The following is a 115,343-nucleotide window of genomic DNA, read 5'->3' on the forward strand; positions in this document are numbered from 1 at the left end:
CATCGTCGGGCCTTCGGGCTGTGGCAAGTCGACCCTGCTGCGGATGCTTGGCGGGCTGGAGCAGCCGACGTCGGGCGAGGTGCTGCAACTGGGCACACCGCCTGCTGGCTGTCTGAACCCGCTGACCTATGTGTTCCAGGATTTCGCTTTGCTGCCGTGGCGCAGCGTGCGCGGCAATGTGGCGCTGGTGCTTGAGGATCACGGGCTGGACGCCGCTGCGCGGGCGCGGATCATCGACGATGTGCTGACGCGCACCAAGCTGACCGAATTTGCCGATGCCCTGCCCAAACAGCTTTCTGGCGGGATGAAACAGCGGGTGGCCATTGCACGCGCCTTGGCGGTGAACCCTGCGGTGATGTTGATGGACGAACCGCTCAGCGCGCTGGACAGCCAGACGCGCGAACTGTTGATGGACGATCTGATCAGCCTGTGGACACGCCAGCCTTTCACCGCCGTCTATGTCACGCACAATCTGGCAGAGGCCGTGCGTCTGGGGCATAAGATCGTGGTCCTGTCGCGCCGTCCCGGACAAATCCGCGAGGTGGTTGATCTGACCACCCCGCTGGCAGAGCGCGCCTATGGCGACGCCGCCCTTGAGGCGCAACAACAACATTTGTGGGGGCTGATGCGCGAAGAAGCCGCTGCCGCCGATGCGGAGCTAATTCATGTCTGACACAGCACACACAACCAGCCGCCGCGTCGATTTTCGCGGGGGCGGGTTCGCTCCGAAACAGCGGCGGGGCATGGGTATTCTGGTCTTTGTCCTGCTGATCCTCTTTGCTGAATGGGGAACGCGCAGTGGGTTTATCACGAACCTCACCTTGCCGCGCCCGTCGGATGTGGCGATGACCTTTGTCGAGCTGTGGCAATCGGGAATGCTGTATAAACATCTTGCCCCGTCGCTTAGCCGGCTGGCCGTGGGGGCGACCCTTGGCGCTTTGGTCGGCGTGGGCGTGGGCGTTATGATCGGGTTGTTCAGCTATGTGCGCGCAGGGCTGGTGCCCCTCGTTGCGGCGCTGTTCCCGATCCCCAAGATCGCGCTGCTGCCGCTGTTCGTGATCTGGTTCGGCATTGACGAGGGCAGTAAATATGCACTGATCGCCTTTGGGACGTTCACGCCCACGGTCGTGGCGACCTATGCGGCGGTGGACAACGTGGACCGCGGGCTGATCCGGATGGGGCAAAGCTTTGGCCTGTCATGGTGGTCGATCGTGCGAAAAATCGTTCTGCCAGGGGCGATGCCGGGCATTTTGTCGGGGCTGCGGATTTCCTTGGCGATTGCGATTATCCTGCTTGTGGCCGCTGAAATGCTGGGCGCGGAATATGGCATCGGGGCATATATCCTTGAGGCCGGCAGCCTGTATGACCTTGAACGCCTGTTTGCGGGCGTGGTGACGCTGTCGGTGCTGGGGGTCTGCGTCAGTGCCGTGATCGCGGCGATCGAGACGCGCGTGTTGCGCTGGCGCGTCTAAGCGGCGGGAACCGTTTCTCGCATCCGTGGTTATCCCTCCATACACAGCAGTTGGGGGGGAACGACGATGTCTGGTATTTCCAAAGGCACGAAAGTGAAATGGGACTGGGGGCAAGGCACAGCCACCGGCGAAGTGACGGAACGGTTTACCAAAAGCGTGACACGCACCCTGAAAGGGTCAGATGTCACACGCAACGGGTCTGACGATGATCCCGCGTTGTTGATCGAACAGGACGACGGGGATGAGGTGCTCAAGCTTTCCTCCGAAGTCGAGGCGACCTGACCGGATGGGCGGCGCGGGGCTGACCTATTACGGGGATGACCGCCCCGGCATTGCCCGCCAGCGCCACGGGCGCGGGTTCACCTATAAAGCGCCAGACGGGACAATGATTGCCCGCGGGGCGGAACGCGCGCGGCTCGAGGCGATGGCGGTGCCGCCTGCCTATGAAAACGTGTGGATGACGCCGCTCGCGAATGGGCATCTGCTGGCCACGGGGCGTGACGCGCGTGACCGCAAGCAGTACCGCTATCACGAGAAATGGTCCGAGGCACAGGCAGAGACGAAGTTCGCCAGTCTGATAGATTTCGCCCATGCGTTGCCCCGATTGCGGCGCTTTGTGGCCCGAGATCTGGATCAAGAGGCAGGCGAGCGAAGCTTTGCACTGGCGAGCGCTGTGACGTTGATCGATCGCGCGTCCTTGCGGGTGGGAAACGCTGACTACACCCGCGAGAATGGCAGCTATGGCACGCTGACGTTGCGGGCGAAACACGTCAAGCTCGACGGAAATGTGATCCGTCTGCGGTACACCGCAAAAGGGGGCAAGAAGGTGCGGCGTCAGATCAATGACCGGACGCTTGCCAAGACGCTCGAGAAAGTCAGCGACCTGCCGGGGGCCGAGCTGCTGACATGGGCGGACGCGCAGGGCACGGTTCAACAGCTCAACTCTGCGGGATTGAACTCCTATATCGCCGAAGCGGCGGGATGCGATGATTTTACTGCCAAGACCTTTCGCACTTGGGCAGGCACCGTCGCCGCCTTTGAAGCCGCAGAACAAGGGCACGCGACGATCAAGCAACTGGCCGAAGCCGCTGCCGCACAGCTGAGCAATACGCCCACGGTGGCACGCAACAGCTATATTCATCCGGCGGTGATTGATCTGGCGGGTGCAGACGTGCCTGCTATCGACGTGGGCCGCAAAACGGGCCTTTTCGCATCCGAAGCGCGGTTATTGGCCTATCTGGAGCAGTGCTGAACGCGGGCTAGTCCTGAGCGTCTGGCTTGCAGAACATCTCGTAGACCACTTCCATGATCTTTTGGGGCCGGTCATCCGCCAACCGGTAATAGATCGTCTTGCCATCGCGGCGCGGGGTCACCAACCCTTCAAGCCGCAAGCGCGACAACTGCTGCGATACTGCAGCCTGACGCGCCGAAAGCAGCGCCTCCAGCTCGGTGACCGATTTCTCGCCGGCAGACAGGTGGCACAAGATCATCAAACGCCCCTCGTGGCTGATCGCCTTGAGGAAGTTCGAGGCCCGTATGGCGTTCTCGGACATACGGTCCAGATCGGCTTGGCTCATTTCTGTATCGGAACCGGGGATACCCACAGGTTAGAATCCTTAGCGTAGAGAGAAGGGATTGGCGTGCGCATAAGGAGTGCGCTAGCTTTTGGCGGGGTCTGGCATCAGGTCGGCGTCGGATAGCATCTTTTCCAGCACGCCCCAAAAGAAATCTTCGCCCGGATAGCCTTCGATCCGAGAGATTTCCTTGCCGTCGTCCATCAGCACAAAAGTGGGCGTATAATGCAGGCTGCGCGCGAAGTGCAGATCCGCAGGTTTTTCATCGTTGATATCGACGCGGCGCAGCGGCGCGGCTTTGCCGGCTTGGGTCTTGGGGTAGATCGGCGCGATCTGGTCATTCCAGCGGGCACACCAAATGCAGCCCTGCTCTTCGACCATGACCAGCGTGGTCTGAGCCGCCGCGATCATCGGGGAAAGTGCCAGACCCGCGGCCACCGATAGGGATAAGAAAGCAGTGCGCAGCCGCATAGGGAATTCACCTGTTGATTTCAAAATACATAATGTGAATATGTGAATGGTACAAGATAAAGGCAAGTTGCATGCTAGAAATTACCTTTGTAGGCGCGACGCTGGCTGGGCTATTGTCCTTTTTATCGCCCTGCATTCTGCCGATTGTCCCGTTCTACCTAAGCTATCTGGCGGGGGTTGGCATGAACCAGATCACCGCAGACGGGCCGATTGACGCGGGCGTGCGCCGTCGCGCGGTGATCGCGGCGCTGTTTTTTGCGGCGGGGGTGATCACGATCTTTGTGGGGCTCGGCGCGGCAGCGACCACCTTTGGCCAGATCGTGCGTGATTACTTTGACGTTCTGCGATGGGTTGCGGCGGCGGTTATCATTGCAATGGGGCTGCATTTTCTGGGGGTGATCCGCATCGGATTTCTGTACCGCCAGTTTCGCGCGGATGCGGGCAGCACCACCGCGACCAGCTTTTGGGGGGCCTATGTCATCGGGCTGGCCTTTGCCTTTGGCTGGACCCCTTGCGTCGGCCCGGTCCTGGCGGCGATTCTGTTCACCGCCGCCGGCGCAGAAACGGCAGTGACGGGCGGGTTGCTTTTGCTGGCCTATGGTATCGGGATGACCGCGCCCTTCGTGCTGGCAGCGTTGTTCATCGGCCCGTTCATGCGCTGGATGGCGCGGTTCCGGCAGCATCTGGGCACGGTAGAGAAAGCGATGGGGGTACTGCTGATCGTGTTTGGTCTGCTGATCGCTACGAACTCGATCAACTATATTGCGCAGTGGATGCTTGAAACCTTCCCCGTTTTCAGCGTCATTGGCTAACAACCGGAGGGACCTTGTGATGAAGATAATCCGAAACAGTTTGGCCGCGCTTGTGGCCGCGGCATGTCTGGCGACGGCGGGTGGGGCTGCACCCTTGGGCGATGACGGTCTGCACAAGGCCGCATGGATGCGCGACACCTTCAAGGACCTGCGCGAGGATCTGGCCGAGGCCACGGACGAGGGCAAACGCCTGATGCTCATCATCGAACAACGCGGCTGCATCTATTGCACCAAGATGCACGAAGAGGTCTTTCCGCTGCCCAAGATCGACGCCTACCTCAAGGACAACTTCTATGTCGTGCAGATCAATATGTTCGGCGATGTCGAGGTCACCGACTTTGACGGAGAAACGCTGCCCGAAAAGGATATGGTGCGCAAATGGCGTCAGATGTTCACGCCGACGCTGATGTATTTCCCACAAACCGTTGCCGAAGGGCAGACAGCGGTCGAAGCCGCGGTCGCGACCGTGCCGGGTGCCTTTGGTCCGGCGACGACGTTTCACATGATGAACTGGGTCGTGGACAAGGGCTATGAGGGCGACGAGACATTCCAGAAATATCATGCGCGTATGCTGATTGAAGAGCAGAAATAGCGGCGGTAGGAATTGCTAAGTGGCTTGCTGTGCTTAAAAATTCAAAAAGTTGAATTTATAGTTGCGTCATTTCGGCGCGGGCAGTAGTGTTTTCAAAAGTAATGTCTGTGGGAGGACGCATGAAAGTTTCCGTATTTGCCTTGGTGGCCTCTGTTGGCTTTGCGGCGGCTGCCCATGCGGCCGACGTGGTCCCCGGTGACGTGGCCTATGACGATTATGGCGCGGTCGAGCAATCGCTGACCGGCACGCCCGGCAACCCCGAAGAGGGGGCCAAGATCGTTGGCAACAAAAAGTTGGGTAACTGCGTTGCCTGCCACCAGATCAGCGCCTTGCCCGACGTGCCGTGGCAGGGTGAAATCGGCCCGATGCTAGATGGTGCCGGTGATCGCTGGACCGAAGCCGAACTGCGCGGCATCGTTGCCAACGCCAAGATGATGTTCGAAGGGACGATGATGCCCGCCTTTTACAAGGACAGCGGCTATATCCGTCCGGGCAAAGCCTATACCGGCAAGGCCGCCGACGACACGCTGGGGCCAGTCCTGGCCGCGCAGCAGATCGAGGATGTCGTGGCCTATCTTGCCACATTGAAAGACTAAGAGCCCCCGCGCGGGATCTGATCAGGAGTGATGATAATGGAATTTACACGACGTAGTGCGATTGTGATGGGGGCAGGTGCCTTTGCCGCGCTGTTCCTGCCCAAGCTGGCGGTGGCTGCTGCCGGTGACGACGCGATTGCTGCCTTTACCGGTGGCGCTGACATGGCGGACACAGGTGTCACCCTGACCGCCCCAGAGATTGCGGAAAACGGCAATACTGTCCCGATCGAGGTAGACGCCCCCGGCGCGACCGAAATCTTGGTGCTGGCGCTTGGCAATCCCACGCCGCCCGTGGCGACCTTCAAGTTCGGCCCGCTTGCCGCGACACAGCACGCATCCACGCGCATTCGTCTGGCGGGCACGCAAGATGTGATCGCCATTGCCAAGCTGGCGGACGGCTCTTTTGCCAAGGCAACCAGTACCATTAAAGTAACAATCGGCGGCTGCGGCGGCTAAGGCTTAGAGGAAGAATAATATGGCATCTGGTGTAAAACCCCGCGTCAAAGTCCCCAAGTCAGCAGCGGCTGGCGAAACCATCACGATCAAGACATTGATCAGCCACAAGATGGAATCCGGTCAACGCAAGGACGACGACGGCAACACGATCCCTCGGTCGATCATCAACCGTTTTACCTGTGATTTTAACGGTGAGAATGTTGTCGATGTGACGATGGAACCTGCGATCTCGACCAACCCGTATTTCGAATTCGACGCGACAGTGCCCGAAGCGGGGACATTCACTTTCACGTGGTATGACGATGACGGCGATGTCTACGAGGAAACCAAAGACATCACGATCAGCTAAGCGTCCGCATCCTTGGGAGGAACAGAAATGAGCAATTTCACAAAAGGTCTCAGCGCGTGCGTTGCTGCGGTGCTGATGTCGACGGGGGCCTTTGCTGAACCCGCTGACGATACGCTGGTGATCAACGAAGACATCGACATCGTGACCCGTACCGCCGCACCGGCGCATATGTCGGATGCGGTCGACGAGGTCATGTCGGGCTGGCTGTTTCGCGGCACCGAAACCCGCGCGATGCAAGCCGATGATTTTGATAACCCCGGCATGATCTTTGTGGAGCAGGCCGAGGACGCCTGGAACACCGCTGACGGCGAAGAGGGTAAATCCTGCGCTGATTGTCACGGTGCGTCGTCCGAGATGGCCGGCGTGCGTCCGGTCTATCCCAAGTTTGTGGAATCTGCAGGCGAGGTGCGTACGCTTGAAATGCAGATCAACGATTGCCGCGAGAACCGCATGGGCGCGGAAAAGTGGAAATACACGGGCGGTGACATGGTGAACATGACCGCGCTAATTTCTTCGGTGTCGCGCGGGTTGCCGGTGAATGTCGCCATCGACGGTCCGGCCCAGTCCACATGGGAGCAGGGCAAGGAAATCTACTATACCCGTTTCGGCCAGCTTGAACTGTCTTGCGCGAATTGCCACGAAGACAACTATGGCAACATGATCCGCGCGGATCACTTGAGCCAGGGCCAGATCAACGGCTTTCCGACCTACCGTCTGAAAAACACCAAGCTGAACGCGGTGCAGGCCCGTTTCAAAGGCTGCGTGCGCGACACCCGTGCCGAAACCTTTGCCCCCGGCAGCCCCGAGTTCGTGGCTCTGGAGCTTTATGTAGGCTCGCGTGGCAACGGGCTTTCGGTCGAAGGACCTTCTGTCCGCAACTAACCTGAAAAGACCTGTCTTGCTGATGCGAGGCAGGTTTTTTTTCTCACAATGTTATTCAAACATGCGCATATGAATTGCGTGTCACAAAGGCCAATCTATGATCTCTCGTCGTGATTTTCTTCAGGCTAGTATGGCTGCAACAGCTCTGTATGGTGCGTCTTCTTTTGGCAACTGGGGCAAACTGGCCGCGCAACAGGCGCTCACGCAGGACAAGCTGCTGGAATTCGACACGTTCGGCAACGTCAGCCTGATCCACGTGACCGACATCCACGCGCAGCTTAAACCGATCTATTTCCGCGAACCGTCGGTGAATATCGGTGTGGGCGAGAACCGCGGGCAGGTGCCGCATGTGACCGGTGCGGATTTCCGCAAGCTTTATGGCATCGCCGATGGCAGCCCGTCGGCTTATGCGCTGACCTATAATGATTTCACCGCGTTGGCACAGGGCTACGGCAAGATGGGCGGGCTGGACCGCGTCGCGACAGTGGTCAACCAGATCCGCGCCGACCGGCCTGACGCGCTGCTGCTGGATGGCGGCGATACGTGGCACGGCAGCTATACCTGCTACCACACGCAAGGTCAGGACATGGTCAACGTGATGAACGCGCTCAAGCCCGACGCGATGACCTTTCACTGGGAATTCACGCTTGGCTCTGACCGCGTTGCCGAGATCGTGGAGGGACTACCTTTTGCGGCCTTGGGCCAGAACATCTTTGACGCCGAATGGGACGAACCGGCCGAGCTGTTCCCCCCTTACAAGTTCTACGAGACCGGCGGCGTCAAGGTCGCGGTGATCGGGCAGGCGTTCCCTTATATGCCGATTGCCAACCCCGGCTGGATGTTCCCCGAATACTCGTTTGGTATCCGCGACGAGCGTATGCAGGAAATGGTAGACGAGGTTCGCGCCAAAGGGGCCGAGCTGGTCGTTTGCCTGAGCCACAACGGCTTTGATGTGGACAAGCAGATGGCGGGCATTGTGACGGGGATCGACGTGATCCTATCCGGCCACACCCATGACGCGCTGCCCGAACCCGTGCTGGTGGGCGAGACGATTATCGTGGCATCAGGGTCGAACGGCAAATTCGTCAGCCGCGTCGATCTGGACGTGCAGAACGGCCGTATGATGGGGTTCCGGCACAAGCTGATCCCGATTTTCTCGGATGTGATTGCACCTGATTCCGCGATGACCGCATTGATCGACGAACAGCGTGCGCCTTACCTCGATCAACTGACCGAGGTGATCGGCACCACCGCAGAGGACACGCTGCTGTACCGGCGTGGGAATTTTAACGGCACATGGGATGACTTGATTTGCGACGCACTGCTGTCCGAGCGCGAGGCCGACATCGCGCTTAGCCCCGGCGTACGGTGGGGGCCCTCGATCCTGCCGGGTCAGGACATCACCCGCGAAGACATCTTTAACGTCACCTCCATGAGCTACCCCGAAGCCTACCGTACAGAGATGACCGGTGAATTCCTGCATGTCGTGCTGGAAGACGTGGCCGACAACCTGTTCAACCCCAATCCCTATTACCAGCAGGGCGGCGATATGGTGCGCACAGGCGGTCTTGGCTACCACATTGATGTGACCCAACCCCAAGGCAGCCGCATCACCGAACTGACCTTGCTGAAAACCGGCGAACGCATTGATCCGGCCAAGTCCTATCAGGTCGCGGGGTGGGCCAGTGTGAACGAAGGCACCGAAGGCCCTCCGATCTGGGATGTCGTGGAAAACCACATTCGCAAGCAGGGCACGGTGTCGCTGGACCCCAACACCAGCGTCAGCGTCAAAGGCAAGTAACAAGGCAGCACGGGAGGGCAACGCCATGGCACCACGTAACAAAACAAACAGACGGGCCTTTTTGCGCGGCGCGGCGACGGCCGGTCTGGGGGCGATGGCCGCCCGCAGCGCCGCGGCGCAATCGCCGGACCCGTTGATCACCGACCCGCAACCTTGGGCGCAGGGACTGGGCGAGGGCGTAGATGTTACTTCCTATGGCTTGCCGATCCGGTTCGAAGACGATGTGGTCCGGCGCAATGTGCCATGGCTGACGGCGGATACCATCAGCTCGATCAACTTTACGCCGATCCATGCGCTGGACGGCACGATCACCCCGCAGGGCTGCGCTTTTGAACGGCACCATTCGGGCGCGATTGAACTGTCAAAGCAGGATTACCGTCTGATGTTGAACGGGCTGGTGGACCGCCCGCTGGTGTTCACCTACGCCGATCTGGAACGCTTTCCGCGCGAAAACCATGTGTATTTCTGCGAATGTGCCGCCAATTCGGGGATGGAATGGGCTGGCGCGCAGTTGAACGGAGCGCAGTTCACGCACGGCATGATCCACAACATGGAATACACAGGCGTGCCCCTGCGCCTGCTGCTAGAGGAAGCGGGCTATGACACCACGGGCAAGTGGGTTTACGTCGAGGGGGCGGATGCGTCGTCGAACGGGCGGTCGATCCCGATGGACAAGGCGCTTGACGATGTGCTGGTCGCATTCAAGGCCAATGGCGAGGCACTGCGCAAGGAACACGGTTATCCCGTGCGGCTGGTCGTTCCGGGCTGGGAGGGCAACCTGTGGGTCAAATGGCTGCGCCGGATAGAGGTCACGGACGCGCCCGTCGAAAGCCGCGAGGAAACCTCGAAATATACCGATACGCTGGCCGATGGCACCAGCCGCAAATGGACATGGGAGATGGACGCGAAGTCCGTCATCACCGCGCCAAGCCCGCAATCGTCAGTCCCGCATGGCGCGGGGCCTTTGGTGATCACGGGGCTGGCATGGTCGGGTCGCGGTGCGATCACCCGCGTGGATGTCTCCACGGATGGCGGGGCCTCGTGGCAGACAGCGCGACTGGCGCAGCCGGGCACGCCCATGGCGCTGACCCGCTTTTATCTGGATGTGCAGTGGGACGGCGCAGAGATGCTGCTGCAATCCCGCGCGATGGATGACACCGGCTATGTCCAGCCGACCAAAACCCAGCTGCGCGATGTGCGGGGGCTGAACTCTATCTACCACAACAACGGCATCCAGACGTGGTGGCTGCACAAGGACGGGAGCGTTGAAAATGTCGAAGTATCTTAAGGCCATCGCCCTGTGTTTGGGCACATCGGTTACCGCGCTGCCCGTGGGTGCGGCCCCTTACGGGTTAGGCCGTGCAGCGCTGCCCGAGGAAATCGCAGCGTGGGATATCGATGTGCACCCCGATGGAAGCGATCTGCCGCAAGGGCAGGGGGATGCCCTCACGGGCGAGGAAATCTTTACCGAGAAATGCGCTGCCTGCCATGGGGACTTTGCCGAGGGGCGCGGAAACTGGCCAGCCTTGGCGGGCGGACAAGACACGCTTGCTGATGCTGATCCGGTCAAAACGGTGGGGTCATACTGGCCGCATCTATCGACGAGTTTCGACTATATCCGCCGGTCCATGCCTTACGGCGATGCAGGGACGCTGACAGTGGACGAGGTCTATAGCATCGTGGCCTATATCCTGTATTCCAACGATCTAGTGGACGAGGATTTCGTGCTGACGAAGGATAACTTTACCTCTGTCGAGATGCCCAATGCTGACGGTTTTATCCGTGACGACCGCGAAACCGCAGAGCTTGCCCTATGGCGCGCCGAACCCTGTATGACCGGCTGCAAAGACAGCGTAGAGGTGACAATGCGTGCGCTGGCGTTGGATGTGACGCCCAAGGATGAGGTCCCGGATACGGCCACGGATACAGCACAGCAAGAGACACCTGTAGTGGCCGAGGACGCGCCGATAGAGGCCTCCGTCGACCCGGAATTGCTTGCCGATGGCGAGCTGGTGTTTCGCAAATGCAAAGCCTGCCACCAACTGGGCGAGCGGGCGAAGAACCGCGCGGGTCCGGTTCTGAACGGGATCGTTGATGCGCCTGCGGGGCAGGTCGACGGGTTCAAATATTCGCGTGCACTGACGGCGCAAGCCGACCAAGGATTGGTCTGGACACCCCAGACGCTTGACGCCTTCCTGACCTCGCCACGCGGGTTCATCAAGGGGACCAAGATGGGGTTTGCGGGTCTGAAAAGCGATGCCGAGATCGAGGCAGTGATCGCCTATCTCAAGAGCTTTCCGGCGCCTTGATCCTGCGCCCGATTGGCGGCGCGGCCTTTCGGTGCTACACTAAGGGCGTGCCCGTCACGAAAGGACAGAGTATGAAACCGATGCTTATTGCCGCCGCCCTTTGCCTAAGTGCGGCCCCGCTGGCCGCGCAGGATCAGGCGATGACCTACCCTTATGATGGCAGCTTTGACGATGCGACATTCGCGGTCGAGAACGCGATTGTCGGCAAGGGGCTGGTGATTGATCACGTCAGCCACACGGGCGAGATGCTGGCCCGCACAGCTCGGGATGTTGGCAGCGACGTAGAGATTTTTCGCGCGGCGGATGTGTTTTTGTTCTGCTCTGCCGTGGTGTCACGCAAGATGATGGAGGCAGATCCGATGAACATCGCACATTGCCCCTACAGTATCTTTGTCACGGATATCGAGGGTGAAGTCGCTGTCGGCTACCCGACCTATCCTGACGGCCCGATGCAAGAGGTCCAGAGCTTGCTGGACGAGATCACGCAGAGCGCGCTTGACGGATTTTGAACGTCGGCTGCGTGCTTAGGTGTCGGGGATAAACGTGAAACCCTCGGCGCTTTTGTCGATCCGCCCCATACCGCCCTGCCCAAGGTGAAACCCTACAATCGGCATTTGTGAAGCGGCAAGATCGCCGATCAAGCCGACCCGCGTACGCGCGGCCTCTTCGGGGTTCTGGTCTGATGGCACCTCCCAAGACGGACGGGCCAGCGCGATATGGTCATTGCCGATGGCATCGCCCACGATCATCGCTGCGCTGTTACCGGCGCGCACTTCGAACGACATATGTCCGGGCGTGTGCCCCGCCGTCAGCCGCGCCCCGACGCCGGGCAGGACCTCTGCCCCGTCGGTAAAAAACTGCATCCGTTCTGCAATGACCTCTAGCCGGCGTGCCGCGCCCACGGCAAAGGACTGGCGGGCGCTACCGATGGTGCTAACGGTGTTAGGGTCGGTCCAATACGCCCATTCTTCCTGGCCTATATGATAGCCGGCATTGGCGAACAATGGATCGTCGAAATCATCCAGCACGCCCCACAGGTGGTCGGGGTGGCCGTGGGTGAACACGACATCCGTGATCTCTTCGGGGGCAACGCCAAGGGCATTGAGCGTGTCAGGCAGCTTGCCTGCGCTTGGCATAAAGCCCGTTCCTGCGCCCGTGTCGAACAACACGGTACGCCCGTTGCCGCGCAGCAGACTGAGGTTGCAAGGTGGGGTCAGCGGATCATAGGGTTGGCCAAGGGCTTGCAGCACCGGCATCAGATCATCCTTGGGCAGTCCCTCAAAGGCAAAACTGCCGGGCAGCTCTAGGTGGCCGTCGCTGACAACATCCAGCGTCATCTCTGCGATGGTGATGCGCGCGAGGGCGGGGTGGGCCAGACCCGCCAAGGCGAATGTCGCAGCGCTTTGCTGCAAGAAACTGCGTCGGTCAAGTCTCATAATCCGCTTCCCTCACTAAGAATTCCATAGTATGAATATGTTCGACTCGAAGACTGATGGCAAGCCTGCATTTCGGGCCGGCCAAACGCAAGTGGAGCGGATGACAATGACTGAGTACCCTGTAAATATGGATGTCACCCCTATCGTGTCGGGGCATTTTGATCCGGTGACGAATACGATCAGCTATATTGTCCGCGATCCGGATTCCAACGCCTGTGCAATCATCGATTCAGTCATGGATATCGATTATGCCGCCGGACGGATCACCTATGACCACGCGGACAAGCTGATCGCCGAGGTTGAAGCGCAGGGCCTTGCGTTGGAGTGGATCATAGAGACCCATGTCCACGCCGACCACCTGTCTGCCGCGCCCTACATCCAGCAAAAGCTTGGGGGCAAGATCGGCGTCGGAGAGCAGATCATGACCGTGCAGGACACCTTTGGGAAAGTGTTCAACGAAGGCACCGAATTTCAGCGCGACGGGTCGCAGTTCGATGCGTTGTTCAAGGACGGCGACCGCTACCGCGTTGGCGGTATGGCGTGTTTCGCGATGTACACCCCCGGCCATACGCCCGCCTGTATGGTGCATGTCATGGGCAACGCGGCCTTCACGGGCGATACGCTTTTCATGCCTGACGGTGGCTCTGCCCGCGCGGATTTCCCAGGTGGCGACGCCGGAGAGCTGTATGACAGCATCCAAAAGGTATTATCCTTGCCCGAAGATATGCGCCTGTTCATGTGCCACGACTATGGCCCCAACGGCCGCGATATACAGTGGGAGACCACGGTGGGCGACGAGAAGGCGCATAACATCCACGTGGGTGGCGGTAAAACCCGCGCCGAATTTATTGCCTTTCGCACCGAACGTGACGCGCAGCTTGCCATGCCGAAACTGATCATCCCGTCGCTTCAGGTGAACATGCGCGCAGGGCATATGCCGCGCGACAAGGATGGAAATTTAATGCTCAAGGTGCCGGTGAACGGGTTGTAAGCGGGTGCGTATCCCTTCAGCTGCCCGCCGGTATTTTCCCGTCCTCGACTGGGGGCGCGACTATGACAAGTCGGCTTTGTCCAATGATCTGATGGCGGCGGTGATCGTCACGATCATGCTGATCCCGCAGTCTCTCGCTTACGCCTTGCTGGCCGGACTGCCGCCCGAGGCGGGGCTTTATGCGTCCATCGCGCCGATCCTGCTCTATGCGGTGTTTGGGACCAGCCGTGCGCTGGCGGTGGGGCCTGTGGCGGTGGTGTCACTGATGACGGCGGCTGCCTTGGGCAATATCGCCGATCAGGGCACGATGGGCTATGCCGTCGCAGCGCTGACGCTGGCGTTGCTGTCGGGTGTCATGCTTCTGGTGATGGGGGTGTTCAAGCTTGGGTTTCTTGCGAATTTCCTGTCACACCCCGTCATCTCGGGGTTTATCACCGCCTCAGGCGTGATCATCGCGGCCAGCCAGATCAAGCACCTTCTGGGCATTGATGCCTCGGGCGGCAATCTGGCAGAGCTGCTGATGTCGATCTGGGCCAATCTGGGCAATGTGAACTGGACGACGGTCGCCATCGGCGTGTCAGCGACGCTGTTCCTGTTCTGGGTGCGCAAGGGGCTCAAGCCGTTTTTGCGTGCCCGCGGTGTCGGCCCGCGGGCGGCGGATGTGGCGACCAAGGCGGGGCCGGTGGCGGCTGTCGTTGCCACAACGGTGGCGGTCTGGTTCTTTGATCTCGCGGGGCAGGGCGTCAAAATAGTGGGCGCTGTCCCGCAAAGCCTGCCGCCGCTGACGATGCCGGATCTGTCGTTCGACCTGATGGGCAACCTGCTGCTGCCCGCGTTCCTGATCTCTGTCATCGGGTTTGTGGAATCGATATCGGTCGCTCAGACCCTTGCCGCAAAGAAGCGGCAGCGCATCAATCCGGACCAAGAGCTGATCGGGCTGGGGGCCGCAAATATCGGGGCGGCGTTTACCGGCGGCTATCCGGTCACGGGCGGTTTCGCGCGGTCGGTGGTAAACTTTGACGCAGGCGCGCAGACACCGGCGGCGGGGGCTTATACCGCCGTGGGGCTGGCCATCGCCGCATTGGCGCTGACGCCGCTGGTGTTCTTTCTACCGCAAGCGACACTGGCCGCGACGATCATTGTTGCTGTCCTGACGCTGGTTGATTTTACGATTTTGAAAAAGTCATGGTCCTATTCCAAGTCTGACTTCGCCGCCGTTCTGTCCACCATGCTGATCACTTTGGGCAGCGGAGTCGAACTGGGGGTCACGTGCGGGGTGGTCCTGTCGATCTTCCTGCATCTTTATAAGACCACCAAACCCCATATTGCCGAGGTGGGGCTGGTGCCTGGCACCGAACACTTTCGAAATATCAACCGCCACGACGTCGAAACCTGCCCGACCGTGCTGACCCTGCGCATCGACGAGAGCCTCTATTTCGCCAACGCGCGTTTCCTCGAGGATCGCATCTATGACCGTTTGGCCGGAGATACCTGCCTGCGCCACGTGGTATTGATGTGCTCTGCCATCAACGAGATCGACTTTAGCGCGCTGGAATCGCTCGAGGCGATCAATACAAGGTTGCGGGATATGGGGATCAAGCTGCACATGTCCGAGGTCAAAGGCCCGGTCATGGACCGCCTAAAAAAGCAGCACTTCATCTCTGATTTGACAGGAAGCGTGTTCCTTTCCCAGCATGAGGCCTATGTCGCCTTGGGAAAAGCTGCCACGTAGTCACCCATCGTTTGCAAGTTTCTGATTGATCGTTACTACTGCTGTCAGGGGCTGCGGAACGGTGTTCCGCAGCGGGGAGAGAACTATTTCAGGACAGTGATATGATACCGATCAATCCGCCGGCACCGGCGAACACACCTACGCAAACCATCGTCGAGGTCGTGCGTGGCAACGCCAAAGCGCATCCGGACAAACCCGCGCTGGTCTGTGACGCAAAGACCGTCAGCTGGGGGGCATTCGACCAGCGCATCAACAAGATCGCCAATCTGCTGCTGTCGCTGGGGGTGGGCAAGGGCGATAACATCGCAATCATCTCTCCTAATTCCATTCCTTATGCAGAGCTGTTTATGGGCATCCTGCGGGCGGGGGCCTGTGTGACGCCGCTGTCTACGATGGCGTCGCCCGACGCGCTGCAAAAGATGCTAACCGATTGCGGCGCGCGTGCGATCTTTGTCGCGGCGCAATACCTTGAACTGGTCGACGGGTTCGTTGCTGATCTGGATCTGGCACGGTTTGCCATTGATTTTGACCACCCCGCGTTCGACCCCTATGAACCGGCGGTCGCCGCGGCGTCTGACACCGATCCCGAAATCAAGACCGAGATGTCGGATGCGTTCAACCTGATCTATTCCTCGGGCACAACGGGGACGCCCAAGGGCATCTTGCACAACCACTGGATGCGGTCCGCGCAAATGGATCGTGTGTCGCCCAACGGATATGACGATAATGCGCGTACTCTGCTGTCGACGCCGCTCTATTCCAACACGACGATCGTGTCGTTCCTGCCCACGCTTTACGGCGGGTCCACGGTGTATCTGATGCCGAAATTCGACGCACGCGGTTACCTCGAGATCGTGCAGCGTGAAAAGATCACCCACACGATGCTGGTGCCTGTGCAGTACAAACGCATCATGGATGTGCCCGATTTTGACCAGTTTGATCTGTCGTCGATGCAGGTCAAATTCTCGACCTCCGCGCCGCTGCGGGCCGAGGTCAAGGCCGACGTGCTGGCACGGTTTCCCGGTAAGTTGCTTGAATACTATGGCCTGACCGAAGGGGGCGGGGTCACGGTGCTGAACTCTGCCGAACATCCCGATAAATTGCATACGGTGGGCCAGACTGCGCCGGGCAATGAAATTCGCCTGATTGACGAGACCGGCAAAGAGGTCCCCAAGGGCGAGGTGGGCGAGATTTGCGGCCGTGGTCCAACGATGATGGCGGGCTATTTCGGGCGCGATGATCTGACGGCGGATTACATCTGGCGTGACGAAGCGGGCAACGTCTTCTTCCGCTCGGGTGATATGGGGCGCTTTGACGACGACGGCTTTCTGATCCTGTCGGACCGCAAGAAAGATATGATCATCTCGGGCGGGTTGAACATCTACGCTGACGATCTTGAGCTGGCGCTGCTGGCGGACCCGGATGTGATCGATGCCGCGGTCATCGGTGTGCCATCTGAGGCATGGGGTGAAACGCCTTATGGTTTGGTTGTGCTGCGCGAAGGGGCGACACGTTCGGGCGATGACGTCTGCGCGGACGCCAATGCCAAACTGGGCAAAAGCCAGCGTCTGTCGGCGGTCGAGCTGCGGGACGAGCTGCCGCGCAGCTCTATCGGGAAAATCCTCAAGAAAGAATTGCGTGCGCCCTTCTGGGCGGCGGTCTCTGCGTGAACAAGGAAAAATTCATGAACGATCAAACGGATACGGACAAGATGAACGGCGCGGATAGCCTTGTGCAAACGCTACTTGATAGCGGGCTGGACACGTGCTTTACCAATCCCGGTACGTCGGAAATGCACTTTGTTGCCGCGCTGGATCACGTGCCCGGCATGCGGTCTATCCTTGTCCTGCAAGAGGGCGTGGCGACGGGGGCGGCAGATGGCTATTACCGTATGGCCGGCAAGCCCGCCTGTACTCTGCTGCACCTTGGGCCGGGTTTGGCCAACGGGTTGTCGAACCTGCACAATGCAAAAAAGGCCGGGTCCGGCGTGGTGAACATCGTCGGCGAACATGCGGTCACGCATATCGAGCTGGATGCGCCACTAACGTCTGACATCGAAGGGATCGCGCGGCCCGTGTCGCATTGGGTGCATACGTCGCTGTCGGCGGCGGATGTGGGCGCGGATGCTGCCCGTGCGGTGCAGGCGGCGAATGTGGCCCCCGGTCAGGTCGCGACGCTGATGCTGCCCAGTGACACCGCGTGGAACGAGGGCGGCACGGTCGCGCCCGCGCTTGAACCCGCAGTGCGCCCCGCCTTTGACGAGGCCGCGCTGGAGGAAGCGGTCGCCGCGCTGTCCGGTTCCGACAGCTTGCTGCTGTTGGGTGGTGCTGCGCTGAGCGCCGAGATGCTGGAGGTCGCAGGGCGGATCGCGGCCAAGACCGGCTGCAAATTGCTAAGCGAATGGGCCAATGCGCGGCAGGAACGCGGGGCGGGTCGTGTGGTGGTCAACCGTGTGCCTTATCCGATTGATCAGGCGCTAGAGACATTGGCTCCGTTCAAACGCATCGTTCTGGTGGGCGCGCGCGCGCCGGTCGGTTTCTTTGCCTACCCGAACAAGCCCGCCATCCTGACCGCCGAAGGCACGCAGATCACCAATCTGTGCACCACCGGTCAGGATATCGAAGCGGCACTGGCAGCGCTTTGCAGCGGTGCTGACGCGACGGGCACCGCGCCTGCGCATGTGGCAGAGGCCTCTGTGCCGGATAAACCCAGCGGCCCGCTGGAACCCGGCGGCATCGCGCAAGCTTTGGCACGCAGCATCCCCGAGGATGCGATTATCATCGACGAGGCGATCACCACAGGCCGCGCCTTTTTCCCCGCGACAGCAGGGGCACCCAAGCACACATGGGTGAACAACTGCGGCGGGTCCATCGGATATGGCATGCCCGTAGCGATTGGCGCTGCGGTTGCTTGCCCGGACCGCAAGGTGATGGCGTTGGTCGGGGACGGCAGCGCAATGTACACGGTTCAGGCGCTTTGGACGATGGCACGCGAAGGGCTGGACATTACCATCGTGATTTTCGCCAACCGCGTGTACAAGATCCTGCGCGGCGAGCTGACAAATGTTGGCGTCAGCAATGCGGGCCCCAAGGCGATGGATATGCTGTCGCTGGACCAGCCGACGCTTGAATTTGCTCAGATGGCGAAATCGATGGGCGTGGAGGCAACGCAGGTCACAGATTGCGCGGCACTGGAACTGGCGATCGAGACCGGACTGGCACACAAGGGCCCCTATCTGATCGAAGCCGTGATGTAGCGCCCGCGCAGATACTTTGAAAACAAAAGGCCCCCGATCATCGCTGATCGGGGGCCTTTTTTATGTCTGATCCATCAACCGCTGCTAGCGGTCGGCGCCGCCGTCACCGTCGCTGTCGGGCACATCATCCGCCTTGATCGGCTTGGACACCGTCTTGGCCTTTTTGGGGCCCTTATCCGCATCTTGGGCTGCGGGGCCTTCGATCTTGAACGGCTGGGTGGTGCCGTCCTTGTTCTCGCCCAGCCAGATGGTTTGCTGTGGAAAGGGGATTTCGATCCCACGCTCGTCAAAGACTGTCTTGAGATAGCCGTTGTACATGCGCCCGATGCCCCATTGCTTGCCCGGATCGGTCTTGATCCGCACCCGCAGAACCACGGCGCTGTCGCCAAGCGACTGCACGCCGAACCACTCCAGCTCTCCCATGATGCTATTTGCGATTTCAGGCTCGTTTGCCATCATCCGGTCATAGGCATCGAACATCGCCTGTTTGGCGTCTTCGACATTCTCGCGGTAAGCGATGCCCATGTCACAAACCGTATAGGCAAAGCCGCGCATGTAGTTGCTGACCACATCCACGGTCGAGAAGGGGATCATGTGGAACACCCCTTGCACATCGCGCAGGGAAACGGACCGCACCGACAGCTTTTCGACCGTGCCTGTGGTACCGCCTACGGTGATCACATCGCCGACGTTGATGACGTTCTCGAACTGGATGAACACGCCGGTGATGATGTCTTGCACCATCTTTTGAGCGCCAAAACCAATCGCCAGACCCAACACCCCAGCAGAAGCCAGCAGTGGACCGATATCCAGCCCGATTTCGCTAAGCACGAACATCAGCGTCAGGATGATCAGCGCAATGGTCGCCGCGTTGCGCAGCAACGTCAGCAAGGTGGTTTCCCGCGAGGTCGGCACAGCGCCGTATTCAGGGTTCAGCTTGTAATCGACAAAGGACGTCAGCGCGAGCCAGATGCCAAAGGCCACCGTCAGGATCAACCCGACAGAGATTAACGCCTTGGTCACTGCCAGACCGACCTGGCCCTCAAGCCAGCTGCGCATGTCGATCATGCCAATCACGTCCAGTGTAAAGAACAGCACGCAGATCAGCAGGAAAAGACGCAATGTGCTAAAGGCACGCGGGACAAACGTGTTGATGCGGCGTTCAAGCAGCGGCAGTTTGGCGTTCACGTCCTTAGGCAAAGAGATACCACGGTGCACGGCCTGCGCCAGCCAGCCCGACAGTAGGGATGCGATAATGATCGCGGCCAAAATCTTGCCCGACCCGACAATCGCCTCGAGCGTCACATCAGCAGGCTGGGTCATCACCACGATGAACATCACCGCAATATACGTCAGCGCAACCCAATGCCAGATGCCTGCCAGCCCATGCAAGATGCGGGCGATGAACCCGCGCCGTGCCTGCGCGATGGTAGCCGGATCGACGCCCTCTGCTGCCGTCGCCTCAACGGGGTCCGCCTCGCTTTGTAGCCAGCGGGTAACAGCCTTGCGACGGCGCAGCACGATATAGACGAGATACAGCAGCACCATCACCGACAGCAGTGCCGAGACGCCTGCACCCGCAGCCGCGTTGACGCTTTGATTGACGATGGGCACGACAAGCAGCTGGCCATACCCCAGCAGGCTGACCACGACGCTCAGGTACCGGGTCAGCGATTTGGCTGCCGCGTCTCCCACGGGTACGAGCCGCAGACCCGAGGCGACGGGCGACAGGAAAGACCGGATGATGACTTTGGTCATCTCGACCAGCAGGAAGGCATTCAGATACATCGACTGACGGATGCCGATCTGACCGGCTTCGCCCACGGCGAGGATGGTAATCAGATAGCCCGCAGCCCAGGCCACAATGACGATAAACGCATCCAGCAGGTTCGACCCCAGAAACAGGCCGATAGAGCGGAAGATGCCGACGTGTTCAGCTGTTCGGCCCATACGGGCATACAGCCCGCGTGCCAGATAGCGCAGCACCAGAAACAAGACGACGGTGATCGCAATCACGACCAGCAGGCCGGGCAGGGCGTCTAGCAAGACCGATAGCTCTGATCCGCTAAGGCCGGCGAACACGCCGCCGCCGCCTTCGATCGCGGTCCAGAACGACGTAAGCGTGTTAACCGTGTCTTGCCCGATCTGCTGGGTAATCAGCGCGATCTGCCGCCCGACTGACACACCTTCGGCATCGGCCGCAGCGGTGATGGTTTCAATCGCGGGGTTCTCGTCGCCCGCCGGTTGACCCGAGGCGTCCAGCGATTTTTCAAGGTCCGCGATCAGCGCCGCACGCGCGTCATCGTCTTTCAGAACCTCAAGCAGGCTGTCCAGCGGTGCCTTCGCTTCGGCATCCGGCGCCGCTTCGGTCGTTTCTTTGTCAGAGGGCCCACCCCCCATAAACAGGGACTGCGCCTGTACCGCGAGGGGGGAGAGGGTCAGGAACACCGCCATCAGAAGGCTCGCCATCAACTGTAGCCACCCTCGGGTTGGTATCGCGATCTTTCCGGTTCCTGACATGGGGGCCTCTTTCGACATCTCTAAATTACGCTACGAGATAGGGGAATGATCCCTATTTCCACTGTTTTGTGCTTATGGGTGGTCTTGGACGCAAAGAAAACCCGATGCACGGGATAAGTTCGCACATCGGGTGTTGCGTCAATGGGGGGGCGGGGCCGTGGCCTTAAGCCGTTGAACTGCTGGCAACCATCTCGGGGCGTGGGGCTGTGGCGGCTGCTGGCTGCTTTGGCTGCGGCTGTTTACGTGAAGCTTCGGCCAGCAGGGCAGCGACATAGCACACAGCGACCGCGACCGGCGGCAGGATCCACGGCAAGGCCGTCACGTTGGGTTCGATGTCCATCATGATTTGACCGGCCAGTGCCAGAATGGTGCCAAGGCCGAACACCAGCAGCCCGTGACTGCCCATCAGCCGGAGCGGGGCGGCCAGACGGTGCGCGCATACGTGTGTCACCACGGGGAGGCAGGACAGCACATAGACCAGCGCAAGGACGTGTACCAAACGCGGCAGCGCCAGCATGGACTTATTATGGGTCACGATATTAGCGGGCAGGCCAATCCCGCCAAGTTGCGCCATCTTGTGGTTCATAAAACTGCCCAGACCGGGCACATAGCGCCACGCCGCGATGAACAGCAACACACCGACCGCCAGTTTGAACAACAGCGCAGAGTTGCGGACCAGCCGTTCGCCCTTGCGGTGGCGGACACCGATTGCCAGACCAATCACAAAGATAAGCTGCCACGTGAGCGGGTTAAAGAACCAGCCGCCGCCACCGGGGTGGTTCGGGATGGTAAGCCGCGTGGCACCCGCATAAAGCCAGAACGCCCCCGCGACAGCCAGCGTCGTACGCGGCGCATATAGCACGGCGGCAATCAGAACAGGGCCTGCCAGCAACAAGACAGTATAAGACGGCAAAATGTTCACATAGCCGATTTGGTAGCCCAACGTAACAAGCCCCGCCATCGCGGCACCCGTCTGCTCATAGAGCAAGGCGAGGTTGTGCATCACCCGAAATTCGGATCGAACAAACGTATCCGCCGCCCAAGCATACAGCCCGATGGCGGCGACCGTCAGCACGATGTGCACGATATAAAGCTGCCACGCACGCCGCCACAACGGGGCTATCGCATCCCATAGGCGCAGATCGCCCGACATCCATCGACCGATGGCGGGGGAATAGGCGATGCCGGCGGCGATGCCGGACATGATAAAGAACGCTTCTGCCGCGTCGGAGAACCCGATGTTGCGGATGGTCAGATACTCCCACGGGTTGCCGGGCATGTGGTCGATGATGATCATTATCAGCGCCAGCCCGCGAAAGGCATCAATGCGTGGATCGCGGGCGCGACGTGGCAGATCAACGCCACGCCGGATCGGAATAAGCTGGGCGTCAGGCCGGTTGGACGATTGGGTCATGCGACGATCCTTGTTGGGCGGTACCCGTTCTCAGGTTCTCGCGGTAGGCGGCAATTACAGCGGGCGTGACCCGTTCTTGCGGCGTGGTAAAGACACGGCCATTGCTGGGGTGCGAGGTCACGGCGATCAGCAGCGGGGCGATCGACATGGGAAGCGTCACAGGTAGCAGCCAGTAAATCAGGTTCGGCACTAACAGATAGACCGCAATTGTGACCACGATCCCGAACAGCGACACCCAGCGGCTTGCACGCCAGCTTTCTGTCAGCGTCAGTCGCCCTTCGCCACGTGCAGTCGCAGGCCAGCCACCGTCCTTGCCCGCAAAGACTTCGGCTACGGCGCGGCTTTGGTACATCAGCATGATCGGCGCGATCAGCGCGGTGAGCAGGATTTCGGCCAACACGGACCCAAGCGCACGCAGCGCGCCGCCAAAGCCCCGTGCGCGCCCCGTTGCAGCAGCTTCGCCAAAGATCGCGAGCTTAGGCAGCAAAAGCAGCACGCCAATGCCAAAGGCCAGCGCAACAATCTGAAAGGTCTTGTCGTCGGGGAAAACCGGAAAAAGCTGATAGGCATTGGGGAAGTAATCAGGGCTTGCGTTGGTCGCGGCGGCCAGCAGCGATACGATTAGGAACGCGCCCCATGCGACCGACACCAGATAGGCCATGATACCTTGGATAAAGACGAAACGGCTCCAGCCATGCAGACCGGGGGCACCGACCAGACGCATATGCTGAAGGTTGCCTTGGCACCACCGACGATCCCGACGGGCAAAGGCAAGAAGGTTGTCGGGGCCTTCTTCGAACGATCCGGTGATGCGCGGGTCCATTTCCACGCGCCAGCCGCCACGCACAAGCAACGCGGCTTCGACGTAATCATGGCTAAGGATTGTGCCGCCAAAAGGGGCAGGGCCGCTGAGTTCGGGCAGGCCGCAGCATTGCGACAAAGCGCGTACACGGGCGATGGCGTTGTGCCCCCAAAACGGGCCCGCACGCCCCTGCATTCGGGCCAGACCGCGGGCAAAGACAGGTGAGTGAAAGCTGGCAGAGAACTGCATCGCACGGCCAAATAGTGACCCCGCCCCGAAAATATTGGGCAGTGTTTGCAGCAGTCCAAGGGTCGTATCTGCCTCCATCCGCGCGACGAGGTGGCGGATCGTATTGCCCTCCATCAAGCTATCGGCGTCAAGGATCACGACGTATTCATAAGCCCCGCCGGATTTGCGGATGAAATCTTCGACGTTTCCAGCCTTGCGGCCGTGGCGGTCTGTGCGGTTGCGGTAGAAGACTGGATTAGACGCGCTATCATCGGCGAATAGCGGGGCGAGTGCCGCACGCTCTGCGATCAGCGCGTCGGGGTCGAAGGTATCGGATAGGATCGCAAAATCGACCGGCACGTTGGCAGCTTGCATGGATTGGCGCATCGCAGTGATGCGGGCGCAAACCTCTGTCGGGTTTTCGTTGCAGATCGGCACAAGGATCGCTGTGGGGGGGAAGTCTGCGTTGGACAGGTCCATGTCGGGCAGCGGGTCAAAGGACGGCACGCCCAAAAACGCCTGCCCCGCCCCCCACGCCAACCAAGCAGTGGTAAGCGCAATGAGCGCAACGGCAAAGCCGTCCCAGATATCAAACCCCGTGTTAAGACCCGCCTGCGCAAGCGTCGCGGCTGCGGCCGTCGCACAGAGCAGAGCAAAGCAAATGGCACCGACACGGCTGAACCGCGTGGCACCATCGCGCACATAAGAGGGCATGTCAGGCATTACGCATGAAGATACGGCTCAGCACCTCGAAAAGCGACGGGCGGGCATCATGTTCAAGTACCTGCCGCGGCATATCCAGCGGGGCAGCACGGGGCGCGTAGCGGTCAAAGTCGGTCATTGGTTCGGAAGAAGTTGATGTCACAGACGTATTCATTCTTTCAGCCATTGGTATACCCAAGTCTCGGTCAAGCGGCGGTCACCCGCGGCCAGATTGGCACGCAGTTCAACCATTGCATTCGTTTCGGCGACGACCTCTAGAACCAGTCGCCACATATGATCGTGGCCGTCGATCTGCTGCAGCACTTGTCCTGCAATCTTGCCGCCGACGATGTTTACATTGGCCTCAACAACGTTCTCGGCATTTGGTTCCGCTAAAGTTGCACCTTCAAAGTCGATCACAAATTTTCGGCGATCATTCCGCGGTTTTACGCCTGCAACGCCCCCATGTCCGGCAAGTGTGCGTGAAACTTGAGCAAGTGTAGAAGACGCGCCGGGTGGGGTCATGCCCCAGTTCAGACGGTAGGAGATGCTTTTGCTGTCCCCCGCAGAGAACCCGTTTTTATAGGTCCAGAAGGCGACGATATTGTCGTTTCCCTCCAGATCCGAAGGAATCTCGATCAGGCGGACCATACCTTCGCCCCAGTCGCCCCTGGGTTCGACCATGAGGGTGGGGCGCAACTCGTAATGGGCTTCGGCATCCAGATAGTCGTCAAAGGCGCGGTGGCGTTGCACAAGGCCAAAGGACTTAGGTGATTGCGCGCCAAAGTATGAATTTGCGAGTTTCGGCGGGTTGTTGAGCACCCGAAACAGCGTGTCCTCGCCGGTGTTCACGATCAGGGCTTCACTGTCGTGGACGCGGGCGCGGTAATCATCAAAGCTGCCCTGATCGTTTAGCCCGAACAGATACATAGAGGTCAGCGGCGCGATGCCGAGCTGCTGTACGTCTTGGCGGAAGAACAATTCGGTGGTCACATCCATCGTGGTGGTGGCCCCGGGGGTCACGGTGAACTTGTAGGCCCCCACGACCGACTGGCTTTCGAGCAGGGCAAAGAAGGTCATTGCCGTCTGGCCGGGTTTTGGCCGTTGCAGCCAGAAGGCACTGAAACGGGGGAATTCTTCGGGCTCAGAGGTCGCGGTGTTCACCGCCAACCCGCGCGCGCTTAGGCCATAGCGGTTGCCCGCCCCTAAGGCGCGGAAATAGCTCGCGCCCAGAAACGACACGATCTCGTCGAACTGTTGCGGGTCATTCAACGGCGCGTTCATGCGAAAGCCCGCCACGCCGGGGAGCTCTGTGCCGGTTGGAATTTTCTCAAGCGCCTTGGCCTGATAGATGAAGTCGTCCGAGGTAAAGCCAAGCGGCTGTGCCTTGCCGTCTACAATCTCGTAGAGTGCCACGGTGCCGTCGAATAGCCAGCCGGGGTGATAGGCGTGTACCACAGCCTGCGCCGCGGGGCCTTTCCAGACCGCGCTGTCTTCGCGGAACCGGATGTTGCGGTAGTCGTCATAGTCCAGCGAGGTAAACGGGTCGCCCAATTGCGTCGGCGCGACATAGTCTTCGCCGGCAAGGCTGCGCGCCTGTTCGATCAGTGACGCGAAGGTAAAAGGCTCTGCCGCATCGCTGGTTTGCGCCCATGCAGCAGTGTCCTGCGCACCGATTGCAGCCGCGAAAGCCAAAGCGGCCCCCCCTGCGCGCAAAACAGAGCGGCGAGACATCGGGCGGGTGCGAGACAAATGATGCATCAAAACTGATTCCTGTTCGTTGCTGCATTGCAGAATTCTTATAATTACGCGGGAAGTTCAATGACATGAAGCGTAATGCGCTGAATTTTGCTGCCCAATGCGGGGTTTGCGCGAAAATTGCGATTTTAACGCGGCATCAACCGCCAGTAATTCCATAATTCTAGCGTGACAGGGGGCCGATTTTATCTAGCGCCTTCAAAAAACAGCGGAAAATTGCCTGAAATTCCAATCAGACGCCCTAGAATAAGATTGGTTGGCATCACAGGGCTGCAATGCCACCCTAAAGGGAATCTGTGTGTGTAAAAGTAAATAAGACTATAAAAACGAGGACAAAATGGACAATAAAGATCTTCCATCGCTCCCGCTGGCGCTGCTGCCCGTCGTGCTGACGCTTGGCCTTCTGGCGCTGCAACTCTTCTATTACGGCGACTTCACGCCGCATATTCCCCTGATCCTCGGATTGGCCATTACGTCCCTGCTTGGTGTGTTTCGCGGGCAGACGTGGATGGACATCCGCGAGGGCGTGTTTCACGTGATCCACGTGTCGATGCCGTCGCTTGCGGTGTTGATCGTGGTGGGCATGATTGTCGGTGTATGGATCGCGTCGGGCACGGTGCCGACGTTGATCTACTACGGGCTGACGTTGCTGACGCCGTCGATCTTTCTGGCAGCCGCCATGATCTTGTGTGCCGTGGTGTCGCTATCGTTGGGGACCAGCTGGGGCACGGTCGGGACCATCGGTCTGGCGTTGATGGGCATTGGTGCGGGCTTTGGTATTCCGGCCTATTGGACCGCAGGTGCTGTGGTATCGGGCGCATTCTTTGGCGATAAGGTATCACCGCTGTCCGATACGACGAACCTTGCCCCTGCGGTAACGGGCACGAACGTCTTCGACCACATCAAGAACATGCTGCCCACCACTGTGCCTGCGATGATTATCGCGCTGGTGATTTATATCGTGGTCGGCTTCATGCTGATCGAAGAGGGTGTTGGCGATGTAAGTAGCATCAATGCGATCACGGCCGGTCTGGAAGAACGGTTCAGCCTAGGGATCATCCCGCTGACACCTGCGTTGATCGTGATTGTGCTGGCGTTGATGAAAAAGCCGCCACTGCCGTCGCTGTTTGCGGGTGTGCTGGCCGGTGGGCTGGTCGCGATCTTTTGGCAGGGTGCCGGTCTGCATGACGTGTTTGCCTTTGCGCAGTCGGGCTATTCTATCGACACTGGGATCGCCGACATCGACAGCCTGCTGAACGCGGGCGGCATCCAGTCGATGATGTGGACCATCTCGCTGATGCTGATTGCCTTGGGTTTTGGCGGTGCGCTGGAACGTACCGGCTGCCTAGAGGCGATTATTATGGCGATCGTCAGCCGCGTGAAAAGCTTTGGCGCAGTTCAAAGCTCGGCCATCGGGACGGCGTTTGCGACCAATATGGTGGCGGGTGATCCTTATATCTCGATTGCGCTGCCGGGCCGTATGTATGCGCCCCTGTACCGTGGGATGGGGTATTCGACCCTGAACCTGAGCCGTGCGGTCGAAGAGGGCGGCACGTTGATGAGCCCGCTGATCCCGTGGAACGCAGGCGGTGCCTTTGTGATCTCGGCCTTGGGGCTGGGGGTTATGGATGGTAACCTGACCAACCTGCTTTATATCCCGCTGGCCTTTGCCTGCTGGACCGCACCGTTGATCGGCGTGTTCTATGCGGTAACCGGACTGTTCTCGCCCAAGGCGACGGACGAGGACCGGGCAGAGTGGGAAAAATCCGGCGAGGACATCATGGACCTTGGCGACCATGCACTGGCTTACGAGGAACCAGCGCAAAGCTGATTCCGCTTGATACCACACAGATGAAAGCCGCAGCGCATGATCGCGCGCTGCGGTTTTTTTCATGCGTTACGCTGTGGTTTTGAGCCGGTCCCGCAAGGTGTTCTTGACGATCTTGCCATTGGCATTGCGGGGCAGGGGATCGGGTTCGAATGTTGCGAAATCGGGGGCTTTGTAATCTGCCATCCGCGTGCGCGCGAAGGCTCTTACCGCCTTAAGATCCAGCGCCGTATCGGTGGTGTGGATGAAAACATGCATCTTTTCCCCAAGCACCGGATCAGGGCAGCCAATGGCGGCACATTCGATCACGGACGGGTGGGCGGTCAGCGCGTTTTCAACCTCGGCGCTGTAGATGTTATAGCCGCCACGAATAATCATATCCTTGCGGCGGTCATGCAGGCAGATAAAGCCGTCGGCATCGCGCGACCCCATGTCACCGCTCTTCCAATAGCCGTCATGAAACTCGCTGGCGGTGCGGTCGGGGTTGTCCCAATAGCCGGGCACGGTCATCGCGCCCTTGATCCAAAGCTCTCCGTGGGTGCCGTCGGGCACCTCATTGCCCTGCGGGTCAACGATACGGATGTCGGCGCAGGGCACGGCAATACCGATGCTGTCTGCGCGTTTGGTTCCGAAACCCATCGGCAGGATCGTCACGGCAGAGGTAAGCTCGGTTGCGCCATAGGCATTCATCAGGCACAGGTTCGGCAGCTTTTCTGACAGCTCCGTGATTGTGGACTGCGGCATCGGCGCGCCGCCATAGCCACCGATCCGCCAATGTTGCAGGTCGTAGTCATCGACGTTGCAGCGCAGCAGAAAGAGGTTGTACATCGCCGGCACCATCAGCGTCTGCGTGACTTTTTCATCTGCGGTTAGCGACAGGAATTCATGTGCGCCAAAGTGCTCCATCATCACGGTGCAGCCAGCAGTTTGCAGCATGGTAAAGACAGTGGCCACAAGGCCGGTCACGTGGCTCGCAGGCACACAGAGGAGGGAGCGTTCGCGGGCACCCAGTTCCATGCAAAGTTCAAAATGCATTGCCGAATGGACAATGTTCAGATGGGTCAGTGTCGCGCCCTTGGGCTGGCCTGTGGTGCCCGAGGTATAGAGGATCACCGCAATATCATCCTCGTGCAGCGGGACAGGGTCGCCCAGCGGTGCCTCGGCGGGGAGCGTGTCAAAAGCGTCAGATCCGGCTGAGGTGCCGCCAACACAAAAGCGGTGGGTCAGAGCGGGCAGATCGGCGGGCGCGGGCAGGCGGTCGGCGACATCCGTGCCATGCACGGCGATCTTGGCTCCGCATTGACGCAAGATGAACGCAAGCTCAGGCGTTCCTTCGCGGATGTTGATCGGCACGGCAATCGCACCAAGACGCAAACAGCCCATCATCGTCACGATGAATTCCCAGCGGTTCGACAGCAGCAGGGCAACTCGGTCGCCCTTGGCCACGCCACGCGCACGCAGCCCCGCTGCGATGCGGCCCACCTGCAGATCAAGGTCGGTGTAGATCAGTCTGGTATCGCCGCTGACCACGGCCTCTTGATCGGGGGCGCGGGCAAGTGCCGCGGCGAGCATGGCGTTCAGATCGGCTGGGCGATCCTTAAAGCACTTGATCTCGCGTCCGTCGAAATGGGTTTCTGTTTGTATGCGATCCGTGATCGCCTGTGACCAATGTGGCATCTGCGCTCCTCCCGTAGCTTGGGTAAGTCATTGCGCAAACGATCAAGGGCTGCAACGGCCAAGAGCGGTGTTAGCGCCCTTATAGGGTAACCCTTTCCAACGTGCGGTTCGCCCTGCGAAACAAGGCGAACCGAGACGCTTATCCCAGCACAGTTTTCACCGCGTCGGCGGTTGCGGCGACGACGGTATCGACCTCTTCGCGGGTGATGCAGAAGGGGGGCGCAAAGCCGGTAATGTCGCCTTGGGGCATAGCACGCGCGATCACGCCGCGTTCGAGCATCGCGGCAGAGATCGCAGCGCCCACCTTGCGTGCAGGATCAAGCGGGGACGCGTTGGATTTATCGGCCACATATTCCACCGCGCACAGCAGCCCTTCGCCACGGATGTCACCGACATTCGGGTGGTCGCCGAGCGCCTCTTTCATCGAGGTGTTGAGATACCCCCCGACCTCGGCCGCGTTACTCACGAGGTTCAGGTCGTCGATCAGCTTGAGGTTGGCGACACCCGCCGCCGCACAAATGGGATGCGCCGAATAGGTCCAGCCGTGACCGATGGGGCCGTTTTCATCCGTGCCCTGTTCCAGCACCTTCCACATCCTGTCCGATACGATGGAGCCTGACAGCGGCGCATAGGCCGATGTCAGCCCTTTGGCGATGGTGATCAGATCGGGTTTCAACCCATAGTGATCGGACCCGAACATGGTGCCCAGGCGGCCAAAACCGGTCACGACCTCGTCGGCGATTAGCAGGATGTCGTGGCGGTTCAGCACCTCTTGGATCGCGTCCCAATAACCGGTGGGCGGGGGCACGATGCCACCGGTCCCGAGCACGGGTTCCCCGATAAAGGCCGCGATTGTGTCCGGCCCTTCGGCCTGGATCTGCGCCTCGAGCGCGTTGGCACATTGGGCGGTGAAGTCGGCTTCGGACTGGTTGCGGTCCTTGCGGCGGTAGTAATAGGGCGCATCCGTGTGGATTACGGGGTTCATGGGCAGATCGAATTTGTCGTGAAACAGCGACAGTCCGGTCAGCGATCCGGTCATCAACCCCGACCCGTGATAGCCACGCCAGCGCGAGATGATCTTTTTCTTCTGCGGACGGCCAAGGATGTTGTTGTAATACCAGACGAGCTTGATGTTGGTTTCATTCGCATCCGACCCCGACATGCCGAAATAGACTTTGGACATATGCGCCGGTGCGCGGTCCATAATCATCTTCGCGAGCGTGATCGAAGTTTCGGTCCCGTGGCCCATATAGGAATGGTAATAGGCCAGCTGATGTGCCTGTTCGGCGATGGCATCCGCGATCTCTGTCCGGCCATAGCCTGCGTTGACGCAATAGAGCCCGGCAAAGGCGTCCAGCATCCGGTTGCCGTCACGTTCTTCGATATGAACGCCCGATGCCCCTGTGATGACGCGCGTTGCGGATTCACCCCGCGCATGTTGTGCCAGATGCGTTGAGGGATGAAAAAAGTTCTCGCGGTCCCACGTGGCGAGTTGGTCATCGTTGCGAAGCATAGGTCAGGCTTTCTGTTTAGGAGAGTTTCAGGTGAGTTCGGTGGCAAGTACGGCAAGACAATCGCCAGGCTGTGTCAGACCGGGGTGATGGCGGGCGATCATGATGCCCCCCATCTGGGCGCGGATCTCGCGAGGGGGGACGCCGGTGTGCTGGCCGTCCCACAGACGTGCAATCAGGTCGCCTTCGGCTACGGTTTGCCCAAGGGTGACGTTGAAGTCGACGAGCCCACCGTGGTTGGTGACATGAAAGCAGCGGTCGTCGTCTTGAGACAGGACGCGTGATGGGGCGGTGACGGGCCGCCCCTCAAGGATACCGGCGTGGATCAACAGGTTACGCACCCCTTTACGAGCGATCTGTGCTGTTTCCGGCGTGGCGGTGCCACCGCCGCCCAGTTCGGTGGTGACGAAAGTCTTGCCCATAGCTTCTGCCGCATCGTCGTACATGCCTAGCGCGTCGATCTCGCGCATCTCGACACTGAACGGCGCGTTGAACGCATCGCGCGCGGCGCGGCAGCGGGCCTGCTGGTTCGCATCCTCCAGTGTGTGGCAGGCTGCAAAGGGGAGAAAATCAAGCGTTTTGCCGCCCGAATGGAAATCAAGCACTACATCCGCCATCGGGAGAAGAACGCGTTGAAAGTAATCCGCGATCTTCTGCGTGGGCGTGCCATCGGGACGACCGGGAAAGCTGCGGTTCATGTTCACCCCGTCGAGCGGAGACACGCGCGTGCCGGCCGCAAAGGCAGGCTGGTTCATGAACGGGATTATGATCACGGAGCCAGTGACGTCCTTGGCCTGCAATGTCTGAGCAAGCTCGACCAAGGCCAACGGGCCTTCGTATTCGTCCCCGTGATTGCCACCTGTCAGAAGGGCGCAGGGGCCGTCGCCGCTTTTCACTTGGGTCACCGGAATTTGGATCGCCCCCCAAGCACTGTCGTTACGGCTATAGGGAAGGCGCAAATAGCCGTGCTGCACGCCTGTGCCCTCAAAATCGATGGTGGCAGAGATAGGATTGTCCCGCATGGCGCTATTCCTTGATCACAAGCGCACGCGGGGTGGTGCACAGACAGTCGGCACCCGTTTCGGTGATGACGATAGGTTCCGTGATCTCGATGCCGCCGTCGTCCAGCCACAGCGCTGGCATAAAGTGAAAGGTCATCCCCGGTTCAAGCACTGTGGTGTCGCCCGCGCGGAAGGACATGGTGCGTTCGCCCCAATCGGGAGGATAGGACAGCCCGATGGCATAACCGCAACGGCTGTCTTTCTCGAACCCGCGTTTGCGCAGGGTGGTGTTGAAGGCGCGGGCAATATCTTCGCATCGGTTGCCGGGTTTGGCTTGTTCTAGCCCCGCGTCAATTGCTTCGAGAACGGCATTTTCCGCATCCAGATATTTTTGTGGCGGTTTGCCCAGAAACAAGGTGCGCGACTGCGGGCATTGGTAGCGCCGGTGCGCCCCTGCGATTTCAAAGAACGTGCCTTCGTTATTGCGCAGGGGGGCGTCGTCCCATGTGATATGCGGCGCGGTGGCATCCAGACCGGAGGGTGTCATTGGCACGCAAGCGGGGTAATCGCCCCAGTGCCCGTGGGCACCGCTGACAGAGGCGTGGTAGATATCCGCGATCAGATCGTTCTTGCGCATGCCGACTTCGGCCTTTTCGCGGATTACCTCGTGCATCCGTTCAACGATCCGCGCGGCGCGGCGCATGTATTCCAGTTCGGTGGGGGATTTGACGGCGCGTTGCCAATTCACCAGCGCGGTTGCGTTCTGGATGTTGACGCCCGGTAGCCGTGTTTGCAGCGTCAGAAACGCAGAGGCGGTGAAATAATAATTGTCTAGCTCGAACCCGATACGGGCGCTTTCTAGCCCGCGGGCGGCGATCAGGCGGGCCAGATCCTCCATCGGGTGTTTGTCGGGGTTCTGGACATAGGTGTCGTCGTAGCCGACGATATTGTCGTCCTCCAGATAGGTGGTGCGCTGGGCACCTGCACTGTCCATCGCGCGGCCCCACCAGACAGGCTGGCCCTCGTGGGTGAGCAGCACGCCCTGATGCACGTAAAACGACCACCCGTCATAGCCCGCCAACCACGCCATATTTGACGGGTCGGTAACAAACAGCGCGTCCAGCCCGCGTGTGGCCATTTCGGCGCGTGTTTTTGCCAGACGTGCTGCATATTCGGGCTGCGTAAAAGAATGGTCAATCATGTGGGAAATCCTGCCAGGGTATTGTGCGAGTTTAGCTTTTTCGGCCTCCGCATTTATGCGAATATCAACGTTACGCGGGTAAAAGCTGCAAACTTTTGGAAGATATGGGGAATTTAGGATGATTGACGCGATAGACCGGAAAATCCTGCATCACGTGCAGCGTGACAATCTGCTGACCAGCGCACGTCTTTCCGAACTGGTGGGGTTGTCGCAAACTTCGATCCAGCGGCGGCTGGCGCGGCTGCGGGCCACCAAAGCAATCGAGGCCGATATTGCCGTTGTATCGCCCGAAGCGGTGGGGCGCCCGCTGACCATGCTCATCGCGGTGGAGTTGGCGCGGGAACGCTCTGATATCATTGACAGGTTCAAACGTGCGGTGCGTGAGCGGGCAGAGGTGATGAGCGCCTATTACGTGACGGGAGAGACCGACTTTATGTTGATCGTCAGCGCCAAGGACATGCAGGATTACGAAGCCTTCACCCGCGATTTTTTCTATAACAACCCGGATATCAAAGGGTTCAAAACCACTGTCGTGATGGACAGGATCAAGGCGTCTTTCACGCTGCCGGTTTAAGGGCGAATGTCAGGTCGGGGCTCAGGCGGTTTTGGCACGCTCTTGCGCCCATTCGGGCAGGGGAAAGAGCGTGTCATAGATCAGGTTAAACGCATAGGCATACACAAGGTAAAAGCCAGCCAGCGCGATATCCATGACAAAGGCGTCCCATAGGCTGATCCCCAGATACCACGCGATAAAGGGCATCAGGACAACGAGCAAACCCGCCTCGAATGCAACCGCATGGACCGCCCGCACGGACCGTGATTTCAGGGTGGTTCCGGTCAGCCGCTTCAAGGCAAGATCAAAGATCACATTGTAGCCAAGGTTCCAAAGCGTCGCGAGCGTGGCGCTGACCACCCCGACAATGCCAAAGTCGCGCAAAGGCACGTCGAAGAGGAACGCACCAGCGGGGATCACAAGGATCAGCGCGATGATTTCAAAACTGATGGCGTGGCGAAGACGGTCTAATGCGGAGCGCATGGGTATACCTCGGTGAAGGGCCGGGTCGTCCCGGCAATTTTCCATTCAGGGGAGGCCGTCCTCTCGTTGCCATAGGTGGCAAAGCCGGGCGCGGTTTGCAAGAGGCATGGGGGGCGTTGCTGCGGAAAGCTGCTTGGCTTTGCGGGTAAAGCTGCGAAGCTGCATGCAAACGGGGGCGCGGGAATTGGTCTGTGCGCCAAGAACCATGCCAGAGCCAAAAGGAATGGGACGATGAACAAACCAGCATATAATCAGCCGCTTAGCGGGAATTCCATGCCACGCACGGGTGGGCCTGCGACCATGATGCGCTTGCCGATGGCAGAAACGGCGGCGGGGCTGGATGCATGTTTTCTGGGCATCCCAATGGATATTGGCACCTCGAACCGTCCCGGGGCGCGGTTGGGTCCCCGCCAGATACGCGACGAAAGCCGCATGATCCGCCCCTACAACATGGCGACCGGTGCGGCCCCGTTCGAACATCTTCAGGTGGCAGATATCGGTGACGTGCCGATCAACCTTTTTGATCTCAAGAAGTCCGTGGCCATTATCGCGGATCACTACCGCGAGGTCCTGTCCCATGGGGCGATCCCGCTGACACTGGGCGGGGATCACACGCTCAGCTGGCCAATCTTGCGGGCGGTCGCTGAAAAACACGGGCCTGTCGCGCTGATCCATGTGGATGCCCATTCGGATACCAACGATGAAATGTTCGGCGAGAAAGAGGCCCATGGCTGTCCGTTCCGACGCGCATGGGAGGAAGGCTGTCTGCAAAACGACAAGGTGTTCCAGATTGGTCTTCGGGGCACCGGCTATAGTAAGGATGATTTCGATTGGGGGCGGCAACAGGGCTGGACCTGCATTCAGGCCGAAGAATGCTGGCACAAATCGCTGACGCCATTGATGGCGGACATCCGCGCCAAGATCGGGGACGCGCCGGTCTATCTGACCTATGATATCGACAGCCTTGATCCCGCGTTCGCCCCCGGTACAGGCACGGTCGAGGTGGGAGGGTTAACCACGATGCAGGGGCTAGAAATCATCCGCGGGACGGCGGGGCTAAATCTGGTGGGCTGTGATCTGGTCGAAGTCTCTCCGCCCTATGATCCGGCGGGCAACACGGCAATGATCGCGGCCAGTTATCTGTATGAAATGCTATGTGCACTGCCGGGGGTTCCGCAGGGCAGATAGACGCCATCAGGCAGAAAGAGGCGTCGGAGGCTGGAGCAGACGACGTGATCCTCAAGCTGGGCGGCCATACCGTCAGCGTTCTACCAGACACCGGCGCAGCGGCAAAGCCGCGCCGGTTTGGTCGGGGTTTGCGCAGACAGTCTTACATATCCGGTAGACCCGGCAGGATTTTGTCCATCGTTGCGGGTAAATCGCGCACACGGACGCCGCAGGCATCGTAGATCGCGTTAATGATCGACGAACCTGCGCCACAGATGCCAAGCTCGCCGATGCCTTTGGCCTGCATAGGGTTGGCCCAAGGGTCGCGTTCCTGCACGAAGTTGACTGTGAGCTGCGGCACATCAAGGTTCACCGGCACGTGGTATTCAGCCAGATCATTGTTAACCAAATGGCCGTCGCGTTTGTCGAACATCAGATCTTCGGTCAGCGCCATCCCGATGCCAAAGGTCATGCCGCCCAGACATTGAGACCGCGCCGTCTTGGCGTTCAGGATGCGCCCTGCGGCAAAGCTGCCGTGCATCCTGCGCACACGTGTTTCGCCGGTAACGCTGTTCACGCCGACCTCTGCAAAGAATGCGCCAAAGGTCGCTTGGCGACGGTCGGTCTGGGTGTCGCCCTTATTGATGGTGCCTTCGACCGTGAGGGGGCCGTTCTTGGTGAACTCTGGCAAATCGGCGCGGCGGTTGTTGGCGGTGGCAACACCGTCTTGCAGCGTCAGATCGCGTTCTTCTACGCCCATGGTTTCGGCGATCTTTTTGCGCAGCGCCTCGCATGCAACAAAGACCGACCCGCCCGATGATGCGGCACCCCAGCTGCCCCCGGAACCGGCGGCTTTGGGCAGGCTGCTGTCGCCCAAGCGCACCGACACACGGTCCGCCGGCACGCCCAGCATCTCGCCGGCGATCTGGGTCAGGATCGCATAGGTGCCGGTGCCAATATCAGTCATATCGGTTTCGACCAGCAGGCTGCCGTCTTCGTTCAGCGTGACACGCGCGTGGCTTTCGCCCAGCATGTTGACCCGCGTGGCCGAAGACATGCCGTAGCCGATCAACCACTCTCCGTCTGTTTTGCCGGCCTCGCGGTCGGCCCAGCCAAAGGTCTTGGCCCCGTCGTCCAACGCCTCGGCCAATTTATGAGATGAGAATTCGCGCCCGTCCGAGGGGTCCACTTCAGGAATGTTGCGTTTGCGTAGTTCGACTGGATCGATACCGCTCACGTCAGCCAGCTCGTCCATCGCGATCTCGAGCGCGGTGATGCCGACCGCCTCGCCCGGTGCACGAACAGAGCCGGCACACATGCGGTTGATCCGTTTGATATGCATCCCGATTTCACGGTTTTCACCGCGATAAAGGAAAGGCGTCGCCTGCGATACCGGCTCTGCAAAGCTTTCATCCAACAATTGCGAGACGGTGGAATCATGCCCGATGCCGGTCATCCGTCCATCAGCGTCCGCGGCTAGTTTGATGTGCTGAACCGTCTCGGACCGGCGCATCGTGGCCTCAAGTACTTGTTGGCGGCTTAGTACAACGGCTACGGGGGCCCCAAGTTCACGTGCGGCATGGGCCGCGGCAACTGCCTCGTGGCTAATCCCGAGTTTCGAGCCAAAGCCACCACCGACGTAAGGCGCCAGAATATGCACATTTTCAGCGTCAACCCCAAGCGCGTCGGCCAGTTCATTCACATTGTATTTGAGCATCTGATACGACCCGCGCAGGGTCAGCTTGCCGCCATCCCACTGGGCAATCGCGGCATGGGGTTCCATCGCAGACGAGCTGTGCCCGCTGGTGCGATAGGTTTCATCCACGGTATAGGCGGCATCTGACAGCGCGGCATCCAGATCGCCTTGGGACGATTGCTTGTCCTTCGGCGTTTCGATTTCTGCCACATCAAGATCAGTCACGGCATCCTCGGGCGTAATCTGAAGCTCGATCATATGTGCAGCGTGGCGGGCCTGTTCAAAGGTATCGGCCACAACCAGCGCGACGGGTTGCCCGATATAGGAAATCTTGCCATCCGGCTGGACAGGGGCCTCGTTTGCGGTGCCTTGGGCAGGGTTGCGCAGGAAGGTCTTGCCGTGAAACACGTCGCGCACACCGTCAAACTTGCGCACGGCTTCGGCGTTCAATCCGGTGATCTGCCCACCTGCAACAGGCGCGCGGACAAGCACGCCCGTCATCATGCCCGCCGGTTGATCTTCGTGGGCATAAGTGGCGCGGCCAGAGACTTTGAGCGGACCGTCGGGACGGTCCATGCCGGTGTGGATCAACCCTTGAACCGTGGCATCCAGCCGATTGCGGTCGTCGGGTTCGTTCATCGTCAGTTCGGCGGTCGAGATGTTGCTACCGTCGGTCATTGCTGTACCCCCGTCAGTTCCTTTAGTGTGGCAATCAACGTGCGCCGTGCCAGTGGCACTTTGAATGCGTTGCCGTCTTTGGGTGCTGCGTCTGCCACCAGAATATCGGCGGCCTTGCCGAATAAGGTGACCGAAGGCTCTTGCCCGACGAGCGCCTCTTCGACCGCCGGATCGCGCCACGGCATAGATCCAATGCCACCACAGGCGATTGCGGCTTGGGTTATCTTGCCTTCCGATACCTCGATCTGCGCCGCGACTGATACCATAGCAAACGCGTAGGATGCGCGATCGCGTACTTTGCGATACGTCTGGTTCCCCTCGGCAGGGGCGGGCAAGGTGACGGCGGTGATCAGTTCACCCGATTGCAAAACTGTTTCAACTGCGGGATCGGTGGGGATCAGATAGAATTCGGACAGCGGCACCGTGCGAGAGGCGCCATCGGTGCCCTCGATCTCGACTTCGGCCCCCAGCATTTGCATCGCAACGGCCATATCACTGGGATGGCTGGCGATGCACTTGTCGGTGACGCCAAGGATCGCATGAAGCCGGTTTGCCCCCTCCATCGCGCCGCAGCCAGAACCCGGCTCGCGTTTGTTGCACGGTTGGTCGGTGTCATAGAAATAATAGCAGCGGGTCCGTTGTAAAAGGTTGCCGCCGGTGGTCGCCTTGTTGCGCAGTTGACCCGACGCACCGGCCAACAGGGCCGACGATAATGCGGCATAGTCTTCGCGAACCGTCATATCCGCCGCCAGGTCAGAGTTCGTGACCAAAGCGCCGATACGCAGCCCGCCGTCGCGCGTGGGAGTGATCTGTTTCAGGTCCAGCCGCGAGATGTCGACAAGTTTGTCAGGCGTCATCACCTCTAGCTTCATGAGGTCCAGCAAGTTGGTCCCGCCCGCGATGATTGTCGCGTCAGGGGTGCGGGTGACATCGCTGTTTGCACTGGCGCGGATATAGTCGAACTGCTTCATGACTGCTCCTCCGCGGTTTCGCGGATCGCATCGACGATATTGGGGTAGGCGGCGCAACGGCAAATATTACCTGACATCCGCTCTGATATTTCGGCATCGGTCAGCTCGGGCGATGCGGTAAGGCTGCCCGAAACATTGGAGGGCCAGCCGGCTTTGAACTCTTCGAGCATGGCGGTGGCTGAACAGATTTGACCCGGGGTGCAATAGCCGCATTGGAACCCGTCGTGTTTCACGAAATTCTGCTGCATGTCTGACAGGTTGTGTTCGTCGCCCAACCCCTCGATCGTGGTGATTTCGTCGCCGTCATGCATGCAGGCAAGGCTGAGACATGAGTTGATGCGACGTCCGTTCACCATGACGGTGCAGGCCCCGCACTGTCCGTGATCGCAGCCTTTTTTGGTGCCAGTGAGGTTCAGGTGATTGCGCAGCGCATCCAGCAGCGAGGTGCGGGTGTCTGCATCAAGACTATGGTCTTTGCCGTTAACGGTCAGTGTGGTTCGCATGAGAAGGGGGCCCTTTGTCCGATGACATCTAGGGAATAGAACCCCGGTCAGCGGGTCAGGGTTCCGCCCTGATGGCGGATCTGTGTAGGCGGCGGCGATATGTTCGCGTGGATTGCAGCTTTCTCAGGCTGTGCAGCGCTGCAAAAATCCGGTGATCCGTTCGGCGATCAGGCCGCGGTCATAATCTAATGTCGCAACATGGTAGGATCGCTCGAGCCAGCCAAGCTGGATATCGCTAGACGCCACCGAGGTCGCGATACGCGGTGCATTTTGCGGATCAACGACGTTATCGCGGCGCGATTGCAAGATCAAAATGGGCTGGCGGATCAGTGGCAGCAGCGCACCGGTGGCATTGGTAAGAAGGAAACGCTCTTTCAGGGTTTCACGCGGGATGCGGTCATAGCAGATTTCGGTGGTGCCCGGTTCGGCAATATCCGAACCGATGCCGCTGATGAACGCCGCACCCTGAGGCTCATAAAGCGGGGCGACCACTTCGGGGCGGTACAGCCCGGTAGAGCCATTGATGCTGACCACGCCATGTATCTTGTCGGGCATACGCGCGGCGAGGTTGAGAGACAGGGTTGCGCCCAAGGAAAGCCCCCCGACGATCACCCGCGCACAGCGCGCCGATAGCGTCTCAAGGGCCGCTTCAGCAGAGCCTATCCAATCGCTTTGGCCGGTCTGCGCCAAGGCTGCCGGGTCTTTGCCATGCCCTGCGAGCAATGGGCAAGACACCGTCGCACCGCTTGCCGCGTGCACAGCTAGGGCGACTTCGCGCACGCTTTGCGGCGTGCTGGTGAAGCCGTGAAAAAAGAGAAAGCCGGTATCGCTGCCCTCAAGAAGAAAAGGCTGCGCTTGGGGCAGGTCGAATGGGGCAATCGGCATCTGTTTCATGCTGCCATAAAATCGCGTTATTGGGCGGTTACGCAAATAGACTTGCGATATCGCGCGATAACCGAAAGCGATCAACCCAGCGGGGGGAAGTGACCGCGAAACTGACGCAGCAGGCCGGTATCTGCCTTGATGCTCCATGCCATTGCGATCGTCGCTTCTGCATCCAGCCCCTCGACCGGTGCCAGTTCCAGCGCGGCGGGCAGGCTGTCTGCCATGCTCGTGGGGAACAGCGTCACGCCGCGCCGCTCGGCCACGCGCTGCAAGATCACCTGTACGTCCCATGCCTCGTCCACCACCACGGGGCTAAGTCGCGCCCGATCACACGCGCTGTCGAGAAGGGCGCGCCAAGACCGCCAGTTCTCGCGCAGCCCCATGACAAAGGGCACGCCTGTCAGGTCTTCGATCCGTGCGGGGGCTTCTCCGGCGGGGGCGACCACAGCAATGCGCGAGCGCCAAACCGGCATCTGGTCGATCCCCGGCGCGCCGACGGTGGGATGAGACAGCAGGAAACCAAGGTCGATCACGCCAGATTTCAAGTTTTTCAGCATGTTATCGGTAGACATGACATGCATCTCGACTTGAACACCCGGCACGCTGCGGTGGAAAGCATCCAGCGCTTCAGAGATTTGCCGCGAGGTGGCAAGCGCCGAATACCCGACGATGATATGCCCCCGTGCGCCGGCCGCATTCTGGCGCGAGGCGCGGATGGTCCGTTCGAACTGGGCCACCGTCTGGCGCGCATCCTCAAGAAAGACGGCCCCCTCGGGCGTGGGCAGAACGCGCGGGCCGCTGCGGTCAAAGATACGGAACCCCAAATCGATTTCAGTGTCTTTCACGGCTTTCGAAATGGCGGGCTGCGCGATATTGAGCGTCTCGGCGGCTGCGCGAAACCCGCTGGCGTCAGCCACGGCCAAAGCGTACCGCAGATGCCGCAGGTCGAGCCGGGTGGGTTTCTTGGTGTCGGTCATGCGCATGTTCCCGGGTGATCGCGTTTCGTTATCACTCGATCAATCATCGCGCTATTTGTCAACCGACCCCTGAGCGGAGAGGTTGAGGCGGAATGACGGGCCTGGTCCCCGTTTTGGTATGGGGAGGAGGCCCGATGCTGACACTATTCAACAAATTATGCGCATCGCTGATGTTTATCGGCGGATTTGGGGTCATCGCGATGATGCTAAATATCGTGGCCGATGTCGTCGCGAAACTGGTGTGGAATGCGCCGATCCAAGGCACCGTCGAGATGTCTTCCTATTATTATATGATCACGTTGGTGATGCTGCCGATGGCTTTTGTTGAAATGCAGGACCAGCAGATCTCGGTCGATCTTTTATTCAATCACTTTCCCAGCTGGCTTCAGAAGCTGGCCCTGTTCCTAAGCTGCCTTGCCGCGGCGGCGATCCTTGCCGTGATGACATGGCGTACGGGGCTTGATGCCGTGCGGGCGTTGCGCGTCGGAGAGGTGGTCATGGGCGGGCGCGAGGTCATCGTCTGGCCGTCACGCATGGTGTTGCCGCTTGGCTTGGCCTTGCCAGTCTCGCGGCTTTTCTTCGCGCCATCCTTGTGCTGCGCGGGCAGCCCGTCACGCAATCTCAACTTGATGGGAACATGTAATGAGCAACCTTTTGATCGGATGGATCGGCGTCGGTGCCCTGTTCGGCCTGCTGGCCTTTCGGATGTCCATCGGCACGGCGCTTATGGCGGTGTCCTTTGTCGGCATCACCGTCATGTTCAACCTGCAAGCAGCACTTGGGATCGTGAGTGCGATGCCGTTCAACCTGATCGGCGACTGGTCGCTGACAGCGATCCCGATGTTTCTGTTTATGGGCTTTATCGCGGCCAATACCGGCCTGACGGCGGGCGCGTTTGATCTGCTGCGCGTTTTGTTGGCGCGGGTGCCGGGCGGTTTGGCATCGGCGAGCGTCGGTGCCTGTGGCCTGTTCGCCGCGGCCTCTGGGTCGTCCATCGCGACGACTGCTGCCATGTCGAAAATCGCCGTGCCCGAGATGCTGCGGGCAAACTACCACCCGTCGCTGGCCACCGGCGTCGTCGCAGCGTCTGGCACGCTTGGTTCGCTCATCCCGCCATCGATCCTGATGGTGCTTTACGGCATCTTCACCGAGCAATCGATCGGCCAGCTGTTTATCGCTGGTGTTATTCCCGGCGTGCTATCAGCGTTTGTTTATATGGCGATGATTACCGTGCGTGCCACGGTGACGCCTGCGCTTGCGCCACCCGTAGTAGAGCGGATTGACCGCAAGAAACTGCTGCGCCTGTTGTGGTCGGTCTGGCCCTTTCCTGTGTTGGTTCTGGGCGTTTTGGGCGGTATTTTTGGCGGGTTTTTCACGCCGACCGAGGCGGGGGCCGTCGGGGCGTTTCTGGCTGCAACCGTCGCGCTGTTGCGTCGTTCACTGACGCGCAAAGCACTGGCCGAGGCGATCCGTCAGACGACGTTGGCGACGTCTTCGATCTTCTTTCTGTCCATCGGGGCGGTGATGTTCACCCGTTTCATGGGGCTGTCAGGTGTGCCACGGGCGCTGACCGACATGATGCTGGCCGTTTCGGATAATCAGATCGTTATTATTCTGATGATCGCTGCGCTGTTCATCATTCTGGGCATGGTGATCGATTCCATCGGTCTGATCCTGCTGACGCTGCCGATCCTTCTGCCGGTGCTAGAGGCCGCTGACATCAACCTGATCTGGTTCGGCATCATCTGCATCAAACTGCTTGAGATCGGCCTTGTGACGCCGCCCGTCGGGTTGAACCTTTACGTCCTACACAGCGCGCTATCGGGCGAGGTCAAGCTCAGCGACATCATCTCGGGCACCACATGGTTCATCGCTATGGATATTTTAACCCTGTTCATCTTGATCGCCTTTCCCGCGATCAGCCTATTCCTGCCCTCGCTCATGGCGCAGTGAAAACTTTTCAACCGGAGGAGACGATAACATGAAACTGAAGACATCCCTTTTGGCCCTCGCGGCCTGTGGCCTTGGCACTGCTGCCATCGCGCAAAACGCCAACCACTTCTTTGCCGAACGCCATTCGATGGTGCGCGGCCCCTATGTCGAGTTCGCCAAGCGCGTGGCCGAGGAAACCAACGGGGACGTGAACTTTACCGTTTTCGCCGGTGGGTCGCTGCTGCCGCCGGCCGCATCCTTGCAAGGCGTGCGTGATGGCGTGGCACAAGTGACCTACCACGCGGGCACCTACACCCCGTCCGAACTGCCCGTTGCCAACCTGATCGGCAACTTTGCTTTCTATAACACTGATCCGATGGTTATGGCCTTTGCCTCGACCGAATTCGGCCTCACCAACGAGGCCGCACTGGCCGAGTGGAAAGAGAATGGCGTCGTTTTCGGCGGCGGGTATTCGACTTCGCAATACTACATGATGTGCAACACGCCTGTCGCTACCTACGAGGATATTCAGGGCAAGCGTCTGCGCATGGCGGGCGGTGCCTGGTCACGCTTTGCCGAACATGTGGGCGCGGTACCCGTGTCGATCCCGTCAAGCGAGATGTACACTGGTCTCGACACAGGATCGCTTGATTGTGCGGTTGCGGCTGCGGATGCGTTGGATTCCTTCTCGCTTTCGGATGTGGTCACGCACATGAACACGTTGGCCGTCGGCAACTATTATGCCGGTTTCGAATGGGGCTATAACCCTGCGTTCTGGCAAGGCCTGTCGGAAGAGTCGCGCGGCGTATTGTTTGACCAAATGGCATACTACCTTGCGCAGCACCGGGTCGAGTTCGACAAAGATGTTGAAAAAGCGGTTTCCGCGGCCAAAGAAGGCGGCATGGAGGTGTTTGAACCTGATCAGGCTTTGACGGATGCGCTGGCGGAATTTGTGATCGCCGACGAGGCCGTCGTGATCGAGAACGCCAAGGGCCGCGGCATCGAGAACCCCGAAGCGCTGCTGGAAGACTATAAGCGCATCGTTGATCGCTGGGCCGATCTGCTGGCGGATGTGGACCACGGCGAAACGGACGCATTGGCAGCATTGGCCAAAGCAGAGATCTACGACAAGCTGGACCGTGCAAACTACGGTATGCAGTAACTGCCAATGACCACGTGGTTCGGCCAGGGGGCGGTATTGCCGACCAACAACTGGACGCGTTGGAACCTGCAGGCCGCGGCTATCGTGCCGCGGCCTGACTTTTATGCGGGACCCTGCCGTTGGTGCAAAGAACTGCGCCGAACGCCCCTATTTTTAACGCGCAATGCGCCTTCGGGCCGCGTCAGACCGGCAGGTCGCGCCGATCGGCGATCGCTTCCATGGCGATGCAGGATGTAACGGTCTCTAGCGCGGCCCCTGCGATCAGTCGCTGATAGATGCGATCAAAATCGTTCATGTTCTGCGCAACAATTTTCAGCATGTAATCGTAATCTCCGGCGATCCGAAACACGTCGATGATGTTCTCGATCCCAAGGACCGTCTTGCGAAATGTCTCGAGCCATTCCGGAGAGTGATCCCGCGTGCGCAGCATGACAAAAACCGTCAAACCCAGCCCGATCCGCTCATGATCCAGCCGCAGCGTCTGGCCGGTGATGACCCCCGTTTCCCGTAAGCGCACGATGCGACGCCAGCACGCATTCTGCGACAGCCCCACCCGATCAGCGACATCACGTTGCGACAGCGACGCATCTTTTTGGAGCACGCGCAAAATCGCGGCATCGATCCGGTCGAGCTTCGGGGCTGGCTGTTGGGTCATTTGAACGAAAAACCTCGGAAAGTTGGTGGTAATAGGGTAAGTTTATTGCAGCTTCTCATGTCATTGTCACCTTAACTTACGGCAAAATAGAAGGATTGATTTATGACCGATACGCCCGAGCTCTTTGACAGCTTTCGCCAAGGGATGAGTGCTGGCGACATCATACCCGGTCTGCGCTCTGGCTTGATAGGCGAGGGCATGATGGTCCCGGGGCCACGCGGCCCAAACCCTTTGATCTATGCTGATTATGTCGCCTCCGGGCGGGCGCTAAAGCAGCTTGAAGACCGGATCGCCAAGGATGTGCTTCCCTATTATTCCAACGCGCATACCGAAGCGTCTTTCTGCGGCCAACATATGAACCGTTTGCGGGCGCAAGCCCGACGCGTTGTGGCGCAGGCGTGTGGCGCCGACGCGGATCATGCGGTTATCTTTGCAGGGGCAGGTGCCACAGCTGGGCTGACAAAGCTGGCCGCTTTGCTTGGAGTCGATACGATGCTGGCCGAGGGGCAGAACCCGCTGGTGCTGATTGGACCCTACGAACATCACTCCAACATCTTGCCATGGCGGGAGTCCGGCGCAGAGGTCATAGAGATCGCCGAAGCCGCTGCTGGCGGGCCCGATATGGATGATCTGGCAGCACAGCTTGCGGCCCATGCCGACCGGCCCGTGATCGGAAGTTTTTCGGCCGCATCGAACGTCACGGGCATTGTCAGCGATGTCGCTGCGATCACCCGTTTGCTCAAGCGGAACGGTGCGATCAGCGTCTGGGATTATGCGGGGGCAGGGCCGTATCTTTCGATCGATAGGGGGATGGGGTATGGATGCGGTCGTCGTGTCGCCGCATAAATTCATCGGGGGGCCGGGGGCTTCTGGCGTGCTGATCTTGCGCCGCGACGCAGTCAAGCGCGCGCGCCCGACCAGCCCGGGCGGCGGCACGGTGCGCTTTGTATCCCCCTGGGGGCAGGATTATGCTGCCGATGTGGTCGCACGAGAAGAAGCAGGCACGCCCAATGTCATCGGCGATATCCGCGCGGCACTGTGTTTTATCGTGAAAGAGGCAATCGGCGAGGCGCGTATGGCCGCGACCCTGAACGCGCATCGGCGCAAAGCTTTGGCGGCGTGGCGAAACGTGCCGGGGCTGACTATTCTGGGTACGGTCGACGCCACGGCCTTGCCTATTTTTTCCTTCATGGTCCGCGACCGATACGGGAGGGTCGTGCACCCGCAACTGGTCTGTCGCATCCTTTCTGATCACTTTGGCATTCAAGCCCGCGGCGGATGTGCCTGCGCCGGCCCCTATGCGCACCGCTTGCTGGGGATCGACCGGGCGCAGTCGGATCGGCTGCGCGCGGAAATTGGATCTGGCAATGAGGTCGCAAAGCCCGGCTGGACCCGGCTTGCATTCTCGGTCCTGATGGACGACGCCAAAGTGGATTTTATCACCGACGCCGTGTCCCGTATTGCGCGCAATCCAGAGGACTTTACCGACGCCTACGCGGTAGAGGCGTCAACAGCGCGCTTCAGTCCAAATCTGCAACTAGCTGTGTAAGACAGGGTCAGCTTACGCTGCCTGTGTTATCACGTAGTTTGAGAAGTGACGACCTGCCAGTAAGCGGCAGTTCGGCGGTATCAAGGTCTGAAGGCGAAGCCCGCGCGGTTTCGCCCCCTACCGCGTGACATGAGATTGAAAATGCAGTGGGGAGTTTTGAACTTCGGATCATGTACCCACTTAGCGCGATAGTACGGAAAACTTCCCGCTCTGATAGTCGCGGCCAAAAGTTGCCCGAAGCTCGGACGCACCGAAGGGTAATAAACAATTGATTGCACACGACTTATCGCTAATAGTCGCTGAATAAAGAGTTAACGAGGTGCATGTTGAGAACCTATCCCATTCCCTTCAATGAAGAAGCACGCCTTAGATCAGTCTTTGCTGTTCCCGGCCTGACCGAAGCAAATAGTGGCGTTTTCGACGCCATTTGCGATGCGACCCGAAAGATACTGGATTGTCCAATCGCACACATCAGTGTCATTGAAGGTGACACCCAGTGGTACAAGTCCGTCGTTGGCATCGAGCTTGATCGGATGTCGAAGAACAACAGCTTTTGCACCCATACGATAATGTCGGGCAAACCGATGGTCGTGCCGGATCTGAGCAAAGACCCTCGGTTCGAGACCCATCCTATGGTAGCCGAAGGCGGGCCCGGGGCACGGTTTTATGCGGGGGTTCCGTTGGTGTTGTCGTCGGGCCATCGTTTCGGGAGCCTGTGCGTCCTTGATCTGGTTCCTCATGAAGCGCCATCGGATCACCAGATGTCGATCCTGACAGATCTGGGGAAAGCCGTCGTCGCCGCGTTGGAAGGCGTGCCGCCAACCCCGGTGGATCTTACGAAAGACGAAGGTGCGAAATCGACTTTTGTCACGCTTATCGGCCATGAATTACGTACGCCGCTGACCATTCTCTTTGGGAGCTTGCGGTTGCTTGAGGCGATGGCCGATCGTGGCATCAACGCAGGACTGATTAGCTCGGCGCGAAAATCGACAGAGCATCTTATGGGGCTGGTTGAGGCGATTATCACCTATAGTGACGCGTCGACCGGAGAGCTTTCCCTGAACGAACAAGACTGCGAATTGGGCGATATTCTGAACGGTGTTGCCCAATTGGTATTGCCGGGTGCGGATGGCGAGTTGAAGTCGATTGCGCTAGATGAGAAGGCGCACACTGCATCCATTTACATCGACCCCCATCAGATCAAGCTTGCTTTGCATGCGCTTGCCCTTAATGCGATCAACCACGGCGGATCAGAAATCACTATTGGAAGCAGGTTGGATGGCTCCAGAAATCTTGAACTTTCAATCACTGATAATGGCACATTGGACGACAATGTCGATCTAGCGGCGCTGTATGAACCTTTTGTCGTCGGGGGACATCTCAGAACGAGGGATACCCGCGGGGGATTGGGCCTTGGCTTACCGTTAACCCGAAAACTGGTTGAACTTCATGGCGGTGAATTCGAGGTGCAAGCCACTGATAAGGGTACAACTGCGATAGTACGCTTGCCAGCTTGGCGCGTCAGTCGGTTGAGGGTCGTCTAAATCGAAGTCGCGACAGACCTTGGCCCTGTCAAAAGAGCCTACGTCTGGTCGCGTTTTCTATAGACTGTAGGCCCCTAGCCGATGGGCCTTAAAACACCGCAAAAAGACGGCGGGTGCGACCCCACCGGCATCAATCCGAAGCAACGTTTGACCCCGGCTTAGACGGTATGATCTTCGGAGGCCGCGATCGTTTTCATATCGCTGATAATCTGGGTTGTTACATAGGGCTTGGAATAGAATTTCGAACCTTCAGGCATTGCCTCATCTGTAACGCCCACGACGCCCGACGCGATAAGAATTTCTACCGACGGCCAGCCTTCGCGGACGCAAGCCGCGAGCTTGAGCCCATTGATAGAGCCTGGCATGTCGATATCTGTGAACAGGATTCCGATATCGTCATTGTCGCGGATCAGCACCATCGCTTCATCGGCCGAACAGGCTTCGTAAGTCTTGAAACCTGCATCGCCTATCATGTCGACGGCATCCATGCGCAGCAAGGGTTCGTCTTCGACGACAAGAACGGCAAGCCGTGAAGTGTTTTCGGAATACATAGCGCAGTGGAACCTTTCTTTCTGCAGAGACGGGAATATCAGAACAGCAATCCGGAGCCGGGCGCACTGAGCTTAAAATGTAAACCTTCCGGGTCGTAGGAAAGTTCCACCTTTCCCTGAAAATATCCTCCGAGTGCCTGCTCGATCATCCGGCTGCCAAAACCGCGCTTGGTTGGGGGCGAAACCGGGGGGCCGTCTGTCTCGACCCAAGTAAACGTGAAGACATCATCTTTTTCCTCCCAGCAGATGCGGACCTTGCCGCCCTGAGCCGAAAGAGAGCCGTATTTGCTGGCGTTGGTGCTTAGCTCATGGATCGCCATGGTCATCGCAAGCGCCTGCTTTGAACCCACTTCGATATCCGGCCCATCGATATCAAAGCGACCTTCGCCGGTGCGGTGCGCTGCCAGTGCGGCGTCGACCACTTCGGGCAGTCGGGTTTCGGCCCAAGACGCCGCGATCAATCGGTCATGGGCTTGGGCCATCATCGCGATACGCGATTGCAACGATGTCTGGGCGTCACGCAGGTTGTCCGCCAGCCGCAGGGTCTGCGAAACCATCACATTGACCATGGCCAGCGTGTTTTTGACACGGTGGTTCATCTCGCCCAGCATCAAGTGGCGCTGTTCTTCGGCCACTTTGATTTCGTGAATATCGGTACAACTGCCGTACCACCGCAGAATGGTACCGCCCTTGTCCCGCACCGGTTGGGCCCGCCCGAGCACCCAGCGATAGTCGCCCGAACGGTGACGTAGGCGGTATTCGATCTCGTAGTTTTCGCCGGTGCTGAGGCTGTGGCGCCACCGCTCCCATGCGCGCTCCTGATCATCGGGGTGGAAGATCCCGTTCCAGCCTTCGCCGTCGGTAGAGCCAGCGGGAACGCCCGTGAATTCGTACCAGCGGTCGTTAAAATAGTCGTGAAACCCGTCGGGCAGGGTGGACCAGATCATTTGATCCACCGAATTGGCAATGGCTTGAAATTTCGCTTCGCTCTCGAACAGCTGGCGTTCGCGCAATTGCAACTCTTCGAGCTGGCGACGCGCTTGATGCTGCCGACCGCGGGCCGTCAGTGATGACCGCACGGCGCGGACCAACTCTTCGGCATGAAGCGGGCGCGACAACAACACGGCATTGCTTAACCGGTCCATGCGCTGCACAGCCCGTTCGCTGCGGCTGCGCGTGGCACCATTGGCGAGCACGATAAACGGCACGTCCGACCAAGACGGCTGCGCATCCAGCGCGAGGGCCAGCGCGTCGGCATCGGCGCCGCTCAGGGCTTCTTCGGTAATCAGCACCGCACCGACATGCTGTGAAATAAGCTCGGACAACTGCGACAGCGTTAGGATGGGGATCGACGCGATCCCGTCTTTCGCCAGCAGTTGCCGCGCGACAGCCTCATCCCGCCCCCGCGGTGCCATGACCGCAACGGACGAAAAGATATCTAACGGCGGCGCTTCCTGAGTTTCCCCGAGTGGCGGCAGGCTTGTCACTTTGACCCATCCTTGTCGTCGCCCTTAAGCGCCAAAAGGTGATCCTTTGACGCATTATAGACAGGGGAACCGGACAGAATAGATGAAAAGCCGCGGATCGGCTCGCCGATGCTAATGCCATTTTGATCGATCTTGAACTCACGAATACTGCGTTCGTGGTCCGACGTCCGCGTCTTGATGACAGATATGGATTTTCGGATTTCGCCCTCTGCCTCGAAGAACCGCAGCATCAACACGGTGTCCGCTAGATAGCTGATGTCGATATCCGAGCGCAGATCGCCGGTGACCCCATGTTGGCCGAGCACCATGATCGAAACCACCCCCTGCTGGGCGAGGTAGCTCAGCAGCTCGTGCATTTGGAGAACCAGAAAGTTATCGCTGGGCATCGCGTGCAGATAGGCGTTCAGACTGTCGATCACCACAACACTAGCATCGTCATCCTCGACCGCGCTACGAACTGCATGGGCGAACTCACCAGGCGACAACTCTGCCGGATCAACCTGCCGAATCTGAAGCATCCCGTTGTCGATGAAAGGTTGCAGGTCCATGCCAAGCGCCTTGGACCGGATCATGAGCGTCGAAAGGCGTTCGTCAAACAGAAAATAGGCAGCGTTCTGTCCACGCTTCAGCGCCGCGATCATGCAGCGCACCGCGGTTGTTGTTTTGCCCACGCCCGCAGGGCCTGCCATCAGCGCATTGGTGCCCGGAAAAAGACCATCGCCCAAAAGCGCGTCCAGCTCTTTTAGACCCGTGGTAACAGGGTCCGTCGAATGCGTGCGGTGGTGTTGTGCTGCGATCAGACGGGGATAGACGCAAATGCCGCCCCGCTCGATCGTGAAGTCATGATAGCCGCCGTGGTACTTTAGCCCGCGCATCTTGATCACCCGCAGGCGGCGCCGTTCAGAGCCAAAGTCATTCGCCAAATGTTCCAGCGAAATGACGCCGTGGGCGATCGAATGCAATTGCAGGTCGCCCGGTTCGGCGGTGCGGTCATCCAACATCAATACCGTGCATTTGCGACGCGCAAAGAAATGCTTGAGCGCGAGGATTTGCCGGCGATACCGCAGCGGGTTCTGGGCCAGCAAACGCAGTTCCGACAGGCTATCAAGCACGACCCGGTCCGGATTGGTTTTCTCTACCAGATCAATGATCCCGCGCACAGTTTCACCAAGCTCGACTTCGCTTGGGTGCAGCAAGGACTGTTCGTGGTCGGGGCTGAATTCATCTTCTGCCACCATTTCGAACAGGGCGATGTCATCCAGTGTCCAGCCGTGCGACTGTGCCACAGCAGTCAGCTCATTCACGGTTTCAGACAGGGTGATATAGAGCCCCTGACGGCCCGCCGCGCGCCCCTCCATCAGGAATTTTAACGCAAGCGTTGTCTTGCCCGCTCCGGGCGTGCCTTCGACCAGATAAAGCCGTTCGGGTGTAATGCCACCGCGCAGCACATCGTCGAGACCCGAAGTCCCGGTTGATAATCTTTGCGTTACGTCGGGCGTCGTTGTTTCAGTCATGCTGCATTTTCTTCAGTTTGTTCATTTTGGTTAACTAGGTCACTCGGTCAAAGAGTAAACTGGGCAGTTAGAATACGTTATCATCAGAGATAAATCTCTTCATGGAAAATATATGTGCAATGCGTTGGCTTTTTTAAACCTCTGGCGCCAAAGCAAGGTCAGGCCCTTAATCGATGCGCGATGGCCTTTGCCCCCCAGATGATCGCGCCGGCGATAACGCCCCAAAACGCGCCGCTTATGCCATAAAGCGTCATACCGCTTGCCGCGATCAAGAACGTCAGCGCCGGTGCCTCTAGTTGGGTGGGGGTGGTGAAGGCAGCAGAGAGCGAACCAACCAGCGCGGGGATAAGTGCAAGTCCGGCCACCGCAGTAATCAAAGCAAGCGGTGCAAGGCTTGCCAGTGCGGTGATCAGCGCGGCAGCAAACGCAAGCAGGATGTAGACAATCCCCGATGTGATTGCCGCCCAATAGCGGGTTGCCGGATCGCGGCCCGCGTCTTCGCCAGCCATCATCGCTGCGGTGATCGCGGACATGTTGACAGGGATCGACCCGAACGGCGCGAACGCAAGGCTGACAAGGCCGGTTTTGCGGATCAGGGGTTGGCGGTCGACTGAATAGCCGTTCAGTTCCAGCACCGCAAAGCCCGGGATATTCTGCCCCGCCATCGTCACCAGATAAAGCGGCAGAGCGACGGAAAAGAAGGACTGAACCGTAAAAATCGGGGCTGTAAGAGCAAAGGTAGGAAGCCACGCCCCGCCGGTTTGCACGGGGCTGCTCGGCGTATCGACGGCGTAAAAGAGAACCACAATAAACGCAATCACAGCAAAAGGCATTGCTGCCAACCTGTTCCACGTCAGGCCCGCAAGCCACGCGAGGAGCACCGGCAAAACCAGCAAGGGAATGCTGCCAAGCGCAAGCGCAGGGGCGAGACAGAGCTTGAGCAGAACGCCCGCGAGCAGGGCGTTTGCAATAGGTTTCGGTATTGCGGCCACGATCCGGCCAAGCGCGGGGATCAACCCCGTCAGAACGATCAATCCTGCACAAAAGATCAAAGCGCCCACGGCTTCAGCAAACCCGCCGGGCAAGATGGCCGTTGTCGCAAGAAAGGCCGCCCCCGGCGTAGACCATGCCACTGCGGCGGGGATGCGCGTTACGGCAGGAAGCCAGATGCTGCAAATCCCCATGCCGAGGGTTGCGAAAAACAGGCCTGTCGTCGCCTGCGCGCCCGTTGCTCCCATCGCGGTCAGCCCCGCCAGTACGATCGCGAATGACGCTGAATATCCGACGAATGCGGCAAGGAGGCCCATGGAAACTGCGGGCACTGAAAGATCGCGGAACATTAGAATAAAACGCCTCGGCTGCGGATTTCCATCACCCTTATCGAACCGGCCTGAAACTTCCAGAGCCGCTTTTCAAGAAATCCAGCTAGAATACAGCCGTGTCCTACGGAGGGGGCCTTTTAGTGAGGTTATGGCGATCCTAGGCAAAGAGCTTTATCAGGGGCATGTCGGGCTCTACGGCGGCCCTAAGCGCCTAGGGCAATTCCTCACGTCGTGAACGGGGCCATAGACATGCGGCGACGGTTAATCCTGCCAAACCCGTCTTAACGAGACCACGTGATGTGTCTGTCAGTAGACAATTCGAAAAACCTGCGATCCGCAGCATCCAAAAGCAAGTCAGAATGCGCCAAATACTACGCAGCGAAGGGGGCGTGGCGTATCGCTCAGGGAACCAAGTCGGGTATCACATCATAACAGTAGTCTGAAATAGCACCGCTTGTCGTCAGCCATACCTGGTCTTGTTTCGAAACGATATGAGACAACGCACGGCGCAGATGTCGAAGCCTGTAGGGCTGTCCGACCAGATAGGGATGCAACGCGATGCCCATAACAAGCGGTTGCCGCGAAGACTGTTCGAGCATCTCATCAAAGTTATCGATGATCATATTCGCAAAATCGGCCGCGCCCTCTTTGCGGGCGACGATAGAGGGAATGTCATTAACCTCCTGCGGATAAGGGATCGACAAGAGGCGGCCGTTGCGTGTTTTCATCCAGACAGGTTGATCGTCCATGCACCAGTTGAGCGTGTATCTATACCCAGACTGTGAGAGTAGATCGGGTGTATCCAAACTTTCCGCGATCCAGGGGGAAAGCCAGCCCTTTGGCTGTATACCTTCGGCATTTTTCAGGACTTTCGTAGCTGCGGAAATAAGCGCGGCCTCTGCCTCCATCGTCAGGTCGCTTTGACGTTCGGAATTCGTTCGCCCGTGCCCGACGATTTCGTCGCCGCGCGCGCTGAAAGACGCCATTAGGTCTGGTGCGTATTCATACATTTCGCTGTTGGTCAGCACACTGGCAGGCAGGCCCAATGCGTCAAACAACTCTAACAGCCGCCATGCGCCAACGCGGTTGCCATAGTCGCGCCAAGCGTAGTTTAGAACATCTGGTTGGGGACCTCCGGGTGCCAGTTCGGCACCAAGTCCAGTCCCAAAGCTAAAATGTTCAAGATTGAGCCCGATATAGACCGCAAGCCGTTTCCCCTCGGGCCAGTTGTAGTCGGCGCGCTTAGAGATTGGGGAGTAGTCGTATCTACCATGATGAGGGAGCATAATTCAGAGTTCCGCTTCTGCTAAACCAGCCTTGTGCAATATAATTTCGGCGCTGTCGTTCCACACGTCGGTGCTGACAATCTTGCCGTCGCGGACGACGAACTTGTCCAGATATCGGTTCGTTTCGAATGTGGTCCCATCCTTCCACGCCCCGTAAAGATAGCCGGTGTTGTAGACGTGGACGTCTCCGGTCGCCTCGTCGAGCGCGGCGTCGGTACGTAGGAACTTCTTCTTGACCCAATCATAGCGTTTTGCATTGAAGGCAGCGCTTTCTGCGGGGCCCGCGAAGGTGCGCCCCCCGGTAAACACCAGTTTGAAATCGTCACTGACATACGCCGCGGCTCCTTCAGGATCGGGCACCATCGACCGTTCAAGATAACTTTCCACAATCGCTTTTGCTGCAGCTACAGGGTCGATGTTCTGGTTCATTTCGTTAACTTTCTTCTCAAGTCGGGTAGGGGAGCGCGCAGGTCGCGCGGCAAAAACTTTGCACGACAGCGGATGCAGCAGCGTTCAGCGTACGCGTGTCTGCGTTCGCTTCATCCAGTCGCGTGGCGGCATCTGCGGCGCGTTTGGCTAGGGCTGCCTCGTCGAGGGTCAGTACACGGTCATTGGCGAATACATATTCACCCGCAATCATCACTTCCCGCAGGGCAGCACCGTTTTCGGCAAACACAATCTGGTCGAGCGGGGTACGCAGCGGCGTATAGTGGCAATAGCCAGCGTCCAGGAACAGCATGTCCGCGGCCCATCCTTCCGCGATCATGCCGACATTCTTGAGCCCCATAATCCGCGCGCTGCCTGTCGTCGCCATGGCAAAAGCATCACGGGTGGATATCCATTCTTTGCTGTCGCTTGCCTGTGCCCGACTTAGCGTCGCCGCGAGGCGCATGGCTTCGAACATGGATTGGCCATCACATGTATTCGAAGCATCCGTTCCGACCCCGAGGGTTACACCGCTGTCCATAAGCATTCGTACAGGTGCGATGCCAGACCCGAGCCGAAGGTTGCTAAGGGGGTTATGGCAAATACACGCGTCATGGGCAGCAAGAATGTCGGCTTCTGAGCGCGATAACCACACACCATGTGCGCCACTGAAGCGGGGGCTTAGCACCTGTAAACTGTCCAGATGTGCGGTAAGGCTGGTGCCATACTTCCGATGTGCGGTTACCTGTTGCAGGCGCGTTTCAGCCAAATGGGTTTGCAGCGGTATTTCATGCTGTGCTGCAACGTTTGCGCATGATGCCAGAAATGCATCTGAACAATGCAGCGGGATCGTTGGCCCGATGCCTGGTTGTACACGCTTACCCGATATGGGCCACGTCGCGAAGGCCTTTTTGCATACTGCGATAATGTCTTGCCAGTCCGGCATTGACAGGGCGGCAACGATGTCACGCAGGGGCTGGTCAAAATGCTCCAGCAGTCCGGGCAAGGCCTGATAGATCGTCTGGTCTGCGATCATTGGGGCAACGACGGCTCTTAGGCCTGCGCCCTGATACGCCTCAGCAACCGCATGGATACCTTCAACTGTCGGGCCTGGTAGCTCTATGAACAGGTCAAAGCAACTTGTGCAGCCTTTGCGGATTAGTTCAGCTGCGCAGAGTTCGGCTGCGAGGCGCAGATCATCGGCACTGCGTGAGGCATTCAGCCATGCTGAACCCGCAAGGAACGGTTCAAGCGTCAGATCGCCAGCAACGCCACCACGCCCAAGCGCACCGTGTGAATGGGTGTGACCGTTCACGAGACCGGGAATGATAAGGCGGTCGCTGACATCAATGCGCTTTGCATCTTCGGGGCCATCGCCATCTGCGAGTAGGGCCGTGATCAGGCCATCCGTCACAAGGATCGAAACTCTTTCGAAGGTTTCATTCTTAACAAGAACGAGCCCACCACAGAGCAAGAGTTGATGCTTGGACATACAGAATTCCGCAAACAAGTTGGGGGAGAAGAAAAGCTTTCAAGATACCTCACCGCGACAGGCAATCACCCGCCGCAGTGAGGTTAAGCGTTAGTTAATGGTCGTCTCAAAGCTGCGCTCATCGAGCGGAGGAAGGAACGACCGGTCGAAAATCTCTGACGCTTCTGGCAGGCGTTCCAGATCATAGCCTTTTGCAACGATCTCGATCGAGCGGGTCAACCGTTCGTCCACAAGGTCACCCATGCCGATGTCCGCGACTTCGGGGGCGTTCATCAGATTGGTTAACGCAAATTCCAACCGCGCGCGTTCCAGATCTGCGTCCACCAGATTGTCATACGCCATGACCGCTGCGACCGAGGTATCTTGATCGGCGGATGCCTCCATTGTCGCTTTGTTCACTGCGCGCACCAGCCCTGCAACGGCTTCTGGGTTTTCGGTCAGCAGTTCACGCGACACCATCATGCCGTTGGAGTAAAGGTCCATGCCGTAGTCTTCGAAGTTGAACCAGTTGTAGTCGTTCGCTGGGTCTTGGCGGTTTGCAATCAGGTTGAACCAGCTTGTCGAGGTAAACACGAATGCGCCGTCGATATCCCCGCGGATCATCATAGGTTCCTGCAGGTTTGGTGCCATGCTTTCTTGCGCGACTTTATCCAGGTCAATGCCGTTGATCTCGGCGAAAACAGGGAAGAGCCGTGTTGTCGGCGTGCCCTGAGCACCCCCAAGCGTCTTACCTTCAAAATCCGAAGGGCTTTCAATTCCGGCAGATTTCGGTGTCACAATCGCGAAAGGGGGACGGTTCCATAATTGATAGACCATAACAGGTGCTTCATTCGGACGCGCCGCAGCATTCTGAATGATAGCGTTGATGTCGCCGAACCCTGCGTCATAGGCCCCACCCATAATCCGTGTCACTGTCGCTGCCGATCCTTCGCCTTGGTCGATGGACACATTCAGCCCTTCGTCTTCAAAGTAACCCTTGTCCAGCGCCAGTAGAAAAGGCGCGTCAGAACCCTGTGTCTTCCAACCCAGGGTGAACCGGATGTCGGTAATTTCGGCAAACACCGGGGCTGCGCCGGCCATTAGCGCCAAGGTGGCACCCACGAGAACATTCTTCATTTCAGCTTTCCTTATTTCGATGAGGGGAGGGTTGGTTAAGACATTGCGATGTCATTGCCGCGTGTTGCCCATCCCGTGACGCGCCGTTCCAGAAGCGAAAACAGGGAGTAGAGGGCGACACCAAGCAGCGCGAGAATGATCAAACCTGCAAATACGAGCGACACTTGGAAGTTCGATGAGGCGGTCATCATGACATTTCCGATGCCACGGTTGGACGCCACAGTTTCGGATAGAACGGAACCTACAAAAGCGAGTGTGATCGCGACTTTGAGTGCCGCAAAAAAGTAGGGCATGGTGCGCGGTAGCCCGACATTCACCAGGATTTCTCGCTTGGATGCGCCAAGCGTTTTGAGCACGTCCTCAAGGTCAGGTTCTGTTGTGGCCAGTCCCGTGGCGATATTCACCACAATCGGGAAGACGCAAATCACCATCGCCGTCAGGATCGCAGGAGTTGTGCCTGACCCGAACCAAAGCACAAAGATCGGCACGACAGCGACTTTAGGGATGGATGAAAAGCCAACCAGCAAAGGAGAAGCGACGGCGTAGGCTACTTTGGATGTACCCACCATGATTCCCAAGGCCGTCCCAATCGCGACACCAAGCACAAAGCCGGTGAGCGTCGAATATAATGTCTGGGCGATGTGGGGCACCAAGATCGGAAACTTGATCCAGAGCGTCACGAGGATTTCGGACGGGCGCGGCAGAACAAGGTCAGAGACGTCCAGTAAAACGCAAAGTACTTCCCATATCAGAAAGAAGCCGAAGATCAGTGAAAACGACAGCATTCTGATGCGATTTTTCTCGGTCATAATAGACATCCTATTTACGCACCTGTGCAATCAGCTCGCGCAGGCCTTGGGTCATTTCGACAAATTCTGGGCTGTAGATCATGCCAATGTCCCGTGGCTGCGGGATGTTGACGTGTTCGTCCGATATGACCCGTCCGGGTCGTGCGCTCATCACGCAGATACGTTTTGCCAGAAAACCGGCTTCGCGCAGGTCATGTGTGACCAGCAGCACCGTCGGTTTGCGGTCCAGATACAGGTCTTGAAGAATTTGCCAAAGCTCTTCGCGCGTGAATTGGTCCAGCGCCCCGAAGGGTTCATCAAGCAGCAACAGATCGGGCTCGTGGATGAGTGCGCGACAAAGGTTTGATCGCTGCAACATCCCACCGGACAACTGCCAAGGATAGTGATTGGCAAAATCCTGAAGGCCTACCTGTTTTAACAAACGATGGACGCGGTCCCGATAAGCCCCTTTACGATCCTTGCGGAATGTCGCCTTGAACGGGGCCACGATCTTGAGCGGCAGCATCACATTCTGCTCGATCGTCAGCCACGGCAGCATTGTGGGGTTCTGGAACGCCATACCGATGCGCAACTGTTTGGCTGATGCTTCTCGCCCGCCGACAAGGACTACGCCGGATGAAGGCTGTATCAGATCGCTCACAAGGCGCAGGATAGTAGACTTGCCGCAACCTGACGGGCCGACAAGTGCCACGAAGTCACCTGCATCCATTTTCAAAGACGTAGGCGACAGTGCTGTAACAGCATCATCTCCCTTGCCGAAAACAACAGACGCCGTCTGCAATTCTACTGCATAGCGATATGGCGACGGCCCTACTTGGAGAGGGGTGCCGGTGCTTTGTTCAGGATGATTTAATATGTTCATGCAGTCATCAAACTGCAGAGCGGTGAGCCTATAAATAAAATTAAGTAAAAAGTTTTAGAATTAAATGGCTCCGCTCAAGAAAGAGGCGCGGTCCTGGGTGCTGGCGTGAAATTACAGCACTCCATGTTCCCTTATTGGGGGAATTGACGCTTCTTTCGCTTTCGAGGCAGTTTGGGCGTCATTTCCGAAGGGGCAACAGCGCTAATGATTCTGGATGCCGAGGTAGCTCAGAATGACGTCCTTGGCGTGTTGCCGACGTTCTTCTTGCCACGCGTCGTCATGGAGGTTCTGGCCGACAACAATGCCAAGAGTGGCAGCGTTGTTCAGGTGGTGGGCTGAAAGGGCGACAATACTAAGATAAAGCTGGGCGGGATCAGGCTTTCGACTAAACACTCCGCTTGAATATCCACGTTCTACCAGATTGCGGATTGCTACGATGAGAGGCTCCGACATGTCGCGCATCACCGCTGAACGCGCGATATACATCCCGTTCAGAGCGTTTTCATTGCGCGTCATTTTGCGGAAATCGGCGTTATTTTTAAAGTAATCGAAGGTGAATTCCACCAGTTCATTCAACTTCGCGACCGGATCCCCTACGCTAAAATTCAGGTGCGCTTCTTGGTCTCGGATCTGCTGAAAAATATCCTCAAGGGCCGCGATATAAAGCTGCTCTTTCCCACCAAAATAGTGGTAGATCATACGCGAGTTGCACTTGGCAGCCTTTGTTATGCGGTCAATCCGTGCTCCGTGAAAACCGTGTTCGGCAAACTCGTCTATAGCGACAGCCAAGATTTCGGCCTGTGTCCGCGTCGCATCGCGACTTCTGAATTTTGGGGATTTCGGCGAGGCGTCAGACCTACCACCACATTTTGCCGTCATCATTTCCCCGTATCGACTGTTGGTTTTCTTCACCGCACCTACTTAGGCCATGTAATCGGTTAAAAACGGGATGGTAAAGCTGGCCTGCAAGTCGTCCATGCTGTCGGAGAGCCCTTCGAGACATCGTAAAAGGGGGCGATTAGGGGTTCAGACGCAGCAAACCGTCGGTGTTTTTGCGCGCTGACCCCCCCTAAATTGCAAGAAGCTACCCTTAAAATCCCAACGCCATCCCGTCTTTTCTTGAGTCACTACCACCAGACAGCAAGCCTGTTTCGGGGTTGATGTAGATTGCCTGGCTCCCGCCGATCGGGGATTCCTGTACGGCCAGCACATGCCCACGCGCCGTCAAATCTTCGCGGACTTCCAAGGCAACGCTTGGTTCAATATCCAACACACCATCATGCGCAAAGCTGCGCGGTGCATCCATTGCTTCTTGTATGTCCATTCCCAGGTCCAGCACGCCCGACAAAAAGGCTGCGTGGCCAGCGGCTTGATAGTGCCCGCCCATGACGCCGAAGGGCATAACGGCGACCCCATCTTTGCAAAGCATTCCAGGAATGATTGTGTGCATGGGGCGTTTGCGCGGCGCGATGGCGTTGGGATGATCTTCAGCAAGTCTGAATGAAGCACCTCGTGAGTGGAAAAGAACACCTGTGGTCGGGTCTAAACGTGTCGAGCCAAAACCGTGGAAGATTGAGTTAATGAAGGACAGCGCATTTCCCTGTGCGTCAACGACGCTCAGATAGATCGTATCTTTATGTTCTGGCTCGTCCCAAAGGGTAGGGGGCAGGGCACGGCGCATGTCGATCCGCGCGGCCAATGCGTCTACGACGTCGTCAGACAAGAGTGTTTCAACCACATCGGGACAGTCTGCAGGGTCTGCGATCAATGCATCGCGGTGATGGTATCCAAGTTTTGTCGCCTCGGCGTGCAGATGGATGCGGTCAGCGTCGGAAAGTCCCTTACCCATGTCAAAGCGTGACAGGATGCGTAGAATTAGCAAGGCCGCCAACCCTTGGCCGTTCGGCGGGCATTCATAGACGTCATGATCGCCGTAACGCGATGAAATCGGTTCAACCCAGTGCGCTTGATCCCGACCTTCGTGAAAATCCGCTTCGGTGTGCAAACCGCCAAGAGATTGCAGATGTGCTGCCATTTTAGCGGCCACGTCGCCTTCGTAAAAACCTGCAGCACCGTTCTTTGCGATGTCGCGCAGACGTTCGGCCAATAGGGGTTGGGCATGCATGTCGCCCGCTTTCGGCGCTTTCCCGTCGGGCAGAAACAGCTTTGCTGCATGTTCATCGCCTGCAACAATATCCGCATTTGCGGCCCAATCCATTGCAACGCGCGGTGTCACAGGATAGCCGCTTTCGGCGTATTCTATGGCGCGTGCAAACAACTGCTCCAGTGGGAGAGAGCCATGATCCTTGTGGAGTAGGCACCACCCCGAAATGGCACCTGGAATCGTGACCGAATGCGGGCTTGTCTGCGGGATCTCATCCGTGAGACCTGCATTCTTTAGCGCTTCGACTGTTGCGGCAGCTGGCGCGCGCCCTGACCCATTCAGTGCCTTCACCTTGCCACCTTTTGGGGCATAGAGCGCAAAGCAGTCCCCACCTATACCTGTCATCAAAGGGTCGACGACACACTGCACAGCCACTGCAGCAATCGCCGCATCTACCGCATTTCCCCCTTTGGTCAGGATTTCATGGCCAGCCGAGGTTGATAGCGGGTGTGAGGTTGCGATCATCGCTGAAGAAGCGAGCGTACTGGGGCGGCGAGCAGAGAAGAAGTCAAACATTTCGGGTTTCCTGTAGTTAGCACCACCGGCCATGGGCACGCGATGATCTTGTGTAATCTGAAGAGTGACGGCTATTTTAAGGCCAGCGGATGCAGACACGCGACCGCGCGCTGAGGGCTGAGCTTTCCCAACTGTGGATCCTTCAGACGGCAATCGTTCTGCGCCTTTGGGCAACGTGTCGAAAAACGGCACCCTTCAGGCAGGTTGAGAGGGCTTGGGATTTCCCCAGGCAATGGCTCTGAAAGCGGTTCAAAGAATTGTGGAGCAGCGGCACGAAGAGCCGCAGAGTAGGGATGAGATGGCGCATCAAGAACGGCATCGGTCGGGCCTGTTTCGACGATACGGCCAAGATACATGATCGCGATTTCTTCGCAAAGGAAGCTCGCGACGCCAAGGTCGTGCGTAATGAAGATAAGCGTCAGGCCCATGTCTCGCTGTAATGACTGCAACAAAGTTAACAGCTGTGCTTGGGTCGATACGTCGAGCCCTGAAACAGCTTCATCCGCCACAAGCACCGTAGGCTCCGATGCTAATGCGCGTGCGATAGCCACGCGTCGCACCTGTCCTCCTGACAGTCCCGATGGATACCGGTCAGCAGCGTCAGCAGGCAGCCCCACCCGATCAAGTAGGTGTGAAACACGTGCGGCCTCGTCTTGGCGCGGTACGATATTAAAGTGCCGAAGCGGTTCTGCAATGAGCGCGCCAATCGTCATGCGAGGGTCGAGTGACCCACGGGCATCTTGATAGACCATCGCAACATCGCGTGCAAAATCGATACCGGTCGCGCGTCCTTCCAGAATGGGTTTGCTGTTATAAAGCGCACGCCCACCGCTTGGTCGGTCCAGCCCCAGCAGGACCCGAAGCAGGGTAGACTTGCCCGACCCGCTTTCTCCGACGACGGCAAGGGACGTGCCTTTGCGAATATTTAGCCGAACCCCATCCAAGGCACGAAGACCTACGGTATCGCGACTGAAAAGGGATCGCCCTGGTTTGGGGACTTCGAACACCTGCTCGACCTCGATCAGCTCGAAGATGGGCTGTTCAGGCGCGGGCGCTTTGGTTTCGGACAAAGTTTGCACAGTCATTCTGGGTTCCAACACGCAATATGGTGGTCAAGCGAGCCTGTCGCGGTCTGCTGGGCTGGCACAAGGGGGGGCGCTTCGTCCGCGCAACGCGCCACTGCGCGTGGGCAGCGGGTGGAAAATCGGCAGCCCTTAGGCATCTGCCCATGAGACGGCACAGTCCCTTCGGGGGCTGGTAGGTCTTTGGCGCCAATTTCCAGCACACAGGATTTAAGTTGCTTGGTATAGGGGTGGCGATGTCGTTCGAGCACATCGCGCGCCGGACCACTTTCTACAACTTGCCCCGCATACAGTACCGCGATCCTATCGCAGGCCTGACTTGCAAGGGCCAGATCGTGCAATACAAAGACGCAACTTGCGCCGCGTTCACGGGTTAGCTTGAGGATCAGTCGCACAATCTGTGCTTGGATCGTGACATCCAGAGCCGAGGTCGGCTCGTCAGCCAAAAGCAGATCAGGGCTGCCTGCCAATGCGATCGCCACCATGACACGCTGCTGCATGCCTCCTGATAACTGGTGAGGAAAAGCAGACATCCGGCCTTCCGGGTCGTTGATCCCGACAGAGGTGAATAGCTCTATCGCTTGGTCTCGGGCGTCTGCCTTTGATAGCCCGTGGATGCGTCGCAAGGTCGTGCTCAGCTGTCGTCCGACTGTGTACGACGGGTTAAGCGCAGTACCCGCGTCCTGAAATATCATAGACAAACGGCGGCCTCGAAGCTTCACCATCTTCCGCTCTGACAGCGTGAGAAGGTCGCCTTCGCCCGCCAAGGTAGCGCTTCCGGTGACCCTCGCGTTTTCAAGCAAGCGCATGATCGCGGTGGCGATAGTCGATTTCCCGGCCCCACTTTCACCGACCAAAGCCAGTGTCTCTCCCTGTCCAAGCGCAAGTGTGACGCGATCCAGAATTTTAGCGGCACCTCGAAAGACGGTCAGGTCCTTGATCGACAAGACATGATTTACAGCCATATCGCTCATGAATCTCTCCGTAATTTAGGATCAAACTCTTCGCGCACCCCGTCGCCGACAATCGACAAGGCGATCAGCAAGAGAGCCAGAGCAAAACCGGGCATCGCAGACATCCACGGCGCAAAGCTGACAAAATCGCGCCCTTCAGCGATCATGAGGCCCCAGTCAGGTGTCGGGGGCGTCACGCCGATGCCCAAAAACGAGAGCGACGAAGAAACCAGAATGGCCTCTGAAACGCGTATTGTGACCTGAACGGCGAGCGGGAAAATCACGTTAGGCAAAACATGGCGTAAAATCACACGCAGGTATGAAATCGACATCAGTTGAGCGGCCTCGATGAAAAGCTGCACACGCACCTGCATCACGTCACTGCGCACCGTGCGCGCAAAAGGCCCGATCATTGAAAGGCCGACTGCGATGACGACTTTGTCCACGCCTTGACCAAGGATCGCGATGAATGCGACGGCGAGGATCAGCGACGGCAATGCAAGGATGGCGTCGATCAAGCGCATCAGGCCCCATTCAGCCCATCCACCAGAAAGGCCAGCGGCCAGCCCGATAATGAGACCGCCTATCGCGCCAATCATGACCGAGAAGATGCCAATAATGAGCGCATATCGTGCACCGAATATGACACGCGACAGGATGTCTTGGCCGTAGCTGTCTGTCCCCAGCCAATGCACCGCAGAGGGTGCTTTCATCATGACGTTAAAATCCTGCTTTGTGGGATCGAACGGGGCGACATAGGGCGCGAAAATGGCAGCGAGCACATAAGCCGCTGCGACAAGTAAAGCTGCGGTAAAGAACGGTCGCCGGATGAAAACAGATCGACGGGATTTTGCAGAGGGCGAAGGCGTGACCCCAATCGGCACAGCCGCGACGTCTTTGGTCATTTGAACGCTCATTTGCTGGTCCTCAGTCGTGGATCAAGGAAGGGATACGACAAATCGACAAGCAGGTTGACGCCGATGAACAAAACCGCCGTCATCATAACGCCAGCCTGAACCACAAGGTATTCACGCCCCAGTACAGCGGAGGTCAGCATCTGCCCAACACCAGGAAGGTTGAACACCGTTTCTGTTAGAACAGTCCCTTGCAACAGGACGCCCAATTGCAGGCCAAGGATTGTAACGAGCGGCATAGCGATGTTGCGTACACCATGCACCCAGACGACGCGCCAATTCGGTTCACCGCGTGCACGGGCCGCCGCGATATAAGGTTGCTCTAACACTTCTATCAGCGTCGCGCGGGTAAGGCGGGTAATCATCGCGATGAAATAGGTCGAAAGCGTAAGGCCGGGCAGGATCATGTGGTAAATGCCGAGCCAGAAGTTCTCCCACGGAGAGACGTAGCCCATGACCGGAAAGAGTTGGAGCTTCACCGCGAAGAACCAGATCAGCAAGATGCCCAGAAGAAACGAAGGAAATGCCGTGCCTGTCAGGGCAAGTACAGCCGATCCGGCGTCAAATATCGTGTCCTTCTTAATGGCCGACAACACGCCCAAAGGAACACCAACGAGAATTGCAAAAAGAAGAGAAAAGGAGGCGAGGGTCAACGTGACAGGCAACGCCTCCTTGAAGGCATAGGTGAAAATTTCTGCGCGTGCGACATAGGATGTTCCCCAATCGCCCTGCACAAACTGGATCGCCCAATTCGCGTATTGAACGAGGAATGGTTGATCCAGCCCAAGCTCGGCTTTCAAAGAATCGTAGCTCGCTTGAGAGAACTCTGACCCGAGCATGATCTGAATTGGATCGCCCGGTGCCAGCTTCAAAAGTCCGAAGCTGGCGACCGACACGACGAATAGGACAACGAATGTCTGCGCGATTTTCCCCAGTGCCTTAACGAGCATTAGCCAATACTCACAGTGTGCAGGTTCACAAGGTCAGCCGGGATATATTGGAACCCCTTAACTTTGGTAGAGAACACTTTGTAAATCGGCATGTGGGCCATGACAGCAATGCCGGCTTCATCCATCAGCAGGTCTTCGGCCTTCTTGTACAAAGTGCGTCGTGCTGCTGGATCCAGTTCAACCTGAGCCTGTGCGCAAAGGTCGTCAAAGTCGGTGTTCACCCAACCGCCAAAGTTCCATGCCCCGTCCGATTTGAATTCGGGATACAGCGTTTCATCGGGGTCGAGATCGGCAACCCATTCAAAGTCGTAAAGATCAAAGTCGGATGCGTTGCGGCGCTTGACCCAAGTTGCGGGCTCTACAAGTTCCAGCTTCGCTTTAATGCCGATCTCAGCCAACATCGGGGCCACAGTTTGAGCGATACGTGTCCCAACAGGACCGCGTTCCGCCATCATATATACGGCTTCGACTTCGCCTTGATTAGCCGCTTTGGCGCGGAAGGACTTGGCCTTTTCCAGATCAAACCACTGACCACGGCCACTGGACGCGATGTCGGGATCAAAGAAGTCGGTCATCGGAGGAGAAATCGGCGTATACGCTTTTTGCGCCCGCCCAAAGTAGGCTTGTTTCACGAGGGTGTCGCGATCAAGGGCCCAGGCAACGGCGCGGCGCAGGTTGATGTCATCAAACGGGCCGCGTTTGCAGTTCATGCCGACAAAGGTGTAATTGCCCTCAATTTCACCATACAGGTTTGCATTCGGGAATGCTTCTACCTGGTCGACAAGCTGCATCGGGCAATCGGTCATGCCGTCAATCTGGCCGGACATCAATGCCGCGAGCGCAGTCGACGCCTCGTTCATCAGAACAAATGTCGCACGCTCAAGCTTTGGCAAACCGGGTTCGAAATAGTCGGGGTTTGCTTCGAGTTCGATCGCGTCGTTTTCTTTCCAGGACACAAATTTGAATGGCCCCGTCCCAACGGGATTACGTCCATAGTCGGCACCGTATTTCTGTACGGCAGCGGGGCTAACGATCGTGCCTGCGCGACCGGTCGAGCCGTTCAGGGCGACGGGCAGAAATGCATATGGTTGGGAGAATGTGAGCCTTACCGTCAGCGGATCGACAACCTCGATGGTGTCCAACAGCGCCAGTTTCCACGCGTGTGGTGACTTGGGTTCTCCTTCTTTGACACGCAGAAGAGAGAATTTGACGGCTTCTGCATCGCAGGGCGTCCCATCATGAAACTTGACGCCATCGCGCAGCTTGAAGACGTGGACCTTGTCGCCCTCGATATCCCAGCTTTCCGCGAGGTCTGGTTCAAAGGTGACGTTCTTGCCGTCGTAAGCGATCTTGAGAAGACCGTTATGGATATTGTTGATGATCTGGATGGAAGACAGGAAGCCAGTGAAGTGGGGGTCCAGCGTATCAATGACTTTAATGGACGCAATTTTGATGTGACCGCTTTGCTGTGCGCGCACAAGAGAAGGTGCGCCAGTGGTCGCGGCAGTTAGAATACCGGCACCAAGGCCCTTAAGTACAGTTCTACGTCCGAAGCGGGCAGAAAGTCGTTCGGCGAGAACTTTTTTGTGGTCGATCGGTTTCATATTTTATTATCCCTGTTGGCATTGTCTCCTCCCTTCGTTCGTTTCGGCCGACAAATACTCGCGCTGGGTTTCCCCCAGTTCGCCCGCCTCACGTCGATTTTGAGGCATTTTTAACCGAACCCTCCCAGTTGCTCGGCGTCATGTGGTTAAAGCTTGCAAGCACATGTATACAAATGGAAGCTAAAAGAGCACAAAACGACTGGATTGATTGGCCGATGATTATTCGTGCAGCAGATTGCATCTTTGAAAGCCTGATAGAGACGATCATGGTCGGCCAATTGGCTCCGGGCGAACCACTTATCGAACAGTCATTGGCTGAAAAATTCGGTGTATCGCGCACCCCGGTGAGGGAAGCCTTGCACCGGCTGGCCCAAGCAGGGCTCGCTGAGCGTGGGACCCGACGGGCCTACTTCGTGCGCGAGATGACACCTGAAGACCTTGCTGAACTGTTTGAAGCCACTGGCGAGATAGAGAGCGCTCTCGCCGCTCTTGCGGCCAAACGTATGAGTGAAATCGAACGCCGTCAGCTTATGGTGATTGTTGACAGCGGCGATGCTTGCGACGACCCGACGACATACAGCGATATCAATAGGCAGTTTCACGAGGCTATAAAATTCGGCGCTCGAAATATGACACTTGCCTCAACCTTGGACGAACTGAGCATGCGAACCTTTGCTTGGCGAGCCGCCAATTTCCGCGAGGATAATAGGCGGTTGGCGTCCTCTCGAAACGAGCATCGTCAGATCGCTGACGCGATACTTAACTTAGATGTCGAATTGACGCGCAAACTGGTGTGCAGCCATGTCGCGTCTTCTTACCTTGTGTCGTCCGACATTCTTGCACGTCGTAAGTCGGAGCTACCCGTTCAACCGAATGTATAGGCCTGCGATCTGTTGGCAGTTCTGTTGCGTTGCAAATACAGAGTTGCAGCGCCTTTGTAGGGGGGATGTTCGCCTCCGGCTCAGTCTTCTCGGGTGCAATGTTAATACAGCCAAGCTTGCCCGGCGTTCGGCGCGCAAATCCATCTGAATGGACTTGCGCGCCGGCACATAGCGTCAATCTGCTGTCATCTGCCCAGACAGCGGCCTAACCGATGACGACAGTTTGCGCTGTCGTAGGACGTTACGACCACTTTTTGATAAACGATCGCGCGAGTTCGTTTACCTCTTTTGGATGTGATGCGCTCAGGAAATGCTGGCCACCTTCGATGATCGTCAGGGTAGCATCTTCGGACTTGGTGAACTTGGATACCCCAAGTTCTGCATTTTCAACGGAATAGACCTGGTCCGCTGTTCCGTGCGCCCAAGCAACCGGACATTTGACATAGTCGAGGCGACCATAAAGACCATCTCGGTCGCGAAGGTTGATCGCACACATTCTCAATCGCTTGCGGCCATCATCACCCGCGTAGTTTTCTTTCAGGGTCTTGTGCCAAAAGGCCCGCTCATCGTCCGAGACGTCAGGGCCAAAGCCCGCAGCTAACAATGCGTCGCAAAACGCGTCCGCGGGCTCCCAGCTCTCATCAACCGGATCGGCAAGTGCATCAACAAGAGGACTGTTGAATTCAGATCCGTTCCAGCAACCCAGTGATTGGCTTTGCTGACTTTCATAGTCCATTGAGGTACCCAGGGGGATTATCCCTTTTATCTTTTCTGGTGCCAGCATGGCCATGCGCGCGGCGACCCATCCACCTTGCGACGTACCTAAGACGAATGCTGAAGAGATGTTTAGCTTGTCCATGGCCTGCAAGTTCGCAATTGCGGAATCCCAGTAGGTAAACTGTTCGGAAGGCGTTCGAGTTTTACAGTGCCCATACAATTCAAATGACACCAGGTTTGCCGTGTCAGATAACGCATTATCCGAAAACTGGGGTCGGTAGAGCTGACTTGATGTTGCAAAGGAATTCACCATCACTAATGTCGGACGAGATGGATCGAAGTCCTCCCCAAAGCAATAGCCGATCTCTGCCCCCCCGAGATGTGCGACGCTTACCGTTTCAACGTTCTTCATATTTTCCTCCACAGATTATACGCAATGGCATGGAGGGCGACTTACGACCCGCATGCTTTGCCGAGCATATGCAAAAAGGGCGGGGCGGGCCTGTCGCGACTTGCCCAATAGCATGCAAGTGTTGCGCAATATGGCGCAACTTACGGATCGTAACGTTTAAACATGTCTAGGAGGTGCTTTAGTTGCGCATTCGCTGCCGATACTCTGACGGAGATATTCCACAGAGCTTTCTGAACGCGCGCGCAAAGTTGGCACCGGATGAATAGCCGACGGTTTCTGCAATGTCGTCAATCGACATGCTACCATGCTCCAAGTGTTCCTTAGCTTTGCTCAAGCGCATCTGACTGAAATGAAACATAGGCGATGACCCCGTCGAAAGCTTGAACGCCCGCGCAAAGTGGAACATGCTCAGGCACGATACGTCGGCCAAGTTGCTAAGGGAAATGTCTTCTGACAGGTTTTCCATCATGAACTCTACGACACGCTTCAATCGCATCGGATCGAGGCCCTTGGCGTTTTGGGAGCTAACGTAAGCATCAGAGCGCGCCCAATCGTCGGCTCGAGTGTGCCGCTGCAATATCCGGGCCGAAAGCGCTAAACTCAATGTATCAAATACGAGCCGGTTGCTTTTTGAACTTGCCTGCAACTCCTCGGCAATCGCCAACCCAATCTGATGAATTAGCGGATCGAATATGCCTCCAGTGTAGACAAGTCCTGCGTCTTCGGCATTCGTATCTCGATCGCTTAGACCGCCAGAGACGTCCTTACATAAATAGAGATGAAGCATGTCCAAGCTATCTCCATCAATATTGAGGTAGCGAACTGATACACCTTTTGGACAAATGCAGGATACGCCGGCTCTAGACTTGAATCGCTGTTCAGCGCCGTCAGCACGGCGCCTGATTTCGGCGCTTCCAGCCAAAGCGATGGCGACTTCATTGACCGGCTGAATAAATGACGCCCCGCTCAACGAGTTGTGGCGGCGTAGCTCCGCATTGACCGTGCCTCCCCAGCCCAAGCCTTTTGATGAGGCGAGCAAGAGGCTCCCCGCGTCTTCGTACTTTTTGCCCAAAACCGCATTGAGCGCTGCGCCAGTATGCTGCCGACCGTCTTCACGTATCGGAAATGGCAGTAATTGCGTAGGTGGTTCACCTTCAAGCAACGCTTCTCTCCCCCCATGAGTGCGGTTTCTCCCAAAGCCGCTTGAATATAGTCCTTCCGCACACCTCTCATTGTCAATGGGACAGGGTGTGAACCGCCAATGGTATAAGGTAAATCCGGGTCGCCGATGGTGGTCCCGCCTTCGGGGGGGGGGCATTTTGGTGCGCTATGCAGGGTCCTTTGTGCGGCTCAGGTTACCTGTTCTACCGAGATACGCGCTACGGTCGGCTTGCGCCTAAATAGTAGGCGGTCATTCAGGTTCGCCAGATTTTTTGTCACTGTCTGACGTCAGCGCTTATGGGTCCAAATAGCGTTATTTGATAAGAGAGTGTTGTTGGCTCATCATAACCACTGAGGAGTGGCCGATGAGACAGACAACTGGAACACGCAAAAGCCCTGGTGAGAAGATCGTCAAAGACCTCAAACTGGCGCACCGCTGCCCGGCAGTCGATACGCAGTATCGATGAGAGGGGCGCAAACATTATTCATCCGAAGAGAAAATCCGGATCGTGCTGGATGGCCTGCGTGGGGAAGACAGCATTGCCGAGCTGTGCCGCCCACTGCCCGGCAGGGTCATGCAAAGCATGATCCCGAGAGGGGTGAGGGCATCTCTCAAGGCATCTATTACAAATGGTCCAAGCACTGCCCGGCAGTGCATGTTTACATGCATGAGAGGGGACTTCATGGAGGCTGGCAAACGGCGTTTGGCAGGCGACACAGCACGTGCGGCAAACACTGACAAGGTCAAGGAGCTGCGCCGCGAAGCAAAGGACCTGAAAGAGGTCGTTGCCGAACAAACGTTGGAACTGCGTCTTCTCAAAAAAAGCATGTTCGACGGTGGGCGCGACCCCGAATGAGGTATCTACTACCCGGCAGTCGCTGTTTGCAGCGATGAGAGGGCGGCATCTGAGAAACTTGAGATCGTTCGGCTGGTCGAAGAAAGCCACCTATCAGCCCGTCAGACGCTGGCCAAGCTGGGCATCCCGCGTACGACATTCTACCGCCCCCTCTCATCGACTGCTTTGCAATCGACTGCCGGTCAACGGGATACGATCGGTATCTGCAGCGTGGTGAGGCCGGGCTGAAGGACCAATCTCCCAAGCCAAAACATGTCTGGAACCGCATTCCCGACGAGGTGCGCCGCAAGATGGTCAAACTGGCGTTGAAGGAAACGGAACTGTCGCCGCGAGAACTGGCAGTGACGTTCATAGATACAGAAAGCTACTTTGTATCAGAGGCTTCGACGTATCGGATCTTGAAGGCACATGATCTGATTACCAGCCCTGCGTTCATCGTTATAAAGGCGGCGAGCGAGTTCAAAGACAAGACAACTGGGATCAACCAGCTCCCCCTCTCATCGCCGCAAGCGGCGACTGCCGGGCAGCGGGCAGACCGACTTCACCTACATCAAGGTCCTTGGGTGGGGTTGGTTCTATCTCAGCACGGTCCTCGACGATTACAGCCGCTACATCGTCTCCACTGCCCGACAGGGTATTGCGCAGCAATGTCCCGAAAGGGATGGAAGCTCTGCACCAACATGCGGGCTGAAGACGTGACGGACACGCTCGATCTGGCACTGCAGGCATCCGGTTGCGATCAGGTTCACGTCATTCATAAACCTCGACTGCTCAGCCCCTCCCGTGCATGTAACCATGCATGGGAGGGCAATGGACAACGGGTCCAGTTACGTCTCGGGTGACTTGGCCGAATGGCTACAGGGCAAAGGCATTATGCACTCGCGTGGCGCACCGTATCATCCCCAAGCCCAAGGCAAGATCCTTCTCGGGACATTGCTACGCAATACCCTGACAGGCAGTGGAACGCTGGCACCAGACCCTAAAGAACCGCATCCTGCTGGAAAACTACTTCCTGCCGGGCGATCTTAAAGCCCAGATTGAGGCCTTCGTCGATCATTACAATCATCAGCGTTACCACGAGAGCCTGAGCAACGTCACACCCGCCGACGTCTACTTCGGGCGCGACAAAGCCATTCTAAAACAAAGGGCAAGGATCAAACGTAAGACGCTCGAAACGCGACGCTTGCATCACAAACAACGCGCCGCATAATCAAGCCAACCAGATGAGCCGAACTCTCTCTTAGTTTAGGTCGCCATTGGTCCCAAAAACCCTGACGACGGACAATCTAACTCCTTTTTCTCGTAGACCGTGAGCAGCCTGGCGGCACGCTTCACGGCGTCGAGCGGGAGGTGGGTTCGCAATGAAAGACAGATAAATTGGTTTGAACCGAATCTTGATATGTCTGCTGGCAAACGTTTACGGAAATAGAACATCCGGCCTCTACGCATCAGGTAGGGTCCGGCTCAATATTTAGGTTTTTGTCGGTGGTTTCCGCGGGCTGAAACGCGCTGCTGTTGGGCATAGCGCGCAAGGCCATGTGTCACACCCTGTGTCACAGTCTCAGAATGCTGTGACACACACGTCGTACCAGACTTGGTTAAGTCTTTGTTATTTCGAGTGTGTCTAAGAAAGTTGGCTGGGATGGTAGGATTTTCTGCCATAATATTAGTGCCTTGATAACATTTGAAAGTTTGTCTGAATTAATCGCCTGATAATAGGTTTGATTCGAATGTGTGTCACAGTCAAGACTGATGGGAGTGGCTGTGTCGCTGAGGGCGGGGAACTCGATCTAAACACTGTGGCTCACACCTACCGCCGCGACATCGTTGTCATCGCGTTTGCTCAGAAATATTCGAACCGAATACGAGACGTGCGCACCGAATATCGTCGGCTGATTTTAAGCTGCGACCCAATTGGTTCTGGTCGGGGGTTTTGTCCAACAAAGGCCTTAAATAGTTCAAAATGTAATCATAATCGTATGGAACACGAGCGCATCGACAGTCGGGCGTGATTGTCCCAAGGAGAGTTCAAATGCTATTTTCATCTTACAAAGGGTCGATGGCCTTTGTTGCTCTTGTTCCTGTTTTTTTCGCAAGCAGTCTGTGGGCGGAAACCCACTATGTCGAGATCCACGAGGGAGCGTTCTTTCCAGAGGTGACCTACCTGTATCCTGGCGATAAGGTCAAATTCATAAATATGTCCTATGCTGAACGAACCATAGAAGGTGAAGAACTCGTTATAAAAGGGAAGAAGACCAAAACGGAAATTTGGGAATCTGGTGAGCTGGGCTACGAAGGAACATTCACCTATTCTGTGCATGAAGGCACTCTAATGAATTTTACAGAAACCGAGGCGAATTTCGTCGGCCAATTCAGCTTTGACGCTCCTCCTCTGGGAGATCCATGAAGTGGTCCTGCTTTTTAGGACAGGATTGCGGCTCAGCTAAGATGTAATCGGTTCAGTTTCATGCCGCCTTTTGGGATCGTTCTGTATCAAAGAATGCGTCTTCAGGGGTTTGCTTGTCGAGAGCTGTGTGAGGCCGCTCAGTGTTGTAGAAGCTAAGCCAGTCTTTGATCACGCGTTTGGCTTGAAACCCGCCTTGCGATTCATGCAGATAAACAGCCTCCTGTTTGAGGGACCTCCACAGCCGTTCGATGAAGATGTTGATCCGTTGCCCGGCAGGGTTATGCGCAGCATGATCCCGAAAGGGGAAGCTGAGAGTGTCCGATCTTCTGTGTATGAGTAATTTGGCCCATGCTTCATTAACGAAGGAGCATGACGACAATGACGATATCCAAGGAAGTTTTAGACGAGCTGCTGAGCGGCGTTGAGAACGCGGACGATTTACTCGGCGATCAGGGCTTGATGAAAGAGCTGAAGGTGCGCCTGATGGAACGGATGCTTGGCGCTGAACTGACCGAGCATTTAGGCTATGAGCCTGACACCCAGCCCACAAACCAACAGAGCAACCGCCGCAATGGCACGTCGCGCAAGATGTTGAAGGGCAATGATGGGGCGCTGCCGATTGATGTCCCGCGCGACCGTGAGGGCAGTTTTGAACCGGAACTGATCAAGAAGGGTCAAACCCGGATCGACGGTATGGATGACAAAATCATCGGCTTATATGCAGCGGGGTTATCGACCCGCGACATCCGCGCCCATCTCGAAGAGGTCTACGGGCTGAAGGTGTCTGCCGATCTTGTCAGCCGCGTCACAGATGTCGTTCTGGAGGAAGTATCAGACTGGCAGAACCGGGCTCTGGAGCCGATGTATCCCATTGTTTTCCTTGATGCTCTTCGGGTCAAAATCCGCGATGCGGAAAGCCGTCAGGTCAAGAATAAAGCCGTTTACGTAGCCCTGGGCGTCAACGCCGAGGGCGAACGCGAGGTTCTCGGCCTGTGGATTGCCAACAACGAAGGGGCCAAGTTCTGGCTCTCGGTAATGAACAACCTGCGCAATCGCGGCGTCGAAGACATCCTGATCGCCGTTGTGGACGGCCTCAAGGGCTTTCCCCCCTCTCGGAACATTGCTTCGCAATGCCCTGCCGGGCAGTGGATGCCATCAATGCCGCATTCCCTGAGACCACAGTCCAAACCTGCATTGTCCACCTCGTGCGCCATTCCCTGAACTTCTGCGGATGGAAAGATCGCAAGAACGTCGCAAAAGACCTCAAGCGGATTTATCAGGCCACGGATGACATCGAGGCGGAGAAAGCCCTTGCTGATTTTGAGGCCGAATGGGGCCAAAAGTATCCGTCAATCGCTCCAAGCTGGCGACGCGCGTGGCAAGAAGTCATCCCGTTCTTCACCTTCCCACCAGCAGTGCGCAAAATCATCTACACGACAAATGCGATTGAAAGCCTGAACCGCGTCATCCGAAAAACCACAAAAACGCGCGGTAGCTTTCCCACTGATGATGCTGCGACAAAGCTGATCTATCTGGCCATCCGCAGTTTTGAGAAGACAGGCAGGGCCGTCAGAGAATGGGTTGCTGCCCGCAATCAGTTCGCTATCCTATACCCAGAACGGTTCAACAAATGAGCCACCAAACTCGCATGGGCTAAGCCTCATACACAGAGTTTCGGATGCTCCCCCAGGAAGGTCATTGATCTTAGTATACGCGCATCAAAACGGATACTCGCATACCGTTTCGGGCTTACCGATTTTACGTCTATCAAACCATAATTTGGGCAGCTGCTTACCGACCCAACTGTTTATGGACAGTTGAAGAGGAAAACCCATGGTTCAAGACAACAAAAAGTTTCGTATTTCACTCGATATGGCTGAGTACCTAAAGCTTAGTCCGTACACCGCGCAGAGCAAGAAGCTGCTGCTTGTGTTGATCTATCTGCAGCACCTGGAGCAAGAAGAGTGGCCTAAGGTGTTGTCATTTGATGGTGGCAAAACAGGTTTCTATGCTGATAAAAGACCGCAAAAACACTTCTACTATGTTGCACAGCTTCGATCGCTGGGGCTTGCACCGAATTCAAAGAGTAGCACGTTCTTGGAAAAGCCGGTGAAAGAACTGTTAGGCGCCGGCGAAATGTTCGACGATCTCAGTCTAAAGCTTGGGAGGAATAGCTACGTTTCATGGCAATTCGGAGGTCTGGCTGCACCACTAATGACTGATATGGACATCTATGCCCTTATCGAAAGTGAAGACATCGCTCATTGAAAACTGTGATCTCGACGTTGTGCTTCTAACCCAAATTTCGCTCCGCTACAAAATGCGATACCCTTCGTTTTCGCTGTTAACCTCAGACAAAAGATCGAATTGGGAGATTCAGCCAAAAAAACGTAAGCGTTGCCTGGACAGCACCTTCCCAGTTTTCGCCTGAGCTGCGACTCCGTTTCTGACGGATATTGGGCGGGAGTTTCGCGATGGCGACTACGGTAGAGTTTCTCAGGGACTACGGGGTGGAGATACGGGCCAATGGCCAGAAGCGGTGGCCCAATGAGGTCAAAGCACGGATCGTGGCTGAGAGTTTGCAGCCGGGCGTGAGCGTGAATGCAGTTGCGGCGCGGTATGGGCTTCGGGCGAACCATTTATCGGAATGGCGGAGTCAAGCACGCGATGGCCGGTTGGTTTTACCTGCGGGCGATGACGACGCCTTTAGTTTTGCGCCACTCGTAGTCTCGGATGGTGGCGGCGGTGCGCATATGTCGGCCGTTGCGGGGCGGTCCGCGAAGCCTGACGAGTCATCCCATACCTCCATCGAGATTGGGATTGGTCGTGTGACAGTCCGGCTCGATGGCACGACCAGTTCGTCCCGGGTTGCCGAGATCGTGCGGGCAATCGAGGGTCAGCCATGATGTTCCCATCAAACCGTGTGCGGGTTCTGGTCTCGACGCAGCCTGTGGACTTCAGGAAAGGTCATGATGGTCTGGCGTCGATCGTGTCGTCGGTGCTGCGCAAGGATCCGTTCACCGGCACGGTTTTTGTGTTCCGCTCGCGCCGGGCGGATCGGCTGAAGCTTTTGTATTGGGACGGCACCGGATTGGTGATGGCTTATAAGCGGCTGGAAGAAGCGACCTTCACCTGGCCGGCGATCAAGGACGGGATGATGGCGCTGAACCACGCCCAGTTCGAGGCCCTGTTTGCCGGTCTGGACTGGCGCAAGGTCAAGGCTCTGGAGATGCGCCCACCTGCTGCGGCAGAGTGAATCAACCGCTGTCTTTTGTGTGTTTTTAATGGGGTTTTATCGTATCCTGATGGCATGATCACGACACCCGCCATTGACCTATCCACCATCCCTGCTGCGCAGCGTGCGGCGGTTTTGGCGTTGATGGAAAAGGTAGCGGCGCTTACGGAAATCACCCAACGGCAAGAGCACCTGATTGCGGAGCTGAACCATGCCCTACATGGCAAACGGTCGGAAAAGCTGACCGAGGATGAGCGGCAGCTGGCGTTCGAGGATCTGTCCATCGCCCTGGCTGAGGTCGAGGTGCAGAAGGACCAACTGGCCGCTCAGACAGGTGACAAGACGACAACCAAATCTGCGCCAAAGCGCACCATCGGCAATCTACCGGCCGCACTGCCGCGCATCCAAGAAGTCATCGAACCTGACAGCCTGAGCTGCCCTTGCGGCTGCGGCGTTATGCACAAGATCGGGGAAGACCGCAGTGAGCGGCTGGACATCGTGCCGGCGCAGTTGCGCGTCATTGTCACCGTCCGCCCGAAATACGCCTGCCGGACCTGCACCGACGGCGTGACCCAGGCTCCCGCACCATCGCATCTGATCATAGGTGCCCTGCCGACCGAGGCCACCATCGCCCATGTGCTGGTCAGCAAGTATGCGGATCATCTGCCATTATACCGCCAAAGCCAGATCCTGGCGCGTGCGGGTCTTGATCTGCACCGCGCTGTGCTGGCGGACTGGGTCGGCAAGGCGGCCTTCCACCTCAAGCCCGTCGTCGACCGGCTGGCCGAACACCTGAAACGATCCGACAAACTGTTCATGGACGAAACCACGGCCCCGGTGCTGGATCCGGGGCGCGGTAAAACCAAAACTGGCTATCTCTGGGCACTGGCCCGCGATGACCGACCATGGGGCGGTGAAGATCCGCCCGGTGTGGTTTACTTCTATGCCCCCGGTCGGGCGGGCGCGAATGCCGAAACCTTCCTGACAGGCTTCGACGGCATCCTGCAGATCGACGGCTATCAGGGCTATAATCGGCTGACCAAACCCACGCGCAAGGGCGGTGCCCCCATTCGGGTGGCCCATTGCTGGGCGCATGCGCGCCGCAAGCTGAAGGAAGTCTTTGACCGAGATGGCTCAGAGATCGCCGCCGAAGGCCTGCGCCGCATCGCCGAAATCTATACCGTCGAAGCTGACATTCGTGGCATCTCCTCCGGCCAGCGATTGTCTGCCCGTCAGGCCCGCAGTGCCCCGCTGGTCGCAGCATTCGGTGAATGGCTGGAGGCTGAGCGCCGCAAGATCTCCACCAAATCCCGGCTGGGTGAAAAGCTGACTTACATCCACAATCACTGGGACGGACTGCAGACCTTCTTGGCCGATGGGCGCGTCGAGATCGACAACAACCGCGTCGAAAACCTGATCCGCCCCATCACCCTCAATCGGAAAAACGCCCTCTTCGCTGGGCATGACGAGGGTGGTATCGCCTGGGGCCGCATCGCCTCACTGATCGAGACCTGCAAGATCAACGGCATCGAGCCCTTCGCCTATCTCAAGGCAACCCTCACAGCGATCGCCAATGGTCACCCACAAAGCGGCATCGACGATCTGCTCCCGTGGAACTTCAAGACGTCAAGCTGACCCGACAGTGCCCTCCTGAGAACGCTTACAAAAAAACCGCCCTCAGCGAGTGATAAACGTGCATTCGTAATGAAGCTTAGAAGGGTGCTACGAAAGTGGGCGAACTTGAAGAGCTGCCGACTTGTTGCTGAGCTCGCGCAGAGTGAATGCGCGCCCGGTATCACGTCGGTGAACATTCAAATATCACACGGCGAAACGCGGTGGTCCGATGATCAGCTAAGGAAGTTTCATCCTCGCAGTACCATTATCGATGTCGGGGCGAAAACTCCTATAGGTCCCTGATTTTGGCGTAGCTATACTTCGCATAGCCATATATCCGGCCTATTTTTTCCCGAGACGTTTTTCTCAACCAGCGTTTGAACCCATTTGTGTCAGCCGTCTTTTTTAGATTTCAGGGGGGGGATTACCCGGCTAAGCCAAACCCTCTTTGGTTTTTCTCGAAATGGCCAATATACTCACAATGAAAACATTCTTTGACATCGTCTCGCTTGGCGAGGAATCCGCGGCTAACTGCCACCCGATCGTGAGTAACTGGCCTCAGGTGCGTGCTCACCTGTACCTATTCGGTCATGTGTGTGGTGGTTTAGATCAATGTCCGATCACTGGTTTCAGAGATCGCTTTTCGGAAAGTTTTCATGATTTAGATCCCGTCGAACAAGAGGCATTTCCGTCGTTGTTGACATATCACGCAGCACGGCGCGAAATCTCGCGCCTGCTCGCGACTCTTGGGCATGAAGACGATCCTTGGGAAGCCCTTAGAGGGATGATCCGGCAAGCTGGCCGGGACGACATCGAGCGAAATTTGCCCGGCCTGAAAACACCAGCCCTCGCAGCTGGCTTAGCGCCATCCGACATTCGCGCGAACTGGGTTTGGTCGTTGGATGCGGAAAAAGGCATAGTCACCGAAGCCCAGCTTCGACAACGCAAAGAGCGCGAAGAAAGAACCGGCAATGTGCCGGAGCAGAAACTTCCAACGTCTATGCGTCAACGACTTCGTCGATCTGTGGCGAAATTCAACGAATTGTTCAGTATAGAGGCTATTGCTCACAGTGGTTTACTTCCGCCTCGACCTATTTCTGATCCGCCAGTCTATGACAGAGCAGGCCGTCAGAAGGTTACCTTACCACCGAAGCTTGATGTGAAGAACGCGCATATAGGCATCTATCCAATATGGCGGGCTATATGTGCCGCTGGGGACATTTGTCTTCCTGACGAACCCACTCCGGATGACCTCCTCGTTCCGGAAACATGGGCCAGGATCACAGAGCTTTCTCCATCACTGATTAACCTGAAACCCACGAGCTGGGCACAGTATCTAACCCGCGCTCGAAGCCAGTTGCTTTCGGCGGGGACAAACGTGCCAAAGGATCCAGATGCTCTTCCAGTTCGATTGGAGAATATGGTTCAAGAGAATGAGGACCGCTGGCACCTCAATCTCCTTTGGCGCCAGATCCGTGCCTCAGACATTCCAAGCATTAAAGCTGCAAGTGCTGCTGAATTGCTCGAACTCGACGTATGGCGGGCACTTTGGTGCGCTCCGCCGAACGATGTTGCGTACACAACGTTCAAAGCGTTCATGCGACGCGCGCGTAAAATCTTACTTCAATACGCACCCGGTCAAACTGACCCGCTGCATATCGTAGCACGAGCATGGGTGGATTTACCCGCCGAAATGAAAGCGGCCTTGGCGCCCATACGCAAGGCCGCTGAGGCATCATTCTTACGACCTCATGACGTAAGCGTACGATGGTTGGATGGACTTGTTTTGGAGCGTCGAGTTAAGGCGTCTGTCTGTGAGGCGCTCAATGTACTGCCCGACGCAATCAGAGCCGCACAAGAAAAGGCACTCGCCGCATCACCCGAGCCAGAGCTGCAAGTTTGGCAAGAATTTCGAAAAATCGCGCGATCGAGAGGGTTTGAAACGCATCGCCTTGGGCCTGTTATAACTCCGGCAGTTAAAGCCGGCCTGGCACCTACTAAACTCAACCGCGATTGGATCTTGGAAATATCGGCAGACCTGCCTTACAGAAAGCGGGCAATGGTTGGTCTTGCGCTGAGGGAACTGGACGCCATGTTGCATGATCCGAAGCTCTCACGGCTGCTATACCGGACGCCTCTCGGTCAACTACCAGATGCTCGAAGTCCCGGAATGCTCAAAGTCCCCGAGAAACTGGCTGCGGAGCTTACAGCTCTCAGTGACGCCCTGGGCAGTGCCGACAGCACTCGACGTGAATCGCGCGCTGTGGTGCGTAAAATTGTAACAGCCGCGGCCCAGCAAGGGATGGATATCTCAAACCTCTACGAATTGCTGGCACAGACCGAAAAGCTGGGCTTTGAAGGGGCTACACTGCGTAAAGCGATGCGTTTGCGTGCGCATTGGGAAAACCTGTGTGACCCAGAAAGGGTTATCCGTGCGTAAGACACAGCCATACTGAAAGCGCGTTCTACTTGGCGATGACCGAGGTCTCGATCGCGCTGTGTGCGTACGCTTATTCTCAAAGCAAATATTGTGGTAGAGTTGGTTAAGCGGAGGGAGAACGCTGTGATGGACGATACAAAGCCAGATATGTCGGACCCTGGGTGGTCTGATTGGTTCGCCAAAAAAATGGAAGAACCCGGCCCCAGAGAAGAAGAGTTCTTTGAAAGAATGCGGCGTGTCGCGGAGGTGCGTGATGAAATCATGACCTCGGTCCAAATGGTAGATCAAGATAAAGCTGCCGTTTTGCTGGGGCTGTCGGAAACGGATCCCTCCGACATCTTGCTTCGTCGACAAGTCAGATTTCAGATCTTTCGCTTCAACATTGATGGGCAGGCGGCCTATCCTTTGTTCCAGTTCGACGTTGCCAAGCAACGTGTCTATCCGGCACTTATAGAGGTAATGAAAATGCGCCCAGAAGACTGGGGTGGTCAGATGGCGCTGTTACATTGGCTCACCCTGCCCAACCGCAGCCTCGGTGATGCACGGCCCTGCGATCGGTTGGCGACAGATGCGGAGGGAGTATCCTAAACTCTGTGTATGAGGCTTAGCCCATGCGAGTTTGGCGGCTCATTTGTTGAACCGTTCTGGGTATAGGATAGCGAACTGATTGCGGGCAGCAACCCATTCTCTGACGGCCCTGCCTGTCTTTTCAAAACTGCGGATGGCCAGATAGATCAGCTTTGTCGCAGCATCATCAGTGGGAAAGCTACCGCGCGTTTTGGTGGTTTTTCGGATGACGCGGTTCAAGCTTTCAATCGCATTTGTCGTGTAGATGATTTTGCGCACTGCTGGTGGGAAGGCGAAGAACGGGATGACTTCTTGCCACGCGCGTCGCCAGCTTGGAGCGATTGACGGGTACTTTTGGCCCCATTCGGCCTCAAAATCAGCAAGGGCTTTCTCCGCCTCGGTGTCATCCGTGGCCTGATAAATCCGCTTGAGGTCTTTTGCGACGTTCTTGCGATCTTTCCATCCGCAGAAGTTCAGGGAATGGCGCACGAGATGGACAATGCAGGTTTGGACTGTGGTCTCAGGGAATGCGGCATTGATGGCATCTGGAAAGCCCTTGAGGCCGTCCACAACGGCGATCAGGATGTCTTCGACGCCGCGATTGCGCAGGTTGTTCATTACCGAGAGCCAGAACTTGGCCCCTTCGTTGTTGGCAATCCACAGGCCGAGAACCTCGCGTTCGCCCTCGGCGTTGACGCCCAGGGCTACGTAAACGGCTTTATTCTTGACCTGACGGCTTTCCGCATCGCGGATTTTGACCCGAAGAGCATCAAGGAAAACAATGGGATACATCGGCTCCAGAGCCCGGTTCTGCCAGTCTGATACTTCCTCCAGAACGACATCTGTGACGCGGCTGACAAGATCGCAGACACCTTCAGCCCGTAGACCTCTTCGAGATGGGCGCGGATGTCGCGGGTCGATAACCCCGCTGCATATAAGCCGATGATTTTGTCATCCATACCGTCGATCCGGGTTTGACCCTTCTTGATCAGTTCCGGTTCAAAACTGCCCTCACGGTCGCGCGGGACATCAATCGGCAGCGCCCCATCATTGCCCTTCAACATCTTGCGCGACGTGCCATTGCGGCGGTTGCTCTGTTGGTTTGTGGGCTGGGTGTCAGGCTCATAGCCTAAATGCTCGGTCAGTTCAGCGCCAAGCATCCGTTCCATCAGGCGCACCTTCAGCTCTTTCATCAAGCCCTGATCGCCCAGTAAATCGTCCGCGTTCTCAACGCCGCTCAGCAGCTCGTCTAAAACTTCCTTGGATATCGTCATTGTCGTCATGCTCCTTCGTTAATGAAGCATGGGCCAAATTACTCATACACAGAAGATCGGACACTCTCGATGCGGATGCTATCTTGGCCTCTTTTGAAGCGGAAATTTCCGAACCCTGGCATGGATGATGGCAACCAATGAAGGCACAACCAGATCCTGCGACCAATTCAGCTCAAGAGCCCACAGTCTACGATTTACGACTGGTGAACAAATATATGAGGTTCCCGTCCGGATCGGATTCTCTGACAGGGGTAAACCCGACGCGTGACGGTTAACACCATACGGTGACTGCGCAACCTTCACGACAGAGCGAAATCTGATAATTTCCAGCTATCAAACCTAATTCCTTCTGTCCTGCGCATCGCAGACTCACTTCCTGTTCAACAGAACAGGAAGCACCACAATTCTCATGAGTAAAACAGATCTAACCACATGCGTGCGAAGCGGGCGCCCGCTCTCCAAGTTGGCCCTGGCGCATCACCTTGGCGTGGACCGCGCGACGTCTGCTGCAATCGCAAAGAAGCGCCATCTGAAATGCGATGGCATCACTTATCCTTGGCGCAGGATCTGGACCGCGATCTACGGCGTGAAGGGATCAGATTTGGCAGCGCATTTGGCTGAATTGAAAGCGCGCCACCCGGACTCAAAGGCTCTCGCCAATATCAAAGATCTGGAAGCAGAGCTCCGTGCACCCCTGATCAGCTTCGCAGAAATGGCCCTGCGTCGAGATATGAAGCCCAACACACTTTCGAGGAGAGTGAAGGAAGGAAGGGAAATCCTGCCGTTTCCACCTATCCAACTGGGCGGTCGGCTTCGTCACTTCCGGCCTCTGGAAGTCGATCTATGGATTAAGGAGGAGATCCAACTTGATTTGCCGCTACCGCCTGTATGGACCTCAGATAAGAGAAACGATGACACTGGTGGGTCCCAGAACGAGCCTGAATCCGAGACACATGGTGAATGTGAACCGGACCCAGTTCTTTCGGACCCTGAGGACACCAGAAAGGCGGTTTTTGGCGACTTCAAGCCGGATCAACGGACCTCTTCCGAATAGCCGGAAAAAGGTGAAACCTCCCCTCATTACCGGTAGCGGGAAATAAACGACGGTTTCACCTTTTCTGCTGAATAGACGGATAAAAGCGTCTTTAACGGAGCTTCCTGAGCAAAAGGACTTTTTATGACCCTACCTTTTTCAACCCTCGTCTCGAACACTCCAAAGCCGGCTCAGGTGCAGACCATGCAAGATGTGTGGGACTGGATACTCTCGCACGCACCAGACCCGGCCGAACCGAAGAAAGGCAACCCACACGGTTTTAGGCTTCAATACCTGACAACGCTCAAACGCCACTGCGGCGATGCGCCACTCTGCACCATTCCCGCTGATCTTGAAGCGTTCGATAAGGACTTTCCAAAGGCGAAGAAGAACGTGCATCCGCGCCCCGATCTTGATCAAGATCTCAAAGCATACAAGAAGTGGCGACAGAATTGTCGCAAGGCCGTTGAGATCACCACTGGTGCAGCGGTTGAGAAGGCAGAGCTACGCGCGCGCCAGGATGGCTGGTCAGATCTTCTTGGGGCCGTAATCACGCATATCAAAAATGGTGGGGGCATTCACCCGGCTGCTACCGCGCATGTGGTTCACCTCTCCGATATCGGTCGGCGCATCGGAATCGAACCTTGGGAGTTGAACGACGGTGACATTCTCAACCGTCTCGAAGCAGGCTTTGTTACGCCATCCGATTTGCAGAACGCCCGCAAGGCGCAAAAGTTTTTGAATAGCTATCGCTATATCCCGGAAATCGCCGCTGTACTGCCGACCGCGACCCTACCGGTTTTCCCAACATACCGACAGTATCAGTCCCTTCCGGATCATATCGAGGTTTACTTGCTCGAACTGATTAAGCGCGCCGCTGGTAAGGTCGACGAAGTCATGGGCAATGACGACCACAAGCCAATTAGCGAAAAAACCAAGACGGTATGGCGGTCGGCTCTGCGTCATCACGTCAGGACCTTGGTGAAATGTCCTGCCTATCCAGATCTAAATTACAATCGCCCGATCACTGATCTAACAACAATCAATGATCCAAGCTCGCTGTTCGAGCCGGCACATCTGCACGCAACGATGCGTCACACCCGCGACATGGAGCACCTGCCGGGGCACATTTGTCATGTCAGCGGTTACAATTACTATGGCGACCTGCTGACGATTTTGAGCCGAAATGATCTTCTCGACAGCGCCGACTGCATCAAGATCAAAGAATGCAGCTTCATGAAACAAGGTGCGCAGCTGGCAAACGGTATGACCGCTTCAAACGAAGCATGGTGCAAAGCGCTGGTGCAAAGCCCTGAGAAGAGGAAGCGGTTTCGGAATATGCACCGCTTGATGGTACGCGACGCCACAGCGATGATCCCACCAGCTGCTTTGACTATGCCAACGCAGAAGCCCGAAGATTCCCAAGCCTATCGTGAGTTTCTGGCAAAGCATCTCTCAGCCAATGATCTCGCCAGACTGCGCCAAATAGGCACCTGCGCCGCGGCCTGTGCAATTGAATACACGGGGCGTCCGATCCGAATGGCTAACGTGCTGGGTCTGCGCCTCAAAGGCTCCCAACAGAACTTCTTCAAGCCCGGCAACAGTCACGAAAACTGGGAATTTCAACTGGCAGCGCATGAGACCAAATCCGGTAAGAAAGAGCCTATGACACCGCTAAACAAGAAGATGGGTGGTCCGCAGGTGCTGGCTTGGTACCTTGCCCGGATCCGACCACTCTTTGAGCATGAGGCAACGAGCATCTACCTCTTCCCCGCTGTGCAGGCACAGGGGCAGTCGCTCAATCACAAGACTTTTGACACTTGGTTCCAGCGCGCAGCATCTTCGGTAAAGCTTCCAATGACATTCCATAAATGGCGTCATGGCTATGCTTCTCTCCTGCTCGCAAGTTCATGGAACAACCTGTCCCATGCCGCGCAAATGCTCGGAAACACGCCCAGTGTCTGCGAAAAGAATTACGGCTGGATTGACGAAGAAAGACTCGTGCTGGAAACCCAAGATACGATGTTCGAGCTTGAAAAGGCTGGCCTATGACACCGCGTGTCGTTCTTCTGCGCCAACCACATATGGAAACTCTCCGGGATCACTTCGCCACGGTGCTCGATGCAATGCCATATGCCGAGCTGCAAGGGATTGAAGCCTTCATGAGGTTCTGTGCCGAGAACCGCGTCTTTGATCCATCGAAAGAGGATATCAACGCGTTTGCCGCGTTGGGTGAACAGCCACCAGAACTCATGCTGAGCTTGGCTGATGCCCTGCATCGGATTGGGTTGTCCGAGGAATGCACAACTTCCCGCATTGTTGCGGAAGCGCGTCGACATCGCATGAACTTCAAAGGGATCACCAGGGGCGCAAACCGAGCATACTTACGGTGGGTCTCTATGCCAATCGACCAGCTACCCGATGAATGGCAGACGACTTTGAAACGCTTACGCCTCGAAGAGAGATTTGCCCCTTCGGTCTGGGCTCGTATGGTAAGTCGACTGGGCATGTTTGCTTGGTCGGCTAAACGCGCAGGTCTGCCCCTCGACCTCGGAAACACCGACGCTCTCAAAGCGCTCTATGTTGATATGCGTGAGCGATCGAAAGATATTCAACGTCGCCGTGATGAAAAAAACGGCCAGGTTCGATCTGTGTATACGCCACGCTGGGCCTACCTGCGTAGCACTTGGGAAGAGTTGCGCCGCTTCGCCAAGCACCATGGTCTGCCTCCGGCGGTCCTCAACCAGCTGACAGACACCTATACCGAACTTGCGACTCTCGAAAATCGGCAAGAGGCTGAGAAGGTTGCTAAGGCACGGGCCGCTGGTTCTCGATTGGACCTTTACCAAGAAGCAGAAAAGATGCTGGCAGATGCCAGCCTCAAAAAACATCCACAACAGCGCCACGCTTTACGCAACCGTGCGGCCGCCATTGCATTAGGTTGCGCCGTGCCTGCGCGACCCGAAGACGTAGTCAAACATCACGTCTTTGGGCAAGGGATCACATTCGAGCCGGGGCGCAACGCCTATCGCTTTCGATACATACCGCAGAAAACCCGGTTCAGCACTGGTCGCAAAATAAATATCCCTCTCCTTCCAGTCTGGAACAAGTTCATTGACGCGCTGGTCCTACAAGATCAGGACCCTCGCTATCTTGGCCAACTGCGCGCCAAGGCCATCGACGAGAAGCGGCCGCTCTATGTGCAATATGACGGCACCCCAGCAGTCTACGCTTGGTATAGTCGCATGTGGGCATCTCCTTCTCCCATCACCTCACCACGATCGCGAAGAAAATCGTGGCTTGCGTAGTCCTTCAGAAGATTGACCGTGTCGACAACGGTTACCATCGTGTCCAATCGCGCCACTTCTGACAGGCTCACCCCATCCTCATCACGAAAATCGAATGTCGCGGCTACAGGCAGAGGTTCAGAAATACCCGTGGATTCAATGAGGAGGTAATCAAAGCGCCCTTCTGTAGCGAGGCGGCCAACTTCTTGCAGTAGGTCATCACGAAGCGTGCAACAAATGCACCCGTTGGTCAGTTCGACCAACGCTTCTTCTGTGTGACTCAAGTTAGCGCCACCGTCGCGAATGGTGTCGGCGTCGATGTTGACCTCCGACATATCATTTACAATTACGGCAACACGGTACCCGTCACGGTTTTGTAGAACTTCATTCAGAAGCGTCGTTTTGCCAGCCCCCAAAAAGCCCGAAAGGACAGTAACAGGAAGGCGCGTGTCTGTGGTTGCCGATGGGGTATTCATTCTGGTTTGGCCTTTGGGCTGAGGTGTTCCGGGATGGATCAGTACGCCTGCCAGATGTCGCAAGCGTACCGCGTTGATGTGTGAGTTAGTGCGCGATCATGCTTTGCGCGATATCAGCACCGCTCATATTTGCTGGAAAATATGTGGGCCAATTGGTAACTTCCGTCAGCAGTTCCGCGCGGTCATTGCCCCAGTACAGGTGGTAGTGGTCCGACTTGGTCGGCACGATTATGTGATCGCTGAACTGGATGAACTGCGGCGCGGCCTCGTCGCCACTCGACTTTTCATAGATGTAACGTACACCTTGGTTGCCGGACTCGTAGGTCAAAATTTCGTAGCCGTCGTTTTCGTATTGCCCTTGAACGGGCTGCCCATCCCGAAAGAACGTCACACTGGACCCGACAATGAGAATGCGCTCCACATCTGTGGTATAGCCTGTGTTGTAGTACGAGCGATATTCTTCGACGGTTTTGTCGCCGTCTTCGGCCTTATGCGCAAGCACGGCGTCCAAAGTCCCATCTCGCAGGAACGGATAGATCGACTGCCAATCGTTCTCCCAATCTGACAGGTCACGCGCCTGCACGTCTGCAGCATTTACCAACGACGGTTCATGGTCGTGATTTGCGTGGCTTTGGGCGTGCGTTGTCGCGGAAGTTGATGTTTGGGCAATGGCCTGCGTTGCAAATGTGGCAAACGCACCGATGGCGATGACGGCTGCTCGTTTTGTGGTGAATTTTAGCAAAAGATTTCTCCGGTTAAGTAATGATTCGCTACGTTATAACATAACATTTAATTGCTTGGAAGCGCTTGACGATTTTGGCAAGCGCTCGAGCTGATAGATTGAGGTGAAACAAGGATAGATAGCTGGAAGTGGTCATTTGGGTTGGAAGAGCAAATGTCAGCAAAGTCCGCATTGCAGACCTCAGTGCCTCGCGCAGCGAACGACCGCTTCCCGCCCTTGGTGTCGGCCGAAGCGAACGGCCCAGACCTGCCGTTCGTCATGCTGTTGAGTTGCTGCAGTGCGGCCCGTCAGACCGGACTTTCGCCACACTGCCGAAATCCTGACCCACTCGAATTCACACATGCGTACAATGGGTGAATTCGAAGTTCTTTCACCAATGACTGCTATCGGTTGCCAATCCTACCGATTGGTACTTTGTGGTTATTGATCTAAACTCGACATCCAAGCTCAAATGCGGTCTTGTTTGAGCAAGAACGCAGCCGTTTCCAATAGGCTTTTAGATACGTCTCGAAACTGAATCCCAAGTTTCGCTTGCGCTTTGACACTGCTGACCTCTGCACGTTGACCCAGTGCCGAAACGATCCCACGGATCGCAGGGTCGAATAGCGCCAAAAAGCGCATTACCAAATTCGGGGCCACGCGTGTCGCGATTTTCCTGTCCGGGTATTGTGCCTTGAGAATGGCTGAAATGTCCGAGAATTCCAAATACCCGCCGCAGCAGGCAAATCGTTCGCCCACGCTATTGGGGTCCTCAAGGGCCGCAATGTGGGAGGCTGCAACGTCCCGCACATCAACGCAAGAAAAGCCCATTTTTGGCACCATCGGGTCCTTACCAGATAATGCTCGCTCTACGAGTGCCAAGGATGCTCCATAATGTTGCCCGATTGGTTGTCCGAGCACCAGGCCAGGATTGATGGTCGTCAAAGCAATTTCTGGAGCACGATTTGCGACGAAATCCCAAGCGGCGCGCTCGGCCAGCGTTTTGGACTTCGGATATGCCGCTGACTTTGTTGTGTCGGCCCAATCCTTCTCGTCAAATGCTGTCCCTCCGGGCTTTTGAGGATAGCTGACAATGGCGGCCGTCGACGATGTTAATATTACGCGATTTACGCCCGCATTCTGTGCAGCCTTCAGAGCGCGTAGCGTTCCATCTACCGCAGGCCGGATCAGCGTTTCCTCGTCTTTTGGGGCGTCCAGCGGAAAAGGCGATGCAGTATGTATTAACGCACCAAAACCTGTTAGCGCGGTGTCCCAACCCATGTCATGTCCGAGATCTAATGCTACACATGATAGCTTTTTCGCAACTGTTTGCTCTGGAACTCCCGCCGCAATCATCTCAGTTCGCAACCTGGCTTCACTATCCAAAGAGCGGACCGAACCGCGCACTGTATATCCTTTTTTCAAAAGTTGAAAAATCAGATGTTTGGCAACATAGCCGGTGGCACCAGTGACAAAAATTGTTTGGGACATAATGTACCTCGGTAAAAATCCAGAGAAATCTTTAATATCGTAGTGCTGACTTGATGAACTGTCGATGCTGCAATCGCAGCGCACGATGCTAAGGAGGTGGAGCAGTTAAGGGCCTTCACTTAGCAGAAACGGCCATTCTTTGCATCAAAGAGTTCGGTATTTTGGGCTCACTTCAACCCTTAGGTCGAGCGCAGAAATCGCGCCTGATAGTTACTTTGCGACTGATAGGAACGGCCCTTAGCGGACTTTTGCTACGCAGCCAGGCCCATCAGTACGACGTTCTCAAAGCTGACATTTATGATATCAACACACTCATCCTGTTTTGCGGGGGAGCGGACACGACTTTGCTGAAAACTGAGTGCTTAACTGCAACTTGGACTAACGGTGAATACAAGCGCAGCATCTACTTGAGCGTTGCATCGAATGTGATGACCACTCGGTCGCCAGTGTTGGCCGCTGCGGTCGCAATCTTTGCGTTTAGGATGTTGCGGCCGGAGAACTCGATCGAGTTTTGATCCAGTTCGACTTGTTGCGGCCGGATGCTGTAGCCGCTTTCTTCGAGTGCAGTGGACCAATCTCCAAACAAGATGTCTATGTCGGTTTCAGTGCTGAATGAGAACATTCGAATACTCGACCCGATGGCGCGATCCATCTCTATCGCTGCATCATCCGGCAGCATAAGTACTTCAGGAACCCAGCCATGCGGAACTTCATCGGCATAGGCGATCACGCCCGCGAAAAGCACCAACGTAAGACCGAACAGCATATCTCTCATTTTCCCGCAAAGACGGCGAAAAGACATGCCGGTCATGAGGGTACGCGGCGGGGCCGTGACATTGAACGCGTCGATCTGGCAATATGCAAAACTCATTCCAGTAAGTTATAGAGGCACCTTGGAAGTTCAATACGTTTTCACGACATGTCCAAGGCAATGGCGGACTTCGGCTCCCTGCGCCCTTGCAACCATCCCTGCGAACCGCAGCATCCGTCGAAATGTGATCCAAACGGCCTTGCATCAGCGCGGAAAGACACGGGATTTGTCGGCCGCCTGAACGGCCGCTGTTTGGGCTGCGGTCCGACTGGCTCGCACCCGCAGCGAATTACCGCTACCCGCCCTTAAATGCGAGCCTTCGCAGCCGCAGCGGAAACGCAGCGACCGGCAGGAATGTCCGCCCAGCGTTCATTGGCGTAAAATACGTCACATGACAGTTTTCAGTGCTTTCGACAGTGCTCGAGCAAATTCTATGACCGTGGATTTTGAGAAATTCATGACCTTTAGAAAATGGTATTTTGCGACCAATGCCTTCGTCCGCAGTAGCTTCAATTCTGCCAATACGCTTCGGGGGTACCACCATTTATTTTCGCCGCGAAAATACTGCCTATGGCTTGCCGCTTAGCGCACTCGCAGTAGGCGAAAACTGACGAGATATAATATCGCAGCAGTGTAGCGAAGTCTTGCGCGAATTAGAGTTAGGGATAGGTTGGCCTAATTTCTGTTTTTGCTTTCTGCCTCTTTGCGAGCAGCAAGAAAAACAAAAATCAGCCAGCTCAATTGTTGAAACCACGCGAGGGCGAAAGGAGGATTCCGACCCCGTGCTTGTCCGTCCGCGGAGACGGGAACATAGAAGGAGTTCCGTATGACACGGAAACAATTAATCGCGCTGTTAAAATCATTCATAGCGCAATATGACCTCGACCTTCAGAATGCAGCTTATCTGCTCGGTGACAGAGCCGCTCTGATGCGCTTGCCGCGCTTCCGGAAGGCACTGTCAGCCAAGAAACCAAAATATCACCACCTGGGCCGCGAGCTCAACTGGCTCTGCGACTTGCTTAGCCTGGGCATAGTTAGTGAAATCAATAGCGACGAGTCAGATTATTTCCCGCTGATTGATCCGGCGGACGATGTAGTTTGGACAATCTGCGTTTTGACCGACATCGCACAGGGGCTATTAGATGGATTCTATGAGTTTTCGGAGACATCTGAAAATGATCTGAGCGAGGTGGCAGCATGAGCTATATCCGTCGCGAAGAGAGCCTCGAAACGATGGTCGCACGTGCAATAGGCGAGGGGGGCAACTTTGCTGACAGCTATGCCCGCACTGGTCTTAGTATCAAAGGTTATCACCACCGAAAGCTCCCAAAAACTTTGGCACGCTTAGAGTGCGGTGATGTATTTGATACGAGGGACGATGATTGCATCACTGCCATGGGCGATGCCCTCGTAGCAGAAGCAAATGCAATTAGGCCGGGATACGGCAACCGCGTTCTCAACAGTTGTACGTACGAAGACCTGCTCTTCGACGAACAACTGGAACACCTGCGCTGGTTAATCCTCCGCTGGGAGAGCTTCTCCCTGGTTCGCCAGCAGGTGCGTGGGCGTTTGGCAGCAAAGCGGTTGCTCGCAGACGTTGGTGAGCACTGAATGCGAATACTGACGGGGCCGCATGGATGCGGCTCCGTACTTGAGCGAGTTAGCTTACGGCAATTCTAACCCATCGTCCGATTAATAAGCTTCCTCAAAGCTTGCAGCCTTTAATTTCTATGACATTGAGGAAGTTAGCGTGGCAATGGGCACTACAATTCAGCATACAAGGCGAGCATGCTGCTGCGGCGATTAGCAGCCTTCGGCACCATGCCTAAGCTCCGCAGGTGTGCGGACAAGGAACTCGACACTTGACGTAGTACTTCTGCCAAGCGTTGACAAAGCTCAGGCCCGTGCCTGCAAGGCTTCAAAGCCAGCACGCTTCATGGTGTTCTTTGGCAAGTTCAACGGGCGCAGCGCAGTTACTTCGCGTAGTCTTGCTGCTAACTGCCGCACCTTTTCATGCGATAGTTTTCCAATACCCGACTGCTCGAAAAGCGGTTGCGCCAGATTTGGGTCACGCACAACGACGGTATCCGCTTCAGAAAGTTCACCAAGTGTAATCTCTACATCGAGTGATGAGCCTTGCGCCAAATTGCATGATATGATCACTGGAAAGCCATACTGACGTTTTTTACCGATTTGTAGTTTGAAATCTGCTTTATCGACGGCATCCTTCAGGTCACTGAGGTGATGCGCTGTATAGTGCACGTTGATGATTGAACCATGCTTGTGCCCTGCGAGTGCTTGGCGTTGGCCTTCCTCAACGTCCTCTCGCTTCAGGGCACTCGAGAATGTTTTCCGAAGCGCATAGAAATCCTCATCAAAATCGCCAATCCCAATGTGATTGAAGATCCGGCGAAGGTGCTTGCCATATGCAGTACTTACTTCTCCGGACTGGGAGCGTCTGGCAGCCTCGGGGAACAAAAGAATACCGTGATCTTGCTGTAAAGACTGAAACCATTCGATGAATCCGAGATCGATCAGCATCTGTGGGATAGGAACGAGGCGCTTCGCGTCTTCCGTTTTACCACTATTGTCTGCACCTGATGCGATTGCCAATAAATAGATCCCATCACGGAATCGAACATCGCTTCGTTTGAGCAATAGGATCTCTTCAATTCGAGATCCTATTGTTAAAACAACCAGCGGCACCCAATAGTCTGCGTCGCGAATGATGAGGTTTCCGCGCTGCCAGCGACGGTGTTCGGACGCGCAGCCACTGTAAATCGGGCACGATAGAAGCTTTGAAATCCTTTCTTTCGTCCAAGGCATGCGGATCTTCGGTTTCGTGACACGGACATAGAGTTTGTCCTCTGGCGCAAGAGATCTGATGTGATGTTCCATTTTGGAATATGAGATGGTCTCTGGTACATCGGCACCCAGTTCCTTGGCCGATTTGAACATGCGGTTCATGGAGTCGCGATATTTCTTAAACGTGTTGATGGTCACGCGTGGAACAAGACGATCCGCCAACATCGCTCGCTTTTCGGCATCCGAAACGCCTTCAATCAATCGAATTTCTTCTAAGCAAAGAAGGTCCTCTGCATCGGCTTTCGAGATTTCTTCTGCCTTGGTTACGGTTTTTCCGGCTTGCCCATGGCGGTTCCTGCCATGACTTCTGCCTTGAGTTCTTGGCAACCGTGAAGCCCACCCCAAAAATTCTTTCTGTTTTACTTTCGTCAATAATGAGATGGGACTGTTGCCAAAGAATTCCTCCAGAAGTCGGTGAACCCCAGATGTAATCCGCTTCATATCTTTTGAGGGATAAAGCTCATCGGTTTTGGACTTTGCTTCGGACAAGAGGACAGGAGCCTTAATAAAAGCATCAAATTCCGCAACGCCATGGTCTGCCAAAAGGTCTCGACTGGCTGTTCGCACATCATCGCCTTCATCCATAGCGATTTTTACATCGTTGAGACGTCTCTTTAGCGTAATGGCACGTTGCCCCAGATCGTTAGAGATAGGCTCTTGTAGATCTACAGAAATCAAAGCACTGGCCTTCTGTAGAAGGACCTGCACGTCACCCCATTGCTTGTTGCGGGCCGATTGACGCAAGTGTCGGTTTTCCGCCTCAAGTGCTGCAACCCGTTGATCAATATCTGCATCAGATACCGGATTGGCCAAGCTTTCTTCAGCGGCCATCTTACTCAGTTCGCCACGCATTGCCTCCAACAATATCGCTTTAGCGGTATCGGGGCTCAAGTTTTGTTTGGTCAGTGCGTCCACGAAGTCTAACTCCTTTTTCTCGTAGACCGAAAGCAGCCTGGCGGCACGCTTCACGGCGTCGAGCGGGAGGTGGGTTCGCAAAGAAAGACAGATAAATTGGTTTGAACCGAATTTTGATATGCATATTGGCAAACGTTTACGGAAATAAAACATCCGGCCTCTACGCATCAGGTAGGGGCCGGCTCGATATTTAGGTTTTTGTCGGTGGTTTCGGCGGGCTGAAACGCGATGCTGCTGGGCATAGCGCGCAAGGCCATGTGTCACACCCTGTGTCACAGTCTCAGAATGCTGTGACACACACGTCGTACCAGACTTGGTTAAGTCTTTGTTATTTCGAGTGTGTCTAAGAAAGTTGGCTGGGATGGTAGGATTCGAACCTACGGTACACTGTACCAAAAACAGTTGCCTTACCACTTGGCTACATCCCAACGTGTGGGCGTAGTTAGTCTGGGTTGCGGGGGGGCGCAAGACCCTTATCGACAAAAAGTGGTGGGAATCTTGGAATTTATTAATCTGTCTGGTCCCGAGGCTTGGGGGGGCGTAAAAATCTGGGGGCTTCGGTGGTCCGAGGCGTCAGGCCTGTCGCGCGTCGCGAAGTTTCACGGTCTGTGCAGGCCTTGCGATCGCGGCGGACCCTCGCTGAAAATGGGGCAGAGCGGGGACAAGACATCAGGGGCGGGGAAAGAGGCCGGGCCCTGACTGCTGCGCCGGCCTCTTTCTTATATAGTGCTCAGGGCAATCGCTGCGGACAGCCCTGGATTAACCCTCGCAGTCGATCAGGATGGCACCGGCGCGGGCACCGGCCTCGACGGCCTCGTGTGCTTTGATCGTGTCCGATAGTGCGAAGGTCTGCTCTACCGGACAGTGCAGCGCGCCGTCGGCTAATGCTTGGTGGGTCTTTTCGATTGCCAAGGCACGTTCGGTTTCGGTCAGCAGGTAGACGAGGATGATGTCGATGGTGACCGCCTTGAAGAGCAGGGGCAGGAAGGGGAGTGTCGGCTCCATCACCTTGGCAGACCCGTAGGCCGCGATGCGCCCGTTGGGTTTGATCACTTCGGCATCCAGCGCGATATTTGCGCCGAACTCTACCTCGATGATCTGGTCGACGGGTGCGCCACCGTTGGCGTCCAGCACCTGTTGCGCCAGATCGGTCGCACTATAATCTACCACCACATCGGCACCGGCGGACTTTGCGCGTTCGGCCCCGCTTTGCCCGGTGGTGGCGATGACACGTGCGCCGGCCCAAGTGGCGAATTGTACCGCCAGATAGCCGACGGTGCCCGCGCCCCCCTGAATAAGAAGTGTTTGTCCGGCGACATCCCCCCCGTTGAATACCGCATGGGCTGCGGTCAATCCGGGGATGCCAAGGCTGGCCGCTGTTTCAAAGCTCACGTCATCGGGCAGCGGTACCGCCTGCGCCTGTGGCAGGGCGATATGTGTCGCGGCAGTGCCGAAAGGCCGCTGCCATTGTCCGTTCCAGATCCAGACGCGCTGGCCGACGCGGGCGGGGTCCACACCTGCGCCGACTGCTTCGATCACGCCGGCGCCATCGCTGTGCGGGATCACCTGATCGAACGGCGGATGGGTCACGCCGGGGCGGCCGCGCCGGGATTTCACGTCAGAGGGGTTTACCCCCGATACTGACAGCCGGACCAGCACTTCGTCCGCGGCTGGGGCGGGGGTTGGCATTTCGGTCAGGGTCAGCACGTCACGCGCTTCGCCAAGGGTTGAATAGGTGACTGCTTGCATGGGGGCTCCTGATCATTGGGCAAGGTGTTGCGTCACCTAAGCCCAAGATCGCGCCATGTGCAATTGCGGGGCTAGTCGCGCAGTTCTTGCGCGCCCACGCCCCACAGCCGCGCCTTGGGGGCCCAGCCCTTAAAGCCGTCGACCCGCAAGTAGCACCATTCAAGGTCGCATGCCCCGAGCCGCGCGATCACGCCCAGTTCAAGTTCTGCCTCGATAGGGGCCTTTGGGTCGGGACGCGCCCGCAATTGCAGGCGGTCCTGTTCGACCAAAACGGTGCGCGTGCCGGATAATAGGGAATAATGGACCCAGCCGCCCATGCCGTCGCGGTCTTCGACGCGGCGCCAGTGGCCGTGCTCTGCCGTGATGCGCAGGGGCAGGTCGCGATGTTTGAACACCCAATCGATCCGGTGCGTCAGCGAAGGACCGCGCCGCACATTCCCCTCGCTGGCTTTCATAGACACAAAGCGGGGCACCGGCAGGTTCGTCACCTGTCCGACCTCTTCCGAATAAACGGGGGCGCTGAACAGGTGAACAGCTGCAAAAGCGCCTAAAAGGACGGAACGTAACTTCGGTATCATGACTGCCTGTCTGGTCTATTGCCGTTGATTTAATGCAGTTTTGCCCTGCGAGGTTCTTGTGCCTCGTCTCTGCTTGGGACACCATGCCATCAAGCACAGTGCAAAGCCATATTTGGGAGGCCCACAATGTCAAAGCAACCGCTAAGTGTTGTAGTCACGCGACGGTTGCCGGAAGTCGTCGAAAAGCGATTGACGGAACTGTTCAATGTGACGTTGCGCGAAGATGACACGCCGATGACCCGCTCTGAACTGGGCGAAGCCATGAAAACCGCGGATATTCTAGTGCCCACCGTGACCGACGAAATTGACGCGGCCCTGATCGGGCAGGCGGGGGACCGGCTGAAACTGATCGCGAACTACGGGGCGGGCGTCGATCATATTGACGTGATGACGGCCCGGCAGCGCGGTATCTTGGTCTCGAACACCCCCGGTGTGCTCACCGAAGACACCGCAGACATGACCATGGCCCTGATTCTTGCCGTGACGCGGCGCATGTCCGAAGGGATGGCGCAGATGCAGTCAGGCGACTGGCAGGGCTGGGCCCCGACCGCGTTGCTTGGGGGGCGTGTCAGCGGCCGTCGCTTGGGCATTCTAGGGATGGGGCGTATCGGTCAAGCTGTCGCGCGCCGCGCTGCCGCGTTCGGGATGCAGGTTCATTACCACAACCGCCGCCGCCTGCGCCCCGAGATCGAAGAGAGCCTAGGCGCGACCTATTGGGAAAGCCTTGATCAAATGGTTGCGCGGATGGACGTGATGAGCATCAACTGCCCCCACACCCCAAGCACCTTCCACCTGATGAACGCCCGCCGGCTTAAACTGATGAAGCCGGATGCGGTGATCGTAAACACCTCTCGGGGGGAAGTTATCGACGAAAATGCCCTCACGCGGATGCTGCGCGCCGGGGAGCTGCAAGGGGCTGGGCTGGACGTTTATGAACACGGCACAGCCATCAATCCGCGTCTGCGCGAGCTGACCAATGTCGTGCTCTTGCCGCATATGGGGTCGGCCACGCTAGAGGGCCGCGTCGAGATGGGCGAAAAGGTCATTATCAACATCAAAACCTTCGAAGACGGGCACCGTCCACCGGATCAGGTTGTCCCGTCGATGCTGTAAGCGACGCGCCAGCGCGGTTCAATTTGCGCTGGCGATAAAAACAAGTAGGTTGGCCCTAGGCACCGGAACGGGGAGGGGACCATGCTTGTGAAAAACATCGGAAAACATATCGGGCAGACCTGCTTTGCCATCGTCGTCGCTGGCTTTGCCGGCAGTATGGTGGTGGCGCAGCAGGCCGCCGACAGCGTCGCCCCTGAAGGCGCAAGCCAAGGTACCTTTACCGACATATCCCCTCAGATCGCTGCCGCATTTGACGCCAAGACGGCAGGGAAACCTGTTGTCGCACAAAACTGGATGGTCGCCGCTGCCAATCCCCATGCTGTGAAAGCAGGCGCAGATGTGCTGGCCAAGGGCGGCACCGCTGCCGATGCGCTGGTCGCCGTCCAAGCGATGCTGGGGCTGGTTGAACCGCAAAGCTCGGGCCTTGGGGGCGGGGCGTTTTTGGTCTGGTATGACGCGGCATCAGGCAAGCTGACCACACTCGACGGGCGTGAAACCGCACCACTGGCGGTGACGCCACAGCTGTTTCAGGATGCTCAGGGTGTCCCGCTGGGGTTCTTTGATGCGGTCGTCGGTGGGCGTTCCGTCGGAACACCGGGCACGCCTGCGTTGATGGCCGCTGCACATGAAAAATGGGGCAACCAGCCGTGGGCTGATTTGCTCGCGCCGTCCATCGCATTGGCCGACAAGGGTTTCGCCGTTTCCCCACGCCTTGCGGGGCTCGTGGCGGAGGACGCCGAAAGGCTGGCAACTTCGGAAACGACAGCATCCTATTTCATGCCGAACGGCACGCCGGTGCAGGCCGGGGATACGCTGAAAAACCCTGACTATGCGCGCACGGTCGCGGCGCTGGCTAAACGCGGGAGCGATGCCTTTTATACCGGTGACATCGCCCGTGACATTGTGGCGGCTGTCCAAGGGGCCAAAGGCAACCCCGGTGTGCTGTCAGAAGTCGATCTGTCGATCTATCAGGTCAAAGAGCGCGATGCCGTCTGTGCGCCCTACCACGGGCACGAGGTCTGCGGCATGGGGCCGCCCTCGTCCGGCGCGCTGGCCGTGGGGCAAATTCTGGGGCTGCTGGAAAATGCGGACCTCGGCGCAGGTCCGGCGGACGCGCAGGTGCTGCGGCTGATCGGCGATGCCTCGCGGCTCGCTTTTGCGGATCGGGGCCGCTATATCGCGGATACCGATTATGTGCCTGTGCCGGTGGCTGGAATGCTGGACCCGACCTATCTGGCGGAACGTGCCAAGCTGTTGCGGGGCGACGACGCCCTGCCCGAAGTGACCGCGGGCGCGCCGGCTTTTGATCACGCGCTAAACCTTGCCGATGATATCTCTATCGAGCTGCCCTCGACCTCGCATGTGTCGATTGTTGATAGCATGGGCAATGTGGCGAGCATGACCACGACGATTGAGAACGGCTTTGGTAGCCGCCTGATGGTACGCGGGTTTCTGTTGAATAACGAGCTGACGGATTTCTCTTTCCGGTCGCACACCGACGGGGTGCCGATTGCCAATCGTGTCGAGCCCGGAAAACGACCGCGGTCGTCGATGGCACCGACGATTGTGATGAAGGATGGCGCGCCGGTTCTGGCCGTGGGCAGCCCCGGTGGCAGCCGGATCATCGGCTATGTCGCCGGAGCGATCATCGCGCATCTGGACTGGGGCATGGACGTGCAGCAGGCCGCAGCGCTGCCCCATGCGATCAACCGTTTCGGTCCCTATGACTTAGAAGAAGGCACTGACACTGCCAAAATGGCAGATGCGCTGACAGCCCTTGGGTACGAGGTGAACACACGCGCACTGACCTCGGGGCTGCACATGATTTCGATTGGTGACGACCTGCGCGGCGGGGCAGATCCGCGCCGCGAAGGTATCGCCCTTGGCGAGTGATCGCCCACTTTGACCTAAAGGAAAGACCATATGGCACAGGCCACCGACATGCCCCGCAACGAGACCGGGATCGACACCGCCTTGGGTATCCTCAAGCAGCAGTTCGGCACACAGTTTCAAACCGGTGAGGCGATCCGCGAACAGCACGGGCACACAACAACTTGGATCAGAAATCAGGCCCCCGATGCGGTGGTTTTTGCCCGCTCGACCGATGATGTCGCCGCCGTGGTCAAGGTGTGTGCCGCGCATAAAGTGCCGGTCATCGCCTTCGGCACCGGCACCTCGCTTGAGGGGCACGTCAATGCGCCGGCGGGGGGCGTGTCGATTGATCTGACCCAGATGGACCGTGTGGTCGAGGTCAACGCGGGCGATCTGGACTGTCGCGTCCAACCCGGTGTGACCCGCGAGGCGCTGAACACCCATTTGCGCGATCAGGGCCTGTTCTTTCCGATTGATCCGGGGGCCAACGCCTCGCTTGGCGGGATGACGGCGACGCGGGCGTCGGGCACCAACGCGGTGCGCTACGGCACCATGAAAGACAACGTGCTGGCCGTAGAGGCGGTGATGGCTGATGGCACCGTGATCCGCACCGGTGCGCGGGCGCGCAAATCGTCTGCGGGGTATGATCTAACACGGCTGATGGTCGGCTCTGAGGGAACTTTGGGGGTCATCACCGAGATCACGCTCAAGCTGCAAGGCATCCCCGAGGCGATTAGTTCGGCCCGCTGTTCCTTTCCGTCGGTAGAGGCCGCCTGCGAAACGGTACAAAGTGTCATCCAATACGGTTTGCCCGTAGCGCGGATCGAGCTGCTGGACGCGCTGGTCGTGCGCGCAGTGAATGGCTATGCCAAGCTATCGCTGCCTGAAACGCCGATGTTGCTGCTTGAATTCCACGGCTCTGACGCGGGCGTGGTCGAACAGACAGAAACCTTCGCAGCACTTGCCGAAGAAAATGGTGGCACCGATTATCAGGCAACCACCACGATGGAAGAGCGCAACAAGCTGTGGCAGGCGCGGCACGATGCCTATTGGGCGATCTTGGCGCTGCGTCCGGGGTGCAAGGCGGTAGCGACCGATGTTTGCGTCCCGATCTCTCGGCTGGCAGACGCAGTAGGGCAGGCCAACGCCAAGGCCGCCGAGTTGGAATTGGTCGCGCCCATCGTGGGCCACGCCGGCGACGGCAATTTTCACGCGTCGCTGCTGCTGGATATGGAAAATGCGGGGGAGGTCGCCCGCGCCGAAAGCTTTATCAGCTGGCTCAACGAGATGGCGATCTCGATGGAGGGAACGTGTACGGGCGAGCATGGCATCGGGCAGGGCAAACGCCCCTATCTGGTCAAAGAGCTTGGCGCCGCGGTCGATGTCATGGGGGCGATCAAACGGGCGCTGGACCCCGATAACATTATGAACCCGGGCAAGATTCTACCCGAAGCCGTCGCGTGACAGGCTAGCGCAAAGTTCGAAGTTGGTCCCTGCCTAGGGCAGGGACGCGATGCCTCCGGCGGGGATTTATTGCCATTTGGAAGCGGCGGGTGCGCGAGTTTTTCAACGTTGGTCGCATTTGTGCTGTCTTTGGTCGGCTGGGTTCTGCGTTTTGCGCAAGGGCTGCTAAATGTCGCTAAGACCTATTCTGGCGGAGCATCGGATTCATGAAAACTCAAGTCAAAGCACTGGTAGTGGGCGGCGGCGCCGTCGGCACGTCGATTGCCTATCATCTGGCCCGCGCCGGATGGGATGATGTCATGCTGCTTGAGCGGGACGAGCTGACGTCCGGCTCTACCTGGCATGCAGCGGGGTTGCTGCCCTATTTTAACATGTCCTTTGCCACCACGCACATCCATGACTATTCGATCAAGTTCTATAAAACGCTTGAGGAAGAAACCGGTCTGAACGCGGGCTTTGCCGTGGTCGGCAACCTGCGCATGGCGCAGACGGACGCGCGCATGGACGAATACATGCTCTATGCCTCAACGGCAGAAACCTGTGGCGTACCGTACACATTCATGACGCCCGACGAAGTCAAAGCTAAATGGCCGCTGATCAAGACCGACGATCTGAAAGGCGCACTGTATCACGATACCGACGGCTACATTAACCCCGCCGATGTCACCATGGCGATGGCAAAAGGGGCGCGGCAGCGCGGTGTGATGATTGAGCGCAAGTGGCAGGCGGATGCGTTTCACTGGAATGGGGATGCCTGGGAAGTCACATGCACTAAGATGGCAGAACGTGGCGGCAACCTGGTGCCTACCGATGAGCAGATCGTTATCACCGCCGAACACGTCGTGACGGCCTCTGGCAACCACGCGCAGCGGACGGCTCAGATGCTTGGGATCAAGATGCCTGCCATTCCGGTGGAACATACGTTTATCGTGATGGATCAGGACCCTGAGCTGGTCAAGTGGCGCGCGCAGGGCAATCCGGAGCATCCGGTTGTGCGTGACGCCGACAATGAATCCTATGCGCGCGAAGAACGGGGCGGCTGGATTCTGGGCATCTACGAGCACGGCGCGCCAGCGCGGTTTGAGTACGGAGTGCCGGACAGCTTCCGGGCCGATCTTTTCCCGCTGGATCTGGACCGGATCGCGGATCAGTATATGGCGATGGCCGAACGTGTGCCGTCCTGCGCCGACTCCGGGCTGAAAGACGATTTCAACGGGCCGATTTGTTATACGCCTGATGGGAACCCGCTGGTTGGTCCGGCACCGGGGCTGCGCAACATGTGGCTGGCCGAAGGGTTTTCCTTTGGGATTACGGCTGCGGGGGGGACGGGGTATTACCTTGCGCAGATGATGGTCGAGGGCGAGGCCGAGATCGACATGGCATCACTGGACCCCAAACGCTATGGCGACTGGATGACCACCGAATATGCCGCGCGCAAGAACGAAGAAGCGTATGAGCACGTCTATATCCTGCACCATCCCGACGAAGAACGCCCTGCGTGTCGCCCCTTACGCATCTCGCCCGCCTATGACCGTCAAGCCGCCCGTGGTGCGCAGTTTGGTCATGTGAATGGCTGGGAGCGTCCGAACTATTTTGCGCCCATGGGCTTTGACGATCACGCCAGCCGGTCGTTCCGGCGCGGCGCGTGGTGGGAGCATGTGGTAGAGGAAGCCAAGGCGATCCGCGAAGGCGTGGGGTTGATCGATGCCACAGCCTTTACCAAGCATCTGGTCAAAGGGCCTGGGGCGACGGAATTCCTGAGCTGGTTCACGTGTAACAAGCTGCCGTCCGTCGGGCGGATCAACCTGACCTATGCGCTGACCATCAACGGTACCACGCGTACCGAATATACCATCGTGCGTCTGGCGCAGGATGAATACTACCTTGTGTCTGCGGGTGCCTGGACCGCCTATGACAGCGATTTCCTACGCAAGGCCATCGCCGATAAAGCGCCAGAGTTTGGCTATATTGAATGCCATGATGTCACCACACAATGGGGTGTTTTCGCCATTGCCGGTCCGAAATCGCGTGACGTGCTGAAGGAAATCATCAAGGACGCTGATCCCGAAACGGTGCTCAGCAACAAGCGGTTCCCTTGGCTGACCATGCGCAAAATCGAGCTGGGGATGGTCCCCGTGCGCGCCATCCGCGTCGCCTATACCGGAGAGCTGGGCTGGGAGCTGCACCACCCGATCGAGATGCAGAACCACCTGTTCGATCTGCTGGAGAAAGCCGGCGAGAAACACGGGATGAAGCTGGTCGGTGCACGGGCGCAGAACTGGTTGCGGCAGGAAAAATCATACCGCGCCTTCGGCAACGAGCTGGGCCGTGACGCGACCCCGCTTGAGGCCGATCTGCCGCGCTTTGTTGATTTGTCGAAAGAGTTCCACGGCAAGGACGCGATGCAGGCGCATGGCATCCGCAGTAAATGTGTGACGATCTTGATTGACGGGCCAGAGGATGCCGATCCCTGGGGCCGCGAAGTGTTGTACCATGGGGACACACGTGTGGGCCGTCTGACCTCGGGCGGGTATTCGGTGGCATTCGGTAAATCCATCGGCATGGGCTATGTCAAACCCGAGATCGCCGTGGTCGGGACCAAGCTAAAGATCAAGATGTTCGACCAGCTGTGGGACGCGGAGATCGTCGAGGACAGTCCTTATGATCCCAAGAACGCGACGATCCGCGTGGATGGCTAGAGCCTGACCTTAACCGAGCGGCGGCCTGTTCTGCCGCTCGGCCATGCGCTGCCGATGATGTTGTAGATACGCAGGATCGGGCAGGAACCGCTCGGGCAGTTGCAGGCTTTCGGAGGCTCCGACAGTTAGCTTGCGTTTGGCTTCATCAGGCATGTCATCGGCGATGAGCATGCGGTAGTCGTCGTCAAAACTGATCAGATGCCGGTCAAAGGCGCGATCATGCAGGGCGTTCAGACAGATACCGTTTTCAGGGTAAAACCGCTGCGCCTCGTTCTCTTGCCACCCGACAATGTGGCTTGCGGTCAGAAGACGCGCGTCATCGATCCCTGTCAGCGCGCAGCGTGACCGGTAGTTGTTCATGATCATCTCGCGGAAGAAGCTTTGACCGCGGCGCTGCACCACCGCACGTCGGGTGACCTCTGATTGCTTGGCGATCCAGTCTGCTTGCCGCTGCTCCGAAAAACCGGGCATCTGGGACTTTGGCGGCTCAAGCTGTGCTTCATAGGCGGCAAATACAAAGGAGGGATCCTGCCGATATCGCGCCCACATCTGCCGGTCCAGCGCTGACAGATTGGCGAGCCCCTTTTGCGGCAGCGTTTCGTCCAATGCGGCGAGGTTGGACAGTTTCATCGCCACAGACGACGGCGTGCGCCCGATCCGTTCGGCCATGCGGATAATTTGCGGTGTGGCAGAGTGGAACTTGCCAAAGGGCAGCAGCAGATACAGCGACAAAGCCTCTGTTACCTCGTCTTCGGTCCAGTTTCGACGCGTCGCCATGTGCCTGCCATTTCCGCTTGAGAAATCGTGACAGGTTCACTTTATAATTGCAATGTCCAAGGTAGCGCCCTGATAGATTGCTTTCGCGCCTTACCGCACCTGCCGCCGTGCGAGCCAGCTTTTCCAGCTGGCGGGGCTGCCGGCGTAGACGTTGATGTCGATGTCGCCCTGCGCGCCGGTCACGCGGCCTGTGCTGGTATATTGCCAGAAGGTCCAGCGTTCATTCGGGTATTTCTCGGACGGGTGCGCGGCGGTGGAGCGGAGCCAGAATTCCACATCGCGCAGACGCCCCAACTGGTTGGTCTCGTAAAAATCAGGTGCCGTGTAGATAATCGGTTGCTGGCCGTAGTGCGCCTTGAGGATGCGCAGAAAAATTAGGGTGTTCTTGCGCACGGTTTCGGCGGGCGGGCGCAGTGTGCAGGTGGGCGAAAACGGGTTCCATTCAAGATCCAACACTGGGGGCAGCATGCCTGCGGTCTTGGGCACGTTTTCGATGAACCAACGGGCCTGTTTTTCTGGCGTCGAGCAGAAATAGTAGAAGTGATAGGCCCCGCGAGCAACGCCAGCACGGCCTGCGCCGTCCCAGTGGTTCTGGAACATCGGGTCCAGCAGATCGCCGCCTTCGGTTGCTTTGATAAAGGCAAAGTTCACTCCCGAAACCCGTGCTTCGCCCCAGTTCAGCGGGTCTTGAAAACGGGCCACGTCGATTCCGTGCACAGCATAACGGTCGGGGCTTTGGCCAGACCAATCAAACGGCTTGCGGTCGCCAAAATTAGCCGCCGTCACATCCCCCAAGGGCACAGAGATCTGCGGCGCGCCACAAGCAGAGAGGGCAAGAGAACAGAGCAAGGCAAGAACGCGTAGTCGGGGCATGGTTACGGCTTTCGTGCGATAAAGGCCAAATTGTTGGCAGGCATCTCGATGAGGTCGATAGGGCTTAGCCCAGCATTGCTGAGCCAACGTGTGATGTCGACCGTATCCTTGTAGCCAATAGCAGGGTCGGCGGAACGCAGCTCGGCGTCGAACCTCAGGTCTCCCTCCGAGGTGAGGATGCCGTCGCGGCGGAACGGGCCATAGAAGATCAACGCGCCGCCGGGGGCGAGGGCCAGGGCGGCTTCGGAGATGACACGCTGGGCCGCGTCCGTCGGGATCAGATGCAAAAGGTTGGCAAAAAAGATCAGGTCTTGCGCAGGCAGCGTTTCGTGCCAACCCGTCGCCGTGGCGTCGAGCGGTGCTGCGGGGGCGACATTGGGCAAGGCCGCTTTGGTGATATAGGCGTCAATGCTGGCGCGGCGGTCGGGTGCGGGTTCAGTCGGTTGCCACTGCAGGTTTGGCAGGGCACGGGCAAAGGCGGCGATATGCTGGCCTGTGCCGCTGGCGATCTCGAGCGCGCGCCCTTTTTGCGGCGCGTGTTCGCGCAGCAGATCACACAGGGCGTCTTTGTTCCGGTCGGCAGCGGGCGCGTGCAGCATCGCGCCACTGGCGGGGATCGCCACGCTGGCGGAGGGGGGAAGCTTGCCGGTCATGGGCGTAGCCTTTCTGGGCGCAGTGCCGCGACCACCGTGTCGGGCAGGGATGGGGTATTGCCGAGGGTCAGATCGGCCACCAATTGCGATGCGGCAGCGCTGGTCTGGAAGCCGTATCCGCCTTGTCCCGCGCTCCAGATAAAATCGGGCATGGCGGGATCGGGGCCAAGCACCAGCGTGCGGTCAGGGGAAAAACTGCGCAGTCCCGCCCACGTCGAGATGGGTTTGGTGAGCGGCACGGCGACCATATTCTGATACCGCTCCAGCCCCTCGGCCAGCACCATGTCGTCGGCCCACGCATCATGGGGGTCGGTCGGGTCCTCTTCGGCAGGCGAGATCAACAGCGCGCCCGCGTCGGGCTTGGCGTACCACGTTTCGCCCACGCCAAAAAACATCGGCCAGAGCGACAGGTCGTACCCACCTGGTGCCGCGATCCGCGCCATCGACCGCCGTAGGGGCGTGATCCCCAGTGGGGCGACGCCTGCCAGAATGGCGATCTGATCGGCCCACGCTCCGGCGGCATTCACCAGTTTCTTCGCGTGGTAGGTTTGCGGGCCTGCGGTGACCTCCCACATGTCGCCGGTGCGGGCGATCGCGGTCACGGGATGCCCAGTGTAAATGCGCCCGCCGTTGCGGCGCAGGTCCTTGGCGAAATCCTGCAGCAGGCGGTCGGTATCAATATCATGGGCGTCGGCGTGATAGCCCGCAAAAGCGATCCGTTCCGCAGCGAGGATCGGGACAAGGCGCAGTGCGTCGTCGGGGGTGATCTGTTCAACGCCCATATGCGCGAGATCGGTATGAAACGCCTCTTCCTCGTGGCGATCCGCGATGATCATCAGACCGCGTGGTGTGAGATACCCGCCGTCGCGCAGATAGCCGATGGTGGCGCGGTTCAGCGCCTGCACAGAGGGGGCACCGTAGTTCTCTTCGATCAAGGCGGCAGAGCGGCCCGAGGCGTGATAGCCAAGCGCTTTTTCCCCTTCGATCACCGTGACTTGGGCGTCACCGGACAGGCGCGCCGCTGCCGAAATGCCTGCGATGCCACCGCCGATGACAAGGATATCGGATGTGTGCTGTGTCATATGCGCCCCCTGTCCATTGCACTGGTTTCCGCTTGGGGCTGTCTCACCGGCCCCAAGCTGTTCGCATATGGGTGACACGGGCCGGTGGGACGTGCAACCGCGCGGTTAGGCGTCGGTCTTGCCACGCTCTGTTGCGCGACCGTAGGCGGGGCGCGCGTGGATCATCTCGACAAAGCCCGCCAGCGCCGGATAATCCTTGGCGCGTCCTTGCTGCATCGCGATCTCTGCCGGAAAGCTGAGCATAATGTCGGCAGCCGACAGCGTATCCTGCACAAAGTGCCCTGACGCCCGCACGCGGCTGTTCATATAGCTATAGTGGCTGTCCAGCTCGGAGGTGATACGCGGATGCAGCGGCGCACCGGCGTCACCCAAGCGGCTGACATAGAGGTTCAGCAGGATCGGCGTCATGGCGGACCCTTCGGCGAAGTGCATCAGTTCAAGATGCTGCAGATAGGCGGGGCTGTCGCGATCCGGGATCATCTCGGGGGCGAAACGGGTGCAGAGCACTTCGGTAATTGCGGCACTCTCGGCAATCAGCGTGCCGTCAATCTCGACCATGGGAGATTTGCCCAACGGGTGCACGTACTTGAGCGCGGGCGGGGCGAGGTTGGTCTTGGCATCGCGGCTATAGGGAATGACATCATAGGGCGCGCCGATTTCTTCGAGCAGCCACAAAATGCGATGAGAGCGGGACCGGTTCAGGTGGTGGATTTTAATCATGACGCTGATGATAGCGTGTTGCCGCCGGATGAATAGTGGGGATGCACCCCCGCGCTGCCTTTGACGGGTGGCGCGGGGGTGCTGTTCAGATCATGTCAGGCGGTGGCGTAACGCGGGCAGGCGCGACAGGATCAACGCGTCGAGCGCAAGCACCGTCAGCAACACGATCCCCGCCATGGGAAAGGCCATCGACACAAACAGACCGACAAGCACAGCCCCCTGCCAGAGCGGCAGCTCTGACGGCATGGGCGGAGCGGACAGACGGCCAGCGGCGGTAGGGCGACGCTTCCACCACAGTACCAGCGCACTAACGCAGAGGAACAGGACCGACAGGCAGACCAGCGTATTGGCCAGTACGCTCAGCAGCCCCAAGGTGCCCATGTGCAGCGCAATCCCCACCGCCATCGCCTTGCCTGCAAGCGAATAGTCGGCATAGCGCACATCGGCGAGGATATTGCCGCTGTGCTGGTCGATGTGCACGGTGCGATCCGACATCGGGTCGGAACTGTCGGAATTCATCGAATCTCGGCTCAGCGTCCAGACGCCGGTATCGCCCTGCGGCAGGTTCATCTGATAGCGCGCGTCAAAACCGATCTCGCGCGCCAGCGCATCGATGCTGTCGATCGTGACCTCCCCCGCAACGCCCGCAGCCCCCGCGTCGCTGCCAGAGGCAGGCATCGGCGTTTGTTCAAGCGCCCAAGGCACCTCGCGGCGGTGGTGGTTCATGCTGGCGTGGATGTCATCGGACAATGGCACAGCGTCCCACTTTTCGGCGGGGAACTGGCTCCAGGCTTGCACCATCTTGCCACCCCAGATGCCCGCCCAAGACAGGCCCGAGATCAGGAACAGCACAAGAAACACCGAGACCCAGATGCCCACGACACCGTGCAGCGATTTCCACGTGGCGCGACCATTGGTGAAACGCGGCACCAGCGTACCGCGCCAGCCTGCACCGCGCGGCCACCACATATAAAGCCCCGTTGCAATCAGCACCAAGGCAAGCGAGGCCGCGGCTTCAATCATGCGATCACCGGTCACACCCAGCATCAGGTCGCTGTGGATGCCGTCCGCGAAATCGTACCAGCCGGACCGACGCGGGAAGCTCTCGATCATCTTTGCCGTATAGGGATCAACTGCAACCATGACCGCATCACCATCGCGGTCCACCCGAAACAGTGCCGCCAGATCGGGCGCGCGCGGCGCCACATATTGCACCAGTTTGCCGCCGGCCACGGCCTCGACCGCGGCTTGCGATTGCTGGGATACCGACAGGACGGTTTCTTGCACGGTCACGGGGGTATATTCACCGTCGCGCCCGTCGATCCACGCGATCCACAACATCGCCATGCCGGTGACGGCGAGGATCGACAGGAAGGGCAGCACGAACAATCCGGCATAGAAATGCCAGCGCCACGCCGCGAAATAGAGTTTGTTCACGCGCCCTTGGGGCTGCGCGGTGGGGGTAGGGGTCGTCATATGAGGGCTCCAAGCCTAAGGGCCTGCATCATCGGCAGGCGAAAAGAATGAACAGGTGGAATAGGTGTTCAGACTTGGGGCGGTGCGCGGGTCAGGCGGCTGGGGTCCGGCTTGCGCGTGTGCAGCAATCGTTTTGCGACAAAGCGCAGGGTTTGGGTTTGCCCAAGCACGGGAACAGGCAGACCGGTGACCGCGTGGGGCAGTGCCATGGTACCGATCAGACGGCAGGTTTTACAGTCGGCCCTGCTGCCAGCATCCGCCGGATTGCCGGTGCCGCATAGGTCAGCCAATACGCCGCCATTCGCCACATAGGCCTGCAATTCCAGCGACAGGTCTACCGGTGCAAAGCGATGCGCAAACCCCGATGTCGCAAGCGAGATCAGCACCAGAAAGGTGGCGATCAGCTGACAAGGAAAGGCGGGCAAGAAACGCATGCGCCTTCTCTAGGCCGCTTGATCAAGACGCGCCAGATGCGTTTTGTCGCAAGACAGGGGGGGGGGGGGCACCGCGATGATTTCACAATAAAAAAGGCCCCGCGTCTGCGAGGCCTTTGTATCGTTTATCGTGACGTCCGGCCTAGTTCGGAATGTCGCCTTTGATGCCTTCGACATAGAAGTTCATGCCCGCCAGCGTACCGTCATCGGCTGTTTCGCCGTCGGCCAGAAAATCCGAACCGTCCTGCTTTTTCAGCGGACCGGTGAACGGGTGGTAGGATCCGTCCGCGATGGAGGCCTTCATCGCCAGCGCTTCTTCTTTTACGTCGGCAGGAACTGCGTCTGTGATCTCGCCGATGCCAACCATGCCGGCACCGATGCCGTCCCATGTGTCAGTGCTTTCCCATGTGCCATCCATGACCGCTTTGGTGCGGGCGATGTAATAGGGGGCCCAGTCGTCAATGATCGACGACACACGCGGAGAAGGCGCGTATTGCGCCATGTCGGACGCCTGACCAAAGGTGATCACGTTGCCTGCTTCCTGGGCAGCCGCTTGGGGGGCCGTAGAATCTGTGTGCTGCAAGACAACGTCCGCACCCTGTTCGATCAGAACCTTGGCGGCGTCTGCTTCTTTCGCGGGGTCAAACCATGTGTAGGCCCAGACGATCTTGAACTCGACATCGGGGTTGACCTTTTTGGCGTGGATATAGGCAGAGTTGATGCCGCGGATCACTTCGGGGATCGGGAAGGACCCGATGTAGCCGATGATGTTCGATTTGGTCATCTTGCCCGCGATGTGACCCTGAATGGCGCGGCCTTCGTAGAACCGTGCGGAATAGGTCGACACGTTGTCGGCGCGCTTGTAGCCGGTGGCGTGCTCGAATTTCACATCCGGAAATTTGGCCGCGATGTTGATGGTCGGGTCCATATAGCCAAACGAGGTGGTAAAGATCAGATCCGCACCGTCCAATGCCATCTGCGTCATCACACGCTCGGAATCGGGACCCTCGGCCACGCTCTCGACAAACACGGTTTCAACGGCATCGCCGAATTCCTTTTCGACGGCCAAACGGCCCTGATTGTGCTCGTAGGTCCAGCCGCCATCGCCGACGGGGCCAACAAAGACAAAGCCGACCTTGGTCTTGTCCTGGGCATAGGCCCCGCCTGCAAGCCCAAGCGCCAAAGCCGCGCTGGCCATAAGTGTGGTGAATTTCATAACGTAGTCCCCTGAGTAACGCGCCTTTTTGCCGGGCGCTTGAAGATATGCCCCTAGTTTGAGGCGTGGAAAATGCGGCCCAGCGATGCCGGAGCAGCGCTTTTATCCGCAGAAAGGATCACCAGTACAAGGATGGTGATGATGTAGGGTGACATTGCCAGATACTCTACGGGAATAGCAACGCCGGCACCCTGCAGATTTAGTTGAAGCTGAGTGATACCGCCAAAAAGATAGGCACCCAGCAAAAGCCGCCATGGCTTCCAGCTGGCAAAGACCACAAGCGCGAGCGCGATCCAGCCCACACCTGCGGTCATGCCTTCGGTCCATTGGGGCACACGGATCAGGCTGATATAGGCACCGCCCAATCCGGCACAGGCCCCGCCAAACATGATCGCCAGTGTCCGTATCCGCACAACTTTATAGCCAAGGGCGTGGGCGGCCTCGTGGCTTTCACCTACGGCGCGCAGGATCAGCCCCATGCGGGTGAATTTCAACACGGCCCAGACCGCGACGACCAGCGCAAAGCCAAGGTACAAGATGATATCATGGGAAAAGAAAATCGGCCCGATGACGGGGATGTCATGCAGGGGCCCGAAATTCACATCCGGCAGGCGCGGCGGTTTTACCCCGACATAGCTTTGCCCCAGCAAAGCCGAAAACCCCAGCCCGAACAGCGTCAGCGCCAAGCCCGATGCGACCTGATTGGCCAATGTGATCTGCGTCAGGAAGGCGAACAGCAGGCTCAACAACGCCCCGCCCACGGCCGCGGCGGCAAAACCCAACAGCGGCGATCCGGTTTCAACGGCAGTGGCAAACCCGCAGATCGCACCGATGATCATCATCCCTTCGACGCCAAGGTTCAGCACGCCGGATTTCTCGACCACCAGCTCTCCGAGTGCGGCAAAGATCAGCGGCGTCGCCGCCACCAGAAAGCCCGCGACAAAGAGGATCGGATTGATTGCAGACAGATCCATTACGCGACCTCCGTCCGGCCAAGACGCAGCCGGTAATGGGTGAAAAGATCAAAGGCGAGCAGGAAGAACAGCAGCATCCCCTGAAATACCTGAATGGCGGCGGCGGGCAGGCCCAACTGGCTTTGTGCGATATCACCGCCGATATAGGTCAGCGCCATCAGGCCACCGGCCAGCAGGATGCCCACCGGATGCAGCCGCCCCAGAAAGGCGACGATGATCGCGGTGAACCCGTAGCCGACGTTGAAATCGATGGTGATCTGCCCTGCGGGGCCTGCGACCTCGAACATGCCTGCCAGACCGGCCAGCAGCCCCGACATGCCCATGCAAAACAGCACCAGCCGTGTCGGGTTCACACCCGAAAACCGTGCCGCACGGGGTGCTTCGCCCGTGACGCGGATGGCAAAGCCCAAACGGTGCCGCGCCAGCAACACATAGGCAAAGATCACCGCGATCAAGGCCGCGACCACACCCCAATGCATGCCCGATCCGGCAAACAGCTCGCCATTATGGGCTGATGCATACTGCTGCAGGTTGCGGCTGCCCGGAAAGCCAAAGCCTTCGGGGTTTTTCAGCAACCCAAGGCTGGCCGACGCAAGGAACTGCTCTGCGACATAGACCAGCATCAATGACACTAGGATTTCATTCGTGCCGAATTTCACCTTCAGCACGGCAGGGATCATGGCCCAGACCCAACCGCCAAGCGCCCCGGCGAGCACCATGATCGGAAAGATAAACACGCTCTCTGTCGGATAGAACGCCAGACCCGCCCCGGCCCCACAAAGGGCACCCATGATATACTGGCCTTCGGCTCCGATGTTCCAGATGCCCGCCTTGAACCCCAGCGACAGCCCGATAGCGATCAGGACCAATGGCGCGCCTTTGACCAGCAGTTGCGGGCGGTAATAAAACGCGAAATCGCCGAACAGAGGTTCCCAAAAGATCGTCATGATCGACGCTAGCGGGTCTTTGCCCAGTACCGCAAACAACGCGCCACCAAACACCATCGTGGCAATGACCGCCAGAACCGGCGTGGCATAGGAAAACGCCCGGCTGGCCTGAGGCCGTTTCTCAAGCCGCATCATGCCACACACCACTTCTTGTCAAACACTTCATTTTGCAGGGAAAAATCCACGGGGGTGTGGGAGTGTGAAACCCCCGCATGCGACGCGTCAAACATGCGCCACCTCCATCCCGCTGGCCCCGCCCATCATCAATCCGATCTCGTCCACAGTCAGCCCCTGTGCCGGACGTGGCTCTGACAGGCGGCCCTCGTTCAGGGCGGCAAAGCGGTCCGATATCTCCATCAGCTCGTCCAGATCCTGACTGATCACGATCACCGCCGTGCCGTTTTCGGCCAGATCCAGCAGCGCTTGCCGGATCGCGGCCGCGGCAGAGGCATCCACGCCCCATGTCGGCTGGTTGACCACCAGCACCTGCGGTCGTTGCAACACCTCGCGGCCGATGACGAATTTCTGAAGGTTCCCGCCCGACAGCGACCGCGCGGCATTGCCGGGGCCAGGCGTGCGGACGTCGAAATCGGCGATAATGCGTTCGGCAAAACGCTTGGCGGCGGGCCAGTTCAACATTCCGCGACGCTCAAGGTTTTCGCGCACGGCTCCGGTCAGCATTGCGTTCTCGGTCAGCGACATATCGGGGGCGGCGGCATGGCCCAGACGTTCTTCGGGCGCGGTGAGTATGCCCAGGCGGCGGCGCGCTGTGGGGCCCATCTGGCCCACGTCCTGTCCGTCGAACCCGACCATGCCAGCGGCGGTCAGCAACTCGCCCGACAGCGCCGACAGCAGTTCATCTTGCCCATTGCCCGCGACACCGCCGATGCCCAAAATCTCGCCTGCGCGGACTTGCACGGTAATATCACGCAGCGGCATGCCGAATGAACTGGGCGAGGCCGCAGAGAGCCCCATGAGGTCAAGCTTCACCGCGCCGGGTGTCTTGCCCGCGCGCGTCGGCGTCTTGAGCGTGCTGCCCACCATCATTTCTGCCATGTCCCGCGCTGTCGTTTCCGACGGGGTGCAATGGCCCACGACTTTGCCCAAGCGCAGGATCGTCGCGCTGTCGCACAGGCTGCGGATCTCTTCGAGCTTATGGGAGATATACAAGATCGCGGTGCCCTCGGCGCTGAGCTTGCGCAGGGTTTTGAACAGGATTTCAACCTCTTGTGGTGTCAGAACGCTGGTGGGTTCATCCATGATCAACAGCTTGGGGTCTTGCAGCAGACAGCGAATAATCTCGACCCGTTGGCGTTCGCCTGCGGATAGGTCGCCGACGATCCGGTCGGGGGCCAGGGGCAGGCCGTAGGCCTCTGACACGTCGCGGATTTGCTTGCTGAGGGCGCGCAGCTTGGGCGCGTTCTCCATCCCGAGGGCGATGTTTTCTGCCACGCTCAGCGCGTCAAATAGGGAAAAATGCTGGAACACCATGCCCACGCCCGCGGCGCGGGCGGCACGGGGTTCTTGCGGGGCAAAGCTGGTGCCGTGCATCTGCATCGTGCCGCTGTCGGGTTTGACCAACCCATAAATCATCTTGACCAGCGTCGACTTGCCGGCGCCGTTTTCCCCCAACAACGCATGAACTTCGCCCGGCGCAATGCGCAATGACACGTCATCATTGGCGACAACACCGGGGTAGGCTTTGGTCAGCCCGGAAAGCGCCAGAAGGGGCGTGTCGGTCATGCGCAGCGTTCCTTTTGTGTCAAACTTGGCTGTTTATTCGTGCGGGCAGGGTCAAATTGCAAGAGTTGCGTAGCTACTCCGAGGGCAATCGCTTGAGGATGCTTGCCAAATTGCCGCGCGCCGATGGGGCAGGTGATGCGGGCGATCTGTTCGGGCGCATGACCAAGGGCGGCCAAACGGCTGCGGAACCGCGCCCATTTTGTGTCCGACCCGATCAATCCGCCAAAGCCAAAATCGCGTTGCAGCAGGCGGTGGCACAGGTCCAGATCGTCATCATGCGCCGGTGTCATGATGAAATGCGCGGCGTCGCTGTCGGCGTTGTGCAGCGCGACACCCCAAGGGCCATCCACGCCGGTGACGCCTTCGGGCAGGTTATCCAGATATCCGGGGCGCGGGTCGGCCAGTGTGACGCGGAACTGCGGCAAGGGGGCCAGAATGCGCGCCAGCGCGCTGCCGACATGGCCTGCGCCGTGGATGACCACCTGACGCGAGGGCTGCCACAACGGCTCTGCCAGCCAGCCGCCGTGCAGGGTAATGGCCAGCGGTGTCGCGCTGCCACTGGCACGGTCGATTTTGGCGCGAAAGCTGTCGGCAAGGGGCGGGGCGGCCGGATCAATCGCGCGCAGATAGATGTC

At 57.8% G+C, this 115,343-nt stretch carries 99 protein-coding genes, 1 tRNA gene and 6 pseudogenes (2 of these 106 cut by a window edge); 45 read left to right on the top strand and 61 right to left on the bottom strand.

Annotated features, from left to right (window positions below):
* The 4 genes from ACVBAU_RS05315 to ACVBAU_RS05330 form a co-directional block, all read left to right on the top strand.
* Window positions 1-673 carry the 3' portion of an ABC transporter ATP-binding protein gene (locus ACVBAU_RS05315; RefSeq protein ID WP_448328297.1) on the top strand. Its footprint begins 95 nt before the window's first position, so 673 of the gene's 768 nt are visible here — the last part of the coding sequence; the start codon falls outside the window, past its left edge; the stop codon is at window positions 671-673.
* Window positions 666-1,472 (top strand): ABC transporter permease, encoded by an 807-nt coding sequence (locus ACVBAU_RS05320; protein WP_171048931.1) that lies wholly within the window; start codon window positions 666-668, stop codon window positions 1,470-1,472. Before ACVBAU_RS05315 ends, ACVBAU_RS05320 begins: the two co-directional genes overlap by 8 nt.
* A gap of 66 nt (window positions 1,473-1,538) precedes the next feature.
* Complete coding sequence (locus tag ACVBAU_RS05325; RefSeq protein WP_448328299.1) at window positions 1,539-1,754, top strand: DUF2945 domain-containing protein; 216 nt, start codon at window positions 1,539-1,541, stop codon at window positions 1,752-1,754.
* A 4-nt stretch (window positions 1,755-1,758) separates the two neighbouring features.
* Window positions 1,759-2,724, top strand: a complete 966-nt coding sequence (locus tag ACVBAU_RS05330) for a DNA topoisomerase IB (protein ID WP_448328910.1) — start codon at window positions 1,759-1,761, stop codon at window positions 2,722-2,724.
* Window positions 2,725-2,731: 7 nt separating this feature from the next.
* Here the strand turns inward: ACVBAU_RS05330 and ACVBAU_RS05335 are convergent, their stop codons facing one another.
* Both ACVBAU_RS05335 and ACVBAU_RS05340 read right to left on the bottom strand, forming a co-directional pair.
* Window positions 2,732-3,049, bottom strand: a complete 318-nt coding sequence (locus ACVBAU_RS05335) for an ArsR/SmtB family transcription factor (protein WP_093733503.1) — start codon at window positions 3,047-3,049, stop codon at window positions 2,732-2,734.
* Between the two features lie 81 nt (window positions 3,050-3,130).
* Window positions 3,131-3,517: a hypothetical protein gene (locus ACVBAU_RS05340; RefSeq protein WP_448328300.1), complete on the bottom strand. Its 387-nt coding sequence runs from the start codon at window positions 3,515-3,517 to the stop codon at window positions 3,131-3,133.
* 71 nt (window positions 3,518-3,588) lie between these two features.
* Between ACVBAU_RS05340 and ACVBAU_RS05345 the strand changes: the two genes are divergently transcribed.
* The 10 genes from ACVBAU_RS05345 (at window position 3,589) to ACVBAU_RS05390 (ending at window position 11,823) form a co-directional block, all read left to right on the top strand.
* Window positions 3,589-4,329 carry a cytochrome c biogenesis CcdA family protein gene (locus ACVBAU_RS05345; RefSeq protein WP_237272202.1) on the top strand — a complete coding sequence of 247 codons (741 nt, stop codon included), beginning with the start codon at window positions 3,589-3,591 and terminating at the stop codon, window positions 4,327-4,329.
* Between the two features lie 19 nt (window positions 4,330-4,348).
* Window positions 4,349-4,921, top strand: coding sequence for a thioredoxin family protein (locus tag ACVBAU_RS05350; protein ID WP_138924087.1), 573 nt, complete (start codon window positions 4,349-4,351; stop codon window positions 4,919-4,921).
* A gap of 119 nt (window positions 4,922-5,040) precedes the next feature.
* Complete coding sequence (gene soxX, locus ACVBAU_RS05355) at window positions 5,041-5,517, top strand: sulfur oxidation c-type cytochrome SoxX (RefSeq protein WP_138924086.1); 477 nt, start codon at window positions 5,041-5,043, stop codon at window positions 5,515-5,517.
* A 36-nt stretch (window positions 5,518-5,553) separates the two neighbouring features.
* Entirely contained in the window at window positions 5,554-5,973 is a 420-nt protein-coding gene (gene soxY, locus ACVBAU_RS05360) for a thiosulfate oxidation carrier protein SoxY (RefSeq protein ID WP_138924085.1), read from the top strand.
* 19 nt (window positions 5,974-5,992) lie between these two features.
* Complete coding sequence (gene soxZ / locus ACVBAU_RS05365; RefSeq protein ID WP_138924084.1) at window positions 5,993-6,322, top strand: thiosulfate oxidation carrier complex protein SoxZ; 330 nt, start codon at window positions 5,993-5,995, stop codon at window positions 6,320-6,322.
* A 27-nt stretch (window positions 6,323-6,349) separates the two neighbouring features.
* The gene (gene soxA, locus ACVBAU_RS05370; protein WP_448328303.1) at window positions 6,350-7,204 is read left to right on the top strand and encodes a sulfur oxidation c-type cytochrome SoxA; all 855 of its coding nucleotides are present in this window, start codon (window positions 6,350-6,352) and stop codon (window positions 7,202-7,204) included.
* Window positions 7,205-7,301: 97 nt separating this feature from the next.
* Complete coding sequence (gene soxB / locus ACVBAU_RS05375) at window positions 7,302-9,005, top strand: thiosulfohydrolase SoxB (protein ID WP_448328305.1); 1,704 nt, start codon at window positions 7,302-7,304, stop codon at window positions 9,003-9,005.
* 25 nt (window positions 9,006-9,030) lie between these two features.
* Entirely contained in the window at window positions 9,031-10,293 is a 1,263-nt protein-coding gene (gene soxC / locus ACVBAU_RS05380; RefSeq protein WP_448328307.1) for a sulfite dehydrogenase, read from the top strand.
* On the top strand, window positions 10,277-11,314 hold the full coding sequence (locus tag ACVBAU_RS05385; RefSeq protein WP_448328308.1) for a c-type cytochrome: 1,038 nt from the start codon (window positions 10,277-10,279) through the stop codon (window positions 11,312-11,314). Before soxC ends, ACVBAU_RS05385 begins: the two co-directional genes overlap by 17 nt.
* A gap of 71 nt (window positions 11,315-11,385) precedes the next feature.
* Window positions 11,386-11,823, top strand: a complete 438-nt coding sequence (locus tag ACVBAU_RS05390) for a DUF302 domain-containing protein (protein ID WP_448328310.1) — start codon at window positions 11,386-11,388, stop codon at window positions 11,821-11,823.
* A 15-nt stretch (window positions 11,824-11,838) separates the two neighbouring features.
* Here the strand turns inward: ACVBAU_RS05390 and ACVBAU_RS05395 are convergent, their stop codons facing one another.
* Window positions 11,839-12,750, bottom strand: coding sequence for an MBL fold metallo-hydrolase (locus tag ACVBAU_RS05395; protein ID WP_448328311.1), 912 nt, complete (start codon window positions 12,748-12,750; stop codon window positions 11,839-11,841).
* 106 nt (window positions 12,751-12,856) lie between these two features.
* Here ACVBAU_RS05395 and ACVBAU_RS05400 point away from each other — a divergent pair, with 106 nt between their 5' ends.
* The 4 genes from ACVBAU_RS05400 (at window position 12,857) to ACVBAU_RS05415 (ending at window position 18,729) form a co-directional block, all read left to right on the top strand.
* A complete protein-coding gene (locus tag ACVBAU_RS05400) occupies window positions 12,857-13,741 on the top strand; it encodes an MBL fold metallo-hydrolase (protein WP_138924077.1) in 885 nt (294 codons plus the stop codon).
* A gap of 4 nt (window positions 13,742-13,745) precedes the next feature.
* Window positions 13,746-15,473 (top strand): SulP family inorganic anion transporter, encoded by a 1,728-nt coding sequence (locus ACVBAU_RS05405; protein ID WP_448328313.1) that lies wholly within the window; start codon window positions 13,746-13,748, stop codon window positions 15,471-15,473.
* A 101-nt stretch (window positions 15,474-15,574) separates the two neighbouring features.
* Window positions 15,575-17,143: a class I adenylate-forming enzyme family protein gene (locus ACVBAU_RS05410; RefSeq protein ID WP_138924075.1), complete on the top strand. Its 1,569-nt coding sequence runs from the start codon at window positions 15,575-15,577 to the stop codon at window positions 17,141-17,143.
* Between the two features lie 14 nt (window positions 17,144-17,157).
* Window positions 17,158-18,729 carry an acetolactate synthase large subunit gene (locus tag ACVBAU_RS05415; RefSeq protein ID WP_448328316.1) on the top strand — a complete coding sequence of 524 codons (1,572 nt, stop codon included), beginning with the start codon at window positions 17,158-17,160 and terminating at the stop codon, window positions 18,727-18,729.
* A gap of 84 nt (window positions 18,730-18,813) precedes the next feature.
* On the opposite strand, the gene ACVBAU_RS05420 is transcribed toward ACVBAU_RS05415, so the two are convergent.
* The 5 genes from ACVBAU_RS05420 to ACVBAU_RS05440 all read right to left on the bottom strand — a co-directional run bounded on the left by ACVBAU_RS05420 (window position 18,814) and on the right by ACVBAU_RS05440 (window position 26,156).
* The gene (locus tag ACVBAU_RS05420) at window positions 18,814-21,249 is read right to left on the bottom strand and encodes a mechanosensitive ion channel domain-containing protein (protein ID WP_448328318.1); all 2,436 of its coding nucleotides are present in this window, start codon (window positions 21,247-21,249) and stop codon (window positions 18,814-18,816) included.
* Between the two features lie 163 nt (window positions 21,250-21,412).
* Window positions 21,413-22,663 carry an OpgC family protein gene (locus ACVBAU_RS05425; protein WP_448328320.1) on the bottom strand — a complete coding sequence of 417 codons (1,251 nt, stop codon included), beginning with the start codon at window positions 22,661-22,663 and terminating at the stop codon, window positions 21,413-21,415.
* The gene (gene mdoH, locus ACVBAU_RS05430; protein WP_448328322.1) at window positions 22,638-24,416 is read right to left on the bottom strand and encodes a glucans biosynthesis glucosyltransferase MdoH; all 1,779 of its coding nucleotides are present in this window, start codon (window positions 24,414-24,416) and stop codon (window positions 22,638-22,640) included. Before mdoH ends, ACVBAU_RS05425 begins: the two co-directional genes overlap by 26 nt.
* Window positions 24,409-24,570 carry a hypothetical protein gene (locus ACVBAU_RS05435; protein WP_171048930.1) on the bottom strand — a complete coding sequence of 54 codons (162 nt, stop codon included), beginning with the start codon at window positions 24,568-24,570 and terminating at the stop codon, window positions 24,409-24,411. Before ACVBAU_RS05435 ends, mdoH begins: the two co-directional genes overlap by 8 nt.
* Window positions 24,567-26,156, bottom strand: coding sequence for a glucan biosynthesis protein (locus ACVBAU_RS05440; protein WP_448328324.1), 1,590 nt, complete (start codon window positions 26,154-26,156; stop codon window positions 24,567-24,569). The genes ACVBAU_RS05435 and ACVBAU_RS05440 overlap by 4 nt, the downstream gene beginning before the upstream one ends.
* Window positions 26,157-26,490: 334 nt before the next feature.
* On the opposite strand from ACVBAU_RS05440, the gene nhaC reads away from it, so the two are divergent.
* Window positions 26,491-27,984, top strand: coding sequence for a Na+/H+ antiporter NhaC (gene nhaC, locus ACVBAU_RS05445; RefSeq protein ID WP_138924070.1), 1,494 nt, complete (start codon window positions 26,491-26,493; stop codon window positions 27,982-27,984).
* Between the two features lie 66 nt (window positions 27,985-28,050).
* On the opposite strand, the gene ACVBAU_RS05450 is transcribed toward nhaC, so the two are convergent.
* From ACVBAU_RS05450 to doeA, 4 genes are all read right to left on the bottom strand, one after another.
* Window positions 28,051-29,658, bottom strand: a complete 1,608-nt coding sequence (locus tag ACVBAU_RS05450; RefSeq protein ID WP_448328326.1) for a class I adenylate-forming enzyme family protein — start codon at window positions 29,656-29,658, stop codon at window positions 28,051-28,053.
* 139 nt (window positions 29,659-29,797) lie between these two features.
* Window positions 29,798-31,171 carry an aminotransferase gene (locus ACVBAU_RS05455; RefSeq protein WP_448328328.1) on the bottom strand — a complete coding sequence of 458 codons (1,374 nt, stop codon included), beginning with the start codon at window positions 31,169-31,171 and terminating at the stop codon, window positions 29,798-29,800.
* A gap of 27 nt (window positions 31,172-31,198) precedes the next feature.
* A complete protein-coding gene (gene doeB, locus ACVBAU_RS05460; protein ID WP_448328330.1) occupies window positions 31,199-32,191 on the bottom strand; it encodes a N(2)-acetyl-L-2,4-diaminobutanoate deacetylase DoeB in 993 nt (330 codons plus the stop codon).
* A 4-nt stretch (window positions 32,192-32,195) separates the two neighbouring features.
* Window positions 32,196-33,371 carry an ectoine hydrolase DoeA gene (gene doeA / locus ACVBAU_RS05465; RefSeq protein ID WP_448328331.1) on the bottom strand — a complete coding sequence of 392 codons (1,176 nt, stop codon included), beginning with the start codon at window positions 33,369-33,371 and terminating at the stop codon, window positions 32,196-32,198.
* A 118-nt stretch (window positions 33,372-33,489) separates the two neighbouring features.
* Between doeA and ACVBAU_RS05470 the strand changes: the two genes are divergently transcribed.
* Window positions 33,490-33,945: an Lrp/AsnC family transcriptional regulator gene (locus ACVBAU_RS05470; RefSeq protein ID WP_093733477.1), complete on the top strand. Its 456-nt coding sequence runs from the start codon at window positions 33,490-33,492 to the stop codon at window positions 33,943-33,945.
* 21 nt (window positions 33,946-33,966) lie between these two features.
* On the opposite strand, the gene ACVBAU_RS05475 is transcribed toward ACVBAU_RS05470, so the two are convergent.
* A complete protein-coding gene (locus ACVBAU_RS05475; protein ID WP_448328334.1) occupies window positions 33,967-34,407 on the bottom strand; it encodes a PACE efflux transporter in 441 nt (146 codons plus the stop codon).
* Between the two features lie 231 nt (window positions 34,408-34,638).
* Between ACVBAU_RS05475 and speB the strand changes: the two genes are divergently transcribed.
* Window positions 34,639-35,595 carry an agmatinase gene (speB, locus tag ACVBAU_RS05480; RefSeq protein ID WP_335745062.1) on the top strand — a complete coding sequence of 319 codons (957 nt, stop codon included), beginning with the start codon at window positions 34,639-34,641 and terminating at the stop codon, window positions 35,593-35,595.
* Window positions 35,596-35,737: 142 nt separating this feature from the next.
* Here the strand turns inward: speB and ACVBAU_RS05485 are convergent, their stop codons facing one another.
* The 5 genes from ACVBAU_RS05485 to ACVBAU_RS05505 form a co-directional block, all read right to left on the bottom strand.
* Window positions 35,738-37,948 carry a xanthine dehydrogenase family protein molybdopterin-binding subunit gene (locus ACVBAU_RS05485; RefSeq protein ID WP_448328336.1) on the bottom strand — a complete coding sequence of 737 codons (2,211 nt, stop codon included), beginning with the start codon at window positions 37,946-37,948 and terminating at the stop codon, window positions 35,738-35,740.
* Window positions 37,945-38,919 (bottom strand): FAD binding domain-containing protein, encoded by a 975-nt coding sequence (locus ACVBAU_RS05490; protein ID WP_448328338.1) that lies wholly within the window; start codon window positions 38,917-38,919, stop codon window positions 37,945-37,947. Before ACVBAU_RS05490 ends, ACVBAU_RS05485 begins: the two co-directional genes overlap by 4 nt.
* Complete coding sequence (locus tag ACVBAU_RS05495) at window positions 38,916-39,422, bottom strand: 2Fe-2S iron-sulfur cluster-binding protein (RefSeq protein ID WP_138924060.1); 507 nt, start codon at window positions 39,420-39,422, stop codon at window positions 38,916-38,918. The genes ACVBAU_RS05490 and ACVBAU_RS05495 overlap by 4 nt, the downstream gene beginning before the upstream one ends.
* Window positions 39,423-39,545: 123 nt before the next feature.
* Window positions 39,546-40,307, bottom strand: coding sequence for an alpha/beta hydrolase (locus tag ACVBAU_RS05500; RefSeq protein WP_448328341.1), 762 nt, complete (start codon window positions 40,305-40,307; stop codon window positions 39,546-39,548).
* 80 nt (window positions 40,308-40,387) lie between these two features.
* Window positions 40,388-41,284 carry a LysR family transcriptional regulator gene (locus ACVBAU_RS05505; RefSeq protein WP_448328343.1) on the bottom strand — a complete coding sequence of 299 codons (897 nt, stop codon included), beginning with the start codon at window positions 41,282-41,284 and terminating at the stop codon, window positions 40,388-40,390.
* A 203-nt stretch (window positions 41,285-41,487) separates the two neighbouring features.
* Here ACVBAU_RS05505 and ACVBAU_RS05510 point away from each other — a divergent pair.
* From ACVBAU_RS05510 to ACVBAU_RS05520, 3 genes and pseudogenes are all read left to right on the top strand, one after another.
* Window positions 41,488-41,832: pseudogene (locus ACVBAU_RS05510) on the top strand (TRAP transporter small permease subunit); the annotation flags it as partial.
* Window positions 41,833-41,926: 94 nt separating this feature from the next.
* A complete protein-coding gene (locus ACVBAU_RS05515; protein ID WP_138924056.1) occupies window positions 41,927-43,237 on the top strand; it encodes a TRAP transporter large permease in 1,311 nt (436 codons plus the stop codon).
* Between the two features lie 28 nt (window positions 43,238-43,265).
* A complete protein-coding gene (locus ACVBAU_RS05520) occupies window positions 43,266-44,378 on the top strand; it encodes a C4-dicarboxylate TRAP transporter substrate-binding protein (RefSeq protein WP_448328345.1) in 1,113 nt (370 codons plus the stop codon).
* A gap of 181 nt (window positions 44,379-44,559) precedes the next feature.
* Here the strand turns inward: ACVBAU_RS05520 and ACVBAU_RS05525 are convergent, their stop codons facing one another.
* Window positions 44,560-45,033 carry an Lrp/AsnC family transcriptional regulator gene (locus tag ACVBAU_RS05525; RefSeq protein WP_093733487.1) on the bottom strand — a complete coding sequence of 158 codons (474 nt, stop codon included), beginning with the start codon at window positions 45,031-45,033 and terminating at the stop codon, window positions 44,560-44,562.
* Between the two features lie 144 nt (window positions 45,034-45,177).
* On the opposite strand from ACVBAU_RS05525, the pseudogene ACVBAU_RS05530 reads away from it, so the two are divergent.
* Together ACVBAU_RS05530 and ACVBAU_RS05535 are read left to right on the top strand one after the other, a co-directional pair.
* A pseudogene (locus ACVBAU_RS05530) lies at window positions 45,178-46,582 on the top strand (aminotransferase class V-fold PLP-dependent enzyme).
* A 323-nt stretch (window positions 46,583-46,905) separates the two neighbouring features.
* Window positions 46,906-48,126, top strand: a complete 1,221-nt coding sequence (locus ACVBAU_RS05535) for a GAF domain-containing sensor histidine kinase (RefSeq protein WP_448328348.1) — start codon at window positions 46,906-46,908, stop codon at window positions 48,124-48,126.
* A gap of 158 nt (window positions 48,127-48,284) precedes the next feature.
* Here the strand turns inward: ACVBAU_RS05535 and ACVBAU_RS05540 are convergent, their stop codons facing one another.
* The 17 genes from ACVBAU_RS05540 to ACVBAU_RS05620 form a co-directional block, all read right to left on the bottom strand.
* Window positions 48,285-48,677 (bottom strand): response regulator, encoded by a 393-nt coding sequence (locus ACVBAU_RS05540; protein WP_138924053.1) that lies wholly within the window; start codon window positions 48,675-48,677, stop codon window positions 48,285-48,287.
* Window positions 48,678-48,715: 38 nt separating this feature from the next.
* Window positions 48,716-50,164 (bottom strand): sensor histidine kinase, encoded by a 1,449-nt coding sequence (locus ACVBAU_RS05545; protein ID WP_448328351.1) that lies wholly within the window; start codon window positions 50,162-50,164, stop codon window positions 48,716-48,718.
* A complete protein-coding gene (locus ACVBAU_RS05550; RefSeq protein WP_335745070.1) occupies window positions 50,161-51,678 on the bottom strand; it encodes an ATPase domain-containing protein in 1,518 nt (505 codons plus the stop codon). Before ACVBAU_RS05550 ends, ACVBAU_RS05545 begins: the two co-directional genes overlap by 4 nt.
* Before the next feature lie 158 nt (window positions 51,679-51,836).
* Window positions 51,837-53,018, bottom strand: coding sequence for a benzoate/H(+) symporter BenE family transporter (locus ACVBAU_RS05555; RefSeq protein ID WP_335745071.1), 1,182 nt, complete (start codon window positions 53,016-53,018; stop codon window positions 51,837-51,839).
* Between the two features lie 383 nt (window positions 53,019-53,401).
* Window positions 53,402-54,286: a polysaccharide deacetylase family protein gene (locus ACVBAU_RS05560; protein ID WP_448328354.1), complete on the bottom strand. Its 885-nt coding sequence runs from the start codon at window positions 54,284-54,286 to the stop codon at window positions 53,402-53,404.
* 3 nt (window positions 54,287-54,289) lie between these two features.
* Entirely contained in the window at window positions 54,290-54,715 is a 426-nt protein-coding gene (locus ACVBAU_RS05565) for a nuclear transport factor 2 family protein (RefSeq protein ID WP_335745073.1), read from the bottom strand.
* Window positions 54,716-54,731: 16 nt separating this feature from the next.
* Window positions 54,732-56,204, bottom strand: coding sequence for an amidohydrolase family protein (locus ACVBAU_RS05570; protein ID WP_448328357.1), 1,473 nt, complete (start codon window positions 56,202-56,204; stop codon window positions 54,732-54,734).
* A gap of 90 nt (window positions 56,205-56,294) precedes the next feature.
* The gene (locus tag ACVBAU_RS05575; protein ID WP_448328359.1) at window positions 56,295-57,320 is read right to left on the bottom strand and encodes an ABC transporter substrate-binding protein; all 1,026 of its coding nucleotides are present in this window, start codon (window positions 57,318-57,320) and stop codon (window positions 56,295-56,297) included.
* A gap of 35 nt (window positions 57,321-57,355) precedes the next feature.
* Window positions 57,356-58,129, bottom strand: coding sequence for an ABC transporter permease (locus ACVBAU_RS05580; protein WP_138924046.1), 774 nt, complete (start codon window positions 58,127-58,129; stop codon window positions 57,356-57,358).
* Window positions 58,130-58,139: 10 nt separating this feature from the next.
* Window positions 58,140-58,991, bottom strand: a complete 852-nt coding sequence (locus ACVBAU_RS05585; protein WP_138924045.1) for an ABC transporter ATP-binding protein — start codon at window positions 58,989-58,991, stop codon at window positions 58,140-58,142.
* Between the two features lie 201 nt (window positions 58,992-59,192).
* The gene (locus ACVBAU_RS05590) at window positions 59,193-59,903 is read right to left on the bottom strand and encodes a TetR/AcrR family transcriptional regulator (protein WP_335745077.1); all 711 of its coding nucleotides are present in this window, start codon (window positions 59,901-59,903) and stop codon (window positions 59,193-59,195) included.
* A 178-nt stretch (window positions 59,904-60,081) separates the two neighbouring features.
* On the bottom strand, window positions 60,082-61,671 hold the full coding sequence (ggt, locus tag ACVBAU_RS05595) for a gamma-glutamyltransferase (RefSeq protein WP_335745078.1): 1,590 nt from the start codon (window positions 61,669-61,671) through the stop codon (window positions 60,082-60,084).
* A 71-nt stretch (window positions 61,672-61,742) separates the two neighbouring features.
* Window positions 61,743-62,756, bottom strand: a complete 1,014-nt coding sequence (locus ACVBAU_RS05600; RefSeq protein WP_448328361.1) for an oligopeptide/dipeptide ABC transporter ATP-binding protein — start codon at window positions 62,754-62,756, stop codon at window positions 61,743-61,745.
* Window positions 62,753-63,727: an ABC transporter ATP-binding protein gene (locus ACVBAU_RS05605; protein ID WP_335745080.1), complete on the bottom strand. Its 975-nt coding sequence runs from the start codon at window positions 63,725-63,727 to the stop codon at window positions 62,753-62,755. The genes ACVBAU_RS05600 and ACVBAU_RS05605 overlap by 4 nt, the downstream gene beginning before the upstream one ends.
* Window positions 63,724-64,623 carry an ABC transporter permease gene (locus ACVBAU_RS05610; protein ID WP_448328363.1) on the bottom strand — a complete coding sequence of 300 codons (900 nt, stop codon included), beginning with the start codon at window positions 64,621-64,623 and terminating at the stop codon, window positions 63,724-63,726. The genes ACVBAU_RS05605 and ACVBAU_RS05610 overlap by 4 nt, the downstream gene beginning before the upstream one ends.
* Window positions 64,620-65,570: an ABC transporter permease gene (locus tag ACVBAU_RS05615; RefSeq protein WP_335745081.1), complete on the bottom strand. Its 951-nt coding sequence runs from the start codon at window positions 65,568-65,570 to the stop codon at window positions 64,620-64,622. Before ACVBAU_RS05615 ends, ACVBAU_RS05610 begins: the two co-directional genes overlap by 4 nt.
* The gene (locus ACVBAU_RS05620) at window positions 65,570-67,174 is read right to left on the bottom strand and encodes an ABC transporter substrate-binding protein (protein ID WP_335745082.1); all 1,605 of its coding nucleotides are present in this window, start codon (window positions 67,172-67,174) and stop codon (window positions 65,570-65,572) included. The genes ACVBAU_RS05615 and ACVBAU_RS05620 overlap by 1 nt, the downstream gene beginning before the upstream one ends.
* A gap of 173 nt (window positions 67,175-67,347) precedes the next feature.
* Here ACVBAU_RS05620 and ACVBAU_RS05625 point away from each other — a divergent pair, with 173 nt between their 5' ends.
* The gene (locus tag ACVBAU_RS05625) at window positions 67,348-68,055 is read left to right on the top strand and encodes a GntR family transcriptional regulator (protein ID WP_138924038.1); all 708 of its coding nucleotides are present in this window, start codon (window positions 67,348-67,350) and stop codon (window positions 68,053-68,055) included.
* A 241-nt stretch (window positions 68,056-68,296) separates the two neighbouring features.
* Here the strand turns inward: ACVBAU_RS05625 and ACVBAU_RS05630 are convergent, their stop codons facing one another.
* Window positions 68,297-69,184 carry an alpha/beta fold hydrolase gene (locus ACVBAU_RS05630; protein WP_448328366.1) on the bottom strand — a complete coding sequence of 296 codons (888 nt, stop codon included), beginning with the start codon at window positions 69,182-69,184 and terminating at the stop codon, window positions 68,297-68,299.
* A 178-nt stretch (window positions 69,185-69,362) separates the two neighbouring features.
* The gene (locus tag ACVBAU_RS05635; RefSeq protein ID WP_335745084.1) at window positions 69,363-70,346 is read right to left on the bottom strand and encodes an AraC family transcriptional regulator; all 984 of its coding nucleotides are present in this window, start codon (window positions 70,344-70,346) and stop codon (window positions 69,363-69,365) included.
* 364 nt (window positions 70,347-70,710) lie between these two features.
* On the opposite strand from ACVBAU_RS05635, the pseudogene ACVBAU_RS05640 reads away from it, so the two are divergent.
* A pseudogene (locus tag ACVBAU_RS05640) lies at window positions 70,711-72,412 on the top strand (integrase core domain-containing protein).
* A 35-nt stretch (window positions 72,413-72,447) separates the two neighbouring features.
* Here ACVBAU_RS05640 and ACVBAU_RS05645 read toward each other — a convergent pair.
* Complete coding sequence (locus ACVBAU_RS05645; RefSeq protein WP_448328369.1) at window positions 72,448-72,651, bottom strand: DUF6538 domain-containing protein; 204 nt, start codon at window positions 72,649-72,651, stop codon at window positions 72,448-72,450.
* Window positions 72,652-73,234: 583 nt separating this feature from the next.
* Between ACVBAU_RS05645 and ACVBAU_RS05650 the strand changes: the two genes are divergently transcribed.
* Window positions 73,235-73,609 (top strand): hypothetical protein, encoded by a 375-nt coding sequence (locus ACVBAU_RS05650; RefSeq protein WP_448328371.1) that lies wholly within the window; start codon window positions 73,235-73,237, stop codon window positions 73,607-73,609.
* A 58-nt stretch (window positions 73,610-73,667) separates the two neighbouring features.
* Here the strand turns inward: ACVBAU_RS05650 and ACVBAU_RS05655 are convergent, their stop codons facing one another.
* Window positions 73,668-73,988 carry an integrase core domain-containing protein gene (locus ACVBAU_RS05655; RefSeq protein ID WP_448328373.1) on the bottom strand — a complete coding sequence of 107 codons (321 nt, stop codon included), beginning with the start codon at window positions 73,986-73,988 and terminating at the stop codon, window positions 73,668-73,670.
* Here ACVBAU_RS05655 and ACVBAU_RS05660 point away from each other — a divergent pair.
* The 7 genes and pseudogenes from ACVBAU_RS05660 to ACVBAU_RS05690 all read left to right on the top strand — a co-directional run bounded on the left by ACVBAU_RS05660 (window position 73,988) and on the right by ACVBAU_RS05690 (window position 81,486).
* A pseudogene (locus tag ACVBAU_RS05660) lies at window positions 73,988-75,243 on the top strand (IS256 family transposase). The gene ACVBAU_RS05655 and the pseudogene ACVBAU_RS05660 sit on opposite strands and share 1 nt — an antisense overlap.
* 199 nt (window positions 75,244-75,442) lie before the next feature.
* On the top strand, window positions 75,443-75,877 hold the full coding sequence (locus ACVBAU_RS05665) for a hypothetical protein (RefSeq protein WP_448328374.1): 435 nt from the start codon (window positions 75,443-75,445) through the stop codon (window positions 75,875-75,877).
* Between the two features lie 206 nt (window positions 75,878-76,083).
* Window positions 76,084-76,515 (top strand): IS66-like element accessory protein TnpA, encoded by a 432-nt coding sequence (gene tnpA, locus ACVBAU_RS05670; protein WP_067629910.1) that lies wholly within the window; start codon window positions 76,084-76,086, stop codon window positions 76,513-76,515.
* Entirely contained in the window at window positions 76,512-76,865 is a 354-nt protein-coding gene (gene tnpB, locus ACVBAU_RS05675) for an IS66 family insertion sequence element accessory protein TnpB (protein ID WP_067629907.1), read from the top strand. The genes tnpA and tnpB overlap by 4 nt, the downstream gene beginning before the upstream one ends.
* A 54-nt stretch (window positions 76,866-76,919) precedes the next feature.
* A complete protein-coding gene (tnpC, locus tag ACVBAU_RS05680; protein ID WP_237271760.1) occupies window positions 76,920-78,479 on the top strand; it encodes an IS66 family transposase in 1,560 nt (519 codons plus the stop codon).
* A 460-nt stretch (window positions 78,480-78,939) separates the two neighbouring features.
* Window positions 78,940-80,898, top strand: a complete 1,959-nt coding sequence (locus ACVBAU_RS05685; RefSeq protein WP_448328376.1) for a hypothetical protein — start codon at window positions 78,940-78,942, stop codon at window positions 80,896-80,898.
* Between the two features lie 126 nt (window positions 80,899-81,024).
* A complete protein-coding gene (locus tag ACVBAU_RS05690; RefSeq protein ID WP_448328378.1) occupies window positions 81,025-81,486 on the top strand; it encodes a hypothetical protein in 462 nt (153 codons plus the stop codon).
* 39 nt (window positions 81,487-81,525) lie between these two features.
* Here ACVBAU_RS05690 and ACVBAU_RS05695 read toward each other — a convergent pair.
* Window positions 81,526-82,739 (bottom strand): annotated as a pseudogene (locus ACVBAU_RS05695) (IS256 family transposase).
* Between the two features lie 409 nt (window positions 82,740-83,148).
* On the opposite strand from ACVBAU_RS05695, the gene ACVBAU_RS05700 reads away from it, so the two are divergent.
* From ACVBAU_RS05700 to ACVBAU_RS05710, 3 genes are all read left to right on the top strand, one after another.
* On the top strand, window positions 83,149-83,793 hold the full coding sequence (locus ACVBAU_RS05700) for a hypothetical protein (RefSeq protein WP_448328380.1): 645 nt from the start codon (window positions 83,149-83,151) through the stop codon (window positions 83,791-83,793).
* 123 nt (window positions 83,794-83,916) lie between these two features.
* Window positions 83,917-85,824 carry a hypothetical protein gene (locus ACVBAU_RS05705; RefSeq protein ID WP_448328381.1) on the top strand — a complete coding sequence of 636 codons (1,908 nt, stop codon included), beginning with the start codon at window positions 83,917-83,919 and terminating at the stop codon, window positions 85,822-85,824.
* Window positions 85,821-87,080, top strand: coding sequence for a hypothetical protein (locus ACVBAU_RS05710; protein ID WP_448328383.1), 1,260 nt, complete (start codon window positions 85,821-85,823; stop codon window positions 87,078-87,080). The genes ACVBAU_RS05705 and ACVBAU_RS05710 overlap by 4 nt, the downstream gene beginning before the upstream one ends.
* Here ACVBAU_RS05710 and ACVBAU_RS05715 read toward each other — a convergent pair.
* The 4 genes and pseudogenes from ACVBAU_RS05715 to ACVBAU_RS05730 all read right to left on the bottom strand — a co-directional run.
* A pseudogene (locus ACVBAU_RS05715) lies at window positions 87,026-87,535 on the bottom strand (GTP-binding protein); the annotation flags it as partial. The gene ACVBAU_RS05710 and the pseudogene ACVBAU_RS05715 overlap by 55 nt on opposite strands.
* A gap of 85 nt (window positions 87,536-87,620) precedes the next feature.
* Window positions 87,621-88,277 carry a ZinT family metal-binding protein gene (locus ACVBAU_RS05720; protein WP_448328385.1) on the bottom strand — a complete coding sequence of 219 codons (657 nt, stop codon included), beginning with the start codon at window positions 88,275-88,277 and terminating at the stop codon, window positions 87,621-87,623.
* A 447-nt stretch (window positions 88,278-88,724) separates the two neighbouring features.
* Window positions 88,725-89,747, bottom strand: a complete 1,023-nt coding sequence (locus ACVBAU_RS05725) for an NAD-dependent epimerase/dehydratase family protein (protein ID WP_448328387.1) — start codon at window positions 89,745-89,747, stop codon at window positions 88,725-88,727.
* Between the two features lie 403 nt (window positions 89,748-90,150).
* The gene (locus ACVBAU_RS05730; RefSeq protein ID WP_448328389.1) at window positions 90,151-90,618 is read right to left on the bottom strand and encodes a hypothetical protein; all 468 of its coding nucleotides are present in this window, start codon (window positions 90,616-90,618) and stop codon (window positions 90,151-90,153) included.
* Between the two features lie 766 nt (window positions 90,619-91,384).
* Between ACVBAU_RS05730 and ACVBAU_RS05735 the strand changes: the two genes are divergently transcribed.
* Both ACVBAU_RS05735 and ACVBAU_RS05740 read left to right on the top strand, forming a co-directional pair.
* The gene (locus ACVBAU_RS05735) at window positions 91,385-91,759 is read left to right on the top strand and encodes a hypothetical protein (protein ID WP_448328391.1); all 375 of its coding nucleotides are present in this window, start codon (window positions 91,385-91,387) and stop codon (window positions 91,757-91,759) included.
* Complete coding sequence (locus ACVBAU_RS05740; RefSeq protein ID WP_448328393.1) at window positions 91,756-92,169, top strand: hypothetical protein; 414 nt, start codon at window positions 91,756-91,758, stop codon at window positions 92,167-92,169. The genes ACVBAU_RS05735 and ACVBAU_RS05740 overlap by 4 nt, the downstream gene beginning before the upstream one ends.
* 285 nt (window positions 92,170-92,454) lie before the next feature.
* Here the strand turns inward: ACVBAU_RS05740 and ACVBAU_RS05745 are convergent, their stop codons facing one another.
* The 4 genes from ACVBAU_RS05745 to ACVBAU_RS05760 form a co-directional block, all read right to left on the bottom strand.
* Window positions 92,455-94,635, bottom strand: coding sequence for a tyrosine-type recombinase/integrase (locus ACVBAU_RS05745; protein ID WP_448328395.1), 2,181 nt, complete (start codon window positions 94,633-94,635; stop codon window positions 92,455-92,457).
* 56 nt (window positions 94,636-94,691) lie between these two features.
* A tRNA-Gln gene (locus tag ACVBAU_RS05750) sits at window positions 94,692-94,766 on the bottom strand.
* A 331-nt stretch (window positions 94,767-95,097) separates the two neighbouring features.
* Window positions 95,098-96,087 (bottom strand): NADPH:quinone reductase, encoded by a 990-nt coding sequence (locus ACVBAU_RS05755; RefSeq protein ID WP_335745085.1) that lies wholly within the window; start codon window positions 96,085-96,087, stop codon window positions 95,098-95,100.
* A 71-nt stretch (window positions 96,088-96,158) separates the two neighbouring features.
* Window positions 96,159-96,665 (bottom strand): SH3 domain-containing protein, encoded by a 507-nt coding sequence (locus tag ACVBAU_RS05760; RefSeq protein WP_093734334.1) that lies wholly within the window; start codon window positions 96,663-96,665, stop codon window positions 96,159-96,161.
* Between the two features lie 126 nt (window positions 96,666-96,791).
* Here ACVBAU_RS05760 and ACVBAU_RS05765 point away from each other — a divergent pair, with 126 nt between their 5' ends.
* The 4 genes from ACVBAU_RS05765 to ACVBAU_RS05780 all read left to right on the top strand — a co-directional run bounded on the left by ACVBAU_RS05765 (window position 96,792) and on the right by ACVBAU_RS05780 (window position 103,813).
* Window positions 96,792-97,778: a 2-hydroxyacid dehydrogenase gene (locus tag ACVBAU_RS05765; protein ID WP_138924034.1), complete on the top strand. Its 987-nt coding sequence runs from the start codon at window positions 96,792-96,794 to the stop codon at window positions 97,776-97,778.
* A gap of 156 nt (window positions 97,779-97,934) precedes the next feature.
* Window positions 97,935-99,671: a gamma-glutamyltransferase gene (gene ggt / locus ACVBAU_RS05770; protein WP_448328912.1), complete on the top strand. Its 1,737-nt coding sequence runs from the start codon at window positions 97,935-97,937 to the stop codon at window positions 99,669-99,671.
* A 30-nt stretch (window positions 99,672-99,701) separates the two neighbouring features.
* Window positions 99,702-101,114: an FAD-binding oxidoreductase gene (locus tag ACVBAU_RS05775; RefSeq protein ID WP_335745087.1), complete on the top strand. Its 1,413-nt coding sequence runs from the start codon at window positions 99,702-99,704 to the stop codon at window positions 101,112-101,114.
* Between the two features lie 206 nt (window positions 101,115-101,320).
* A complete protein-coding gene (locus ACVBAU_RS05780) occupies window positions 101,321-103,813 on the top strand; it encodes a GcvT family protein (RefSeq protein WP_448328398.1) in 2,493 nt (830 codons plus the stop codon).
* Between the two features lie 9 nt (window positions 103,814-103,822).
* Here ACVBAU_RS05780 and ACVBAU_RS05785 read toward each other — a convergent pair whose 3' ends face one another.
* From ACVBAU_RS05785 to xdhC, 12 genes are all read right to left on the bottom strand, one after another.
* Window positions 103,823-104,590 (bottom strand): HNH endonuclease, encoded by a 768-nt coding sequence (locus tag ACVBAU_RS05785; RefSeq protein ID WP_448328400.1) that lies wholly within the window; start codon window positions 104,588-104,590, stop codon window positions 103,823-103,825.
* Between the two features lie 90 nt (window positions 104,591-104,680).
* Window positions 104,681-105,463: a glycoside hydrolase family 25 protein gene (locus ACVBAU_RS05790; RefSeq protein WP_448328402.1), complete on the bottom strand. Its 783-nt coding sequence runs from the start codon at window positions 105,461-105,463 to the stop codon at window positions 104,681-104,683.
* 2 nt (window positions 105,464-105,465) lie between these two features.
* A complete protein-coding gene (locus ACVBAU_RS05795; RefSeq protein ID WP_448328404.1) occupies window positions 105,466-106,116 on the bottom strand; it encodes a DUF938 domain-containing protein in 651 nt (216 codons plus the stop codon).
* Window positions 106,113-107,198, bottom strand: coding sequence for an NAD(P)/FAD-dependent oxidoreductase (locus ACVBAU_RS05800; protein ID WP_448328406.1), 1,086 nt, complete (start codon window positions 107,196-107,198; stop codon window positions 106,113-106,115). The genes ACVBAU_RS05795 and ACVBAU_RS05800 overlap by 4 nt, the downstream gene beginning before the upstream one ends.
* 105 nt (window positions 107,199-107,303) lie before the next feature.
* A complete protein-coding gene (locus ACVBAU_RS05805) occupies window positions 107,304-107,918 on the bottom strand; it encodes a glutathione S-transferase family protein (protein WP_448328408.1) in 615 nt (204 codons plus the stop codon).
* 90 nt (window positions 107,919-108,008) lie between these two features.
* Window positions 108,009-109,394, bottom strand: coding sequence for a PepSY-associated TM helix domain-containing protein (locus ACVBAU_RS05810; protein WP_448328410.1), 1,386 nt, complete (start codon window positions 109,392-109,394; stop codon window positions 108,009-108,011).
* 68 nt (window positions 109,395-109,462) lie between these two features.
* Complete coding sequence (locus tag ACVBAU_RS05815) at window positions 109,463-109,828, bottom strand: hypothetical protein (protein ID WP_138924024.1); 366 nt, start codon at window positions 109,826-109,828, stop codon at window positions 109,463-109,465.
* Window positions 109,829-109,970: 142 nt separating this feature from the next.
* Window positions 109,971-111,044, bottom strand: coding sequence for a BMP family ABC transporter substrate-binding protein (locus ACVBAU_RS05820; RefSeq protein ID WP_335745092.1), 1,074 nt, complete (start codon window positions 111,042-111,044; stop codon window positions 109,971-109,973).
* 53 nt (window positions 111,045-111,097) lie between these two features.
* Window positions 111,098-112,018 carry an ABC transporter permease gene (locus ACVBAU_RS05825; protein ID WP_093734321.1) on the bottom strand — a complete coding sequence of 307 codons (921 nt, stop codon included), beginning with the start codon at window positions 112,016-112,018 and terminating at the stop codon, window positions 111,098-111,100.
* The gene (locus tag ACVBAU_RS05830) at window positions 112,018-113,100 is read right to left on the bottom strand and encodes an ABC transporter permease (RefSeq protein WP_138924022.1); all 1,083 of its coding nucleotides are present in this window, start codon (window positions 113,098-113,100) and stop codon (window positions 112,018-112,020) included. The genes ACVBAU_RS05825 and ACVBAU_RS05830 overlap by 1 nt, the downstream gene beginning before the upstream one ends.
* An 87-nt stretch (window positions 113,101-113,187) precedes the next feature.
* On the bottom strand, window positions 113,188-114,708 hold the full coding sequence (locus ACVBAU_RS05835; protein ID WP_448328414.1) for an ABC transporter ATP-binding protein: 1,521 nt from the start codon (window positions 114,706-114,708) through the stop codon (window positions 113,188-113,190).
* Window positions 114,705-115,343 carry the 3' portion of a xanthine dehydrogenase accessory protein XdhC gene (gene xdhC / locus ACVBAU_RS05840; RefSeq protein WP_448328416.1) on the bottom strand. Its footprint extends 333 nt past the window's final position, so only the last 639 of its 972 coding nucleotides appear in the window; the start codon falls outside the window, past its right edge; the stop codon is at window positions 114,705-114,707. Before xdhC ends, ACVBAU_RS05835 begins: the two co-directional genes overlap by 4 nt.

It is taken from the genome of Sulfitobacter sp. M13 (assembly GCF_053474885.1).

Excerpts from the sequence above, each read along its gene's own strand:
- ACVBAU_RS05320 (WP_171048931.1), top strand. The coding sequence starts at position 666 with ATGTCTGACACAGCACACACAACCAGCCGCCGCGTCGATTTTCGCGGG.
- ACVBAU_RS05325 (WP_448328299.1), top strand. The coding sequence starts at position 1,539 with ATGTCTGGTATTTCCAAAGGCACGAAAGTGAAATGGGACTGGGGGCAA.
- ACVBAU_RS05330 (WP_448328910.1), top strand. The coding sequence starts at position 1,759 with ATGGGCGGCGCGGGGCTGACCTATTACGGGGATGACCGCCCCGGCATT.
- ACVBAU_RS05335 (WP_093733503.1), bottom strand. The coding sequence starts at position 3,049 with ATGAGCCAAGCCGATCTGGACCGTATGTCCGAGAACGCCATACGGGCC.
- ACVBAU_RS05340 (WP_448328300.1), bottom strand. The coding sequence starts at position 3,517 with ATGCGGCTGCGCACTGCTTTCTTATCCCTATCGGTGGCCGCGGGTCTG.
- ACVBAU_RS05345 (WP_237272202.1), top strand. The coding sequence starts at position 3,589 with ATGCTAGAAATTACCTTTGTAGGCGCGACGCTGGCTGGGCTATTGTCC.
- ACVBAU_RS05350 (WP_138924087.1), top strand. The coding sequence starts at position 4,349 with ATGAAGATAATCCGAAACAGTTTGGCCGCGCTTGTGGCCGCGGCATGT.
- soxX (WP_138924086.1), top strand. The coding sequence starts at position 5,041 with ATGAAAGTTTCCGTATTTGCCTTGGTGGCCTCTGTTGGCTTTGCGGCG.
- soxY (WP_138924085.1), top strand. The coding sequence starts at position 5,554 with ATGGAATTTACACGACGTAGTGCGATTGTGATGGGGGCAGGTGCCTTT.
- soxZ (WP_138924084.1), top strand. The coding sequence starts at position 5,993 with ATGGCATCTGGTGTAAAACCCCGCGTCAAAGTCCCCAAGTCAGCAGCG.
- soxA (WP_448328303.1), top strand. The coding sequence starts at position 6,350 with ATGAGCAATTTCACAAAAGGTCTCAGCGCGTGCGTTGCTGCGGTGCTG.
- soxB (WP_448328305.1), top strand. The coding sequence starts at position 7,302 with ATGATCTCTCGTCGTGATTTTCTTCAGGCTAGTATGGCTGCAACAGCT.
- soxC (WP_448328307.1), top strand. The coding sequence starts at position 9,031 with ATGGCACCACGTAACAAAACAAACAGACGGGCCTTTTTGCGCGGCGCG.
- ACVBAU_RS05385 (WP_448328308.1), top strand. The coding sequence starts at position 10,277 with ATGTCGAAGTATCTTAAGGCCATCGCCCTGTGTTTGGGCACATCGGTT.
- ACVBAU_RS05390 (WP_448328310.1), top strand. The coding sequence starts at position 11,386 with ATGAAACCGATGCTTATTGCCGCCGCCCTTTGCCTAAGTGCGGCCCCG.
- ACVBAU_RS05395 (WP_448328311.1), bottom strand. The coding sequence starts at position 12,750 with ATGAGACTTGACCGACGCAGTTTCTTGCAGCAAAGCGCTGCGACATTC.
- ACVBAU_RS05400 (WP_138924077.1), top strand. The coding sequence starts at position 12,857 with ATGACTGAGTACCCTGTAAATATGGATGTCACCCCTATCGTGTCGGGG.
- ACVBAU_RS05410 (WP_138924075.1), top strand. The coding sequence starts at position 15,575 with ATGATACCGATCAATCCGCCGGCACCGGCGAACACACCTACGCAAACC.
- ACVBAU_RS05415 (WP_448328316.1), top strand. The coding sequence starts at position 17,158 with ATGAACGATCAAACGGATACGGACAAGATGAACGGCGCGGATAGCCTT.
- ACVBAU_RS05420 (WP_448328318.1), bottom strand. The coding sequence starts at position 21,249 with ATGTCAGGAACCGGAAAGATCGCGATACCAACCCGAGGGTGGCTACAG.
- ACVBAU_RS05425 (WP_448328320.1), bottom strand. The coding sequence starts at position 22,663 with ATGACCCAATCGTCCAACCGGCCTGACGCCCAGCTTATTCCGATCCGG.
- mdoH (WP_448328322.1), bottom strand. The coding sequence starts at position 24,416 with ATGCCTGACATGCCCTCTTATGTGCGCGATGGTGCCACGCGGTTCAGC.
- ACVBAU_RS05435 (WP_171048930.1), bottom strand. The coding sequence starts at position 24,570 with ATGAATACGTCTGTGACATCAACTTCTTCCGAACCAATGACCGACTTT.
- ACVBAU_RS05440 (WP_448328324.1), bottom strand. The coding sequence starts at position 26,156 with ATGCATCATTTGTCTCGCACCCGCCCGATGTCTCGCCGCTCTGTTTTG.
- nhaC (WP_138924070.1), top strand. The coding sequence starts at position 26,491 with ATGGACAATAAAGATCTTCCATCGCTCCCGCTGGCGCTGCTGCCCGTC.
- ACVBAU_RS05450 (WP_448328326.1), bottom strand. The coding sequence starts at position 29,658 with ATGCCACATTGGTCACAGGCGATCACGGATCGCATACAAACAGAAACC.
- ACVBAU_RS05455 (WP_448328328.1), bottom strand. The coding sequence starts at position 31,171 with ATGCTTCGCAACGATGACCAACTCGCCACGTGGGACCGCGAGAACTTT.
- doeB (WP_448328330.1), bottom strand. The coding sequence starts at position 32,191 with ATGCGGGACAATCCTATCTCTGCCACCATCGATTTTGAGGGCACAGGC.
- doeA (WP_448328331.1), bottom strand. The coding sequence starts at position 33,371 with ATGATTGACCATTCTTTTACGCAGCCCGAATATGCAGCACGTCTGGCA.
- ACVBAU_RS05470 (WP_093733477.1), top strand. The coding sequence starts at position 33,490 with ATGATTGACGCGATAGACCGGAAAATCCTGCATCACGTGCAGCGTGAC.
- ACVBAU_RS05475 (WP_448328334.1), bottom strand. The coding sequence starts at position 34,407 with ATGCGCTCCGCATTAGACCGTCTTCGCCACGCCATCAGTTTTGAAATC.
- speB (WP_335745062.1), top strand. The coding sequence starts at position 34,639 with ATGAACAAACCAGCATATAATCAGCCGCTTAGCGGGAATTCCATGCCA.
- ACVBAU_RS05485 (WP_448328336.1), bottom strand. The coding sequence starts at position 37,948 with ATGACCGACGGTAGCAACATCTCGACCGCCGAACTGACGATGAACGAA.
- ACVBAU_RS05490 (WP_448328338.1), bottom strand. The coding sequence starts at position 38,919 with ATGAAGCAGTTCGACTATATCCGCGCCAGTGCAAACAGCGATGTCACC.
- ACVBAU_RS05495 (WP_138924060.1), bottom strand. The coding sequence starts at position 39,422 with ATGCGAACCACACTGACCGTTAACGGCAAAGACCATAGTCTTGATGCA.
- ACVBAU_RS05500 (WP_448328341.1), bottom strand. The coding sequence starts at position 40,307 with ATGCCGATTGCCCCATTCGACCTGCCCCAAGCGCAGCCTTTTCTTCTT.
- ACVBAU_RS05505 (WP_448328343.1), bottom strand. The coding sequence starts at position 41,284 with ATGACCGACACCAAGAAACCCACCCGGCTCGACCTGCGGCATCTGCGG.
- ACVBAU_RS05515 (WP_138924056.1), top strand. The coding sequence starts at position 41,927 with ATGAGCAACCTTTTGATCGGATGGATCGGCGTCGGTGCCCTGTTCGGC.
- ACVBAU_RS05520 (WP_448328345.1), top strand. The coding sequence starts at position 43,266 with ATGAAACTGAAGACATCCCTTTTGGCCCTCGCGGCCTGTGGCCTTGGC.
- ACVBAU_RS05525 (WP_093733487.1), bottom strand. The coding sequence starts at position 45,033 with ATGACCCAACAGCCAGCCCCGAAGCTCGACCGGATCGATGCCGCGATT.
- ACVBAU_RS05535 (WP_448328348.1), top strand. The coding sequence starts at position 46,906 with ATGTTGAGAACCTATCCCATTCCCTTCAATGAAGAAGCACGCCTTAGA.
- ACVBAU_RS05540 (WP_138924053.1), bottom strand. The coding sequence starts at position 48,677 with ATGTATTCCGAAAACACTTCACGGCTTGCCGTTCTTGTCGTCGAAGAC.
- ACVBAU_RS05550 (WP_335745070.1), bottom strand. The coding sequence starts at position 51,678 with ATGACTGAAACAACGACGCCCGACGTAACGCAAAGATTATCAACCGGG.
- ACVBAU_RS05555 (WP_335745071.1), bottom strand. The coding sequence starts at position 53,018 with ATGTTCCGCGATCTTTCAGTGCCCGCAGTTTCCATGGGCCTCCTTGCC.
- ACVBAU_RS05560 (WP_448328354.1), bottom strand. The coding sequence starts at position 54,286 with ATGCTCCCTCATCATGGTAGATACGACTACTCCCCAATCTCTAAGCGC.
- ACVBAU_RS05565 (WP_335745073.1), bottom strand. The coding sequence starts at position 54,715 with ATGAACCAGAACATCGACCCTGTAGCTGCAGCAAAAGCGATTGTGGAA.
- ACVBAU_RS05570 (WP_448328357.1), bottom strand. The coding sequence starts at position 56,204 with ATGTCCAAGCATCAACTCTTGCTCTGTGGTGGGCTCGTTCTTGTTAAG.
- ACVBAU_RS05575 (WP_448328359.1), bottom strand. The coding sequence starts at position 57,320 with ATGAAGAATGTTCTCGTGGGTGCCACCTTGGCGCTAATGGCCGGCGCA.
- ACVBAU_RS05580 (WP_138924046.1), bottom strand. The coding sequence starts at position 58,129 with ATGACCGAGAAAAATCGCATCAGAATGCTGTCGTTTTCACTGATCTTC.
- ACVBAU_RS05585 (WP_138924045.1), bottom strand. The coding sequence starts at position 58,991 with ATGAACATATTAAATCATCCTGAACAAAGCACCGGCACCCCTCTCCAA.
- ggt (WP_335745078.1), bottom strand. The coding sequence starts at position 61,671 with ATGTTTGACTTCTTCTCTGCTCGCCGCCCCAGTACGCTCGCTTCTTCA.
- ACVBAU_RS05600 (WP_448328361.1), bottom strand. The coding sequence starts at position 62,756 with ATGACTGTGCAAACTTTGTCCGAAACCAAAGCGCCCGCGCCTGAACAG.
- ACVBAU_RS05605 (WP_335745080.1), bottom strand. The coding sequence starts at position 63,727 with ATGAGCGATATGGCTGTAAATCATGTCTTGTCGATCAAGGACCTGACC.
- ACVBAU_RS05610 (WP_448328363.1), bottom strand. The coding sequence starts at position 64,623 with ATGAGCGTTCAAATGACCAAAGACGTCGCGGCTGTGCCGATTGGGGTC.
- ACVBAU_RS05615 (WP_335745081.1), bottom strand. The coding sequence starts at position 65,570 with ATGCTCGTTAAGGCACTGGGGAAAATCGCGCAGACATTCGTTGTCCTA.
- ACVBAU_RS05620 (WP_335745082.1), bottom strand. The coding sequence starts at position 67,174 with ATGAAACCGATCGACCACAAAAAAGTTCTCGCCGAACGACTTTCTGCC.
- ACVBAU_RS05625 (WP_138924038.1), top strand. The coding sequence starts at position 67,348 with ATGGAAGCTAAAAGAGCACAAAACGACTGGATTGATTGGCCGATGATT.
- ACVBAU_RS05630 (WP_448328366.1), bottom strand. The coding sequence starts at position 69,184 with ATGAAGAACGTTGAAACGGTAAGCGTCGCACATCTCGGGGGGGCAGAG.
- ACVBAU_RS05645 (WP_448328369.1), bottom strand. The coding sequence starts at position 72,651 with ATGCGTAGAGGCCGGATGTTCTATTTCCGTAAACGTTTGCCAGCAGAC.
- ACVBAU_RS05650 (WP_448328371.1), top strand. The coding sequence starts at position 73,235 with ATGCTATTTTCATCTTACAAAGGGTCGATGGCCTTTGTTGCTCTTGTT.
- ACVBAU_RS05665 (WP_448328374.1), top strand. The coding sequence starts at position 75,443 with ATGGTTCAAGACAACAAAAAGTTTCGTATTTCACTCGATATGGCTGAG.
- tnpA (WP_067629910.1), top strand. The coding sequence starts at position 76,084 with ATGGCGACTACGGTAGAGTTTCTCAGGGACTACGGGGTGGAGATACGG.
- tnpB (WP_067629907.1), top strand. The coding sequence starts at position 76,512 with ATGATGTTCCCATCAAACCGTGTGCGGGTTCTGGTCTCGACGCAGCCT.
- tnpC (WP_237271760.1), top strand. The coding sequence starts at position 76,920 with ATGATCACGACACCCGCCATTGACCTATCCACCATCCCTGCTGCGCAG.
- ACVBAU_RS05685 (WP_448328376.1), top strand. The coding sequence starts at position 78,940 with ATGAAAACATTCTTTGACATCGTCTCGCTTGGCGAGGAATCCGCGGCT.
- ACVBAU_RS05690 (WP_448328378.1), top strand. The coding sequence starts at position 81,025 with ATGGACGATACAAAGCCAGATATGTCGGACCCTGGGTGGTCTGATTGG.
- ACVBAU_RS05700 (WP_448328380.1), top strand. The coding sequence starts at position 83,149 with ATGAGTAAAACAGATCTAACCACATGCGTGCGAAGCGGGCGCCCGCTC.
- ACVBAU_RS05705 (WP_448328381.1), top strand. The coding sequence starts at position 83,917 with ATGACCCTACCTTTTTCAACCCTCGTCTCGAACACTCCAAAGCCGGCT.
- ACVBAU_RS05710 (WP_448328383.1), top strand. The coding sequence starts at position 85,821 with ATGACACCGCGTGTCGTTCTTCTGCGCCAACCACATATGGAAACTCTC.
- ACVBAU_RS05725 (WP_448328387.1), bottom strand. The coding sequence starts at position 89,747 with ATGTCCCAAACAATTTTTGTCACTGGTGCCACCGGCTATGTTGCCAAA.
- ACVBAU_RS05730 (WP_448328389.1), bottom strand. The coding sequence starts at position 90,618 with ATGAGTTTTGCATATTGCCAGATCGACGCGTTCAATGTCACGGCCCCG.
- ACVBAU_RS05735 (WP_448328391.1), top strand. The coding sequence starts at position 91,385 with ATGACACGGAAACAATTAATCGCGCTGTTAAAATCATTCATAGCGCAA.
- ACVBAU_RS05740 (WP_448328393.1), top strand. The coding sequence starts at position 91,756 with ATGAGCTATATCCGTCGCGAAGAGAGCCTCGAAACGATGGTCGCACGT.
- ACVBAU_RS05755 (WP_335745085.1), bottom strand. The coding sequence starts at position 96,087 with ATGCAAGCAGTCACCTATTCAACCCTTGGCGAAGCGCGTGACGTGCTG.
- ACVBAU_RS05760 (WP_093734334.1), bottom strand. The coding sequence starts at position 96,665 with ATGATACCGAAGTTACGTTCCGTCCTTTTAGGCGCTTTTGCAGCTGTT.
- ACVBAU_RS05765 (WP_138924034.1), top strand. The coding sequence starts at position 96,792 with ATGTCAAAGCAACCGCTAAGTGTTGTAGTCACGCGACGGTTGCCGGAA.
- ggt (WP_448328912.1), top strand. The coding sequence starts at position 97,935 with ATGGTGGTGGCGCAGCAGGCCGCCGACAGCGTCGCCCCTGAAGGCGCA.
- ACVBAU_RS05775 (WP_335745087.1), top strand. The coding sequence starts at position 99,702 with ATGGCACAGGCCACCGACATGCCCCGCAACGAGACCGGGATCGACACC.
- ACVBAU_RS05780 (WP_448328398.1), top strand. The coding sequence starts at position 101,321 with ATGAAAACTCAAGTCAAAGCACTGGTAGTGGGCGGCGGCGCCGTCGGC.
- ACVBAU_RS05785 (WP_448328400.1), bottom strand. The coding sequence starts at position 104,590 with ATGGCGACGCGTCGAAACTGGACCGAAGACGAGGTAACAGAGGCTTTG.
- ACVBAU_RS05790 (WP_448328402.1), bottom strand. The coding sequence starts at position 105,463 with ATGCCCCGACTACGCGTTCTTGCCTTGCTCTGTTCTCTTGCCCTCTCT.
- ACVBAU_RS05795 (WP_448328404.1), bottom strand. The coding sequence starts at position 106,116 with ATGACCGGCAAGCTTCCCCCCTCCGCCAGCGTGGCGATCCCCGCCAGT.
- ACVBAU_RS05800 (WP_448328406.1), bottom strand. The coding sequence starts at position 107,198 with ATGACACAGCACACATCCGATATCCTTGTCATCGGCGGTGGCATCGCA.
- ACVBAU_RS05805 (WP_448328408.1), bottom strand. The coding sequence starts at position 107,918 with ATGATTAAAATCCACCACCTGAACCGGTCCCGCTCTCATCGCATTTTG.
- ACVBAU_RS05810 (WP_448328410.1), bottom strand. The coding sequence starts at position 109,394 with ATGACGACCCCTACCCCCACCGCGCAGCCCCAAGGGCGCGTGAACAAA.
- ACVBAU_RS05815 (WP_138924024.1), bottom strand. The coding sequence starts at position 109,828 with ATGCGTTTCTTGCCCGCCTTTCCTTGTCAGCTGATCGCCACCTTTCTG.
- ACVBAU_RS05820 (WP_335745092.1), bottom strand. The coding sequence starts at position 111,044 with ATGAAATTCACCACACTTATGGCCAGCGCGGCTTTGGCGCTTGGGCTT.
- ACVBAU_RS05825 (WP_093734321.1), bottom strand. The coding sequence starts at position 112,018 with ATGGATCTGTCTGCAATCAATCCGATCCTCTTTGTCGCGGGCTTTCTG.
- ACVBAU_RS05830 (WP_138924022.1), bottom strand. The coding sequence starts at position 113,100 with ATGATGCGGCTTGAGAAACGGCCTCAGGCCAGCCGGGCGTTTTCCTAT.
- ACVBAU_RS05835 (WP_448328414.1), bottom strand. The coding sequence starts at position 114,708 with ATGACCGACACGCCCCTTCTGGCGCTTTCCGGGCTGACCAAAGCCTAC.